The 115343-nt window shown below is 62.5% G+C and carries 94 protein-coding genes and 1 pseudogene (2 of these 95 cut by a window edge); 23 read left to right on the forward strand and 72 right to left on the reverse strand.

Annotated elements, in window-relative coordinates:
• The 4 genes from ACVJGD_RS19975 to ACVJGD_RS19990 all read right to left on the reverse strand — a co-directional run.
• A protein-coding gene (locus ACVJGD_RS19975) for an amino acid adenylation domain-containing protein (protein ID WP_456635950.1) crosses the window boundary here: on the reverse strand, positions 1-3615 show its start. The gene continues 6204 nt to the left of window position 1, outside the view; the window shows 3615 of its 9819 coding nt (coding positions 1-3615); it begins with the start codon at positions 3613-3615; its stop codon lies beyond the left edge, outside the window.
• Between the two features lie 64 nt (positions 3616-3679).
• Positions 3680-4648 carry a TauD/TfdA family dioxygenase gene (locus ACVJGD_RS19980; RefSeq protein ID WP_456635951.1) on the reverse strand — a complete coding sequence of 323 codons (969 nt, stop codon included), beginning with the start codon at positions 4646-4648 and terminating at the stop codon, positions 3680-3682.
• 103 nt (positions 4649-4751) lie between these two features.
• Positions 4752-5504, reverse strand: a complete 753-nt coding sequence (locus ACVJGD_RS19985; RefSeq protein ID WP_456635952.1) for a thioesterase II family protein — start codon at positions 5502-5504, stop codon at positions 4752-4754.
• A gap of 35 nt (positions 5505-5539) precedes the next feature.
• Entirely contained in the window at positions 5540-5770 is a 231-nt protein-coding gene (locus ACVJGD_RS19990; RefSeq protein ID WP_456635953.1) for an MbtH family protein, read from the reverse strand.
• Here ACVJGD_RS19990 and ACVJGD_RS19995 point away from each other — a divergent pair.
• Complete coding sequence (locus tag ACVJGD_RS19995) at positions 5769-5978, forward strand: hypothetical protein (protein WP_456635954.1); 210 nt, start codon at positions 5769-5771, stop codon at positions 5976-5978. The two genes, ACVJGD_RS19990 and ACVJGD_RS19995, sit on opposite strands and share 2 nt — an antisense overlap.
• 79 nt (positions 5979-6057) lie before the next feature.
• On the opposite strand, the gene ACVJGD_RS20000 is transcribed toward ACVJGD_RS19995, so the two are convergent.
• The 12 genes from ACVJGD_RS20000 to ACVJGD_RS20055 form a co-directional block, all read right to left on the reverse strand.
• The gene (locus ACVJGD_RS20000) at positions 6058-8421 is read right to left on the reverse strand and encodes a TonB-dependent receptor (protein ID WP_456635955.1); all 2364 of its coding nucleotides are present in this window, start codon (positions 8419-8421) and stop codon (positions 6058-6060) included.
• A gap of 372 nt (positions 8422-8793) precedes the next feature.
• On the reverse strand, positions 8794-9942 hold the full coding sequence (locus ACVJGD_RS20005; protein ID WP_456635956.1) for an amidohydrolase: 1149 nt from the start codon (positions 9940-9942) through the stop codon (positions 8794-8796).
• 392 nt (positions 9943-10334) lie between these two features.
• Positions 10335-22073 carry a filamentous haemagglutinin family protein gene (locus tag ACVJGD_RS20010; RefSeq protein WP_456635957.1) on the reverse strand — a complete coding sequence of 3913 codons (11739 nt, stop codon included), beginning with the start codon at positions 22071-22073 and terminating at the stop codon, positions 10335-10337.
• 209 nt (positions 22074-22282) lie between these two features.
• Complete coding sequence (locus ACVJGD_RS20015; protein WP_456635958.1) at positions 22283-23275, reverse strand: FecR family protein; 993 nt, start codon at positions 23273-23275, stop codon at positions 22283-22285.
• Positions 23262-23855 (reverse strand): RNA polymerase sigma factor, encoded by a 594-nt coding sequence (locus ACVJGD_RS20020; protein WP_456635959.1) that lies wholly within the window; start codon positions 23853-23855, stop codon positions 23262-23264. The genes ACVJGD_RS20015 and ACVJGD_RS20020 overlap by 14 nt, the downstream gene beginning before the upstream one ends.
• 40 nt (positions 23856-23895) lie before the next feature.
• Entirely contained in the window at positions 23896-24555 is a 660-nt protein-coding gene (locus ACVJGD_RS20025) for an STN domain-containing protein (protein WP_456635960.1), read from the reverse strand.
• A gap of 144 nt (positions 24556-24699) precedes the next feature.
• Positions 24700-24948: a hypothetical protein gene (locus tag ACVJGD_RS20030; protein ID WP_456635961.1), complete on the reverse strand. Its 249-nt coding sequence runs from the start codon at positions 24946-24948 to the stop codon at positions 24700-24702.
• Between the two features lie 558 nt (positions 24949-25506).
• Positions 25507-26274 (reverse strand): ABC transporter permease, encoded by a 768-nt coding sequence (locus ACVJGD_RS20035; protein ID WP_456635962.1) that lies wholly within the window; start codon positions 26272-26274, stop codon positions 25507-25509.
• A 7-nt stretch (positions 26275-26281) separates the two neighbouring features.
• The gene (locus ACVJGD_RS20040; RefSeq protein ID WP_456635963.1) at positions 26282-27043 is read right to left on the reverse strand and encodes an ABC transporter ATP-binding protein; all 762 of its coding nucleotides are present in this window, start codon (positions 27041-27043) and stop codon (positions 26282-26284) included.
• 22 nt (positions 27044-27065) lie between these two features.
• On the reverse strand, positions 27066-28085 hold the full coding sequence (locus ACVJGD_RS20045; protein ID WP_456635964.1) for an ABC transporter substrate-binding protein: 1020 nt from the start codon (positions 28083-28085) through the stop codon (positions 27066-27068).
• Positions 28086-28222: 137 nt separating this feature from the next.
• A complete protein-coding gene (gene maiA / locus ACVJGD_RS20050; RefSeq protein WP_456635965.1) occupies positions 28223-28867 on the reverse strand; it encodes a maleylacetoacetate isomerase in 645 nt (214 codons plus the stop codon).
• Between the two features lie 6 nt (positions 28868-28873).
• Positions 28874-29245: a hypothetical protein gene (locus tag ACVJGD_RS20055; RefSeq protein WP_456635966.1), complete on the reverse strand. Its 372-nt coding sequence runs from the start codon at positions 29243-29245 to the stop codon at positions 28874-28876.
• 167 nt (positions 29246-29412) lie between these two features.
• On the opposite strand from ACVJGD_RS20055, the gene ACVJGD_RS20060 reads away from it, so the two are divergent.
• Complete coding sequence (locus tag ACVJGD_RS20060; RefSeq protein WP_456635967.1) at positions 29413-32280, forward strand: FAD-dependent oxidoreductase; 2868 nt, start codon at positions 29413-29415, stop codon at positions 32278-32280.
• Between the two features lie 3 nt (positions 32281-32283).
• Positions 32284-32817 (forward strand): aromatic-ring-hydroxylating dioxygenase subunit beta, encoded by a 534-nt coding sequence (locus ACVJGD_RS20065; RefSeq protein WP_456635968.1) that lies wholly within the window; start codon positions 32284-32286, stop codon positions 32815-32817.
• A 57-nt stretch (positions 32818-32874) separates the two neighbouring features.
• Here the strand turns inward: ACVJGD_RS20065 and ACVJGD_RS20070 are convergent, their stop codons facing one another.
• Entirely contained in the window at positions 32875-33015 is a 141-nt protein-coding gene (locus ACVJGD_RS20070) for a hypothetical protein (RefSeq protein ID WP_456640595.1), read from the reverse strand.
• 94 nt (positions 33016-33109) lie between these two features.
• Positions 33110-33325: pseudogene (locus ACVJGD_RS20075) on the reverse strand (MarR family transcriptional regulator); the annotation flags it as partial.
• Positions 33326-33925: 600 nt separating this feature from the next.
• Here ACVJGD_RS20075 and ACVJGD_RS20080 point away from each other — a divergent pair.
• The 7 genes from ACVJGD_RS20080 (at position 33926) to ACVJGD_RS20110 (ending at position 42987) form a co-directional block, all read left to right on the forward strand.
• Positions 33926-35023: a TRAP transporter substrate-binding protein gene (locus ACVJGD_RS20080; RefSeq protein ID WP_456635969.1), complete on the forward strand. Its 1098-nt coding sequence runs from the start codon at positions 33926-33928 to the stop codon at positions 35021-35023.
• 96 nt (positions 35024-35119) lie between these two features.
• On the forward strand, positions 35120-35668 hold the full coding sequence (locus ACVJGD_RS20085) for a TRAP transporter small permease subunit (RefSeq protein WP_456635970.1): 549 nt from the start codon (positions 35120-35122) through the stop codon (positions 35666-35668).
• 43 nt (positions 35669-35711) lie between these two features.
• Entirely contained in the window at positions 35712-37127 is a 1416-nt protein-coding gene (locus ACVJGD_RS20090; RefSeq protein ID WP_456635971.1) for a TRAP transporter large permease, read from the forward strand.
• A gap of 95 nt (positions 37128-37222) precedes the next feature.
• A complete protein-coding gene (locus ACVJGD_RS20095; protein ID WP_456635972.1) occupies positions 37223-38602 on the forward strand; it encodes an amidase in 1380 nt (459 codons plus the stop codon).
• Between the two features lie 41 nt (positions 38603-38643).
• On the forward strand, positions 38644-41004 hold the full coding sequence (locus ACVJGD_RS20100) for a xanthine dehydrogenase family protein molybdopterin-binding subunit (RefSeq protein ID WP_456635973.1): 2361 nt from the start codon (positions 38644-38646) through the stop codon (positions 41002-41004).
• A complete protein-coding gene (locus ACVJGD_RS20105) occupies positions 41001-41840 on the forward strand; it encodes an FAD binding domain-containing protein (protein WP_456635974.1) in 840 nt (279 codons plus the stop codon). The genes ACVJGD_RS20100 and ACVJGD_RS20105 overlap by 4 nt, the downstream gene beginning before the upstream one ends.
• Position 41841: 1 nt before the next feature.
• Entirely contained in the window at positions 41842-42987 is a 1146-nt protein-coding gene (locus ACVJGD_RS20110) for a xanthine dehydrogenase family Fe-S subunit (protein WP_456635975.1), read from the forward strand.
• 87 nt (positions 42988-43074) lie between these two features.
• Here the strand turns inward: ACVJGD_RS20110 and ACVJGD_RS20115 are convergent, their stop codons facing one another.
• Positions 43075-43908, reverse strand: a complete 834-nt coding sequence (locus ACVJGD_RS20115) for a phytanoyl-CoA dioxygenase family protein (protein ID WP_456635976.1) — start codon at positions 43906-43908, stop codon at positions 43075-43077.
• A gap of 474 nt (positions 43909-44382) precedes the next feature.
• On the opposite strand from ACVJGD_RS20115, the gene ACVJGD_RS20120 reads away from it, so the two are divergent.
• Genes ACVJGD_RS20120 through ACVJGD_RS20130 form a run of 3 tightly spaced genes read left to right on the forward strand, consistent with a single transcriptional unit; the run spans position 44383 to position 48391 of the window.
• Entirely contained in the window at positions 44383-45579 is a 1197-nt protein-coding gene (locus ACVJGD_RS20120) for a hypothetical protein (RefSeq protein ID WP_456635977.1), read from the forward strand.
• Positions 45580-45594: 15 nt separating this feature from the next.
• The gene (locus ACVJGD_RS20125; RefSeq protein ID WP_456635978.1) at positions 45595-47778 is read left to right on the forward strand and encodes a hydantoinase/oxoprolinase family protein; all 2184 of its coding nucleotides are present in this window, start codon (positions 45595-45597) and stop codon (positions 47776-47778) included.
• Complete coding sequence (locus ACVJGD_RS20130) at positions 47768-48391, forward strand: hypothetical protein (RefSeq protein WP_456635979.1); 624 nt, start codon at positions 47768-47770, stop codon at positions 48389-48391. The genes ACVJGD_RS20125 and ACVJGD_RS20130 overlap by 11 nt, the downstream gene beginning before the upstream one ends.
• 72 nt (positions 48392-48463) lie before the next feature.
• On the opposite strand, the gene ACVJGD_RS20135 is transcribed toward ACVJGD_RS20130, so the two are convergent.
• The 6 genes from ACVJGD_RS20135 to psrA form a co-directional block, all read right to left on the reverse strand.
• A complete protein-coding gene (locus tag ACVJGD_RS20135; protein WP_456635980.1) occupies positions 48464-48646 on the reverse strand; it encodes a helix-turn-helix domain-containing protein in 183 nt (60 codons plus the stop codon).
• A gap of 24 nt (positions 48647-48670) precedes the next feature.
• Entirely contained in the window at positions 48671-49564 is an 894-nt protein-coding gene (locus tag ACVJGD_RS20140) for an alpha/beta fold hydrolase (RefSeq protein WP_456635981.1), read from the reverse strand.
• A gap of 13 nt (positions 49565-49577) precedes the next feature.
• A complete protein-coding gene (locus ACVJGD_RS20145; RefSeq protein ID WP_456635982.1) occupies positions 49578-50894 on the reverse strand; it encodes an MFS transporter in 1317 nt (438 codons plus the stop codon).
• A gap of 95 nt (positions 50895-50989) precedes the next feature.
• Positions 50990-52438, reverse strand: a complete 1449-nt coding sequence (phnY, locus tag ACVJGD_RS20150) for a phosphonoacetaldehyde dehydrogenase (protein ID WP_456635983.1) — start codon at positions 52436-52438, stop codon at positions 50990-50992.
• Between the two features lie 16 nt (positions 52439-52454).
• Positions 52455-53696, reverse strand: a complete 1242-nt coding sequence (phnA, locus tag ACVJGD_RS20155) for a phosphonoacetate hydrolase (protein ID WP_456635984.1) — start codon at positions 53694-53696, stop codon at positions 52455-52457.
• A 35-nt stretch (positions 53697-53731) separates the two neighbouring features.
• Positions 53732-54862 carry an iron-containing alcohol dehydrogenase PsrA gene (psrA, locus tag ACVJGD_RS20160; RefSeq protein WP_456635985.1) on the reverse strand — a complete coding sequence of 377 codons (1131 nt, stop codon included), beginning with the start codon at positions 54860-54862 and terminating at the stop codon, positions 53732-53734.
• Between psrA and ACVJGD_RS20165 the strand changes: the two genes are divergently transcribed.
• Entirely contained in the window at positions 54846-55832 is a 987-nt protein-coding gene (locus tag ACVJGD_RS20165; RefSeq protein WP_456635986.1) for a LysR substrate-binding domain-containing protein, read from the forward strand. The two genes, psrA and ACVJGD_RS20165, sit on opposite strands and share 17 nt — an antisense overlap.
• An 85-nt stretch (positions 55833-55917) precedes the next feature.
• On the opposite strand, the gene ACVJGD_RS20170 is transcribed toward ACVJGD_RS20165, so the two are convergent.
• The 10 genes from ACVJGD_RS20170 to ACVJGD_RS20215 form a co-directional block, all read right to left on the reverse strand.
• Entirely contained in the window at positions 55918-56853 is a 936-nt protein-coding gene (locus ACVJGD_RS20170; RefSeq protein ID WP_456635987.1) for a carbohydrate kinase family protein, read from the reverse strand.
• A gap of 19 nt (positions 56854-56872) precedes the next feature.
• Complete coding sequence (locus ACVJGD_RS20175; RefSeq protein ID WP_456635988.1) at positions 56873-58522, reverse strand: FGGY-family carbohydrate kinase; 1650 nt, start codon at positions 58520-58522, stop codon at positions 56873-56875.
• Between the two features lie 28 nt (positions 58523-58550).
• Positions 58551-59324, reverse strand: a complete 774-nt coding sequence (locus ACVJGD_RS20180) for an SDR family NAD(P)-dependent oxidoreductase (RefSeq protein ID WP_456635989.1) — start codon at positions 59322-59324, stop codon at positions 58551-58553.
• Between the two features lie 14 nt (positions 59325-59338).
• Entirely contained in the window at positions 59339-60343 is a 1005-nt protein-coding gene (locus ACVJGD_RS20185; RefSeq protein ID WP_456635990.1) for an ABC transporter ATP-binding protein, read from the reverse strand.
• A gap of 17 nt (positions 60344-60360) precedes the next feature.
• Positions 60361-61191, reverse strand: a complete 831-nt coding sequence (locus tag ACVJGD_RS20190) for a carbohydrate ABC transporter permease (RefSeq protein ID WP_456635991.1) — start codon at positions 61189-61191, stop codon at positions 60361-60363.
• Positions 61192-61194: 3 nt separating this feature from the next.
• Complete coding sequence (locus ACVJGD_RS20195) at positions 61195-62034, reverse strand: carbohydrate ABC transporter permease (protein ID WP_456635992.1); 840 nt, start codon at positions 62032-62034, stop codon at positions 61195-61197.
• Positions 62035-62166: 132 nt separating this feature from the next.
• Entirely contained in the window at positions 62167-63480 is a 1314-nt protein-coding gene (locus ACVJGD_RS20200) for an ABC transporter substrate-binding protein (protein ID WP_456635993.1), read from the reverse strand.
• A gap of 155 nt (positions 63481-63635) precedes the next feature.
• The gene (locus ACVJGD_RS20205; RefSeq protein WP_456635994.1) at positions 63636-64589 is read right to left on the reverse strand and encodes a sugar-binding transcriptional regulator; all 954 of its coding nucleotides are present in this window, start codon (positions 64587-64589) and stop codon (positions 63636-63638) included.
• A 9-nt stretch (positions 64590-64598) separates the two neighbouring features.
• Positions 64599-65249, reverse strand: coding sequence for an HAD family hydrolase (locus ACVJGD_RS20210; RefSeq protein WP_456635995.1), 651 nt, complete (start codon positions 65247-65249; stop codon positions 64599-64601).
• 284 nt (positions 65250-65533) lie between these two features.
• Positions 65534-66457 carry an NAD-dependent epimerase/dehydratase family protein gene (locus ACVJGD_RS20215; protein WP_456635996.1) on the reverse strand — a complete coding sequence of 308 codons (924 nt, stop codon included), beginning with the start codon at positions 66455-66457 and terminating at the stop codon, positions 65534-65536.
• 388 nt (positions 66458-66845) lie between these two features.
• Between ACVJGD_RS20215 and ACVJGD_RS20220 the strand changes: the two genes are divergently transcribed.
• Genes ACVJGD_RS20220 through ACVJGD_RS20235 form a run of 4 tightly spaced genes read left to right on the forward strand, consistent with a single transcriptional unit; the run spans position 66846 to position 70991 of the window.
• Entirely contained in the window at positions 66846-67925 is a 1080-nt protein-coding gene (locus tag ACVJGD_RS20220; RefSeq protein WP_456635997.1) for an efflux RND transporter periplasmic adaptor subunit, read from the forward strand.
• A 35-nt stretch (positions 67926-67960) separates the two neighbouring features.
• Positions 67961-68641 (forward strand): ABC transporter ATP-binding protein, encoded by a 681-nt coding sequence (locus ACVJGD_RS20225; protein WP_456640309.1) that lies wholly within the window; start codon positions 67961-67963, stop codon positions 68639-68641.
• The gene (locus ACVJGD_RS20230) at positions 68638-69798 is read left to right on the forward strand and encodes an ABC transporter permease (RefSeq protein ID WP_456635998.1); all 1161 of its coding nucleotides are present in this window, start codon (positions 68638-68640) and stop codon (positions 69796-69798) included. The genes ACVJGD_RS20225 and ACVJGD_RS20230 overlap by 4 nt, the downstream gene beginning before the upstream one ends.
• 2 nt (positions 69799-69800) lie before the next feature.
• Positions 69801-70991 carry an ABC transporter permease gene (locus tag ACVJGD_RS20235; protein WP_456635999.1) on the forward strand — a complete coding sequence of 397 codons (1191 nt, stop codon included), beginning with the start codon at positions 69801-69803 and terminating at the stop codon, positions 70989-70991.
• A gap of 181 nt (positions 70992-71172) precedes the next feature.
• On the opposite strand, the gene ACVJGD_RS20240 is transcribed toward ACVJGD_RS20235, so the two are convergent.
• The 30 genes from ACVJGD_RS20240 to ACVJGD_RS20385 form a co-directional block, all read right to left on the reverse strand.
• Positions 71173-72231: a LacI family DNA-binding transcriptional regulator gene (locus ACVJGD_RS20240; RefSeq protein WP_456636000.1), complete on the reverse strand. Its 1059-nt coding sequence runs from the start codon at positions 72229-72231 to the stop codon at positions 71173-71175.
• An 82-nt stretch (positions 72232-72313) separates the two neighbouring features.
• Positions 72314-73201 (reverse strand): MBL fold metallo-hydrolase, encoded by an 888-nt coding sequence (locus ACVJGD_RS20245; RefSeq protein ID WP_456636001.1) that lies wholly within the window; start codon positions 73199-73201, stop codon positions 72314-72316.
• On the reverse strand, positions 73198-74022 hold the full coding sequence (locus tag ACVJGD_RS20250) for an aspartate/glutamate racemase family protein (RefSeq protein WP_456636002.1): 825 nt from the start codon (positions 74020-74022) through the stop codon (positions 73198-73200). Before ACVJGD_RS20250 ends, ACVJGD_RS20245 begins: the two co-directional genes overlap by 4 nt.
• Positions 74019-75392 carry an MmgE/PrpD family protein gene (locus ACVJGD_RS20255; RefSeq protein ID WP_456636003.1) on the reverse strand — a complete coding sequence of 458 codons (1374 nt, stop codon included), beginning with the start codon at positions 75390-75392 and terminating at the stop codon, positions 74019-74021. The genes ACVJGD_RS20250 and ACVJGD_RS20255 overlap by 4 nt, the downstream gene beginning before the upstream one ends.
• 10 nt (positions 75393-75402) lie before the next feature.
• Complete coding sequence (locus tag ACVJGD_RS20260; RefSeq protein WP_456636004.1) at positions 75403-76605, reverse strand: acyl-CoA dehydrogenase family protein; 1203 nt, start codon at positions 76603-76605, stop codon at positions 75403-75405.
• A gap of 11 nt (positions 76606-76616) precedes the next feature.
• The gene (locus ACVJGD_RS20265; protein ID WP_456636005.1) at positions 76617-77552 is read right to left on the reverse strand and encodes a hydroxymethylglutaryl-CoA lyase; all 936 of its coding nucleotides are present in this window, start codon (positions 77550-77552) and stop codon (positions 76617-76619) included.
• A 12-nt stretch (positions 77553-77564) separates the two neighbouring features.
• Complete coding sequence (locus tag ACVJGD_RS20270) at positions 77565-78359, reverse strand: enoyl-CoA hydratase-related protein (protein ID WP_456636006.1); 795 nt, start codon at positions 78357-78359, stop codon at positions 77565-77567.
• Positions 78349-79512: a CaiB/BaiF CoA transferase family protein gene (locus tag ACVJGD_RS20275; RefSeq protein WP_456636007.1), complete on the reverse strand. Its 1164-nt coding sequence runs from the start codon at positions 79510-79512 to the stop codon at positions 78349-78351. The genes ACVJGD_RS20270 and ACVJGD_RS20275 overlap by 11 nt, the downstream gene beginning before the upstream one ends.
• Before the next feature lie 71 nt (positions 79513-79583).
• A complete protein-coding gene (locus ACVJGD_RS20280; protein WP_456636008.1) occupies positions 79584-80393 on the reverse strand; it encodes an SDR family NAD(P)-dependent oxidoreductase in 810 nt (269 codons plus the stop codon).
• Positions 80390-81778 carry an MmgE/PrpD family protein gene (locus tag ACVJGD_RS20285; protein ID WP_456636009.1) on the reverse strand — a complete coding sequence of 463 codons (1389 nt, stop codon included), beginning with the start codon at positions 81776-81778 and terminating at the stop codon, positions 80390-80392. Before ACVJGD_RS20285 ends, ACVJGD_RS20280 begins: the two co-directional genes overlap by 4 nt.
• Entirely contained in the window at positions 81778-82473 is a 696-nt protein-coding gene (locus tag ACVJGD_RS20290) for an ABC transporter ATP-binding protein (protein WP_456636010.1), read from the reverse strand. Before ACVJGD_RS20290 ends, ACVJGD_RS20285 begins: the two co-directional genes overlap by 1 nt.
• A complete protein-coding gene (locus tag ACVJGD_RS20295; RefSeq protein WP_456636011.1) occupies positions 82470-83300 on the reverse strand; it encodes an ABC transporter ATP-binding protein in 831 nt (276 codons plus the stop codon). The genes ACVJGD_RS20290 and ACVJGD_RS20295 overlap by 4 nt, the downstream gene beginning before the upstream one ends.
• A 65-nt stretch (positions 83301-83365) precedes the next feature.
• Positions 83366-84406 (reverse strand): branched-chain amino acid ABC transporter permease, encoded by a 1041-nt coding sequence (locus ACVJGD_RS20300; protein ID WP_456636012.1) that lies wholly within the window; start codon positions 84404-84406, stop codon positions 83366-83368.
• A 3-nt stretch (positions 84407-84409) separates the two neighbouring features.
• On the reverse strand, positions 84410-85276 hold the full coding sequence (locus tag ACVJGD_RS20305; protein WP_456636013.1) for a branched-chain amino acid ABC transporter permease: 867 nt from the start codon (positions 85274-85276) through the stop codon (positions 84410-84412).
• Between the two features lie 10 nt (positions 85277-85286).
• Positions 85287-86474 carry an ABC transporter substrate-binding protein gene (locus ACVJGD_RS20310; protein WP_456636014.1) on the reverse strand — a complete coding sequence of 396 codons (1188 nt, stop codon included), beginning with the start codon at positions 86472-86474 and terminating at the stop codon, positions 85287-85289.
• Between the two features lie 494 nt (positions 86475-86968).
• Positions 86969-87433 (reverse strand): Lrp/AsnC family transcriptional regulator, encoded by a 465-nt coding sequence (locus ACVJGD_RS20315; RefSeq protein ID WP_456636015.1) that lies wholly within the window; start codon positions 87431-87433, stop codon positions 86969-86971.
• 250 nt (positions 87434-87683) lie between these two features.
• Positions 87684-88445 (reverse strand): SDR family oxidoreductase, encoded by a 762-nt coding sequence (locus ACVJGD_RS20320; protein WP_456636016.1) that lies wholly within the window; start codon positions 88443-88445, stop codon positions 87684-87686.
• Positions 88442-89953 (reverse strand): class I adenylate-forming enzyme family protein, encoded by a 1512-nt coding sequence (locus tag ACVJGD_RS20325; protein WP_456636017.1) that lies wholly within the window; start codon positions 89951-89953, stop codon positions 88442-88444. Before ACVJGD_RS20325 ends, ACVJGD_RS20320 begins: the two co-directional genes overlap by 4 nt.
• A 26-nt stretch (positions 89954-89979) precedes the next feature.
• Positions 89980-90969 carry an ABC transporter ATP-binding protein gene (locus ACVJGD_RS20330; protein ID WP_456636018.1) on the reverse strand — a complete coding sequence of 330 codons (990 nt, stop codon included), beginning with the start codon at positions 90967-90969 and terminating at the stop codon, positions 89980-89982.
• Positions 90947-91963 carry an ABC transporter ATP-binding protein gene (locus tag ACVJGD_RS20335; protein ID WP_456636019.1) on the reverse strand — a complete coding sequence of 339 codons (1017 nt, stop codon included), beginning with the start codon at positions 91961-91963 and terminating at the stop codon, positions 90947-90949. The genes ACVJGD_RS20330 and ACVJGD_RS20335 overlap by 23 nt, the downstream gene beginning before the upstream one ends.
• Before the next feature lies 1 nt (position 91964).
• Complete coding sequence (locus ACVJGD_RS20340) at positions 91965-92810, reverse strand: ABC transporter permease (protein WP_456636020.1); 846 nt, start codon at positions 92808-92810, stop codon at positions 91965-91967.
• 4 nt (positions 92811-92814) lie between these two features.
• The gene (locus tag ACVJGD_RS20345; protein ID WP_225117592.1) at positions 92815-93783 is read right to left on the reverse strand and encodes an ABC transporter permease; all 969 of its coding nucleotides are present in this window, start codon (positions 93781-93783) and stop codon (positions 92815-92817) included.
• A 15-nt stretch (positions 93784-93798) separates the two neighbouring features.
• Positions 93799-95403 (reverse strand): ABC transporter substrate-binding protein, encoded by a 1605-nt coding sequence (locus ACVJGD_RS20350; protein WP_456636021.1) that lies wholly within the window; start codon positions 95401-95403, stop codon positions 93799-93801.
• A gap of 70 nt (positions 95404-95473) precedes the next feature.
• Positions 95474-95908, reverse strand: a complete 435-nt coding sequence (locus ACVJGD_RS20355) for a PaaI family thioesterase (protein WP_456636022.1) — start codon at positions 95906-95908, stop codon at positions 95474-95476.
• Positions 95905-96918: a quinone oxidoreductase family protein gene (locus ACVJGD_RS20360; protein WP_456636023.1), complete on the reverse strand. Its 1014-nt coding sequence runs from the start codon at positions 96916-96918 to the stop codon at positions 95905-95907. Before ACVJGD_RS20360 ends, ACVJGD_RS20355 begins: the two co-directional genes overlap by 4 nt.
• A gap of 19 nt (positions 96919-96937) precedes the next feature.
• The gene (locus ACVJGD_RS20365; protein WP_456636024.1) at positions 96938-98050 is read right to left on the reverse strand and encodes a M14 family metallopeptidase; all 1113 of its coding nucleotides are present in this window, start codon (positions 98048-98050) and stop codon (positions 96938-96940) included.
• Positions 98047-98901, reverse strand: a complete 855-nt coding sequence (locus tag ACVJGD_RS20370) for a VOC family protein (protein ID WP_456636025.1) — start codon at positions 98899-98901, stop codon at positions 98047-98049. The genes ACVJGD_RS20365 and ACVJGD_RS20370 overlap by 4 nt, the downstream gene beginning before the upstream one ends.
• Positions 98902-98963: 62 nt before the next feature.
• Positions 98964-99698 (reverse strand): aspartate/glutamate racemase family protein, encoded by a 735-nt coding sequence (locus tag ACVJGD_RS20375; RefSeq protein WP_456640310.1) that lies wholly within the window; start codon positions 99696-99698, stop codon positions 98964-98966.
• A 306-nt stretch (positions 99699-100004) separates the two neighbouring features.
• The gene (locus ACVJGD_RS20380; RefSeq protein WP_456636026.1) at positions 100005-103127 is read right to left on the reverse strand and encodes an efflux RND transporter permease subunit; all 3123 of its coding nucleotides are present in this window, start codon (positions 103125-103127) and stop codon (positions 100005-100007) included.
• Positions 103124-104215: an efflux RND transporter periplasmic adaptor subunit gene (locus ACVJGD_RS20385; RefSeq protein WP_456636027.1), complete on the reverse strand. Its 1092-nt coding sequence runs from the start codon at positions 104213-104215 to the stop codon at positions 103124-103126. Before ACVJGD_RS20385 ends, ACVJGD_RS20380 begins: the two co-directional genes overlap by 4 nt.
• Positions 104216-104469: 254 nt before the next feature.
• On the opposite strand from ACVJGD_RS20385, the gene ACVJGD_RS20390 reads away from it, so the two are divergent.
• Entirely contained in the window at positions 104470-105198 is a 729-nt protein-coding gene (locus tag ACVJGD_RS20390) for a response regulator (RefSeq protein WP_456636028.1), read from the forward strand.
• Positions 105195-106427: a sensor histidine kinase gene (locus tag ACVJGD_RS20395; RefSeq protein ID WP_456636029.1), complete on the forward strand. Its 1233-nt coding sequence runs from the start codon at positions 105195-105197 to the stop codon at positions 106425-106427. The genes ACVJGD_RS20390 and ACVJGD_RS20395 overlap by 4 nt, the downstream gene beginning before the upstream one ends.
• A 409-nt stretch (positions 106428-106836) precedes the next feature.
• On the opposite strand, the gene ACVJGD_RS20400 is transcribed toward ACVJGD_RS20395, so the two are convergent.
• Positions 106837-107664: a DUF3313 domain-containing protein gene (locus ACVJGD_RS20400; RefSeq protein WP_456636030.1), complete on the reverse strand. Its 828-nt coding sequence runs from the start codon at positions 107662-107664 to the stop codon at positions 106837-106839.
• Positions 107665-108215: 551 nt separating this feature from the next.
• On the opposite strand from ACVJGD_RS20400, the gene ACVJGD_RS20405 reads away from it, so the two are divergent.
• From ACVJGD_RS20405 to ACVJGD_RS20415, 3 genes are read left to right on the forward strand one after another with little or no spacing between them, the layout of a single operon-like run.
• Positions 108216-108938 carry a response regulator transcription factor gene (locus ACVJGD_RS20405; RefSeq protein WP_456640311.1) on the forward strand — a complete coding sequence of 241 codons (723 nt, stop codon included), beginning with the start codon at positions 108216-108218 and terminating at the stop codon, positions 108936-108938.
• A gap of 18 nt (positions 108939-108956) precedes the next feature.
• Positions 108957-109073, forward strand: coding sequence for a DUF1127 domain-containing protein (locus tag ACVJGD_RS20410; RefSeq protein WP_456636031.1), 117 nt, complete (start codon positions 108957-108959; stop codon positions 109071-109073).
• A complete protein-coding gene (locus ACVJGD_RS20415; RefSeq protein ID WP_456636032.1) occupies positions 109070-109582 on the forward strand; it encodes a LysE family translocator in 513 nt (170 codons plus the stop codon). The genes ACVJGD_RS20410 and ACVJGD_RS20415 overlap by 4 nt, the downstream gene beginning before the upstream one ends.
• 158 nt (positions 109583-109740) lie before the next feature.
• Here the strand turns inward: ACVJGD_RS20415 and ACVJGD_RS20420 are convergent, their stop codons facing one another.
• From ACVJGD_RS20420 to ACVJGD_RS20445, 6 genes are all read right to left on the reverse strand, one after another.
• On the reverse strand, positions 109741-110487 hold the full coding sequence (locus ACVJGD_RS20420) for an SDR family NAD(P)-dependent oxidoreductase (protein WP_456636033.1): 747 nt from the start codon (positions 110485-110487) through the stop codon (positions 109741-109743).
• Between the two features lie 51 nt (positions 110488-110538).
• Entirely contained in the window at positions 110539-111501 is a 963-nt protein-coding gene (locus ACVJGD_RS20425) for a carbohydrate kinase family protein (RefSeq protein ID WP_456636034.1), read from the reverse strand.
• Positions 111502-111533: 32 nt separating this feature from the next.
• Positions 111534-112226: an L-fuculose-phosphate aldolase gene (locus ACVJGD_RS20430; protein WP_456636035.1), complete on the reverse strand. Its 693-nt coding sequence runs from the start codon at positions 112224-112226 to the stop codon at positions 111534-111536.
• Positions 112227-112248: 22 nt separating this feature from the next.
• Positions 112249-112902 (reverse strand): hypothetical protein, encoded by a 654-nt coding sequence (locus tag ACVJGD_RS20435; protein WP_456636036.1) that lies wholly within the window; start codon positions 112900-112902, stop codon positions 112249-112251.
• 132 nt (positions 112903-113034) lie between these two features.
• On the reverse strand, positions 113035-113604 hold the full coding sequence (locus tag ACVJGD_RS20440) for a peroxidase-related enzyme (RefSeq protein ID WP_456636037.1): 570 nt from the start codon (positions 113602-113604) through the stop codon (positions 113035-113037).
• Positions 113605-113619: 15 nt separating this feature from the next.
• A protein-coding gene (locus ACVJGD_RS20445) for a molybdopterin-dependent oxidoreductase (protein WP_456636038.1) crosses the window boundary here: on the reverse strand, positions 113620-115343 show its 3' portion. 589 nt of this gene lie beyond the right edge of the window; 1724 of the gene's 2313 nt are visible here — the last part of the coding sequence; its start codon lies off the right edge, out of view; its stop codon occupies positions 113620-113622.

Consider the following 115343-nt stretch of genomic DNA (forward strand, 5'->3'; position numbering starts at 1 on the left):
CGGATCGAGCGGCACGTAGGCGCCACCGGCCTTCAGCACGCCAAGGAGGGCTACGACAAAGGCGGGGGAACGCTCGATCCAGAGCCCGACCGGCACTTCGCGCGTCACGCCGCTTGCGGCCAGCACCCGGGCGATGCGGTTCGATTTGCCCTCAAGCTCCCCGAACGTCAGCGCTTCGCTGCCGCATCTGAGTGCGATGGCGGCCGCGCGATCGGCAGAGGCGGCACGATAGAGACTGACCAGATCGGCAAGATCGAACGCCTCTGTCTCGGCTGGCACGCGCTGACGGTTCGTCTCATCGATCGCAAAATCGGACAGCGGACGATCGGCGTTGTCAGCGATCTGCCGGAGCAGCGAGCCGAACTGTGAAGCGATCCGCGAGATCGTTGCGGAATCGAACAGGTCAGTTGCGAAGTTGAACGTCGCCTTCATGTCGTCGCCGCCGTCAACGATGTCGAGCGCGAGATCAAAATGCGAGCCGGCGAGATCGAGGATGCGTGTCTCAGCCGAAAGGCCTTCGACGCCATCGAAACCGCGCGGCGCCGTCATGTAGTTGAACTTCGCCTGGAACAGCGGGTTGTGTCCACCATTGCGCTCGGGCCGCAGGGCGTCAACGAGTAGTTCGAAAGGGAGATCCTGGTGCGAAAGCGCAGCGATGACCGCTTCCTTGACCTGTTCGAGAAGGTCAGGGAATGTTGCCCGCTGCTCTATCTCGGCGCGCACCACCAGGGTGTTGACGAAACACCCAACCAGACGTTCAAGCTGCGCGTGACGACGCCCGGCCACCGGAACACCGACGCGCAAATCGTTCTGCCCGGTATATCGATATAGAAGAGCCTGATAGGCACCAAGCAGCAGCATGAAGACGCTGGCGCGGCGTTGCTTCGCGATCTCGCGGAGCCGCGCGGCGAGGGCTCCATCGATCGTCAGGCCGATCGTGTCGCCGCCATGGCTCTGCGTCGGCGGACGCGGCCGGTCGTGCGGAAGCGCCAGCACGGGGTGGGTTTCGCCGAGCCGCGTGCGCCAGTAGGCGAGTTGCCGAACGGCTTCGCCTGACGCGAGCCAGCCTCGCTGCCAGGCCGCAAAATCCGCATATTGGATCTCGGGCGCCGGTGGCGTACGGGCGTCATCATGGATGAAGCTGCGATAAAGTGCGGCCAGCTCTTCGAGCAGCACGTTGAGCGACCATCCATCCACAACGATGTGGTGGGCAAGCAGAAGCAGTTCGTGCCCGTGGTCGGACAACTGAAAGAGAACCGCGCGCAGCAGCGGCCCTTCGATCAGATCGAACGGCTTTTCGAGTTCGGCGCGGGCGAACTCAGCGGCATGTCCGGTCTGGTCAGGAGCGAAACGACGGAGATCTTCGTGGCGGATCGCGACCTTCATGGTGTCGTGAACCACCTGTCTCCCCTGCCCGTCTTGCGCGATGAAGGTGGTGCGCAGCACCTCGTGGCGCTGAACGATCTCGGCAATCGCACGGGACAACAGGGTATGATCGAGCTTTCCATTCAGGCGGATCGTGCTCGCGACCGTATAGGCCGTTCCGCCGGGGTCCATGTTCCAGAGGAACCAGAGCCGCTCCTGGGCATGGGACAGAACAATACGGTCATCAGCCGATGCCGGCTTGATCGGCGGCAGGACCTGTCCCGCCCCGTCACGCATCAAGGCATCGACTCTTTCAGAGAAAGCCGCGAGCGTCGGCGCATCGAAGAAGCTGCGCAGCTCCAGCTCGACGCCACGGCGTTCGCGGATCGCGGCAGCAACCTGCCCGGCGGTGATCGAGTTTCCACCCAGCACGAAGAAATCATCTTCGCGGCCGACCGACTGCACGCCAAGTGCCTCGCACCAGATCGATGCAACGGCGCGCTCGGTTTCGGTCGAAGGCGCCGCCGACCGGTCCGGCGGGGCAGCACCGTCACGCCGGCGGCCCTTTTCGAAAACCATGAAACTGTCGAGCGTGTTGTTCGCCCAGGCCGCGCTGCAGGCGGACCGCTGCAACTTTCCGCTGGTCGTGAGCGGCATCGCCTGCGGATTCAGCAGAATGACGACCGCCGGATATTCCTGCGCCTGTCGGACTACCGCCTCGCCAATCGCATGGGCCAGAACCTCGGGAGACGTCCGCTTGAGCACAATGCGGCTGAACTCAGCCGCGACGCCAATGCCTTCGTGCCCATCGATGTCGACCGGGAAGGCCGCGACACGGCCGCTGCGGACGGCCGAGACCTCGGCTTCGACCGCCTCCTCGATGTCAGTCGGATAGATATTCTGGCCGCGAACAATCAGCAGGTCCTTGAGCCGGCCGGCCACGACCAGCGCGTCATCCTGCATGAAGCCGAGATCGCCGGTACGCAGCCAGCGCGTGCCATCGCGCTCAACGAAAGCGTTTCGCGTTGCTTCCTCGTTGTTCCAGTATCCGAGTGCAACGCTTGGCCCGGCTACCCAGATCTCGCCGACCTCATCGGCCTTCGCCGCGCCTGATCCGTCCTTGCGCATGATGCGCACGGCATGATCGGCGGGCGGCGGACCGCAGGCCACGAGCGCTGTTCCTTCACCGCCAGTTGCAACGCGGCCGGCGGCAAGCTCGGAGGTATCGAATGTGTGACTGTCCGGCTCCTTCGTACGTTCGCCTGCCGTCACGAGCAGAGTCGCCTCGGCCAGGCCGTAGCAGGCGGTCAGTGCGTGCCGATCAAAGCCCGCCGGCCTGAACCGTTCGGCGAACCGCCGCAACGTGTTGCAACGGATAAATTCCGAGCCTGAAAATGCAAATCTCCAGCGGCTCAGATCGAGCTTTGCGAGCGTCTCATCGGATATGCGGTCGGCGCACAGCGAGAATGCGAAATCGGGGCCGCCGCTGATCGTTCCACCGTGACGATCGATGGCCTCCAGCCAGCGCCGCGGCCGCTCCAGGAAATTGCGCGGCGACATCAGAACGGCGGTGAAACCGGTGAAAAGCGGATTCAGCAATCCGCCGATCAGTCCCATGTCGTGATAGAGGGGCAGCCAGCTTACGAATACGTCATCCGCCGTTCCGTCAATCACGGCCTGCATCGCGCGCTCATTGGCCGCCAGGTTGCCGTGCGAGACACAAACGCCTTTTGGCTGGGACGTTGATCCGGACGTGTATTGCAGGAACGCGATCGCACCTTGGTCGAAACGCGCCTCTCGCCAATCGGCCGCCAGTTCGGCCGGCACCGTATCCACCTCGATAAGATGGACGTCACGATGGTTTGCCAGCAACGCTTCCACAGTGCCGCGCAGGGCCGTTTCGGTCAGGATGAAGCGTGGCGTGGCGTCGCGCAGAATTCCATTGAGGCGTCCGGCATAACGCTGCGCGCCGCCCTCCGGCGGATAGGCGGGAACGGCGATGACGCCCGAATAGAGACAAGCATAGAACGCGACGGCATAGTCGAAGCCGCTCGGGAGCAGGATCAAGGCCCGCTCGCCCGAAGCGCCGAACTGCTGCAGCGTTGCGGCAACGGATCGAATTCGGGCGTCGAAATCAGCAAACGTCAACTCGCCCGCGACGTCGTCTCCCTCGATGAAGCGCAAGGCCACCCGATCCGGCCGTGATGCGGCGTGGCTGCGCAGTCGTTCGACGAGGTTGTCTTCATGCATGTTCGAGAAATCCATTGCCGGCGCGATATCGAAGACTTCGCGATCGTGGGCGACAGAGGCCCGCTCAGCTCTGCCGGTTCGGTTCGGCCATTGCGACGATCACCCTGCGCGGTCCATTGAAGGGCTCCCGAGCATGCGCCGTCAGCATGTTGTCGAGCATCGCAACGTCCCCGGCCTGCCAGGGGAAAACGATCTTGTGCGTATCGAGAACGCCGCGCACGGTCGTCAGCGTTTCGTCGTCGATCGGCGAGCCGTCACCGTAGAAGACGTTGCGCGGCAGATCCATTTCATCATCGACAATGTCGAGCAGGCTCTCGCGGACTTCGGGCTCCAGATTCGAGACGTGGAACAGATGGGCCTGATTGAACCAGACCCACTCCCCGGTCACGGGATGACGCGCGGCGCCCTGGCAGATCTGCCGGGTGCGGAGTTCGCCATCGTCCTTCCATTCGCACTCGATGTCATGCATGGCGCAATAAGCCTCGACCTCGGCCATGGAATCGGTGCCGAACACTTGCTGCCAATCGACATCGAGGCCGCTGCCATAGTTGCGCACATACATCACGCCCTTCTCGGCGAAGCGATCGCGGACCGCCTGCGGCATATCGCGATAGATCGCCCGGCTGTCGGCAATCGGCGTCTCGCCGCCTTCGAGCGCCGGCTGCATGCAATAGAACCAGATCTTCATCGGCCAGTCGCGCGTATAGGCCTGCTCATTGTGCAGCGGAATATGCTGATGCGGCGGATACTCGGTGGAAGTGTAGACCCCGGCGGTGACTTGTGAGCGCGGCGTCGATCCGAACTCATAGCTAAGCAGCGGATGGCCGAAGCTTGCCGCGAAGGCCCGGAAGGCGTCAGGACCATCAACGGAAAAACCGCGAAAGACAATGCCGCCGCAATCGATCAGATGCCGGTCGATGGTGTCGCGCAGCGTGGGAAGCGCGGCGCCGAGCGGCTTGCCGGCTTCATCGGCCTGCAGCAGCATTGGCAGGCTCCTGCCATCAATCAGTGGTCGGATGGAAAATGCGCTCATGATCCTGATTCCGTATGAGTGCCAATCTTGAATCCGGGGACGGCAGTTCGCCGTACGCCACGAATTGCAGAATTGATGCGGGCGATGCGCTATTGCGCGAAGACTAGATGAGCTGGTGCAAGCCTCCTTGCCCGTGATCCCGACGTCCTGCCTGCGATCGATTCGATTGTCGTGACAGCACCGAACAGATGAGGTCCAAGATCCGGGCTTGCTGAGTGTGGATGAAGAAATGGTGACCTGGCAGCATGTCGAGACTGAACTCCGCCAACGTCTCCCGCTTCCAGGCCATCAGGGAATCGTCGCCGCTGGTCTCGTCATCCTCGCCGCCGAAGACATGGATTGCACACGGCAGTGGAGGTCGCGGCCGGTAGGTGTAGGCGCCACACATCAGGAAATCGGCACGGAGCACCGGCAAGGCCGCCCGCATGATCTCCGGATTCGACAGCGCCTCATCCGAAGTTCCCCGCAGATTGCGCAATTCATCCAGCAGCGCATCGTCGCTCAGTGGCAGACGCCATCTGCTGCCATCTCGGACGGCCGGCGCCTCCGTGCCGGAGGCAGACAGGACGACCGGAGCTGGCGCGCCGCGATCGAGCAGACTGTAAGCGAGTTCGAATGCCACCAGCGCCCCGAGACTATGTCCAAACAGGGCATAGGGACCGTCAACCTGTGCACGAAGCTCCGAAGCGAGTTGCTCGGCGAGTGTCCGCGGATCCGTTGCCAATGGTTCGTCCATGCGCGCGCCTCGCCCCGGCCACTCGATCGGTTGGACCTCGATCCATGACGGCAACAGCCTGCGCCATCGCGCATAGACCATGGCGCTGCCGCCGGAATAGGGTAGACAAAAAAGCCGCATCGCAAACGGCCTCCGCGAACTTCAGATCGGCAGCGCTAGCGTGTGGTCGTCGATGGAACGCTTTCGTCCATGAACTTGCGCAGCGTCAGCGGCCGCATGTCGGTCCACACTTGTTCGATGTGATCAAGGCATTCCTTCTTGGAGCCTGTCTTGCCGACGGGCTTCCAGCCGTTTGGAATTTCCTTGAACGTCGGCCAGATGGAATATTGTTCTTCGTGATTGATGACGACGGTGAAGGTAACGTCATCCCTGTCGAAAACCATCATGCTCGACTCCTTCTCGAAAAAGGAAAGCGATGGCGCTTTGACTAAGGCAGAAGCAGATGATGGTCAAAGCAATAACGCCGCCGCAGTTTTTAATGCCTCCAAGGTGACAATCGCACGAAGCTGCAACAACAGCGTGCGCGCAGCGAAGCGTTGGCAAGCCGTGCGCGCCGTCGCAGTTTTTTCATCGCATTCTCATCAACTTGGCTGAACGGAACCGCCGAAAAAAATACCGCCGTGGACGAAAATCCACGGCGGTAGATGACGGAGGTCTGCGACGTCGCGCAGTCTCAGAAATTGAACGTCGTCGACACCAGATACGTGCGCGGAGCGGCGAGCGTGATGACGCCGCTATAGGCCGATGCCCAGTAGGCCTCGTTGAAGACATTCTCGACACTGGCACGAACCACGATCGGCTTGCCGTTCCAGGGATTGGTGAAAGTGTATCGCGCGCCGAGATCCACCCTCGTCCATTCCGGCAGCGAGAGTGTGTTCGTCACGTTGACATATTGCGAGCTGGTGTAGATCACCCTTCCGGTCAGCGTGAGATCGCGCACAAATGGCAAATCCCACTCCGCATTGATGTTGGCGGTGACGGCCGGCACGCCTATGGCTGTTCTGCCATCGGTGAGACCGCCGGGCGTGCTGACCTGTTCACCTCGGATCAAGGCTACGCCGCCCAGCAACCGAATCGCGGGCGTGATCTCGCCGAACACGTTGAGTTCCACACCGCGGTTGCGCTGCTCGCCATTGAGCTGCTGCGAGGGTTGCGGAAACCCGGGCACCGCGATGATACTCGGCTGAGAGATTTCGAACACGCTCATAGTCGTGGTGAGGCGCCCCGTATCGATCTTCACGCCCGCCTCGACCTGTTTGGTCTTGGCGGGTGGAAACACGGTTCCCACGTTGGAAAACGCGCCGGACACGACAACCGGTGTCTGAAGACCTTCGATGTAGTTCGCATAGAGCGAGATGTTTTCAATCGGTCTTACGACGATCGCGTAAGCCGGCGTCCATACCGAAGCGTCGCGCTCCGGCCTGCTTAACGCGGGCGTAAGAAAATTGTTGACCTCGCTCCCCGCGGTCTGACGACGGACGCCGACGGTCACCTGAACCCGCTTGTCCAGGAACGACATCGTATCGGCAACGCCGACGCTCCAGAGGTTGACACCCGTGATCTGATTGGCGCCGAGCGTCGTGAAATTGGGACGAGGAATATTGGTCGGCTCGGTATACAGGTTCCAGAAGATCGTGCCGCCGCCCGGAGGCGTCAAAATCCGCTGCGTATAGGTTCGATCGTTGATCGAGTAACCGACATTGAACTCATGATTGATCGGTCCCGTATCTGCGTTGATGCGGACACCGGCTTCGCCGGCAAAGGTCTCGTACGTCTCTTTTCCGGTGAACGGATTCGACGCCAGGCCTCCCAACTGGAAGCGTCCCGGAGGTGATGATGCGGCGCCTGGCACGGCGTTGGTGATGATCGGCGAGGGATAGGCATAGTTGATGTTGCTGTCGTGATAACCAAACGACGCGTACGCGGTCATCCAGTCGGTGAGGTCGACCTCGCCTCTCGCGGTCGAGAAGAAGTCCGTCGGCTCATAAAATGCCCAAGGTACCTGGAAATTGGTTCCAGCCTTCGGGGGTGGGGGAATGAAAGTCGTGGTTGGAGCGATCGTGAAGAACCGTAACGGCGGATTCAGGACGTCGGCCTGATAACCGATATCGACCGCCATGCGCGCGTTCTCGCCGCGGTAGTCAAGGCCCAGCACCACGTTGCCAAGTTCGTCGTTCTGGCGATTCCAGGGCGTATTGCCGTTCCGATAGGTGCTGTTCAGCCGAACGCCCCACTCCTTGTGTTCGCCATAGCGCCGACTGACGTCGATGGCCTCGCCGAACTGCGACTTCGAAGTGTAAATTCCTGTGAGCTGCGTAATATCAACGTCGGGCGCATGCTTGGTGAGGAGATTGACGCTGCCGCCGACCGCGCCGCCGCTTGCGACACCGGTGCCTCCGACCGTCATGCCGTTGAGCACGGCGCTCGGCCCTTTCAGCACTTCGACCCGCTCGATGAAGTTCGCACCGGTGGAGTAGCACGGTGCGATTCCGTAAAGTCCGTTCAACGCGTAGTCGCAGCTATCATAGTAGAAGCCACGGATGAACAGGCTGTCGGCGCCACCACCTGCCGCCTGGATCACCCTGACCGAAGGATCGTTCGCCAGGACGTCGCGAATAGTACGCGCCTGCTGATTCTGAATCAGCTCCGCCGTGTAGTTGGTCTGGTTGAACGGCGTATCCATCACGCTGCGATTGCCAAGAAACCCGAGGGTTCCGCCTGTCGCAACCTGCCCGCCGGCATAGGGAGCCGGTGGCGCGCCAAGCGTACCCGTCGAAGGCGTCACATATGGAACCGGCTCAGCCCGGCGAGGAGCCGGGGCAGCAACGCGCCTTTGCCCGCGCGTCGTGGACGTCTGCGGCCGCTGGCTCGTCTGCCGCACCCTTGATCTCGTTGGTGCATCTACAGTGACGGGTGGCAAATTTCCTTGTGCGAATGCTTTCTGACTGTCCAAAAAATCCAAGGAAAGCGCGAGATAGCTCGCCGCTCCCAGCGCAACAGCGCGCAGAACATTTCTCGCCCCGACGTCATACGTCATGCCTAAACACCCCCAGGCAACTTGCAGGTCCCGGATTCGTCCTAACACACGCTTCTGCAGGGGTGGAGAAACGCCCAATAGAAATGGTCTAAGCTCGCGATGCTCCTGCGACAAATTGCTCGCAGAGTCTATTTAGCTGCAGCGAAACAACATCATACGTTCTTTGAAATCGTTCTAAAGAATATGCGCCATGCGCGCCTGAGCACGAGTGGTCTATGATGACTGCGTGACCGAAAGTGTCGCACACCGTTCTCGGCAGGAGATTCGGGAATTCTTTGCAGAATGCCCGGGAATTTGTGGCAGTCACATGTCCCGACCGGCTTCCAGCGACTCAGCGACAAAGCTCGTGTGTCTTCAAATACCGTACGGGCTTCAACCCAGCAGATCCCGCAACGTGCGCATGAAAACTCTCGAGCCGATTCCGATCAGTTCGTCCGGAAAATCATAATTTGAATCATGCAGGCCTGCATGGTCCACGCCAGCGCCCAGAAAAAACATCGCGGATCTTGACCGCTGATTGAACAGGCCGAAATCCTCCGATCCCCGCAACGGAAGTCCCTGCCCCGAGTATTCGATCTCTTCCGCGTCCAGCGCGCTCTTCAGGCGGGCGACCGCCTCCGGCGCGTTCATGCAATGACCGAACACGTCACGATAGACGATATCGGCTTCCAAACGCTCGTTCTCCGCGATACGTCTAACTAGTTGTTCAGCGCGCAAACGGAGACTTTCCATCCTTGCGTCCGTCAACGTTCGAAGTGTCAGCCAAACTTCGGCGTAACCTGGCGAGATGCCGAACGCCGGCTCTCCCAGCCGCGCATGGGTCACCGTGACCATCGAGAACTCATGATCGAGCTCTCCTCCCCGTCCCAATCCGGTGATGTCGTTCAACAGCCGGACGACAGCTCCTTGCGGAGAAACGCCCAACTCCGGATTTGATGCATGCGCCGTTCGTCCGAACAGCTTGATCTGCATGCCGCGTGACGCGCAATTGACCAGGCCATCGGCAATAGCGACATGTCCCAGCGGAAGACCCGGCAGGTTGTGCAGGGCGAACACAAAATCCGGCTGCACTTGATCGAACTTCTTATCGGCAAGGACAGCCGCGGCACCTGATCCATCCTCCTCTGCCGGTTGAAACAGCAGTACGGCCTGTCCGCACCGCGGGCGGCTTCGACCCAGGCCACGCGCGACGGCCGCCAGAATCGTCATATGGCCGTCGTGACCACATAAGTGGGCTCTTCCGGGCACCATGGATCGATACGAAATCTCTGATGTCTCCTGGATCGGCAGTCCGTCCAACTCGGCGCGAAGCATGATCGTCGGACCAGGCACATTGCCCCTGTAGATCGCGAGCACACCATGCCCACCGAGTTGCATTACAATATCATCAGCTCCCGTTGCCCGAAGAAACGCCTGCACCGTTTGCGCGGTCTCTTCTTCCTGTCCCGACAATTCCGGCTTGCGATGGAGGTTGCGTCGCCAGACAATCAGTTCTGCCAGATCTTGTTGGCTCAGAAACATGGGCTCTCACCTTTGAGAGTTACGCTGGGTCGTGCGAGGTTCGCTTTTCGCATAGCGTACTCACGAGCTCAAACGTGATAGGCTGGAAAATACCCAGGCAAGGTAGCGCAGGTAGAACCTCTCCATCGATGAGCGCCAACCGTAATATATAGCCCCCCGCTCTCGACCCAGGGCTATCGCATATGGCTGTTTGGTGGCTGTGAACGAGGCGGGCCTCATGGTTCGAGACGCGCCGCAAGCGGCGCTCCTCACCATGAGGGTCTAAGATCCCGCCGCGAAATCAGACCTCATCCTGAGGAGCACGCCCAAGCGTGCGTCTCGAAGGATGGGCCGCGAAGGGACCGCCCACCAAGTTCTATTTCATATGCGATAGCCCTGGCTCTCGACCGATCTCAGCGTCCAACCCGTTTGCGTCTCTCGTCCGCCAGTTCCCGAAATTGCTCTTCCGTCAGACTGCCGGCGCCGACGATCTGATAGCGACTTTGCGGGTCCTGGATCTGGCTGCGGCGTTCTTCGTCCTGCGGGCGCCGTTGTTCCTGATGGTTGCTGCCATCATCGCCGCCGCCGAAACCGAGGAATTCGACGAGGATGAGTGACGGCTGCGCGTCAGCAGTTCCCTGCTGAGGCGTCTTCGCCTGTTGCGACGCGGCGCCGGCGGTGTTGGAGGCGGCCAACGCGCCGCTGACATTCGGCGCCTGCACCGTCGGAATGCCGGTCGCGGAGCCCTGCACCTGGATATTGCCGGCATTGATGATCTGCAGCGCGGCAAGGTTGACGTTGCCGGAGACGCGAATACCCGCCTCGCCGGCATCGATCGTGCCGAGCGGCGCAATCAGATCGATGTCACCGGGCGGTACTTCGGGGATCGGGTTCAGCGTGGCGATGCCTGCGCCTGAGCTCGGCGCCACCGGCGAGAGCACTACACTGCCGTACTTGTCGTAGGCGCGCCGTGCCGGGGTGTACAGGACTGTGGTCTTGGCACCGCGACCGGCGTTGATGTCGCCTTCGGCAGACCAGGCGAGGATGTCGCCGCCGAACGTGGTCATGATGCGCGAGAGGCCGAGCAGGATGCTGCCTTTCGCGTAGATCTGGATGTTGCCAGAGCCCTGGGTTATCACGCCAGCAGTCGCCGGCGGCGCCTGGCCCTCCACGCCGATGATGACCTGCCCGCCCGGCGCGATCAGCTGGATATCGCCACCGAAATTCGTTCGCACACCGGAGCCGCCGAACATGATGATATCGCCCGCCCGCTGGATGGGCTTGCCGCTCTCGTCCTTCTCCGCAAACAAGGTCGCGATCATCTGGCGGCCGCGCAGGTAAGAGCCATAGCGCGAGCTCGATTGATCGTTGTATTCACGTCCGCCTTCACGCAATTCGGCGAAGTAAACCTGGCGCAGGAAGACGTTTTGCTGCTCGGCGGCGAGTGTCGCAAAAAACGCCAGCGCTTCCCCGGTCGTTCCCGCGAAGCCGTAGGACTCAGAGAGCCAGGCGGCCAGCTCGGTGGTGTAAACCTTGGCCACCTTACCGGGCTGGTCGGCGAGCGGCACTCCGCCTTGCGCCAGGTTGGCCGGGTCCAGATAGTGCGCAGCAAGCGCGGCGTAGTCCGGTTCGGCGGCGCCGACGCCGGCCTGCACCACAATCCCGGCGCCGGGCCGCAGATCCCCCGGCACGAGAGGGCCGATGCTGGTCAGCGAACCATAATCGGCCTGATACACGTTGTGTCCGGCAGAGACGAGCAGCGTGCCGGGTCCGGCGATCCGATAGTTGGCGAAAATGACGTCGCGACCAGCCGACACGATCGACACGTCGGTGTCCCGGTTGTTCAGGATCACACCGCCGGTGTTGAAGATGTCGCGCCCGGCGCGCAACCAGGTTTGCTTGCCGGCGACGTGATAGGTGGTCAGACCCGCTTGCGTCTCGCTCTGGCCGGCCTGGAAATTGGCGATGTCGCCCGTGACGGCGTAGAAGCGCATCGGCTCAGGGTCGTCGAGATGCAGATTGCTGAACGGTGTACCGACTCCCATGCCGACATAGCCTGGGACCTGGACGTGTTTGTCACCCTGGCCATTGATGGAATTCCAGGCCAGGAATTCCAATCGCCCGACCGGCGAAGGCAGCAGATCGATCGTGCCGGAGAGCAGGATGCTGCCACCCGCCGTCGTCACGGAGAGCGAGGGAACCACCGACTTCGACGAAAAATTCTGCCCAGCTGGATTGATGTCACCACCCGCCGAGAACAGCGTTGCGCCCGTCGTATCCGTCCACAGATCCCGGACCGCAAAAACATCGGCCACGAGATCGGTACGGCTGTCGGCAGTGACCGAACCATCGCCGAGGTTGAAGGTCATCCTGCCATACATGGCCGACTTGTAAGACGCGAGCGGATCAATGGGACGCGGATCGCCAGACCGCGGCAAGGGGAAGCCAGATTCGGGGACGCCATGGGACGCCGCAACGACAGTGCCGATGGCGGCGGCACGAACATCGATATCACCGCGAAGGTTGGTGAGATCACCGTACAATCTCTCGTCCAGGTTGAGATTCATTCCCGGATTGAGGTGGCCGGCGATATCCACCGTCAATGTGCCGCCGCCGCTGCGGACGATCGTGCCGCTGGCGTCGGCGCGCCCGCTGCTGCCAATCGCTGCCGACAGCCCGGCCGAGCTCGTGACAAACGCGTCGCCGATGCTGCTCTCTCCAGCGTCTCGGCCGGCGCGCAACACCACGTTGCCGCCGCCCAGCGCGCCGATGCCGGCAAAGCCGCGCATCACGAGCGATTCCGAACCGACATCGTAGGTTCCGAAATTGATGCCCCAGCTCCCTTGCTGGCTCCACGACCAGTTTTCGACGTCCGAGGACAGCACAAGATCGTTCCAGCTGAACTGGTTCAAGACAACACGGCCACCGAGGTGTCCCCTCGCCGCCAGCAACACGTCGCCGCCGTTCTCGGTGAAATAGATACCGATCGGGTTTAGCGCCGCCTCATAGGCCGCATAGCCCGGGCCGAGCACGGTGCCGTCGCTGCGGGTTTCGCGCGCAAGGCCGCCGACGGCTGTTCCGGCCGTATAGACACCGAACAGCGACTCCTGGCGGTAGTCGCCGGCGGCCATCAGTTCGAGATAGCCGGTACCGGTGCGCAATACGCTCAATGCCTCCTGAGCGCCGTCAATCCCGGTCCCGTGAGGATCCTTGAGCACGAGGTTGCCGGCGGCGAGCGCCGACTGGACCGCACGCGTGTCGGCAGCGCCGAGATCGGCGCCAGCCACGTAGCGCATCGACCAGGAAAGCGAGCCTGGCGCCAGCATCGGCGCCAGCGCCCACATTTTGCCCTGCCGGGCCGACGTATAGGTGATGTTCGCCTGGCTCGGGTCGCCCGAAACCGACAAGACCGTGCCGGCAGAGATGTAGACCGTACCCCACAGCACGCCATCCCAGATCGGATCACCGGGATTGTATACGTAGAAATCATCACGGATTTGGCCCGAGACCACGACGGGCTGAGCTCCGGGAAAAATAAAGCCGTTCCAGCCCAGGGATTCCTGATAGGGCGTCGTGAAAACGAGGTCCTGGGCGACTGGCTGGCCACCGAGCAGCGTGACCGTCTGGCCGGGGAAGCGGCCGTCGTCGGGCGTCGCAGGCGGCGGCGCGAAACCGTCGGTGATGCTGCCGTTGATATTGAGGTTGCCGCCCGCGCGCATCACGACGACGCCGGGCTCACCCGAGCCGCGCCGCATGGGATCAGCATTCGGACCGTAACGATAGCCGGAGAGGTCGAGATCGCCGACGACAGTGATGTCGCCCGCAGCGGTCAACTCGACGCCGGGCCTCAAATGGAAGGCATCGCCATAGGCGGTGAGCCCGGAGAGCCTGCCCAGCAATGCGTTGTTGGCCAAGGCTGCATTGATAAAGGCCGTGCTATCGCCGTGGATGGTCTCGAGCAGACTCTGGTTGACAACTCCGTCGACCAATTCGTAACGGCGGAAACCATTGACCGCCATGCTGGCGGCGCCCCGGATGTTGAGCGGACCGGCAGCGTCGATCGCGATATCGTTGGCGCCGGCCCCCGTACCACCGGCCCCGCCGCGGCGCTGCGCGTTGATCTCGAGCTGCCCGCGCGCCACGGCATCGGCTGAGCGCAAGTCGATGGTGGCACCTGCAGCAAGGCGCACCGTTCCCTGCGCAGACGTCAGCTCCACATGACCGCGGTTCGATGCTTCGATCGGCGCGCCGCGGCCGTCGACCTGCAGCACGGAGCCGTGCGCGTCGAGAACAGCCGTGGAAGAAAGCACCAGATCGTCGCGCGCGGCCAGACGGATGATGCCGACCTTTCTGCCACTGGCGTCGATCCGACCGTTGACCGTGAGACTGCCGCCATCAACCGAAATATTCACCTCGCCGGCGCGGACCTCGTCGCCGATCACGAGGTTGCCGGTCTTGGTGACGAAACTGCGCGAGCCGAAGAAGCCGCCATCATTCAATTTGACATTCAAGCCCGCGAAATCGGAAAGGCTGCGAGCGCGGCCCTCGAAGCTGCCGGCCTGGAATCCGTCCGCCGCCATTCCCCGCAGAGTTCCGCCGAATGCGAGCGTCCCATTCGTGCCCAAGGCAACCGCCTCAATCGAACCGGCAACATTGTGAGCGGCCGAGACGTCGATCACTGAGGCCACGGCCTGCGTGATCTCGCCGTCGTCGCTCTGCATCACCAAGTCGCCACCCCAACTGTGTTTGGTCACGTCGAAGAACGTGATCGAGCGGCCTGAAAGATCGAGCGTCGCGCGATCGGCAAGCGCAATATCGCCCGTGGCCTTCAGCTCGAGCCGGCCGCTCGGTAGTGCAATCGCGGTGTCGATTGTGATTGCGCTGCCGTCGAAGCGAAGCTCGCCGCCGAGACCGTTGACAGTCGCGGTGTCTGCGACCCCGCCCCCCGGCGCGCGCGCCGTGATGGCGCCGCCGGCGGTGTAAGACATGAAGCCGCCGGCTGCCGCGGTGAGCAGCGGCGTTTTGATATCGAGATCGCCGCCGGCATAGGTCTGCGCATTGGTGCCGGTGTGGTAGACCGAGAGCGTACCACGGTCTTTGGCGGTGATCCGGTTCGAGGCCGCCAGATTGACGGTCGCGAAGCCGAGTGCAAGACGATCGAGTGCGGTATCGTTCTGGTTACGCGCGTAGGGATCGTAGCCGAACACGATGTCGCGCGCGTCGACCGTGAGCGTACCATGGCCTGTTCCCGGCCCGCCGGGCCGCACCGCGCCCGGCGGCAGACTGACGAACGGATTTGCGGACGTGCCCACGCCGGTCGACACGCCGTTCCAGATCAGCGTGTCGACCGCAAGCGTGGCGGCATCGCTCTGCCCACCCCAGCCATAAACGGCGGGCGTATTGAGCACCAGCACGGTGTTGCCGCCGTGCCGGCTGCGGGTATCGAGTGTCACATTGCCGAGGAAATTGAGCGAGGAGCCGACCGTCAAGGTCAGGCGCTCGACCTTGGCGAGCGCCAAGTCGCCGGGCGTAAGCAGCCGATCGAGTGTAGATTGAGTCAACAGCCAGCCAGAACCGAGCGCACCAGCGGCACTGGCGGCAGCAAGGGACGCGTCCGTTCCAACGTTGATCTCCGGCAGGCTGAATGTGAGATATCGTGTATTGAGCGCGACGTCGGCGCCGAGATTGAGTGCGCGGCTCGACGAGACCGCGATGGTGCCGAGCGTGCGAAGCGCTGCGCCATCTTCGATCGTGACCGTACCCGTCGCGCTCGTCACCGGCGGCAGGAAATTCAACCATCCATTGGCGACGGAGAGAATGGCGTTGGCCGCGGCGATGTTTCCATTGATCGAATTGGCGAAAATATAGCCGTCGCTCGAATCGAGAACATTCGTGCTGCCGCGGGTGGTGTCGAGCACGGCTCCATCTTGGACCTGGATGGTGTTCTTCGCCAGAATGAGGATCTGGCCGGCTCGCAGAACCGCGCCGGGGCGGACATAGACATTGTTCGTGGTGGCGGAGAAGAAAGTACGCGCACCCTGGCTGGTCGAATCTCCGGCACCCGAATAGTAGGTATACTGGCCACCGACCAGCAGGGTGCCGCCATTGAAGCGCGACAGGTCCTCCGCGTCGATCGACGCCATGCCGGACGTTGCGGCAGCGCTCGCGGCCTTGAGCTCAATCGAGCCGGTTCCGACGACGGCCACAACGCCGGCACGGCCGTCTTCAGCGGGATCAAAGAGCGCGGTGCCGTCGAAAGACAGGACCTCACCCGACGCGGCCCCGAGGTCGAGCTTGAGGACCTGGCCGTCGATGGGCAGCCGCGGCCGTGCCAAACCGAACGTCGCCGCATTGGCGATGACGAAGTCGCTATAGCTCGTCTCGTTATAGTGCGAATAGGTCCGCACGCTGCTGGCCGGAGTAAGAATGATCTGGCGCGGTAGGGCGGAGCGGAGGCCGGTATTGGCGATGCCGAGCGTAGCGGTGGTCACATACGAACCATTGCCGACGGCGGCCGGCCCAAACGTGCCTGTCGCACTCGCGCCGATTTCGACACGGTATGCACCCGGAAGCAGAGCATAGGTCGACGGCAACAGCGTGTAGGTGCCCGCGGGCAGACCGCCGGTCGGCTGCGTCAGCGTGATCTGCTGGCCGACCAGCGGATCCCCGGCCCCATTGTCGGGCGCTAGCGGCGCATAGTTGCTGGTATAGCTGGGGACAAGGGTGTAAACGCGATTTGATGCCTTGCTATAGGAGTTTGCGGGGTTGGCATTGACGAGTGGCGTCTCGCGCACGTCCACCGAACCGCCTCGCCCGCTGACGAACCCCGCGCCGGTGAGTTCTCCGCCGCCGGACAGGTCGAGCACCGAGCCAGGCTCGGCGACGATGCGATTGCCTTTTAGCGTGACGCCCCGAACCTGCTGTCCTGCCGGGCCGACTGAACCGAGATCGTCGAAAACCACATCGGTCCCGTTATATTTGTAGGACAGACCATCGGTGGTTCCGCCATACGGCACGATGAGTCCGGCCGCGCTGGTTGAGGTGATGCTGCCGCTACGCAGGGTGACAGTAATGGCAGGCTGGGGCGTATAAGGATCGGTACTGAAACATCCTGCGCAGAGTGACGCAACATCGCCCAACACGACGCTTCCCAGCGGCGCGCGCACAATACCGCCCTGGTCGATCGTCGTCGCTACCAGGCCCAACACGCCAAAGACAGATTGGGGAAGCGCGGGATTGGTGCCATTGCCCCGAATGGTCAAAGTGCCTTCCGCACTACGGATGATGCTTTGTAAATGCTTCGTCATGCCGGCGGCGATGGTGGCGACGGCTCCCGTGGTCGGATAGAGCTGCGCCGCCTCGATCGTGATGTCACCGCCGCTGGCAAGAGCTCCGCTGCCAAAACGGACGTCGCCACGGCTGACGAGCTCGAACGAAGCGAATCCGGGAGCATCGATCGTGTGGTCGATGAACGGCGCCGGGTATGTACCCGTCTGGTATTTTCCGAAGAGGCCGGAGAAGACCCGATTGCGAATATCGATCAGATCGGCAGAGACCGTAAGCGTGCCACCATTGGTGTCCGACGGCTGCCAGATGCCCGAGACTCCCGGATAAGCCACGCCGGACTGGATCTCGATGTCTGTCGCGCCATCCAGGAGCACATAAGGCGCCGACAGTGAAACACGCGCTTCAGGAGTCGAGGGCGCCACGGACAACGCGCCGCGATAAAACGCGAGGCTCTGGCGTGTGGACAGGCTGACATTGCCTTCAAAGCGAAAAACATCGCGGCTCCAAAGTGCGAGATTGTCGAAGCCTCCCTCGACCACTTGCGACGTGCTCACATAGGCTTTGCCGTCGACAAGCGCGGCATCCGTGGCACGCGGACGGAGATCGGACGGCAGGGAACTCGCAACGCGGTCCTGGGTGACGGTGAAGACGCGCGGACCGGTCGCGGTCGCGGCATTGAAGTACAACGGTGTTTCAAGGGCGAGAGTAAGATTACCGCCAGCGGCGCTGACGCCGCCGGACGCCGCGCGCATCGTGCCGTCGATATAAAGTCCGGTCTGCGAGGCAATCAGGATGGAGCCGCCGTTGCTTGCCACATCGGCAGATTGCCAGGCCGCCGTCTCGCCGGTGCCGACCAAGAGATCGATCGCCGCGTGCGTGCCGGACGCATCGAGCACGGCGCCCGGCCGTATGATGACATGCGACTGGGTCGCCGGCAGCGTGCCCTTGCTGTCTCGCGCGAGCGACGCGATACCGATATTGATCGAGCCGCCATCGCGGACGATGCCATAGCGGCGTCCCTGCGCATCGACACCGCTGACCGGCCGCGCGGCAACATCCAGCACCGCGTGATCGCCGATCCAGATCGACTCGCCGGCAAAGCCGATCTGTTGATAGTCCGTTGAGCCGAGATCGCTGCCGATGGTGATCGTGCCGCCCGCGGCCGTGATCGCGCCGTCGATTGTCGTTTGCCGCAACGCGTTCAACGTGACCGAATGGCCATCGTCGACCCTGATCGCCGAACCCGCGGCGAGCACCATGCCTTCCGCCGACGTCAAGGACAGGTCGGCGCCACCGCGTTGTGTGACGCTGCCTTTCGCACGGTTATCAAGGTAGAGCGGCGGCGTCCAAACCTCCATCGCAGTCGATGGATCTGCGTTGGTCGGCGCACTGAAGCTGGCCGATGACAATCGATAGACCGGCATCGTGACATCGAGTTGCGCGCCGGGCGCGACGAGCAAGCCAGTATTGCCACGGATGTCATACTTGGAAAACCCGGTCTGCAGCAAATCCGGCTTGAGATACTGAATCGGCGCCACTGCCACCGATCTGCCCATGACCGCGCCAGCACGAATGATCGTCCCGGCAGAAAAGACCACGTCCACTGGCGCGGGAACGCCGGCGCTCACGATCACCGTCGTCGGGACGATGGGCATCCCATTGGGAAAGACGTTGGCCGGAACGACGTAGTCCAGCGGGAAGAACTGCGTGCCATTGATGAAGCTTATCGTCGATCCAGCCCGGATGACAGGCTGGCTTTGCGCACTCACGCCCACATACCCCCTACCCACCACATAAATAGAGTAGCTGACTGTTGGCGATAGCGAGGGCGGAGGAGTCCAATCAGCCGCAAGGGTCAAAGGCGTCGTAATGTAGGGAGCCGCGCCGACCGGTTGCCCGGGAGCCGCCACCGTGAAGGTGCGCATGTAGTCGGCAGGCAGGATCTCGCCGGCGCGGACGCGAAACTCCTCCAGGGCCTTAAGGTCGACCGGCGCCGTCTCGCCGGCACTCAACACGCCGTTGGTCTCCAATACCTTGCCACCAAGCACGACGGTCGCACCCGATCCCAGGGTCAGTGTCCCGCCTCCTTCGACACCGTAGCCGCGAATGTCGCCGTCCAGCGTGAGCCTGCCGACCTTGGGCGCCACGCCGGTGACGACGACGTCGGCCTTGAGCGTGATGTCTCCGCCGCGGCCGCCCTTGAAACCTCCATCGCGCAGGATCGCGCCGCCCGACGACACATCGATCAGGCTGCCCGCGGCGACGAGCACGTCGCCCGAAGACACCAGGTGAACGTCACCGCCATCGATGAAGGCCTGCCTGCTCTCGCTTGCTGGATCATTGCTCGCATTCACCCACAGTCCGCGCGTATCGAGCTTCGCCCCTTGCGCCAGCGTGATGGTCGAGGCGCCGCCGTTTGTCAGCACTTGCGTCAGCGTCCCACCGACAGGCGAGCGCGACGTGAAATGGTTGGTCGCCGTAATCTCGCCGCTGCGGGCGGTGACGTCGGCCTTGATGTCCACAGCCGGCGCAGTCAGCGTGACCGAACCGCCATCCGCAACCGATAGTGGCGCATCAATCGTGATCTTGCCGCCGGTCGCGAAATCGATGGCGCCGAGTCCCTGCCGGTTCAGGTATTGGGCATCGAACCAGGCGGTATTGGTGCGGTCTGCCGGCGGCGAGACGGCCGCCAGATCGGTGATCATCACATTCGTGTTGTAGACGCCTGTGCGGCCAAGCGCCGTGTACTGACCGAGTGCAAGTGTCCCGGCGAGCGGCACGGTGTTCTGCGAGAACTTGTAGCCATCGGTGACGCCGTCGGGACGCGCCTCGATCTGGCGCTGGCCCTGGATCACATCGGCCACGATCGTGCCGGCAAAGACCGCGGTCGGCGTCGAAAGAACAAGGCTGCCGGCATCACGCCCGACCGTGTAGCCGTCCTCCCAGCGGACGCTCACCGCGCCTTTGCCGAGCGGGTTTGCCCAGGTCTCGGTGACGTTCCAACGCTCGTGCTTGCGCGTGAAACTGCCGGCAACGCCGTCGAGCAGCACATCGGCGCGCGCGTCGCCAATGTTATAGATCCCGCCGTCGGCACCACGGAAATTCGTCGTAAGGATATAGCCTGCCTGATACGTGACGGCGCCGCCGGAGATGTTGAAGACGGAGCCCTGCTGCGCCATCACTTCCGTCGCAGAAAGCGTGATAGTGCCGCCAAGCGCAGTCCACTCCCCGACCGTGTGAGCGGTGTTGTTGAGATAGCCCGAGACTTCAAGCAGCCCGCCCGGCGTGTAGTAGCGATCGGAGGCGTAGCCGCCGGTACCCGCCGGCACCAGCACGAGATCGCGTATGTCGATCCACACATTGGCATTCATCAGGTTGCCGCTGTCACGATTGGCGGGCGCGTCACGGAGCTCGTTGCCCTGGACATTCACCTTGATGTTGTTCGCCGACATCGGCAGCAGCACGTTGCGCACGCCGGAGACGTCGATGGTGGCGCCAGTCTCGGCGGAGATGCGCTGGCCCGCCGAGACCGCGACCTGTCCGCCTTGCGCCATCGTGGTCGAGCCGTGCTCGAACAGGACGTTGCCGCCAGTGACGATTTCAATACGCGACTGATCCTGTCGGTCCGCCAGTTTGGCAAGATTATCGAACTGTCCGAAATTCGCCTGCGCGCGGAGGCGGTCCTGCGTTGCCGACGCCGCGATCAGCGCATCCCGCTGGCTGTTGAGCGCGGTCTCGTCACTGTCGAGTTCCGGCAGGATGGTGGTGACACTGGCATTGCCGAAGACGATGCTGCCATTTCTGTCGGCCGCCGAATTCAGAAGATGAATGGTGCCCCGCGTATTGACCGAAGTGGTCGAGACCAGGGTCCCGTCCTGTGCGATGATGCGCCCGGCCAGCGTGATGTCGCCCTGCTGGCTGAAGATCAGACCCGTGTTGATGACACTGCCGCTCGTGCCGCCAGTGGAAATCACCGGAGCTATCTCGCTGCCCCTCGTTGTGGAGAACTGATTGGCATCGGTGCCATAGCCAGGCCGCAGGATGAAGTCGTTGCCGGCCGCGAGCAGCGCCTGGCCCTTCGGCGTGGAAATCGACCCTGCGTTTTCAACATTGTTGCCGAGCAGCATGATGAAGCCGCCGCCCTCTTGCACCGATTTTGGCGCGCGCGTGGTCAGCTCGGCGCCGGCCTCGACTGTCACCGATCCGGCCGCGCCGGTGAAGCTCGGCAAATAGGTGCCCGAGGCCTGCTGCGAATAGATGCCGCGATTCAGGAACTGGTCATCGGTGATGTCAGCGGTCGCAGCGATCAGCGCGCCCGCATTCACCTGCGAGGCGCCGCCGAAGATGATGCCGTTGCGATTGATGATGTAGACTTGTCCGTCAGCCCTGATCTGGCCGGCAATCTGCGACGGACGTGCGCTCGGGTCGACCACGCGGTTGAGCGCGACCCAGGAACCATTGCCCTGCTGATCGAAATTGACCGTGGTCTCCTTCCCGACGTTGAACGTGGTCCAGTTGAGGATCGCCTTCTGCTGGGTCTGCCTGATGTCGACCTGGGTGCGGCCATTCACCTGCGCCTGCGTCGGCAATTGCGCGCCAGTCCACACGCCGGGTGACGTCCCCGCGCCCGGCGCGACGACCAGGCCACCAGGAGCAAGCCCGTTCGGGATCGCACTTTGCGTCTGCGATGCGAGATTGCGCGCGGCGCTCTGAGCCGCCTGGATGGCCTGGATCGACTGGGTGGCGCGCTTCAGCGCATCGCTCGCCTGCTGAGCCGCCTTTGCCGCGTCCTGCGACGCGGCTTGCGCAGCCGCCGCCGCTGATGGCGACGAGCCGCCGAGCGGACGAGCATCGGCTCCGGCCATGGCTCCGAGGAGAGCAGCGGCGCTGACGCCAGCAAGCAATGCTGAATGAGCGCTGGTTCGGCGATGACGAAGTCGAAGGGCCGTGGTCTCGACAGACATGGATACGCTCTCTCAGGCAATCGTTCTCGGCGGGGCAGCACGCGAATGCCTCCCCTCTCGATTCCTGGATCCCCGCACGGGCTCAAAACTGCAAAAAAAGTTTACAGGGTTCATCCAAGGAGCAGGATGCCCCCCGGCAGCGCGGTCGCGTGGGCGCCGAACACCTCCTCGATCAGCGAAACGACGCGGCCGATATTCTCGATCCGGAGCCTCGCGTTGAACAGGCGGCGTCCCAAGTCCTTGTTCGTCAGGATGATTCGCCCCGGTCGATATCGATTGACCTCCGCAATCACCTCACCGATCGGTGTCGACTGGAAGATAACGATCCCGTCTCGCCAAGCCGAAACCGTGGCAGGATCGACCGTGACGATTTGGCCGATCCGCTCGCTGGAATAAGCGATCTGCTGTCCGGGCGAGAGCGACAGCGCGGACATACCCCGCTCGACCCGCACATTGCCTGTCACACAGGTGACACAAGCGACGTGATCGTCGACCCGCACATTGAAACGCGCCGCAGCGGCGGCGATGCGGCCATCGGCTGCGACGATCGTGAAAGGATCGGTGGTGTCGGGTTTGGTGGAGATCATCACCTCGCCCGCGATGATCTCAGCCTCCGTACCATCAGCGCGCAGCGAAAGGCTGGTCCGCGTGTTCAGATCGATGGTGGCGCGATCCGCCAGCGTGATCTCGCGCTGCTCGCCGATTGCAGTCCGGTAGTCGGCAGCAAACTCTGACCACGACGGCCACAATCCGAGCGGAGGCCGGACAGCGAGAATGGCGGCGCCAACCGCAGAGGCCGCGAGCGCGCCACCCAGAAAGGCACGGCGCCCGACGCCGGCTCTGGCGCTTGCGGCTGTGCGTAAGGTCCCGCCAGCAACTGCGTCGACCGCCAAATCCTTGCCGACCGGCCCCAGGGATTTCCATGTGCGGCTGATCCGGCGGAAGGCCTCACCATGGGCGGGACTGCGAGCAACCCACAGCTTGAGCGCCGCAAGATCCGCCCGGTCCGCCCGCCCTTCTGCGAACCGCATCACCCATTCATAGGCCTCCTCGTCGATCGACGGGACGCCGGACTGCGCAGAGCGAGAGCTATCCATGGCCATCCGTCGGTTCATCTGTTCGTTGGGCTCCCTCCTTATGAGATCCCTCGAACGGCTGTGAGCTGAATCGCGAAACGATAGTCCGCTTGAGGCGCTCGGCACAATGCATCACGGCCTGCTTGAGCTCCAGGGCAACAAGACGCTCGGAGATACCGTGCTGTATTGCCACTTCGCGTATCGACAAACCTTCAAGCCGCACCGCAAGCAAGATGTCCCGCCGGCGCGGCGTGAGCTCCCTGGCCGCCTGCGCCAGCAAGGCCCATTCGGCGCGGCCTTCCGTCACCTCTACAGGCCCAGGCGCTTCGTCAGCAAGATCGAGCTCCTCGATCGCCTCGTCGAGCGTGACAATATTGCGCTCGCGGTGCAGGCGCTTGAGAGCGATATTGTACGCGATCCGAAAGATATAGGATTGCGGGCGAAGCACCGGCCCAATGGGCGCGGCGCGTTCGAGGCTGAGCCAGGCCTCCTGCAGGGAATCGCCCGCGAGTTCGATCGATCCGAGGCGCTTCGTCAGCCGCAATTTCAGATCGTCGTAGCCCAAGAGAAATGCGCGGCGCAAAAGGGCGCGGCTCAGCTCAGTCATGCCCGCAAGCCCTTCGCATTGCGCCGCTCACGCCTCGACACTAATTGGTGGCCTGCTGCCGCCGATTGGTCGGACGGCATCCAGCCTGCTCTCGGCTTGACGGAGGAAAGATCACCATCGCGAGCGGCTGAGGCAGCCCGGCCGGCACCGCATGCCCGACGTCCAGTCCCTGCAGCCCTGCCAGCAGAATGCGCTGGCGATCGGCTGAGATCTCGGAGTGCCAAAGCTGCGCGCGCAAGACGCGCCCCGACGGATCGAGCCAGAAGCTGATCATGATCTCTCCATCATCGGGCTTCGCCTCATCGGTCTTGCACAGAGCTTCCGTGACGCGGGCTTGAACGATGGCGAGATAGGGCTCGAAGCGGCCGAGCGCTGCAGCCTGTGAGACGGCAAGGTCGCGCGGCGTCTTGATGACACTGATTGCGTCGAGATATTGCGATGTCTTGGGAACGTAGCCGGTGCCACGTAATAACACTTCCAGGGCGGCAACCGGGGTGAATACCCCTTTGATCGCAGTCGAGCGCTGACCGAGGGCGAGCGAGCCGTCGTAAAATACCTCAAGACCGGTTGCGGCGCCGTAGGCCACCAGGGCTTCAGCAAGCGGCTGGGCAGGAATATCGAATTGGACGTTCGCATGCGGAGACAACGGCTCGGCGTAAAGGGCCGAGCCAGCCATCCCCAGGGCCAGCGCCGCAAGCAACAGATATTGAGCACCCCGCCCACGCAAGATATCGACAACTGGTCTCACGGAACAATCCAAGCCATAGTCTGCCCGAGCTACGGTCGTAATGCCGGCTCGCCAGACAGTAAGCCTCTCGATATCAAGCCATGTTTTACGAAGGTACTATGACAGCGCGCCGTACCGGCCGCTAAGCGAGCGTTGGCCGTCGAGCTGCGGCACCATGCGCAGCATCAAAAGGTGGCGCTTGCGGGCAACGCCGGGGACCACCAGACCGGAGCGTCCGGCGGCGAGGTTGCCGGCGAAGCGGGCCTCGTGTGTTGAGGCGAGGTGCGACAAACAGCCCGACGGGCAAATCACCAAAAGTCTGTCCAGACCATCGGCGAAAAATATTCCGCTTCCGTCGTCGGGCAAATCAGTGATTTAACTCCGCGCGTCTCACCCGAATGAGGGGCGGCTCGCGATCGTCACGAACGTTGCGGTGGGATGCGGTGGACGCGATGCGTGCGACTGACGAGCGCAGGTAACGCGGACGGCGAAGTCGTGTGGTTCTGGCGCCCCGACGCTGGCGCTAAGCTTGCGGGAAGTATCCCGCAGGCGACGGTGGCAAGAAAGCCCGGTCACCGGGAAGAGCACGAAGTAAGCTGTAAAACCATCGCGCAGGGAAAGCCGGTGTGAATCGGTTGACCTGTGGTCCTACCCCCGTGCTTTTTGTTGCACGGGGCCCACGGGTGCAACCGGCACCCGGCTTTCCCTGCGCCCTCTACTCGATGAGGGTGAAACGGTACGCAAACCTCGGACGCATCGCGCCGCGAGAACGCGAACGCACATCCCCTCCGCTGTTTGACATTTGAATCGGAAACCTGTCCCCCGTCGTCCCGGCCTTGCGCGCCGCGGCCGAAGCCTCTTGGCGTAGCCGGGAGCAGGGACGACAGCGGAGAGAACCACGCTACGGCTTCGCCGGCGGCCCGACTACCTCACGCCCCGTGAATTTGTGTGATGCCACGGCAAGGCGAGACGCTCGATCGCTCCAATCACAGCGATCAAAGCGACGCCGAGCATAGCTAGAATGACAATCGCGGCGAAAACACGCGGCGTATCGAATGTGCCCTGCGCCGTCAGGATGACATAGCCGAGGCCGCGCTGGGAGGAGACGAATTCGCCGACGATGGCGCCGACCAGCGCCAATGACATCGCCACCTTTAGCCCGGCGAACAGATGCGGCAGCGCGCAATACAGCTTTATGCGCAGCAGTACCTTCAAGCGCGACCCGCGCAACGTCCTCGCCAGGTCCATCGTGTCCGGCGACACCGATTGCAGGCCAAGCGCGGTGTCGATCACGACGGCGAACACGGCAATCAGAAAGGCAATCGCGATCTTTGGCTCGGCGCCTGTCCCGAACCAGATCAGAAAGAGCGGGGCCAGCGCCACTTTCGGCACACTGTTGAGCGCGACGAAGAGCGGGAACAACAGGCGATCCAGGATCTTCCATTCCACGATCGCAACCGCGAACAGAACGCCGAACACGACAGCGACGGCAAAGCCGGCGAGCGTGATGCCCAGGGTGTAGGCCGTCTGCACGGCGAACCAGCCCGGAGAGGCTGCGAGCTCCTCGGCGATCAGCGACGGCGGCGGAAGCAGAACGGAGCGCACACCAAGCGCGCGCACGCCAACCTCCCAGATCAGGACGAAGATCGCAGCGCCAAGAAGCGGCACGGCGCCGTGTCGGACCGCTTTCATCAACCCGCTAGTCATGGATCAGGCCCATTTGCTCGAACAGACCGCGGATGCGGCTGGTATAAGCGCCGAATTCCGGCGTTTCGCGCATTGCCAATTTCCGCTCGGTCGGCAGATCGATGGCGATGTCCGCAACCACGCGTCCCGGCCGCGGCGTAAAGACGACCACACGGGTGGACAGGAACACCGCCTCGGTGATGCTGTGCGTCACGAAGACGACGGTCATGCGATGCTTGGTCCAGAGCCGGCGCAAGTCGACATTGATCTGGTCGCGCGTCAGCGCATCGAGGGCGCCGAACGGCTCGTCCATCAGCAGCAAGCGCGGGTCGAGCAGCAGCGAGCGGCAGATCGCGACGCGCTGCCGCATGCCGCCAGACAACGCGCGCGGATAGGCGCCCGCGAAACCGTCGAGCCCGACCATCTGCAGCAATTGCCGTGCGCGCGCCTCGTATTTCTTTTTGCCATAACCGCCGAAATCCGCCGGCAACAACACATTCTCCAGAACGTCGAACCAGTCCAGCAAGGCGTCCCGCTGGAACGCCATGCCGAGACGCTCCGGGGGGCCATCGATGGGCGCGCCATCCAGGTGCAGGCGTCCGCTGGTTGCAACCTCGAGCCCGGCGAGACAGCGCAGAAACGTGCTCTTGCCGCAGCCGCTCGGTCCCACCAGGCTAATGAATTCGCCTTCCGCGATATCGAGCGAAATGCCCTGCAGCGCGGTGACACCGTCGGCGTCACCGTATCTTTTTACGACGTCAGACGCTGCGATCATGGGAGCAACGGGATTCGCGGGGTCAGTTCCTGCCGCTGGCGACGTCCGCAACGATGCGCGCATCGATCAACTCATTGGTGAAAACCGCATCTGAATCGAGGCCCTTTTCAACGAGTCCGCCGTCGGCCAACACCGCGACCGCCTGCTTCCAGTCCGCCGCGGCCATGGTGCCGAACGGCAGGTCTCGGGTTGCGTCCGTATATGCATAGTCCTTCAGCGTATCGATCTGCTGGCGCAGGACGGCCGGATTGAGCTTGGCCTGGGGTCGTGCCGCGATGATCGCCTTCACGGCTTCGTCCTGATTGCCGGCGAAGATGTAGGCCCAACATCCCGCGACCACACTCGCAAAGCGCTTCAGCGCCTCGCGCTTCGAGGCGATCGACTTTTCGGTCGCCAGCAAGCCGAAGCTCGGAAATTCCAATCCCTGATCGGCGAAGCGGATGGCGTTCGAGGGACGCTGGCTGGCGACCACGGCCAGAAAGAACGGTCCCGACGAGAACGCTGCGTCGGACCGGCCGGCCATGTAGAGGCCCGCCTTGCCCGCCGCGTCGACGCTGACAAGGTCGACGTCATTGCGGGTCAGCTTTCCCGCCGCAAGAAACCGGTCGATGAACGGCGCTTCGAGCGAACCGGCGGTGAAGGCGATCTTCTTGCCTCTCAAATCGGCAGGGCTGACGATGCCGCTGTCCTTCGGAACCAACAGGCCGATATCGTTCTGCTTGATGAAGCCGGCAATCGCCTTTACCGGCAGACCCTTGGAGCGCGCGATCACCATCGGAGCCAGCGACGCATAGCCGACATCGTATTCACCGTTGCCGACGATCTGCACGGTGGCAACGGAGCCGGTTCCGTCATCCAGCACGACATCGAGATTGTATTTGGCGAACAGTCCCTTTTGCGCGGCGAGATGAAATGGGGCCTGTGACCCCCAGGGCGTCCAGTCGAGCCGCACCGCCAGCCGGTCGGCCGCCAACGCGCCAAAATTAATCAGTACACATGCGATAAGCGCCGTGATCGCAGTCAACCCTCGAAAGCTCGCCATGCGCATACCCCTTACCCCTCCTCCGGCGCGAAAGACTAACACGGCGCCTTGCCTGCGCAAGATATGATTATGTACTGAGTAATTTCGAATTGCCCAACAATGAGGCGCTTCGGCGATGCAGCGCAGACGACGACTGCTCAGAAAGCGTCAGCCTGCGTGCTCGGTTCGGCCGTGCGGAAGGCGTCAAGGGCCATGCAGCGATCGGTGATCGCCAGCAGGGTCGGATAAGCGTCGAGGGGGCAATTGAATCGGCGCGCATTGAAGATCTGCGGAACGAGGCAGATGTCGGCCATCGTTACGGAATCGCCGTAGCAGAACCGGCCGAACAGACGCTCGCGCTGCAAATAGGCTTCGAGTCCGGACAACCCTTCCGCGATCCAGTGCTGATACCAGGCATTGGTGGCAGCCTCGTCCGCGCCGAACTGCGCCTTGAGATGCTTCAGCACCCGCACATTGTTGAGCGGATGAATTTCGCAGCCGATGATCTGCGACACCGCCCTGACGTAAATCCGCCCGAGCGGATCCTTCGGCATCAATGGCGGGTCGGGGTAAACCTCGTCGAGATACTCGATGATCGCCATCGACTGGATGAGGGACCGACCGCCTTCGACCAGAAGCGGCACCAGCCCTTGCGGATTGATGTCGCGATAGGACGGCACCCGATGTTCCATCTTCGGCAGACTGACATAGCGCGGCTCGTAGTCGAGCCGCTTGTGCGCTAGCGCGATCCGCAGACGGAACGAGGTCGAAGACCGAAAGAATGTGTAGAGCTGCCGCGACACGTCAGGTCACTCTGCGGCGGCCTTCTGCAGGATATCGTCCGGCGTGGAGGATACGACCTCGACATATTTCGGGATGAACTTGCCGCCTTCGATATACTTGATGAAGGCCGGTTTGATCTCGTTGGCAAGGATCTTGCGGATCCTGGCATGCTCCTCGATATCGCTCCACTCGGCGATCAGGAAGAACCGCTGCGGGTCCTCGGTATCGCGGCACAGCACGCCATCCTTCACCTGCGCCGATGATTTGTGCATCGGATTGCCGTCCGAATAGTCAAATTCCTCGAACAGCTTGATGAACTCGTCCTCATGCCCGGGCATGACGCGGAAGTCGTAGATGTGCAGATAGTTGCCTTTGGTGGCGAGCGGCTCTTGCGCCATGAAGGTCTCCCGTTCCTGAATATATATGATGGTACACAGACTATTCTGATTTCGCAATAGTTGCAGGATTGCGCTGTTTTTGTGCGCAGCGGCGCTCTTCACGGAGTTGCGAGCCATAAAAATGTTGTTATACTGATTATAAATTTCGAGCGTGAGAGACGCCGCAGATGGCATGGACGAGAGCCGCTTCGCTGAACGAGGTGCCCGAGGGTAAGGCTCTCGGTATCGAACTCGACGGCATTCGCATCGCTCTCTACAATCTCGGCGGCGAGATCTACGCGACGCATGGCATCTGCACGCACGCGCTCGCGCTGCTGGCCGAAGGCTGGATCGAAGATGGCAAGGTGGAATGTCCGCTGCACCAGGGGCAGTTCGACATCCGCAGCGGAAAGGCACTCTGCGCGCCGGTGACCGAGGATTTGCGGACTTATGCCGTTCGCGTCGAAGGCAATGACATCCTCGTCGATCCCGAGCAGCCGGCCGCTACATCGATCTTCAAGAGCGAACCTATTGCGACCGATCCGGAGAAGGATACGAACCGTGTGGTGATCGTCGGCGCGGGTCAGGCAGCCGCGGCCGCAATCCGGGCGATGCGCGCCGGCGGCTTCGACGGCAGCATCGATCTGGTTGGCGCAGAACCCCATCCTCCCTATGAGCGGCCGCCGCTATCGAAGGAATTTCTGCTCGGTACGGCCGAATTCTCTTCCAGCGTCCGTTTGAGCGAGACAGACGCGACCCAGTTTGGCGTGCGTCTGCATCTTGGCATGGCCGCAACCGCGATAGATCCCGCGCAGCGCCGTATTACTCTCGCAGACGGTCAGGTTCTCGCTTATGATTCGCTGCTTCTTGCTACCGGCGGAACGCCGCGGCGACTGGGCGTTCCCGGCGCGGATTTGCCAGGCGTGCATTATCTCCGCACAATCGACGATTCCGTCGCCATCGGCACAGCCCTCGACCGCGCCCAGCATGTCGCCGTGATCGGCGGTGGATTCATCGGCCTTGAGCTTGCATCGACGGCGATTTCGCGCGGCGTGGCGGTCACTCTGCTCGAACGCGAACGCGAGATCATGGCGCGGATCATGCCGGCGGCCGTGGGCCGAGCCTTCCGCATCATGGCGGAGAGGCATGGCGTCGATGTTCGCCGCAATGCTGGCGTTGTCGAAATCACCAGGCGCGGCGGACGGCTGGGCGTCGTGACCGGCGAAGACACCGTCGAAGTCGATGCCGTTCTGGTTGGCATTGGCATGCTGCCGACACTTGATCTTGCGCTGCAGGCCGGCTGCGTCACCACGTCCGCCGGCATCGATGTGGACATGCAAGGACGCACTTCCGTTCCAGGGATCTGGGCGGCCGGAGATTGCGCGCTATACCATGAGTCGATCGCAGGGCGGCGCCTCTCGCTCGAAAGCTGGCAGAACGCCGAGGAGCAGGGCGCCGCGGCCGGCCGTTCGATCATTGGCCGCAATGCGGCGGTGGCGCAAAAGCGTCCCTGGTTCTGGACCGACCAGTTTGGCTGTAATGTGCAGATGCTCGGAATTGTCGGCGCTGAGGACCATGTCGCGCTCTCGGCCGCCGACGAAGCCGCACCTCGCGCCGTCTATCGCATGTTCGAGAAGGCGACCGGACGGCTCACCGGCGTCGTCGCCTTCTCGGACCCGCAGGCGATCCGCGCCGCGCGCGCTGAACTCGATTCCGCAACGCCTTTCGATCCCGATATTCATGGCGCCATCATCTCATCCGATGGAGAGGACGGCGCCGATGCCATGGAGGCCAGCCTCATGAACGCCAACCCGGGACTGTCGCTCACCAAACGCTATATCTGGCCGGCCGATGGCCTCACCCGCATTCCGGATTGGGTTTACACTGATCAGGCGATCTACGAGCGCGAGGTCGAGAAAATCTTCCACGGCCGCACCTGGAACTATGTCGCGCTCGAATCCGAAGTCCCCAATTCCGGCGACTTCATCCGCTCGAATGTCGGACCGACACCGGTCGTCGTCTCGCGCGCGGAAGACGGGTCGATCCATGTGTTCGAGAACCGCTGCGCGCATCGCGCCGCCGAGTTCTGCCGCGAGCTTTCCGGCAACGCAAAAGAGTTCGTCTGCCCCTATCATCAATGGTCATACGACCTGAAGGGAAATCTGGCCGGCGTTCCCTTTCGCCGCGGCGTCGGCGGCAAGGGCGGCATGCCGGCGGATTTCAGGAATGCCGATCATGGCCTCCGCCGCCTGAAAGTGACGACGCATCGCGGCGTCGTGTTCGCCTCCTATTGCGATGACATGGAGCCGCTGGCCGAATATTTCACGCCCGAGATCATGCGTGAGTTCGAGGCGACGTTCGATGGCCGCAAGCTCAAGGTGCTCGGCTATTACCGCCATTCGCTGCCGGGCAACTGGAAGCTCTATCATGAGAACCTGAAAGACCCCTATCACGCCACCCTGCTGCACACCTTCCTGGTTACGTTCGGTCTCCTGGTGGCAGGCAACAAGTCGCTGATGCTCGCGGATCCGAGTGGGCGTCATGGTGTGATGGCCTCCGCAAAGTCCGACGGGAAAGCGGTGTCCAGCGACGCGAAGAAGGAAATGCGCGCCTACAAGGAAGGCATGACGCTGGCCGAGCCGCGCTTCATGGATTTCGTGGACGAATTCGACAGCCCCTGGTCGGTGACAATGGCTACGATCTGGCCGAACCTGATCGTGCAGCGCGAGATGAACACGCTCGGCGTGCGCCAGATCGTGCCGACCGGGCCGCACGAATTCATCATGAAGTGGACCATGTTCGGCTTCGAGGGCGACAGCGAGGAAATGACGCGCCATCGCCTGCGGCAAGGCAATCTGATGGGGCCGGCCGGCTTCCTCGGGCTCGAAGACAACGAGGCGATCAAGTTCGTGCAGGACGGCATGCAGCGCGTGCCGAATGGTGAGCATCTGGTGAAACTCGATCCGGCGGTCGAAGCCGGTACCGCCGATAACCTGATCTCCGAAGCAGCGATCCGCGCCATGTACAAGCACTGGCGCGCCGAGATGGGACTGTGAGTCATGGATATGGCCCTTAAGCGCAACCCTGCATCCGACTCGCTCATGGATCCGCGCCTCGAGGCAGTCCTGCTGCGGCACGAGATCGAGACCTTCAACGTGCGCTATGCGAACGCGCTCGACGAGCAGCGTCTCGCCGACTGGACCGAGATGTTCACGGAGGACGCGACCTACGTCATCCTGTCGCGCGAGAACCATGACCGCGACATGCCGGTTGGACTGATCTATTGCGAGGGCAAGGGCATGATCCGCGACCGCGCCTTCGCCCTGAGCGAGACCGCGATGTTTGCGCCCCGCTATCTGCGGCACATCATCGGTAATCTCGACGTGCAGAGCGAAGAGCGCCACGGCACCATCAAGGCGCGCGCGAATTACGTCGTGCTGCAGGTGCTGTTCGACCGACCGGACGCCACGCTGCATCAGGTCGGCGTGTATTACGACGTATTCCGCCGCGAGAACGGCGTGCTCAAATTGGCCGACCGGCGCTGCGTCTATGACAATCTGCTGGTGCCGAATGCGCTTTGTCTGCCGGTGTGACCACATATGACCTGCCGCGACGAACCGGCAGACAAGGCGCGCAGCCGGCGAACGATCTCAGCTCGGCTGAAAGACCGTGCGGCCGAGATGGTTGTTCGCGTCGACCAGCCGCAGCAGCGCCGCCATCAGGGCCGCGCGCTCCTTGGGCGGCAAAGGCTCGAGCAGGCGCGCCTGCGCGCGCTGCATCGCCTTGAACATCTCCCGGGTGACCTTCTCCCCGGCCGGCGTCAGGGCGCGCGAGCACGGCGCGCCGATCCTGCTCGCCCTTGCGGCGCGTCAGCAATCCACGCTGCTCAAGGCGACGCAGCACATCGGCGACGTTGGTGCGGTCGATGCCGACCTCCCGCCCGAGCGTATGCTGGTCGGTGTCGGGATTGAGGCTGAGCGTGGTCAGCAGCGCATATTGCACCGGCGTGATGTCGAAGCCGGCGCATTCCTCGAAGAACAAGGCATAGTTGATCTGGTGCAGCCGCCGGATCAGAAAGCCAGGGCGGGCCCACAACGGCATGCTGGCGTAAAGCGAGGTGTGCTCCGCCTTCTCTCCGGCGGGCTGGCTTTTCGCCTTCCGCACTGGCTTGGGTTTCCCGCTTTTTTTGGATTTTGCCAATTTCAACAATCTCCCTGCGACGGCTTCCGGCCGTTCTCTACCACCGCCAGCATCCACTCGCACCTCCTTCGTCCCGGTTATTCCTGACCTGCCGTCCCTGCCGCGGCCAGAGCCTTAGGCATCTACCGCAAGAAAAATAGGCAGTACGCTGTGTAATATAGTGACGCCGGCGCGATCCGCAATGAAACCGAGGCGGTCGCTATTCGGCGCGGTTCTTGGATACGGCGCTCCGGTCAACATCGTTGCAACTGCAAAACCTATTCAGTGATAAGGCATTAAGCGAATGCCACGTCAGACGAAAGATCCAGGACCGCTGCCCTTACCAAGAGACCATCTTCCGACTGGTGCAGCTTTTGCATCTTCTAAAATAGGATATATACTGATTAATATGCTTCACCGAATACCGCGACCGACATGGCTCTTGGCGAACAGGCGCGATATGTGCGGCCGCCCCGCGCGCGCAAGCGACGACATTTCTCAAGCGAAGAAAGGATGGGGACTATGAATCGCCGCAAACTGCTTCTGGGCCTGGCGGGCGGTACCGCCGGCGTCGCGCTCGCCGCACCGGCCATCGCGCAAACTCAACCGACCGTCCGCTGGCGCATGGCCACCGGCTGGCCGAAGAGCCTCGATACGATTCACGGCTCGGCCGAAGACCTCTGCCGCCGCGTCGGTCAGCTCACCGAAGGCCGCTTCGAGATCCGCTGCTTCGCCGGCGGCGAAGTCGTTCCGGCGCTGCAGGTGCTCGACGCGGTGCAAAACGGCACCATCGAATGCGGACACATTCTGTCCGCCAACTATATCGGTAAGAGCCCGACCTATGCGTTCGATGCCGGACTTCCGTTCGGCCTGAATGCGCGGCAGCAGGCCGCCTGGCTGTATGAAGGCGGCGGCCTGCCGCTGGTTCGCGCCTTCTACAAGAAGTCGAACGTCATCCCCTTCCCCGTCGGCAACGTCGGTACGCAGATGGGCGGCTTCTATCGGAAAGAAATCAACACCGTGCAGGATTTGCAGGGCCTGAAGATCCGCATCGGCGGACTTGGCGGCACCATCCTGCGCAAGCTCGGCGCCGTGCCGCAGCAACTGCCGCCGTCCGATATCTATTCGGCGCTGGAGCGCGGCACCATCGACGCGTCGGAATGGATCGGCCCATATGACGACGCCAAGCTCGGCCTGAACAAGGTCGCCAAGTTCTATTACGCCCCGGGATGGTGGGAAGGCAGCGCCGGCATCACCGCGCCAGTCAGCTTGCCCGCCTGGGAAGCGCTGCCCGAGCCGTTCAGGGTCGCGTTCGAGACCGCGTGCAATGAGCAGATGATGTTCATGATCGCAAAGTATGACGCGCGCAATCCGGATGCGTTGCGGCGGATGATCGGGGAAGGCACGCAACTGCGGCTGTTCCCGCGCGCGGTTCTGGACGCGTGCTACAAGGCGAGCTTCGAGACATTCGAGGAGATTGCCGCCAAGGACGCCGACTTCAAGACCATCTACGACCCCTGGAAGCGTTTCCTCGAAAGCTCCAATCCGTGGTTCCGGGTCGCAGAGCAGAGCCTCGACGCCTACCGCCTCACGCACGATATCCCGGCGGCATCACAATGATGCTGCGCGCCCGATCGCGCACTGACGCTGCCGGGCGATCAGCCTTTGACGGTCGCGGGAAATCGGCGCGCTCACCGCGCCGGTGTGGAGAGATCGATGCACGCCTTGCTCGCCTTTAGCCGGAAGATCGACGCCGCCAACGCAGCATTCGGACGGATCGCGGACTGGATGGTCGGTCTGTCGTGCGCCATCAGCGCTGCGAACGCCGTTGTTCGCTACGGCTTCAGCTACAGCTCCAATGCGTGGCTGGAAGCGCAATGGTACATGCTTGCAGGGATCGTCATGCTCGGGGCGAGCCACACGCTGTTCCGCAACGAGCATGTCCGCGTCGACCTGCTCTACGGCAATTACCGTCCGCGAACCCGGCTCTACGTGGATGTTTTCGGCATCATCTTCTTCCTGCTGCCGGCGACGATCCTGCTGACATGGATGACATGGCCGTTTTTCGTCACGAGTTGGCTGACGGATGAAGGTTCGTCCAACGCCGGCGGATTGCTGCGCTGGCCGGTGAAGCTGATCCTTCCGGTCGGCTTCCTGCTGCTGACCCTTCAGGGCATGTCCGAGCTCGTCAAACGCATCGCGCTGTTGCGTGGCGTGGCGCCCGAGGCCGAGGTCATGACCGAATATCACCGTATGGAACAATGACCCTATCCGCCGCGTACATCCGATCCTCGACAGAACTGTCCCGATGCTGACAGTGGCCCATATGCCGCCGCTGATGTTCGGCGGCCTCGTCCTGTTCCTGCTGATCGGCTTTCCGGTCGCGTTCTCGCTTGCGGCCGTTGGTTTGTTTTTCGGCTTCCTGTCGGTCGGCATGGGCTTTTTTCCCGAGGCCTATCTCGGAAACCTGCCGCTGCGCATCTTCGGCATCCTGTCCAACGATCTGCTGCTGGCAATTCCCTTCTTCACCCTGATGGGCGCGATCCTCGAACGCAGCGGCCTTGCCGAAGATCTTCTGGAAGGCACCGGCCAGTTGTTCGGCGGCGTGCCCGGCGGGCTCGCCTATGCGGTCATCATCGTCGGCGCCATTCTCGGTGCGATCACCGGTACCGTCGCCGCCTCAGTCATCGCCATGGGCATGATTTCGCTGCCGATCATGATCCGCTACGGCTACGACATGCGCATCGCCACCGGAGTGATCGCGGCCTCCGGAACGATCACGCAAGTGATACCGCCATCGCTCGTGCTCATCGTGCTCGCCGACCAGCTTGGTCGCTCCGTCGGCGACATGTATGCGGGCGCGATCGGCCCTTCGATCCTTCAGGTGCTGCTGTTCCTGGCCTTCATCGCCGCCGTTTCGATCATTTCGCCGCAGCGCGTCCCGCCCCTGCCCAAAGAGGCGCGCGCGCAGCGTGGATGGGTACTGGTGCGCCGCGTCCTCTGGGGCATGGTGCCGTCGATCATCCTGATTTTCGTGGTGCTCGGCACCATCTTCATGGGCCTCGCGACACCGACGGAGGCCGGCGCCATGGGCGCGGTCGGCGCGGTCATCCTCGCCGCCTTGAACCGTCGATTGAGCTGGCCGCTGGTCAATCAGGCGATGCAGAACACCATGCGCATCACCTCGATGGTCATCTTCATTCTGATTGGATCGACCGTGTTCAGCCTCGTCTTTCAGGGCGTCGACGGCTCGCGCTGGATTGAACACCTCCTGAGCCATGTGCCAGGCGGACAAGTCGGCTTCCTGATCTTCGTCAACATCTTCGTGTTCTTCCTCGCCTTCTTCCTCGATTTTTTCGAGATAGCTTTCATCATTATTCCGCTGCTGGCGCCGGTCGCCGACAAACTCGGCATCGATCTCGTCTGGTTCGGGGTCCTGCTTTGCGTCAACATGCAGACGAGCTTCATGCACCCGCCCTTCGGGTTTGCACTGTTCTACCTCCGCGGCATCGCCTCGAAAGAGGTGTTATCTCGCGACATCTACCTCGGGGCACTACCGTGGGTCGGACTACAGCTCGTACTGGTGGCAGTCGTGATCTTCTGGCCGGCAAGCGTCACCTATTGGATCGACAAGCAATCAAACGTCGATCCGGCCACCATCCGCATCGATCTGCCAAAGAGCGACAGCGGGGACAGCGACGCAACGACAATAAACTTCAAGTGAGCGCGGCTGCGACTCTCCCTCGCATGACGGCGGCTTGACAGCGTCGGCTATATCGTCAGTATACCTCTTATCTCGGCATTGATGACTTGACGCACATGCAGATCAATATCCGCGCGGGAACGGGCAGCGTCGAAGACGCCATCTCCGACACGATCGAGCGCTGCGAGCAAAGCCAGCCGACGCTTAACGCCTTTGTCCGGATCGACCGCGACGGCGCGCTTGCCGCTGCGCGCACCATCGATGCGAGCGGCGCCTGCGCTGCACCGCTCGCCGGCGTTCCGGTCAGCGTCAAGGACATCCTGAATGTCCGCGGCTTGCCGACGAACTGGGGTTCGCGGCTGATGCAGGACGCTGCGCCTGCCGAGGCCGACACGATCGCGGTCGCTCGGCTACGCGCGGCTGGAGCAGTTATTATCGGCAAGAGCACGACCACCGAATTCGCCCACACCATGATGGGCTCCTCGCCCTTGACCGGCCTGACCATCAATCCCTGGAATCCGGACGCCACCTGCGGCGGATCGAGCTGCGGTGGCGCGGTATCCGTCGCCGCAGGCCTCGTGCGCCTTGCGCTTACCACCGACGCCGGCGCATCGACGCGACTGCCAGCCGCCTGCACTGGCGTGCTTGGGCTGAAGCCCACGCTCGGTCGCGTCCCGCATGATCTCGTGCCGGAAGGGTTTTCCAACTTCATCCATCTCGGCCTGATCACGCGCAATGTCGAGGATATGGCGCTTGCACTCGAAACGATGGCCGGTCCGGCGCCAAGCGATCCGCATTCGCTCGGCTTGCCGCGCTTTGACGCATCACAGGCCGGCGTCGATGCGGGAAACTTTGCCGGCAAGCGCATCGGCCTGATCATGCGGGTCGGTAATGCGCGCATCAGCCGTGCGATGACCGAGACGATCCGGAATGTCGCGAAGACGCTGGATGGGTACGGCGCCTCCGTTACGGAAATCGAATGGACGATGGACAATCCAGAGCCGACCTGGCGCATCCTTCAGCAGTCGAACTGGGCGGCGCGGCTCGGCAAGGTCATCGACGACGTCGAGGACAAGATCGAACCGAGTTTGACCGCGGGTGTGCGCGCCGGTCTCTCCTATTCCGGACAGGATCTTCAGGGCGCGCTCAACAAGCGCACCGCGCTGTTCCGTCACGTACAGAAGCTGTTTGACGGCTTCGACTTCCTGGTGACGCCGGTGATGAGCTGCGAGCCTTTGGGTGCGCTGCACAAGCCGCTCGATCCGATCAGCATCGACGGAGAGATGGTCGGCGACATGCGACGCGAATGGACGCCGTACCTCAATCTGTTCGATCTGACCGGGCATCCCGCGATCAGCGTACCCGCCGGCCTCTCGGACAACGGTGTTCCGCTGGCGTTCCAGCTCGTCGCCCCCTGGTACGAGGAAGCAAAGCTGCTCGGGGCCGTCGCACTCTATGAGCGGCACCACCCCTGGCGACTTCTCGACGCGCGGTGATGAGGTAAGCTGTCGGTTCGAGCGCAGGGAGAATAACGCAAATGGCACACAGCAACGACGGTGAAGGCATCGGCGCCCGGGCGCCCCGGAAGGAAGACGCCCGGCATCTGCATGGCCGTGGCCAATTCACCGCCGACATTCGTATCCCGGGGATGCGCGAAGTCGCATTCCTGCGCAGCCCGGTGGCGCATGCGCTCATCACCCGACAGGGCAAGCCGCAAGGCTTTGAGGGTTGCGTCTTCTTTCACAGCGATCTCGCCGGTGTCGCGCCGATCACCACCAGGTCCTCTATCCCCGGCTACAAGGTCTCCGACTATCCCGCGTTGGCAAACGGACGCGTACGCTTCGTCGGCGAAATCGTGGCGATGTGCGTTGCCGATAACCGGGCGGCGGCGGAGGATCTCTGCGAGCTCGTCGATGTGGATTACGACGCGATCCCGGTGATCGCATCGAGCACTGGCGGCCGCCAGCGCGAGGCAACGCTGCTGCATCGCGAATGGGGCGATAATCTCTTCCTCGAAACCAGCTTCGATCGCGGCATGGACGGGATCGCGCAGACGGCGTCGGTCTGCGTCGAGCTGGACTTGTCGACCGCCCGGCAGGTCATGCATCCGATGGAAGGCAAGGGCCTGGTTGCATGGTGGGACCACCGCGCCGGGCAGCTTGTCGTGCATACCTCCACGCAGGTTCCGCATCTGATCCGCATCGGCCTCGCAGAATGTCTCGGCATTCCGCAGGCGATCGTGCGCGTAGCGCCGCCCGATGTCGGCGGCGGCTTCGGCTACAAATGCATGCTGATGCCGGAGGAGATCGCCGTGGCCTGGCTGGCGCTGACACAGAAGCAGCCGTTCCGCTGGATCGAAGACCGCCGCGAACATCTGACCGCCGGCGCCAATGCGCGCCAGCACGAATACAAATTGAAAGCCTATGCCGACGCGCGCGGACGCCTGCTCGGTCTCGACGCTGAAGTGTCGGTCGATTGCGGCGCCTATTCGGTCTGGCCGTTCTCGGCCTGTCTCGAAGCCGCGCAAGCCGGCGGCAATCTGCCCGGCCCCTACGACCTCAAATCCTATCGCTGCAAGACCTATTCGGTCGCAACCAACAAGCCGCCCTTCGCGCCATACCGAGGCGTGGCGCGACCGGGCGTCTGTTTCGCGATCGAACTGACCATCGATGCGATCGCCAAGGCGGTCGGGCGCGAGGCGTGGGAGGTGCGCATGGAAAATCTCGTCGCTGCCGCGGCGATGCCCTACACCAACATCACCAACAAGCATTACGACAGCGGCGACTATCCGGCTTCGCTTCTGGAAGTGAAGCGCATGATCGATTTCGACGCGCGGCGCAAGCTGCCTGCGCGCGACGAGAAGGGCCGCTATCTCGGGATCGGCTTCGCGACCTATACCGAGCAGTCCGCGCACGGCACCAAGGTGTTCGCCGCCTGGGGGCTTCCGCTGGTGCCGGGCTTCGATCAGGCCCATGTCAAGCTCACGCCCGACGGCGCGCTCGAAGTCAAAGCTGGCATCCACACGATCGGGCAAGGGCTCGAAACCACGCTGGCGCAGATCGCGCATGAAATGACGCGCGTTCCGCTGAATGATATCCGGGTGACGCTGGGCGACACTGCGACCACGCCCTTCTCCACGGGCGCCTATGCCTCGCGCGGCATCGTGATGACCGGCGGCGCGGTGTCGCGCGCGGCGGACATCGTTGCCGGCCGCATCAAGGCCATCGCGGCGCATCTGCTGCAGGTCAAACCGGAGGACGTCACTTTCCGTGAGGGGCGGATCTTCGCGGGCGCGGCGAATGTTTCCTATGCGGATGTTGGCCGCGCCTGGTACATCCGCCCCGACGAATTGCCTGACAATGTCGATCGCGCCGGGCTGGAAGCGACGGCGGCCTACAAGCCCGAGGTCGACAGCGGCGTCTTCTCCTATGCGAGCCACGCCGCCTATGTCGCCGTGGACGCCAGGACCGGTCTCGTGGAGATCCTCGATTACGCCATCGTCGAGGATTGCGGGCGCATGGTGAACCCGATGATCGTGGAGGGACAAACCTTCGGCGGCGCGGCGCAAGGCGTGGGAACGGCGCTCTTTGAAGAGAGCCCTTATGACGACAATGGCCAGCCGCTGGCCTCCACTTTGATCGATTACTTATTGCCAGGGCCGACCGAGCTGCCGCGTTTCCGCATTCATCATATGGAAACGCTGTCGCCCTATTCCGCGCACGGCATCAAGGGCGTCGGCGAAGGTGGCGCGATTGCGCCCTCGGCGGCGATCGTCAACGCCATCAACGATGCGCTCTCGCCACTGAATGCCGTGCTGCGCGATATCCCGGCGACGCCGGAGCGCATTCTTGCCGCTATCGCGAAAGGCGGACGCGCCAACACCAAGGATGCGGCATGAAACCGGCGGTTCTGGATTACGCGCGGGCGCGCACGCTCGACGACGCGCTCGACTGGCTCGCGGCCAGCGATGGACAAGCCAAGGTGTTTGCCGGTGGCCAGTCGCTTGGGCCCATGCTCAATCTGCGGCTTGCCCGCCCCGGCAAACTCATCGACATCCGCCACATCCCGCAATTGCGCGCGATCGAGGCCGACAGCCGCATATTCTCGCTTGGCGCGACCTGGACCCATGCCGAGATCGAAGACGGCATGATCGAAGACCCGACGCGCGGGCTTCTGCCTTTCGTCGCCCGCGGCATCGCCTATCGCGCGGTGCGCAACCGCGGCACGGTCGGCGGCAGCCTGTCGCACGCCGATCCAGCGGCAGACTGGGTGTCCACGATGGCCGCGATCGGAGCCACTCTCGAGATCCGCAACGCCAAAGCCTCAGCGCGATCCGTCGCGACGCAGGACTTCCTGCGCGGCGCATTCACACCGCAACTTGCGCCGGAGGACATCGTGTGCGCCGTGCACATCCCGAGATTCTCGCCCGATATGCGTTGGGGCTATTACAAGGTCTGTCGCAAGACCGGCGAGTTTGCCAAGGCGATCGGCGCATGCGTCGTCGACCCGAGGCTGGATATCTGCCGCGTCGTCGCCGGTGCCCTGAATGGCCGCCCGCTGCTGCTGCCGCGCGCGACCGCATCGCTGCAGCAGGACGGCCATCACAAGGCAGCCGCCCTTGTCCGTGACGAGATCGACGACATGCTCGCCACGCTCGACGTCGCACATCGGCAGCAACTCGCCGTGGCAGTAGAGCGCAGCCTGGCGCAGCTCAATGAGCCGCGGAGGTCTTGACATGCCGGCGATCGATATCTCGCTTTCGGTGAATGGCCGGTCGGTGCGCGCCAGCGCGGAGCCGCGTACGCAATTGCTGGAATTGCTGCGCGAAGATCTCAACCTGACCGGCGCGCATGCCGGTTGCGAACAGGGCGTCTGCGGCGCCTGCACAGTGATTGTCGACGGCAAGCCGCAGCGCTCCTGCATCAGCTATGCCGGAGACGCCGACGGCGCGTCGGTGACGACGATCGAGGGATTCGACAACGATCCTCTCATGGGCGAGTTGCGCGCCGCGTTCACCAGGCATCACGGCCTGCAATGCGGCTTCTGCACGCCCGGCATGCTGATCACCGCACGAGACATCGTGGTTCGCCTTGGGGAAGTTACGCCGGCGCGGATCCGCGAAGAGCTGTCGGGCAATCTGTGCCGCTGTACCGGCTATGTCGGCATCGTCGAGGCGATCCATGAGGTCAGCGCAGGCAAAAAGCCGGCGGCGAATGTCGCCACCGTCGTGGCGAGCGCGGTCCGAGCGGAGTCACCAGTACCGCCTAGGGAAACTGTTTCACCGGCCAAACCATCTGCGCCGCCAAGCGCCGCGGCCACTTCGTCGCGGCAAGGCTGGACCTCGATCGAACAGCGGCTTCAGATCGCCTCGGCACCTGCCGACGTATGGACGAAGCTCGCCGATCTGAAGCAGGTCGCGACCTGCCTGCCCGGTGCGGAGATCACGACCATCGACGGCGAGCGCATCGAAGGCCGCATGCACATGGCGCTGGGGCCGATGAAGGTTGCGTTCAAGGGTGACGGCACCGTTACTCTGGATGCGACAGCACGTCAGGGCCGCATGACCGGTCGCGGACGGGACACGGGATCTGGTTCGAGCGCCGAGGGCGAAGTCGAATGGCGTGTGCTGCCCGGCGATGGCGATCCGCCTGCTACGAGCACGCTTGCCGTCACCTTGTCATGGCGTCTGAGTGGCCGGCTGGCGCAGTTCAATCGCGCTGGTCTGGTGCAGGACGTTGTGCAGCGCCTCACATCGGACTTTACAGCCAATCTCGAGCGCTCACTCAAGGGCGAAGCAGCGTCGGCGAATCAGATCAAGCCGATCAGTTTCTGGTCCCTGGCCTGGGCCATCCTGAAGGACCGGCTCGCCGGACGGCGCTGATCATCGCAAATCGACAGATCGACCACGCGATCGCGCCTCTTTGACGGGCACGGTCAATCAGCTCTGTAAGAGGTCGTCGAGCCGCAGTCAGGCACGATAAGCGGTCTTATCAGTACCGCGATAGAGCACGCGGACCTGTTCTTCGGTCACTGCCTTATGGAACGCCAGTGCCTCTGGCTCGAGATCGCGCTTCGGCACGTATTCCGGCTCGAAGTGACGGTAGATATCCTTGCCCCGCACCAGCGTCGCCCAATCCCTTAGTCCTACCGCCTGCTTCAACCGTGTCGGGATGTAGCGGACCGCCAGACCAATCCGCCGGTCATCGGAGCGATTGGGTTCCGATCCATGGAACAACAATACATGGTGCAGCGAAGCCTGTCCGGGTTTCAACTCGACGAAGACGGCCTCGGATTCATCGACCTTCACAGCGATTTCCTGACCGCGGGTCAGAAGGTTGTTCTGGTCGAAAGTGTCCTCGTGCTGGACCTGCTGCTTATGGGTCCCAGCCACGAACTTCATGCAGCCGGATAATCTGTTGGCTGGCGATATCGCGATCCAGGCGGTGGCCACATCGGACGAACTCAATCCCCAATAAGTCGCATCCTGGTGCCAGGACACGAACCCGGGATCGTGCGGCTCCTTGATGAAGAAGCTTGTATTCCAGCAGAGGATATCCGGACCCAGCAAATCCTCGATCGCATCGAGGATCTTGGGATGGCGGATCATGTCGTTGATCCATGGAAAGAGTACATGGCTGCGATGGCGCATCTCGCCTTTGATCGGGCCGCCGCTCCTTGCCTCATAGTCCTCGAGCTTGCCGCGAAATTCTGCGACCTCGCTTTCGCTCAGGGCATCAACCGGGAAATGGTAGCCACGCTCGCGATAGTTATTGATCTCGCTCTCGCTCAGCAATTTCGGCATTCGTATCCTCCAGTCTTCTTTTTCATTGCGACCAGCAACAGATTTTTGGCGAAGGTGAGCTTGCTGTCTGGCCCTGTCAAGAAGCGTAGAATGCGCAGCAGCTATCCAGGTCCGTGCACCGCACAAGTCATTTGTTGATTTGTCATACGGACATCAGCAACGTTCGGCGCGGAACGCCGTAACGACCGCATTAGCGACACGCTCGGGCACGCTCGCAATTGGTGCGGCGCAAATGCCCGCAACATGCGAGCGTCTCACTCATTGCACGTGTGCGCATCTTGGTCTCGCCAGCTCCTGCCAGTTATGCCAGACTTATTGCTCGCAAAAAGGCCGATATCAAAATGGCCAGCGAAACGGGGAAGGGAAGCGACCATGGACGTTGGAACTGGCATTGCGTTGCTCGTTGCATTTCTGGCCGTCGTTGTCTTGATCATCCGGGGGCAGAGCCCGATCATCATGCTGCTGATACTGGCAGTGCTGTGGTCGGCGATCGCCGGCATCGGTATCGATGAAATTCAGAAGAAGATTCTTCAGGGCGGCGGCGTCGCCTACGCCAGCGCAGTCATCATCATCGTGTTCGGCGCCTGGTTTGCGCAGGTGCTGATCCAGACAGGTATTGCCGAAAGTGTAATCCGCTCAGCGGTGGAATTGGCGGGCGATCGGCCACTCGTCACTGCGATGACCATTACCCTCGTTACCGCGCTGCTGTTTACGTCGATGTACGGCGTTGGCGCCGCAATCGCCATCGGCATCATCGCACTGCCGATCATGCTCGGCCAGGGCATCCCGCCTTACGTTGCTGCGCCCGCGTTCACGATGGGAATCGGTGCCGGCACCTTTATCAACCTCGTTCAGTTCGGAACATTTCAAAAACTGTTTCCTGGTCTCAAGTATGAAGCGCCCTATTTGACGTACTGGATCGTCGGAATGGGCGTTTACATCCTGGCGGCGTGGTTCCTCGAATTTATCTACCTGCGGAACGGTGGTGCGCGCCGGTTGTCGTCCATCGACATAGCCGAGGCCGATGAAGCTGCAGTTCGCAGGCGGACGCCATATTACACATACATCGTGCCGGTCTTTCCCGTACTGATGATCATGATCCTGAAATGGGAAATAATCCCGACCTTCCTGGTCTCGATCGTGCTTGCCCTCGTATTGACGGGACGGGACCGAACGTTTCAGGGCAGCATCAATCTCTTCAACAAGACGTTCTCCGATGCGTTTCCCGACATCGCGACCATGGCCGCGTTATGGACGATCTGCGGCATGATCATCGTTGCCGGCCAGACTCCCGAGGTCGCCAATGCCCTGAAACCGCTCTTCGCCCCTGTACTGCCGCACACGCCGCTGCAGGCCGCTATCTTCTTCGGTTTGCTTGGAGGCATCGGGAGCATCTACCGTGGGCCGCTTGTCGTCATCGGCACCGGTGCTGCGCTGCTGGCTATCGTGCTCGCGAACAAGGACATCCCAATTCCCTATCTCTATTCGATCTGGCTTGCGCCGACGATCCTGCAGGGGAGCATGGACCCGACCAACTCGTGGACCCTCTGGACAATTGGACAGACCAAGGTCAGCCACGGGGAATTCCTAAAGACAGCCCTGCCCTTCGGCTGCCTGATGGTCGCCGTCAATTCATTGATCTGCTACCTGATGCTTGGCTCTATCAACTAGAAGGACAACAACAAGTTGACGGAACCGACCACACCTGCTCGCGCCTATCGCATCGGCATCGATGTCGGCGGGACTTTCACCAAAGCTGTGTTGATAGACAATGCGACCCATGAAGTGGTCGGCCGGTTCTCGGTGCTGACTACTCATTCCGATCCGCGCGGCGTCGCGAAAGGGGTCGTTGAGGTGTTCCGCAACGTGCTGGAGCAATCATCTGTCGACCCCCGCGAGGTCATCTTTCTGGCCCATTCGACCACCCAGGCGACCAATGCGTTGCTCGAGGGTGACGTCGCAAATGTGGGCGTGATCGGGATGTCGACCCGCGTGGAGTCGCTGCTGGCCAAGGGTCAGAGCGCCATGAAACCGATTGAACTCGCGCCGGGTCGCTATCTCACGCCTGCCAATCGCTTCCTCATGAAGGAAGCGCTGAGCGAGGACACAATCAACAAGGCGATCGACGAACTCAAGGCCGACGGCGTGAAGGTGGTCGTGGCCAGTTCGGCCTTCGGCGTCGATGACAACGAGGCCGAGGAGACCGTTCGCGGCCTGGCGGTCAAGGCCGGTTTGGCCGCAACCTGCGGCAACGAGATCACCAAGCTCTATGGCTTGACTACACGAACCCGCACCGCCGTCATAAACGCCAGCATCCTGCCAAAGATGATCGACACCGCTTCGATGACCGAAGCCAGCGTTCGCGAGGCCGGCATCGTGGCGCCCCTGATGATCATGCGCGGCGACGGTGGCGTCATGGATATCAAGGAGATGCGACGCCGTCCGGTCATGACGATGCTGTCTGGTCCCGCAGCAAGCGTCGCGGGAGCCTTGATGTATTTACGCATATCCGACGGCATATACTTTGAGGTTGGCGGCACCAGCACCAATATCGGCGTAATCCGGAATGGACGTCCGACCGTCAAATATGCGCGCGTCGGCGGCCACGAAACCTATGTCAGCTCGCTCGACGTTCGCGTGATCGGTATCGCAGGCGGCAGCATGGTCCGCGCCCGTGACGGCAAACTGGTCGATGTCGGCCCCCGGAGTGCCCATATTGCCGGCCTCCCCTACGCCGCTTTTGCCGACCCTGAAGATATCATCGACCCCAAGATCGAGTTCTTCCAGCCGAAGGCTGACGATCCTGCCGACTATGTCGCGCTACGTTCGGCTACCGGCACCCGTTATGCCGTCACCAACACCTGCGCGGCCAACATTCTTGGCTACGCCAGGCCCGGTCTACACGCCAGCGGCAACACGGAATCGGCAAAGCGCGCCATGGCAGCACTCGCCGCCTTCATCGGCAAACCGATTGAGGACACGGCGCGCGCTATACTCGATATCGCCACCGACAAGGTCATCCCCGTCGTCGACGATCTGATCGCCGAATACAAGCTGGATCGCGATCAGGCATTGCTCGTTGGCGAGGGTGGCGGTGCGGCCGCCTTGATCCCTCACACATCCATCCGGACCGGCCTTCACCACGAAATTTCCAGAGATGCCGAAGTGATTTCCTCTATTGGCGTCGCGCTGGCGTTGGTCCGCGACGTGGTCGAACGTATCATACCCAATGCAAAGCCCGAGGACATCAAACGAATCCGCCGCGAGGCTGTTGAAGCCGTGGTCAAGCTCGGCGCTGCACCTGACGGCGTCGAGGTGACGATCGAGGTCGATCCGAACACCCATCGTGTCCGGGCGACCGCGATGGGCGCTTCGGAAATGCGCGCGCGTCAACGACGGGAAGAGGTTGGAGAGATCGAGGCGCGCGAAATAGCGGCGAAGGCGATGGGCGTCAGCCCGGAACGTGTTGCGCTTGCGGCCGCCACGCCGCGCATCCGCGTTTTCCAGGGCGCGGTGGAAGAACGGATTTGGGGCATCTTCAAGAAGCGCCGCAGTCCGGTTCGCGCGATTGATCTCGACGGCGTCATTCGTGTGCAACGCAGCCACAGCGTGGTGCGTCGGGTCACTGCGCAGACGGCGATCGATGGCCTGCGGCGGCTGTGGGAAGACACTACGATCTACAACGGCGACAGCACGATCACGCCTGATATTTTCGTAATCGTCGGGGGACAGCTAATCGATTTGTCCGGCGTGAATTCGATCGATCAGGCCATGGCAGTCACCCGCGGCGAACTCGATGGACTGACAGCGGATGCTTCGATAGCACTGATCGGCATACCACCGTCCCGAGGTTTGCGAGATGGCGCATGACGGCGCAAGCTTAGGCTTCGAGGAGGTCGCAACCGCGTTACCGGAGACGCTCGGACTGTTGATGCTGAAGACCGACCGCTATGCAGTGCGTCTGGACGACCGTACCCAACTCGCCGCCGTTTCCGACGCCCTTCTCGACGGTGCATCGACGGCGAGGAGTCTGCAAGAGCGTTTTCCCGGATTAGGTCCACGTGAAATTGCGCGCGAGCTTCAAGTGCATGTCGTTGTCGCCGACGATGATCCCTTGGTCAGCTCTATATGGCGTTTTGCCGAGTATCGATCCCGGCCACCGCTTATTGTGCTCTACGCACGTGGGATCGCCCCGCTTGAGCAAGTGCTCGTCGATGATCTGGCTAGGCGATGTCTTGGCCGGGCAACGACCCAAGACGTATTCATCGCTCACGAACTTTACCATCATGCCGAAGCTATTCGATCTGGAGTACCCATCGCTCGTCGCTATCACGCCACATTGCTGCAGCTAGGCAAGTGGCAGTGGCGTACCGGCATCGCAACGCTCGCCGAGATCGCGGCCGGATCATTTTCGCAAACCCTGCTCGACCTGCCCTGCTATCCCAAGGTGCTGGACTATGTGATGCGTTTGCCACCTCGCTGACTGTGAAAACAAGGCTCGCGGCCAGCAAGGCCAGCAACGTGGTCAACTTCATCGAGGATGCACCGGGCGTGATCATAGAGTTGCTGGCCGCGCTCGGTGGCTGTGCCCCCCCGCATGCCGCACCAGCAATTCGACGCCGAATTCCTCTTCCAGTTGCTCGATCAGTCGACTGAGGGAAGGCTGCGCGACGTGCAGAAACGAACCTGGGATCCGCTGACTAAAGCTCGACGGCTTACAACCGCAAAAAGCTCCCACAATCTCGATAAGTCGGAACGGCGCCTAACCTGCTGCAGCCTTCCGCACGTCGTTCACAGCCTGTGCCCATTCCGCCGGCCGCTCCTGTGGCAGATTATGGCCGGCATCGCGGAACACGCGCCGCTCGAAAAAGCCGTCGAACTTGCGCGCGTGATGGGCGGTGCCGCGGTTGACGCCATCGGAATCGCCGTCAATCGCAATTGTTGGCACAGAGATCGGCGGCTGTGCGGCAAGCCGTTGCTCGATCGAAGCATAGGCTGGATCGCCTGTAGCCAGCGTATAACGATGCCGATAAGAGTGGATCACGACGTCGACGAAATCCGGATTGTCGAAGGCAACCGCGCTCCGCGCAAACGTTGCATCGTCAAAGGCCCATTTGGGCGACCACATCGACCAGAGCTGTCGGGCGAAGCCTGCCCGGTTGCGATCGAGCGCGCGGCGGCCGCGCTCGTTGTGAAAGAAATACTGATACCAGAGCGCGGCCTCTTCCGGCGGCGAGGCTGGCTCCATGCTGCGGGCGATGTCTTGAATGTTGTAGGAATTGCCGGAGACGAGCCCGACCACGCGCTCCGGATGAAGCGCTGAGACGACACAGGCCGCGCGCCCGCCCCAATCATAGCCGCCGACCACCGCGCGCTCGATTTTCAGCGCGTCCATGAAGGCAAGGAGATCGGCCCCGAGCGCCGCCTGCTCGCCGGAGCGCAGCGTCTTGTCCGAGAGGAATCGCGTCGGCCCATAGCCGCGCAGCCAGGGCACGAGCACCCGCGCACCGGACTGCGCAATGAGCGGCGCGGTCTCCGCATAGGCGTGCACGTCATAGGGAAAGCCGTGGCCCATGATGCAGGGCGAGCCGTCGGCCGGACCATATTCGCGATAGGCGATCTCAAGGACATCCGTCGTCACTGACTTCTGCTGCATGGCTCGACCTCTCTTACCGGCGGATAAAGGAGGCAACCATCGCGCTGGCGGCTGCGCAAGCGGCAACGACCAAAAAGACAAGCGATGTCTGATTATGCGTATCCATGAAGCGCCCTATCACCGGTTCGCCAAGCCCTGCGAATAGATATGCGAAGAAATTCATGACGCCAGTCGCCGTGCCCGCGCGCTTGTGGCCGACCAAATCCGGGCATAAGGCCCAGAACGAGGATTGCGGGCCGTAAGTGAAGACGCCGCACAGGAACAGCACTGCGATTCCGAGATAGACCTCCGAGGTCGGAATGGCGTACATGCCGAGCGACGTGATCGCAGCCAGCACCATGTACAACACGATAGCGAGGTCGCGGCGTGAACCGAAGACCTTGTCCGAGATCCATCCATTGCTGAATGCACCGACCGCCATGCCGACCGGCAGCGCGATGCTGATCCAGCGCGGATCGATGGCGGAGGTGGCGCCGGCCTTGGCCCAGTTGCTGCCGAGGAAGTGGACAGGTACCCACACCAACAGGCCGTAGCGGGCCGCATTCTGGAAGCCGATCGCAACCCCCGCGATGAGCAAGCGCCAAGTCGAGAGGACGGCCTTGTAACGGGTAAAGGAGCTCTCGTTGTCAATGATCGTTCTTTCGCTCTCCTTGACGTCGTCCGCCTCGTCGTGCGGCGAGATAAAGCCCATATCCTCGGGCTTTTCGCGAGCGATCAGATAGAAGGCTATGCCCCCTAACAGAAGCAGCACGACAGGAATGCGGAAGATCCAGCGCCAGTCGAGCTGAAAATAGCCAACCACGATCAGCGAGGTGACGAAAGACAGCACCGACGCGAGACCGGCTGCGAAGGTGTAGAGGCCATAAACCGTTCCGCGCTCATGGCGTCCCCACCAGTTCGACAACAGCCGGCTGCCCGGCGCCCACCCCATCGACTGGAAGTAACCGTTAATGCCCCAGAAGACGGAGAGGCTGACGATCCCGGTCGAAAGGCTGGTGATCCAGTTCATGATGAACGAGAGGATCGCGCCGGCGCTCATTACCCGGCGGCCACCAAACTTGTCGCCGAGATTGCCGTTGATCGCCTGCCCGATCGCGTAGCACCATAGCAGCGCCGCGCTGGCCCAGCCCAGTGCCTCCTTGCTGACACCGAACTCGGCCTGGATGCCCGGAATGGCGAAGCCGAAGGTCTGGCGCCCGGTGTAGAAAAACAGATAGCAGAACATCGCGGCGAGCAGCATCCGCCATTGCGCGCGCCGGAATGACGTCGCAAGTTCCGGGTTCTGTATCCCGGCTGGGCTGACGCTCGCAGGACTGAACGTAATCGACATCAGGACACCTCCCTTTTGCGCTGATTGCCTTTGTGCACTACCGGCGCCGCTGTTCTTGTTGTTCGGCGCCGCCTCCGCTTCGGATGGATGCGCTTCTACGCGGGCCAGGGAAGCGAATACGTCTTGACGTTGGTGAAGCTCTTCATCGCTTCCTGCACGCCTTCCTTGTAACCGAGGCCCGAATCCTTGATGCCGCCGAACGGAGACATCTCGATGCGATAGCCGGGCACTTCCCAGACATTCACGGTGCCGACGTCGAGCTCGTTGACAAAGCGCGTGATGTAATCGAGCCGGTTCGTGCAGACGCCGGACGACAGGCCGAACGCGGTCGAATTGGAGATCCTGATCACGCTGTCGATGTCGTCTGGCACGCGGATGATTGGAATCACCGGACCAAACGTCTCCTGCATCACCAGTTCGCTGGTGTAGGGAATGTGATCGACGACCGTCGGCGGATAAAGTGCGCCATTGCGGTCGTTGCCATGGAGCAGTTCGGCGCCGTCCTGCACCGCAGCATTGACGCGACGCTCGAACTCCTTGGCCGCGCCTTCATGGATCACGGTGCCGACGTCGACCGCCGGATCCATCGGATCGCCGCACTTCAAGGCGCGAGCCTTCTTGAGGACCAGCGCAGCAAAGTCGTCGGCCACCGCCTCGACGCACAGGATACGCTTCACAGCCGTGCAGCGCTGGCCGGAATTCCTGGTGGCGCCCGTGACTGCCAGCTCAGCGGCTTTTTCGAGATCGGCGTCCTCCATGACGATCAGAGGATCGTTGCCACCGAGTTCGAGCACGAGGCGCTTGTAGCCGGCTTTTTCGGCGATGTGCTTGCCGACCCGCACCGAGCCCGTGAAAGTCACGAGGTCGGCATCCGGGTCGGTGATCATCGCGTCCCCCATCGAATGAGGGTTGCCCGTCACCACCGACAGCATTTCGGGCGGCAGCCCGGCTTCATAGAGCACGTCGGCGAGCGCGAGCGCCGTCAGCGGCGTCAGTTCGGTCGGCTTCAGCACGACACGGTTGTTGGTGGCGATCGCCGGCGCGATTTTGTGGCTCACCATGTTGAGCGGATGGTTGAACGGCGTAATCGCCGATATCGCGCCGAGCAGCGGCGTGCGTGTCGTGAAGATCTTGCGCGCCTTGCCCTGCGGGCTGATGTCACAGGAAAACGTCTCGCCGTCGTCGTTAATCGCTAGTTGGCCGGCGAACGAATAGACGTCGTAGGCACGACCTGCCTCATAAAGCGAATCCTTCCAGCACAAGCCGGATTCGGCGGTGATCAGGCGTGCGAATTCCTCTTTCCGGCGCGACAGGATGTCGGCGGTCTTGAACAGGATCTGCTGACGCTCGTAGCGCGACAGCTTGGGCTTGAACGCTACGGCCTTTGCAAAGGCCTGGCGGACATGCTCGGGTCGTGCCGCGGGCACCGATCCGATTGCCTTGCCCGTGTAGGGATTGACGACCTCAACCCGCTCATTGACGTCGATACGCGCTCCCGCGATGCGCATCTGCTCATGGCGGACGGGTGGCGTCTGGATGTTCATGATGGAGTCCTCCACCTTACTGGATGCGGTTGAGCGCGACGTCGAATGCGTCGAAGTTGCGCAAGAGATGATCCGGCGGGAGCGTGATCTTCCGGTTCGCGATGAGCGGAACACGTTCCTCGGTCAGACCGCCGTGCGACCTCAGCGGCTCGGTCAGCCCTGAAAGATCGTGGCGGTCGCGGCTGGTGCCCAGCACCTTGTGCCTCGACGAGATGACGACGATGTCGCCGACCCGGTCCGCTGGAAGCTCGAATCGTGCGCAGGCCTCCTTGCGCGTCAGAGCGAGCTCGACACCGTCGACGTCGCGCAGCCTTGGCAGCAATTTCTCAGCCGAAGTCCCGTCGGTGTACACTGTGGCGAACGAGCCGAGCGAGCCGTGATGGGCAACGTAGGGATCGGTGATCGGGAGAATGACGCGAGTCGTGCTCTTGCCGGCCCACCGATCCATCAGATCCTGGAGGTAGATGACATCGGGCTCGCCGCTGGCGAGATGCTTGTCGTTCATCCCGTGGTCGGCTGTTGCGACAATGTTGCAGCCGAGCGCATCGAGCTTCGCCAGATAACCATCGATCATCGCGTAGAAATCGTTCGCGAGCTTCGTGCCGGGCGACGTCTTGTGCTGGATGTAGTCCGTCGTCGACAGATACATCAGGTCAGGCCGGTGCACCTCGACGAGCCTGACGCCGGCAGCGAAGACGAATTTCGACAAGTCCGCCGAGTAGACCTCCGGCAATGGCAGGCCGACGAAATCGAGGACGTTGTCGATCCCGTTATCCTTCACTGTCGCCTGGTCCGCCTTTTCCGAAGAAAAGGCGATAGCGCGGCCGGTGGAGTAGTCCAGCCCGTGGGACAACAGCGCGCGCAGCTTGTCCTTGGCCGTGACCGCCGCGACCTTGTAGCCGGCGCCATGAACACCGGCGAGGATCGTCGGAGCGCGGAGGAAGCGCGGGTCGTTCATCATCACTTCGGTGCCGCTGTCGATATCGTAGAAGTAATTCCCCGCAATGCCGTGGACTGCGGGGGGTCTTCCGGTGATGATCGAGAGGTTGTTTGGATTGGTGAAGCTTGGAATGACGCTGCTCGCGTGAACATGCGCGCCATCCTTGATGAATCGCGCGAAGGTCGGCGCCAATCCGGCTTCGATCGCCTTCTCGACGTAGCCGGGCTCCGACCCATCGAGACAGATCACGACCGTGGGCCGCTCGGGCGCCTTGTAGGCGCGACCGTTTACCGAGACAGTCTTTCCATTGGATGTCATTTTCGCCTCCTTCGCGATTCGGCGCGACGCGCTGTTCAGGCAGTTCTCGCTTTCGGCAACCGCACTACCTGAGATGCCTCGATCAATCGCTCCCGGGATCCGAAGAAATTTCTGCCGCGCTCGCCCTCGAGTGAGTCCGCGATCAGGGCACGCCACTCCTGCGGGTCGATTCCGTAGGCCGCCGGATTGCAGGAGATCCCGAGCATGCCGAGGAAATCCTCGAGATCGTCGGCGCCCTTCGCGAGATCGTCGCCGAAGATCTGCTTCAAGCTGTTCTCGCAGAGCCCACCGACGCCCCACACGCTGCGCAACACCATCGGCAGGGAGAACGAGCAGGCGATGCCGTGCTGCACACCATGGTGCAGCGTGATGGGATAGGACAGCGAGTGGGCAATCGCGGTCTTGGTGTTGGAGAACGCCAGGCCGGCGAACAACGCCGCCATCGCCATGCGACTGCGCAGCTCTAAGTTACCGAGATCGCGGACGAGCCTCGGCAACACGTCGAGGACGTCGCGCGCGGCCGCAACTGCGTGGTTGGCGGATACGGGATTGCTGTTGACGTTCCAGAGGCTCTCCAGGGCATGTGAGAGCGCGTCGAGACCGGTGCTGACCGTGAGAAGTTGTGGCTTGCCCAGCATCAGGCGCGGGTCGATCACCGCGTGGGTGGGATAGAGCGAAGGGCGCGCCAGCGAATATTTCTTGCCGTTGGCCTCGTCCCAGACGGTGCCCCAGCAGGTGACTTCACTGCCGGTGCCCGCGGTGGTGGGCACCGCGATGATCGGGATCGCCGAAAGACGCTCGGCGCCCGCTTGCGTCTCGAGATAATTCCTGACGAGCGCAAAGTCGCCGCCGGCGGCAGCGAACACCTTGGCGGAGTCGATGACGGATCCGCCGCCGAGCGCCACGATCACGTCAGGCAGCTTGCGGAGGCCACCGAAGCGGGCGGTCTGTTCGGCGAGCAAGCGGTAGTCGGGATTGGGTGCGACGTCGCGGACGACAAGAACCGGCGCGCCGGCGTTATCCGCCAATCTGCGCTCCAGTTGCTGAAAGGCGGGCTCGCCGTAAGTGACCAGCGCATAGGCTCTCGTCCCAATCAGCGAGGCGAGCTTTGCGAAACTGTCGACGCCGAATTCGATCTGGACTGGGTTCGTGTATTTCCAAGCCATCGCGCTTCTCCGTTTTGCGCAAGGCTTAAGGATCATCGAACTATTGACAAATTCATTCTTCGGATACGTGATATTGACTATGTCAATAGTTTTCAGCCAGCTCCGCGCCTTCCACGCCGTTGCCGAACATGGCGGCTTTACAGCAGCGTCGCGCGTTCTCAACGTCGGCCAGCCGACCCTCACGATTCAAGTCAAGGAGCTCGAGCAAACATATGGTGTCGAACTGCTGATCCGAAGATCACGGCGAACGGAATTGACTGAGGCCGGCAAATCGCTGTTCGAGATCACGCGGGGCATCATGAAATTCTGCGACGAAGCGCACGACTTGCTGGCGGCTCACGGAAAGGCAACCAAAGGTCATTTGCGAGTCGCAACCGTCGGCCCTTTCCATGCAACCGAGATCATCGCCGCCTTCAAGCGCGACTATCCCGACGTCCAGATCTCGACTCTGCTTGCCAATTCCGAACGAACCTTTCGACACATAATTGATTTCGAAGCGGATGTTGGAATTCTCGCGGAGGTGCCGCACGAAGATCCGCGGGTAAAAATGATCCCATACCGGACCCATCGGGTTGTTGTGTTCGTCAACCGGGATCACCCCTGGTTCACTCGAAAATCGGTGAAGCTTCGTGAACTGGTTGATCAGCCATTCGTATTGCGCGAACGTGGATCAACAACGCGCCGCGCGTTCGAGGCAACTCTGCGCGCCAAGGGACTTGAGATCAAACCGGTCTTCGAAATTGAAAGCCGCGAAGGGGTGTGGAAGGCGGTCGAGCGCGGTCTGGGCATCAGTGTCGTAGCCGATTTCGAGTTTGTGCCGCACCCACATTTGCGCGCCCTTGAGATCAGCGATCACGCCATCAAGACGCGCTACAGCATTGCCTATCACATGGATCGCGGTCATTCGCCGATCATCAAGGCGTTTGTTGATACGGTTCGACGAATGAAGAATGCGGACGGCAGGAAATAACTTTCCTTGCTGTCAAGGTCTGCCTTGTCTCAAAACTGTTGCCAGGGATCGGAGCGTCTGCGCAGCGGTGCTCCTCGAGCGGGTGCTAACCCACCCAAGCTATTTCGTCGGCACGGGGCGGATCTGCACCGACCCGCGTACAGGTCAGCGCGGCGCACTTGCACGCAAACGATAGCGCGCGACGAAGCTCGTTCGCGCTGGTATCCTTCAACCCGCTCCTGCCGAGCCTGCGCTGCTTGTGCAGAGCAAACAGCAGCGCGGCCTGAAAGCTGTCGCCGGCCCCGATCGTGTCCACGACCTTGATCGCGGGTGCCCCGACTTCTACCGCGCCAGCTACTGGATGCCAGGCCAGGGCCCCCTTTGTTCCGCGCGTGATCACAAAAAGGCTGCAGCCCCGGGCCAGGAGCTGTTCGGCCTTGGCCGCATAGGCCTCATCGCCATAGAGATAGTTGAAATCAACGTCCGACATGCGAACGACGTCCGCGCTGTCGACAAACGTGTCCATGCGGGCGAGATAAGCCGCCTTGTCGGTGACCAGATTGGGCCTGCAGTTCGGGTCGAGCGAGATCGTTGCGGACGACCTAGCGTCGGCGACCATCGCAGCGGTTTCCGCGGCTCCCCTCGTATTGGCCAGGGTCGTCGAGCCGATGTGGATCGCCTCGATGGTCTCGAACGGAATTTTGCCACGCGGATAGCTCCATTCCCGCGAGGCCGTCTCCGCATCATAAAAAGCATAGTGCGACTCGCCTGCCACCATTCGAACGAAGGCGAGCGTGGTCTGGCGGTCGCTGCGCGTGGCATAACGAAGGTCGACGCCGGACGACGCGGAGTGGTCGGCGATCATACGGCCGAACAGATCGGTTGAGACGCCGCCGACAAAGCCTGTCGGCACGCCAAGCCGCGCAAGGCCGACGGCGACATTGAGACAGGAGCCTCCGACTGCCGGCCGCACCGCCTCCCGGCCGTCTGCGGCCGTAACGGGCACGAAATCGATCAACGCATCGCCACAGCTTAGCAGCATCGTTCAGCCCTTTTCGAAACTAGCCGCCGTTGATCTCGAAGCCGAGCATCACCTCACGGCTTCCGCGATCAAGCCCTCGTAGCAACTCGTATACCTGCCGCTTCCGGCGATGGAATTCCTGCATGTCCGGCGCGGCCGGCTCGGTCAGGGGACCGAGTGCCGACATCGCGGCCATGGCCTCGCCAAGCGAGGCATAGGTGCCCGCGGCGACCGCCCCAAGCATGGCCGCGCCGAGCAGCACTGGCTCCGCCGTTTGCGGCAGCGCCACCGTGAGGCCGGTCGTATCTGCCATCATCTGCCGCACCAGCGGGCTCCGCCCGGCGCCACCGCCCATCACGATCACCTTGCTGTCGACCCCGTGCGCCCTGAATGCATCGATGACGTCGGCAAGGCCATAGGCGAGCCCGCACAATCCCGCCACGAACAGACGCTTCATCGCCCGGATGTCCGTATCGAGATCGAGGCCAGCGATAACGGCGCGCGTATCGGGATCGGCATAGGGCGAACGATTGCCGAGGAATTCCGGCAGGACGTGAACATCGCGCGCCAGCAGCGCCGCCCTGCTCGCATCTCCGGCTTGCTCGATGATGCGCTTTTCGAGGAATTTGATGATCTCTGTACCTTCGTGCCGTGCTTCGGTGCTCGCTTGCGCATGTGCCGGGTGCGACCGGATCAGGTGATCGATCGCCGCTCCCGCGGCCGATTGCCCGCCTTCGTTCAGCCAGAACCCGGGCACCATGCCGGAGTAGTAGGGTCCCCAAACGCCGGGCACAAAACATGGGTCGACGGTGGTGGCCATGATGCAGGCGGAAGTACCCATGATGTAGGCCAATCGTTCGCAGAGGTCGGCAGTCGCGCCAGACGCGTCCCGGCCGCCGATCGCGCCAACCCCGCCGGCATGTGCATCGATCAACGAGGCGCCGACCGGCGTTCCCGGGTTCAGCCCGAAATCCCGCGCCGCCTGTTTCGTCAGGCCCAACCCAAGCCGCGTGCCGGGCGCGACGATCTCGGTTCCGATTCGGCGATAGTCTTCGGCGACGAAGTCCTCGAGCCCAACGCGCTGAAAATACGGCGCGCTCCAGCGCGCCTCATGCGCGAGATAGTTCCACTTGCAGGTGACCGTACAGGTCGAGCGCGCCTGCGAGCCGGTCGCGCGCCAGGAAAGGAAGTCTGCCAGATCGAAGAAATGCCCGGCGCGGTCGAAACTGTCGCGCAAATGCCGCTTGAGCCAGAGCAGCTTTGGCATTTCCATCTCCGGCGAAATCGAGCCGCCGACATAGCGCAGCACGTCATCCTGCGCCTCATTGATCAGTCGCGCTTCCTCGATCGCGCGGTGATCCATCCACACGATGACATTGCGCCTAACGTCGCCGGATCCACTCACGGTCAGCGGCTCGCCGTCCCGGCCCAACACGACCAGCGAGCAGGTTGCATCGAACCCGATGCCTTTCACGAGGTCGGGCGATATCGCAGCGTCTGCCATGGCGCTGCGGACCGCCGAGACGCAGGCGTTCCAGATATCGGACGAGGATTGCTCGACGACGTCGCCTGCTTCGTGCCAGACTGCAATCGGATGTTTCGCAGTTGCGAGCAGTGCTCCCGTCTCGTCGAAGATTCCCGCCCGGGTGCTCAATGTTCCGACGTCGATGCCGATGAAGGCCTGCCGCATTTCCGCTCCCGTCAGTTTCGACGCAAGCTTACCAGCAAGTGTAGCCACCATCGACAAGAACGATGCTTCCCGTCATCAGGCTGGCCGCATCGGATGCCAGGAACAGGACCACCGAGGCGATCTCCTCGACCTGCCCCATCCGCGCCATCGGCGTGCCGCCGATCCAGGCGTCGTACATGCGTGGGTTGCCTTTCACGAAAGCGTTCAGAGGCGTCTCGATGTAGGTTGGCGCCACCGCATTGACCCGCACGCCGCGCGCGCCCCACTCGGCGGCCAGCGATTTGGTCAGATGATGCACCGCGGCCTTGGAGGCGTTGTAGTAGCACTGCTCCTGTGGCTTGTTGACGATGAAGCCCGACATCGAGCCGATATTGACGATGGTTCCTGCGCCCGCCGCCAGCATATGCTTGCCGAAGGCGCGGCAGCACCAGAAGGTGCCGTTGAGATTGACGTCGATGACGTTCAACCAATGCTCGTCGGTCACGATTTCAGCCGGGGTTTCGCTCCGCGCGATTCCAGCATTGTTGACGAGGATATCCACCCGTCCATGGCGCGAAACAAGCTCATCGGCGACCTTGGAGACGACGCGCGAATCGGTCACGTCCATCAGCGCGACCTCCGCGCTATAGCCTTTTTTGCCCAGGCTGGCGCACGCCTCGTCAGCCACCGCCGCATCGCGATCGGCAATCACGACCCTGGCACCCGCTTCGGCCAGGGCTTCGGCGCAGGCATATCCTATGCCCTGGCCGCCGCCGGTCACGATCGCGGTCTTGCCGGGCAGTTTGAATTTTTCCAGATACATCTTTTGTCTTCCCGTTAGGACCGCAACGATTTGCCACCTTCATCGAAGCGATGGAGGCGCGCGAGGTCCGGCGACAGCAGGACGCGGTCGCCGGCGCTCAAGTCGAGCTCTCCGACATGTCGGGCGGTGAGTGTTCCGATCGGGCCGGCGTCGACGTAGAGGAATGTGTCGCTGCCGAGATGCTCGGCGACCATGATCGTCCCAGGCCAGCCTTCGCCGTCGCGCGCGATCTTGAGGTGCTCGGGACGCACGCCAATCGTGGCCGCGCCGAGACGAGCCGCAGCTTCGCGAGAGATGAAATTCATCTTCGGCGAGCCGATGAAGCCCGCGACGAACAGGTTGGCGGGGCGCTCGTAGAGCTCGAGCGGCGTGCCATATTGTTCGATCTTGCCGCCGTTCAGCACAACGATCCTGTCAGCCATGGTCATGGCCTCAACCTGATCGTGCGTGACATAGATCGCCGTAGTGCCGAGCTGCTTTTGCAGCCGCGTGACCTCCAGGCGCATCTGCACGCGCAGCGCGGCGTCGAGATTTGACAGGGGCTCGTCGAACAGAAACGCCTTCGGCTCGCGGACGATGGCGCGCCCGATGGCGACGCGCTGGCGCTGGCCGCCCGACAATTCGCGTGGCTTTCGATCCAGATACGGCGTCAGATTGAGCGTTGCGGCCGCGGCCTCGACCTTGCGGTTGATCTCACCCTTCGGCAGCCCGGCCATCTTCAGGCCGAACGAGATGTTGCCCCGCACGCTCATATGCGGATAGAGCGCGTAGGATTGAAACACCATCGACAATCCGCGCTTGGCCGGCGGAACGTCGACGACGTTCCTGCCGTCGATCAGGATATTGCCGCCGCTGACATCCTCAAGTCCGGCGATCAGGCGGAGAAGAGTGGTCTTGCCGCAGCCGGATGGCCCGACGAAAACGACGAAGGAGCCGTCGGCGATGTCGAGGTCCGCGCCCTTGATGATATCGACGGGCCCGAACGATTTCTGGACATTCTCGAGCGTGATCTGACCCATGGTTCGCCGCCTTTCTATTACTTGACCGCGCCGAAGGTCAGGCCGCGCACGAGTTGCCGCTGGCTGAACCAACCGAGCACGAGAATGGGCGCGATCGCCAGCGTCGAGGCGGCCGACAGCTTGGCCCAGAACAACCCCTCCGGACTCGAATAGGACGCGATGAAGACGGTCAGCGGCGCAGCGTTCAGGGTGGAAAGGTTCAGTGTCCAGAAGGCCTCGTTCCAGGCGAGGATCAGGTTGAGCAGAAGTGTCGAAGCGAGGCCCGGCACGGCCATCGGCGTCAGAACATAGATGAGCTCGCGGCTGATCGTTGCGCCGTCCATCCGCGCCGCTTCCAGAATGTCCTTCGGGATTTCCTTGAAGTAAGTGAACAGCATCCAGATCACGATCGGCAGATTGCCGAGGCAAAGGATGAGGACGAGACCAGTCAAGGTATCGAGCAATCCGAAATCCCGGTAGATCAGGTAGATAGGCACCAGCACGCCGACCGGCGGCATCATCTTGGTCGACAGCATCCAGAGCAGCACATCCTTGGTGCGTTTGGTCGGCGAGAACGCCATCGACCACGCGGCGGGAATCGCAATCAGCAGCGCGATCAGGGTCGAGCCGCCGGCCACGATGATGGAATTGAGCGCGTGGTGAACATAGTCGCTGCGCTGCTGCACGGTCGCATAGTTTTCCGTGGTCCAGTGAAAGAACAGGAATTTGGGCGGTATGGCGAAGGCATCGAGCTCGGTCTTGAAGCTCGCGAGCACCATCCAGAGGATCGGAAAGAAGATCAGGAAGCCGACCAGCCACGCCCCAATGGTCGAGACCGCCACACGCCTGCTCGTTGCCATTCGCGCCATGCGTCAGGCCTCCAGGTTCCGGCCAACGATCCTGACCAGGAAGAAGGCCACGATGTTGGCGATCACCACGGCCACCAACCCGCCCGCGGAGGCGCCGCCGACGTCGTACTGGATCAGCGCCTGCGAATAGATCAGGAAGGCGATGTTGGTGGTCTGCAATCCCGGCCCGCCACCGGTGGTCACGAAGATCTCGGCGAACACCGTCAGGAGAAATATCGTCTCGATCAGGATCACGACGGTGATCGGCCGCGCCAGATGCGGCAGCGTGATGTAGATGAAGGTCGAGAGTGCGCCGGCGCCGTCCATCTCGGCCGCTTCCTTCTGCTCCTCATCGAGCGATTGCAGCGCCGTCAGAAGAATCAGCGTCGCAAATGGCAGCCATTGCCAGGAGACGATCAGGATGATCGCCAGCATCGGGACATCGTTGAACCAGTCGATCGGTGGCGCGCCGAGCAGCTTCGCGATCCAGGCGAACAGACCTGACACCGGATGCATCAAAAGGTTCTTCCAGATCAGCGCGCTGACCGTCGGCATCACGAAGAATGGCGCGATCACCATCAGCCGCACGATGTTGCGGCCGATGACGGGCTGGTCGAGCAGGAGTGCGAGCGGAATTCCGATCAGAATCGTTAGCCCGAGTACGGAGCCGACCAGCACCAGCGTGTTCTGGAGCGACGCGAGAAAAGCGGGATCGGTCAGGAAATAGTGAAAATTGTCCAAGCCCACGAACTGCACGGACTCGGAGTCAAGCAGATTGTAACGCAGCAGCGAGAAATAGATCGTCAGTGCGAGCGGGACGATCATCCAGATGAACAACAGCGCAACCGCGGGGGTCAGCAGCATCCGCGCGAGTAGCTGCGTCTGTCGGGTCCCTGTCTTTGCTTCCGTTCGCTTCGAAACAGGCGCAGCCAGCCGGTGCAAGGCACCGGATGGCTGCGAGGGGCTTAGCTCGGGAGAGTGAGCCAAGGGAGCCGCCTATTTGATGTAACCGGCGCGCTTCATTTCCCGCTCCGTGGACGACTGTGCTGTAGATAGCGCCGTATCTACGGTGGTCGAACCTGATAGCGCCGCCGAGAACTGCTGGCCGACCGAAGTGCCGATCCCCTGGAATTCCGGGATGGCCGCATACTGCACGCCGACGTAAGGAACCGGTTGTACCGTCGGCTTGTTCGGATCGGCGGCGTCGATTGACGCCAGCGTCAGCTTGGCGAAAGGGGCGACTTTCAGATAGTCGGGGTTCTGGTAGAGCGACGTCCGCGTGCCCGGCGGCACATTGGCCCAGCCTTCTTTGGACGCAACCAGTTTGGTGTAATCCTTGCTGGTTGCCCAGGCGATGAACTTCTCGGCGGCTTCGACCTTCTTGGAGCCTGCGGGAATCGCGAGATTCCACGCCCACAGCCAGTTCGCGTTCTTGCCAAGCCCCGTATTCGGCGCGAGCGCAAAGCCGACCTTGTCGGCGACCTTGGACTCCTTCGGATTGGTGACAAACGATGCTGCGACGGTCGCGTCGATCCACATTGCGCATTTGCCGGCATTGAACAGCGCCAGGTTCTCGTTGAAGCCGTTCGAGCTCGCGCCCGGAGGTCCCGCCTCCTTCATCAGATCGACATAGGTCGCGAGCGTCTTCTTCCATTCGGGCTTGTCGAACTGCGGCTGCCACTTTTCGTCGAACCATCGCGCGCCGTAGGAATTGGCCATGGCAGTCAGGAATGCCATGTTCTCGCCCCAGCCGGCCTTGCCGCGCAGGCAGATGCCGTAGATGCCGGCCTCCTTGTCGGTCAACTTCTTGGCCGCAGTGATCACGAAGTCCCAGGTGGGATTTTCCGGCATCGTAAGTCCGGCCTTCTGGAACAGATCGGCGCGATACATGGTCATCGAGCTTTCGCCGTAGAACGGCGCCGCATAGAGCTTGCCAGAGACGGACACGGCGTCCTTGATCCGCGGCAAGAGATCGGCGGCGTCGTAGTCGGCGCCAAGCTTGTCGAGCGGCACCAGCCAGTTCTTCTTGGCCCAGATCGGCACCTCATAGGTACCGATGGTCAGGACGTCGAATTGGCCGCCCTTGGTCGCAATGTCCGTGGTGACACGCTGGCGGAGCACATTCTCCTCAAGCGTCACCCATTTGACGGTGATGTCGGGATTTTTGCTGGTGAAGTCGCTCGTCAATCCCTGCATGCGGATCATGTCGCCGTTATTGACGGTGGCGATCGTCAGGGTGGTCTGGGCGAGCGAGGGAGTTGAAAGCAAAAGCGCAGCCGCGCCCAGAAGGGCGCCATGGACGTTTTTCACGGTAACCTCCCTTGGTCGCGCTTTGAGCATATGCCCACGCGTTGAGCGTATGTTCACACCAACCAGTGAGCTTGTCAAGCGGACACCTCGGCGTCTCGGCCGGCGGCGCCGAAGAGAATCTGCGCTTCATTCAGGAGGACGCGACGATCTCCGAGCTATCGAGCGAGGATAGCCCGGGCGGTTTCTTCATCGGTGATGAGGCCGTTAATGAGGCGTCCGATCAATGCGGCACCGATCGCCGGAACCTTGGCCTGCCCGATCGCCGCGGCAATCGTCGCGGTGTGCGCCGGAACTTGGGGAGGAATGCTGGTCAAGCGCTTGTTCGTTCCGCCCTTGATGAGACGGCCTTTGGCGTCGTAAGCCCAGCCGGTTACCTCGCCAACGGCGCCAAGCCGCATCATCTCGAACAGTTCCTCGCGGGTGACGAAGCCGTCGACATGCACCTGCGCCTTCTGGTCCATTTGACCGATCCCGATGAGACGCAGATCCGCCTTCGCGGCGATCGCCTTCACCTTGGCGATGGGCTCGATACGAACCATGCGGTTGCGCTCGTCTTCTGAGGACATCAGGAACGGCAGCGGCATGGGATAATGACGGGCGCCGGTGCGGTCGGCGAGCCGCCCGACGGTATCGAAAAAGCTGGCCGAGCCGTCCGCCGAGATGTTGCCGACCAGCGAGACGATCTGATGATTCGGCCGCTCGATCAGCGTGACCCGTTCTACCGCAGCCCGTACCGCGCGCCCGGTGCCCAACGCGACAATAACCGGCGTTTCCGGTCGTAGAGTTGAGTCCAGCAGGTTGGCGCAACGTTCCGCGATGCCGGCGGTGGAATGAGGCGATGCCGGATCCGACGGCACGACCTCGCAGTGAACGAGATCGAAACGATCCTTGAGCTTCGACGCCAGTTCCATGCATGCGGCAATAGGGTGTTCGAGGCGGAAGGTGATCAGCCGTTCCGCAAGACACAACGACACCAGCCGCTGCGCAGAGGCGCGCGAGACCTGCAGCATCTTTGCGATCTCATCCTGGGTGTGACCGGCGATGAAATAGAGCCAGCCGGCGCGCGCGGCGTCGTCGAGACGGGATTTTTCGCTCTCGGGTGCCGCCATGGAAATCAGCTATCCCTGGCTCCAGAAGTCTGTCATCCGGCAAAACACGCGATCGGCACCGGCATCGTATAGTATGCCGTGCCCGTCGCGCGAGTGGTAGTGGCTGCCGCCGACAAATCCCCACACTGTCATGCCGGCGGCCTTCGCTGCGGCCACACCGCTGACGCTGTCTTCGATGACCAGGGTGCGCGCCGGCGCGGCCTGCATTTGCGCGGCCGCGTAGAGAAAGAGATCGGGCGCGGGTTTGCCGCGTGCCACCATCTGCGCCGTGTACAGCCGATCGCCGAAATGCGCCGCCAGCCCGGTCAGTGCAAGCGACAACGAGACCCGGTCCAGATCGCTGGATGAAGCGACACAAAAGGGCGTCTGCAGGCGCGACACCAGCGAACTGATGCCGGCGATGGGCTGCAGCGAGTGTTCAAATCGCTCACGTACCCGAACCTTCAGTTTGGCCAGAAACGTCTCGGGAACGAGGCGCCGATCCTCGCGATAGTAATGCAAGACGGCCGCGGTGCTCCGGCCAAGGAACAAGTTGAGCGCGTCGTCCTTGCTGAGTTCAATGCCGCAATCCCTCAGGACTTCAGACAGGCACTGGCAGCTCAGCACCTCGCTGTCCACCAAGACGCCGTCGCAGTCGAAGATGACCAGATCGGGTTTCATCAAGCCATTTGAACATATGCTCTTCGCTTGGGCAATAGCTCAATGACTCTGCCCCCGTACAATGACTCTGCCCCCGTACGAAGTGCAATGTCGCGAACGTTCTGAGCCTGTGCGTCCACCCGGCACTGCCCGTGCATCGATAGGGCGCGGAATGAATTTCACCCAAGGGTGCATTTGAAAACCCGCGCCAGCTTTGTCATGGGTCCTGCATTCCGCGGATCGGCGCCGACGAGCCAGAATCGCAGTGAACGCGGTCAGGCTCGCGAAACACGCGCACGGCATTCTCAGGCCTCATCGGATTCGCTTCCGGCCGCAATTGCTGGCAACTCCCCCATGATCCAGTCCACGACCGAGGCGTGGCGCGGCGTCCAGCCCAAGGCACGGGCGCGGCGCGCCCGCACCCGGCTGTTCGAGCCCAGGGCATAGGTCGCGCGCTCATATCCCCATTCCGAGATCGCGTCCCGCAGCGGCCACGGCTTGGCCTCGCCGAGCCCGAGCGCGGCGCCGATCGCAGCGACCATGTCGCGGAACGATGCCTCGCCGTTCTCAACGAACATGAAGCTGCCGGCCGGCGCTTTCTTAAGCGCAAGCAGATAGAGATCGGCCACGTCGGCAATGTGAACGGTGGACCAGACATTCAGGCCGCGCCCGATGTGCCGGGGAATGCCGCTACGGCGAGCCTGGCGAACCAGCGACGGGATCTGGATGCTTTCCTGATGCGACCCGAGGCCGCGGCCATAGATCAACGTGTTGCAGAGCACGGTCGAGCGCACGCCGCGCGCGGCTGAGCCAGCCACGAAACGGTCGATGGCGACCCGGGCCGCCTTGTCCGGCGTCGGTTGGATGGGCGCGTCATCATCGAAGATCGCATCCGAGGGCTCGCCGGCGGCGTTGTCGCCGACGATGCTCGAACCGGAAGTGTGCAGCAGCGGCCGGTTCGAACCCGCAAGCGCCTCGACCAACGTTTCGACCGCGCCGCGGTGGTCACTGCTTGCGGCGTTCACGACGGCGTCGGCGCGGCGGGCTTCATCGGCCAGGAGGTCGCGATCGTCCAGGCTGCCGAGCACCGGTTCAATCCCGAACCGCCTGACCGCGTCACCTTTCCCGGGGCCGCGCACCAGGCCCCTTACCTCATGGCCGGCCTCGATCAGACGCACGGCGACCGAGCCGCCGATGTATCCACTCGCCCCTGTCACAAATACCTTCATTTCCCGGCGTGCTCCCTTCTGATTTCAGAGATTTAGGGTCGGTGCATTTGTGTCAACAGAGCCGAACGGGCACATTATCTGTGACGTGACGGCACAAATGATGGATGGCAGCGCGACAGACGGTCGCGGTTTGGGTGGAACCGCGCACGATGATCCGATCAAGAACGATGAACTGCCACGAAAGGGCTCGCCCGCGCCCCTATGGGCTTGGTCATGAAGAGGGTATAAGGCGCCGAAACGCACAACCGGATATTGTAGTTCGGGTGGGTGCATGGCACCACCGAACAAGGGTGCGGCCAACATCTCGTGTCGGGATATGCAGGCCGGTTGGGGTGGGAATCCTGGCGTGAGAACGATGCCGCGGCGCGCGCCCGGATGGAATTGAACGATGACCAAAGAAAAGAGCGAATTGCTGAGATCGCTCACCATTGATCGCAGCGGAACCAAGGTGGAGCAATCAGGCCGCCGCTGGTTGCCGATCTCCGCGACCGTTGCCGCCTGTGCGATCGCCCTTGCGGCCTTGGGCGTATACGAATTTCGCGGGCAAGACTCCTCCAACCAAGCGGCACCGCAGCCAACCGCGCCGACGCGGCAGCAAACGCCGCCCCCTCAACAACAGGCTGCACCAAGCGGCCGGGACGCCGGCAGCCTGGCTGCATCCGGCTATGTGGTTGCGCGTCGCAAGGCAACCGTTGCGGCCGAGATCACCGGCAAGGTGGTCGAGGTCTTTATCGATGAAGGCATGACGGTGACCGACGGGCAAATCGTCGCGCGGCTCGACAGCGTGCTTGCCGAAAAGGACTATGAGCTGGCGCGCTCGCGCGTTGAGACCGCCGATGCTGCGATCGCCGCGATCACCGCCGACCTGCAGGATGCCAGCCGAATCATGTCGCGGGTGCAGACCTTGTCGCAGAAGAATTTTGCGACCGAGGCCGATCTGACCAAGGCACAGGCCCGGGTCGGCGTGCTGACCGCACAACTGCGCCAGGCGCAATCACAGTTCGAGACAGCCAAGATTGACGCCAAGCGCAGTGCCTCGGTGCTCGACAAGCATCAGATCCGGGCGCCGTTCGGAGGGGTCGTGATCGACCGTAGCGCGCAGCCCGGCGAAATGATCTCACCGATGTCGGTCGGTGGCTTCACCCGGACCGGCATCTGCACCATCGTCGACATGGATTCGATCGAGATCGAAGTTGACGTGAACGAGGCCTTTATCGGCAGGGTAACCCCCGGCGGGGCCGTGAACGCCGTGCTTGACGCCTATCCGGACTGGACAATCCCCGCTTCGGTCATTGCAATCGTACCGACGGCAAACCGCGAGAAAGCCACCGTCAAGGTGCGCATCCGCTTCGAGCAAAAGGATGCGCGCATTCTGCCCGACATGGCGGTTAAAGTGAATTTTTTGCCTGACGGACGGGCAAGTGGTGCGCCCGCGACGGACACCACCGCGGCGAACTCGTCGCAGTAGCATTCAGGGAGAGAAAAGTGACCGCCGAATCTCCGATGGTACGTCTCACCGGCGTAAGCAAGCGCTTCACCAAGGGAAAGGAAACGATCTCAATTTTCGATCATCTCGATCTGGCGATTCCCCGCGGCGATTTCATCGCGGTGATGGGGCCGTCGGGTTCGGGCAAGACGACGCTGCTCAATTTGCTCGGCGGCATTGATCACGCCGACGCGGGCGAGATTGCGGTGGCCGACCGGCGCATCGACGGCCTCTCCGAGGGTGAGCTGGCGGCCTGGCGCGCCGCCAATATCGGCTTCATCTTTCAGTTCTATAATTTGATGCCGATGCTGACCGCCGCGCAGAACGTGGAGCTGCCGCTGCTGCTCACCAGACTGCGCAGCAAGGAGCGCGCGGTACGTGTTCAGACGGCGCTGGCGGTGGTTGGGCTGGCCGATCGCATCAAGCACCGTCCGCGCGAGATGTCCGGCGGCCAGCAGCAGCGTGTTGCGATTGCGCGCGCCATCGTCTCGGATCCCAACCTGCTGCTGTGCGACGAACCGACCGGCGATCTCGACCGTCACTCCGCCGACGAGATTCTTTCGATCCTGCAACTGCTCAATGGCGAGTTGGGAAAGACCATCGTGATGGTCACCCACGACCCCGCCGCGGCAAACTATGCCAAGCGCATCCTGCACCTCGACAAGGGCCGTTTCGTCGAACGGGAGCTTGCCGCGTGAACGACTTCGACCTGGTGCGGAAGAACCTGTTCCGCCGCAAATTGCGCGCCATACTGATGATCGTCTCGATTCTGATCGCCTTCATGATCTTCGGCGTGCTCGCCGGATTTTACCGCGCCTTCACGGCCGGCGAGGATCGCGCCGCCGCGGATCGAATGATCACGGTCAACAAGATCAACTTCACCCAGCCGCTCCCGATCGCCTATTACAATCGCGTGCGCGCGGTGGAAGGGGTGCGGCAGGTGACCTTCGCCAACTGGTTCGGCGGCTATTATCAGGATCCGAAGAATATCTTGATAACGCTTGCAGTCGAGCCGACGACTTATTTCGACGTCTATCGCAGCGAGTTCGACGTTCCGCCCGACCAGCTTCAGGCCTTCATCCGCGATCGCGGCAGTGCGCTGATCGGCGACTCGCTGGCGCGGAAGTGGGGCTGGAAGGTCGGCGATCGCATACCGGTCGCGAGCAACATCTTCAGCCAGAAGAGTGGCGGACACACCTGGGACTTCACCATCGCCGGCATCGTCAAGGGCAAGGCCGCGCACATCGATACCAACTTCCTGCTGTTTCAGTATGCCTATTTCGACGAGACCCGCTCATTTGGCAAGGACACGATCGGCTGGATGATCCTGCAGACCACATCGCCGGAGAACAATGACCGCGTGGCGAAAACGATCGACGCGATGTTCGCCAATTCCACCGCCGAGACCTCGACCGACACCGAAAAGGCGTTCGGGAAAGCGTTCGCGGCGCAGTTCGGCAACATCGCACTGATTGTGTTCCTGGTGGTTGGCGCAGCCTTCGTCACCATCCTGATGATCGTCGGCAATACCATGGCGTTGTCGATCCGGGAGCGCACCCGAGAGATCGGAGTGCTCAAGACACTCGGCTTTTCCGGCCCTCGGATCCTGGGATTAGTGCTCGGCGAATCCATATTGCTGGCTCTGCTGGGCGGATTGCCGGGCCTGGCGATTGCGGCGTTGATTGCGATGGCGCTGCGCGCGAGCCTTGCCAACGTCGCGCCGGCTTTTGCCGTATCGCCCGTTATCGCACTCGAAGGAGTCGCGCTGATGATCGCGCTGGGGCTGATCACCGGGATCATTCCGGCGGTCAACGCCATGCGGCTCAAGATCGCAGCCGCACTTGGACGGGGATAAAGATGCGTTCGCTCCTGCTTCAGGTGGCGGCGGTCACCTCCATCAATCTCAAGAGCATTGCGCAGCGGCGCTGGCTATCGCTCTCGACGGTGATTGCGATTGCCCTGGTGGTGATCGTGCTGCTCGCATTCCTGGCGATGGCCAATGGGTTCCAGCGCACCATCGCGGGATCAGGCGCCGACGATATCGCGATGGTGCTGCGGGCCGGCTCGCAGGCCGAGATCAACAGCACCGTGAGCCGCGATCAGGTGCGGCTGATCGAGGATGGACCCGGCATTGCACGAGGTGCCGACGGCAAGCCTCTGATCTCGCCGGAACTCTATCTTGTGGTCGACGGCCTCAAGCGGTCCACCAGGACCAAGGCCAACCTGCCGCTGCGCGGGATCGGCGAACAGGGCGCGGCGTTACGCAAGAACATTACCCTCATCGCGGGCCGCATGTTCAATCGCGGCAGCAACGAGGTGGTTGTCGGCAAGGCGCTGCTGCGGGAGTTTGAAGGATTTGATCTCGGCAGTACCGTCTCGTTCGGCGCCACGCGCTGGAGCGTCGTCGGCGTATTCGAAGCCGGCGGCAGCGTTTTCGAATCCGAGATCTGGGCCGACCTTTCGGTGGTGCAGAGCCTATTCAACCGCAACAACATCGTCCAGACGGTGCGCGCCCGTCTCACCGGACCGGATGCAATGAACGAGCTTAAAAGCTATAGCGAGAACGATCCGCGGTTGAAACTTGACGTCAAATCCGAAGCAACCTACTTCGCGGAGCAGGCGTCGCAGACCTCGGATCTGATCCAGAAACTCGGCTGGCCCTTGGCGATTGCGATGGCGTTAGGCGCGCTCGCGGGCGCGCTCAACACCATGTATTCGTCGGTCGCAGCCCGCGCGACCGAGATCGCGACCCTGCGGGCCATCGGCTTTGGCGGCTTCCCCGCTTTCGTCGGCACGCTGGCCGAATCGCTGCTGCTTGCCGCCGTCGGTGGCGTGCTCGGTGCAGCCGCGACATATCTGATTTTCGATGGCGTCACGGCCTCCACTCTGGGCGGCAACTTCACGCAGGTGGTGTTTGACTTCAAGCTCAGCCCGCGGCTGATTGGTGAGGGCGTCGCGCTCGCGCTGATCGTCGGGTTGATCGGTGGATTATTTCCCGCATTCCGCGCCGCGCGATTGCCGATCGTGGAAGGACTCTACGCACACTGAGCGTCGCGTGCCGCGAGCAAGCGACGTCTCGTCAAATCGTGCATCGATGCGCCTGCGGTCATGTCCGTCTGATCCGCGCCCACGCGGCTCGGTTGACGTCGTTCATCAGCAGTTGGACATCATAACCCGGGACTACGGGAAGTCGGGTTCGCGGCGCGCTGGAAACTGTCCCGGCAGGGATTCATTCCCCTGGGCTAGGCGCCCGCCTCGGAGGTCCCACCGACGCGCGGGGGATGAATTCGCTGGGCACCAGCACGTGACGGGCCTCCTGCACGTCGTGGTTTCGGATTCGATCGAGAAGCATGCCGGCGGCGATCCGGCCGATTTCGCCTTGATCCCAGCCGATGACGGCAATCGGCGGCGTGACAAGTTCCGCGAGTTCGGAATGGCCGGACGCGATAACCGAGACATCATCGGGAATCCGCAAGCCCCTTCCCCGCACCGCGCGCAGCACGCCCGACAGCATGTCGATGCCGCCGGAAATCACCGCTGTCGGTGGATCACGCTGGCCGAGCATCGCCGAGGTGATACGGAATCCTGCGCCCGGCAAGAAACTGCCGGTCTGGATCAAGGATGGGTCGGGCTGCAGCCCCCGCGCCGCGTAGGCCTCCCGATACCCGCGGATGCGTTCACTTGCCGGATAAAGCCCGCGCTCACCCGTGATCAGCGCCACGCGGCGATGACCCAGATCGAGCAAATGGCCGACGGCGGCACGCATGCCACCCGCGTGATCCGCCATGACCGCATCGGCCCACGGCGTTTGAGCGCGATCGATCAACACGATCGGAATGTCGAGCCCGCGCAGGAATGCCTCGAACTCGCCCTCGATCGGCGTGTAAGGCCCCATCATGACGCCGTCGGCCTGCCGGCTCGACAGGCGGCTCAGCAGTTCGCGCTCGCGCTCCTCCCGGCCCTCCGAGTTGGAGATGACCAAGGAAAAACCCTCATCGTCGAGCACGTCGTGCGCCGCCTTCACGAAGCCGGCGAGTTGGGGGATGTTGATCTCGCGCAGGATGCAGCCGATCGTATGCGTCGAGCGGATCCGCATGCTCCGCGCCACGGCGTTCGGCGCATAGCCGAGCTCGTCGATCGCGCGCTGGACCTTTCGGCGGACGTCGGGACGAACCGTGGCATTAGCGTTCAGGACACGCGAAACGGTGCCGGTCGAAACGCCAGCCGCGGTCGCCACGTCGCGAATCGTCAGCTTGCTTCCACGGCCCGCTATCTGCCGATTTGTCATCGTCTCCACCTGAGGTCCGAACTCACTTTAGCGCATGCGGCGCTGAAGTGAATTCCGCGACCTCAACCTTCGAACGCACCGATCAGATCTCGAAGGCCCACTGCTCTGCTGCCAAGGTATATTGTCCACCTTCGCGTCGCATATGGCCAAAGCCGGGAAAATGCAAATGCATTCCGCCGATCAGCATGTCGTCGGTCACCACCATGTCGAAAATCATCTGCCGCGCCTTGGCCGCGGCTTCGGGGTCGGTGTCGAACTCCATAGTGACGTTCGGGAGCGCCACCTGGATCTCGGGCACATGCACCGTGTCGCCCCACACGACCATGGACCGGCCGCCGGAGGAGACGACGTAAGCGGTATGGCCAGGCGTGTGACCGGGGATAGGAATCGCGGTGACGCCCGGCAGCACCTCGCCGCTGCGGAAGGTGCGGACGCGGTCGGCAGCCATATAGGGTTTGAGCTGGGTCCGGCCGGCCTCAAAATAGCGGCGGCGGGGCCGCTCGGCCGCCTTCGCCATTAGCTCGTCGTTGAACCAGTGATTGACCTCGTTTTCATGCACGATGACCTCGGCATTGGGAAACAGTCTCGTGCCGGTCGCCGCGTCGGTCAGCCCGTTGGAGTGGTCGGGATGGACATGAGTGAGCAGCACGCCATCGACGGAGGCCGGCTCGATGCCTGCTGCCGCAAGATTGTCCGGCAGGCGACCGCAGGTCGGCCCCATCAGATCGGCGGAGCCGCAATCGATCAGATAGGTCCGGCCGTCCACACGCAACGCGAAAGCATTCACCGAAATGCGCGGCGGCGAGATCCGGTGATCGCGGGCGAGAATGGCCTTGGTTTCCTGCTCCGGAATGTTGCGGAAGATCGAGTACCCCATGTCGACGTAGCCGTCACTTAGCCCCGTGACCAGCACGTCTCCCAGTCTGCGGTGGTAGACGCCGGCGACTTGCGCCTCGGGAAACCTGCTCATCGGACACTCTCCTCCCAAAGTCGGGCGACGACAGCGGGATCGTCGCGTCTGTGATGCCAGCTTCGGCCGACGCGAAGTCCGGTTCTCGACCAAAGTCGAATCTCCATCAGCGCGTAAGCCCAGGCCACCGCGAACACGTCAATCACCGGTGCGCCGGCGATCTCGCGCACGCCATGACGGACGAGAAGCTCGGCAAGCACGCCTTCGGCCGGAATGATCACATCGGCGCCGCGCGCCACCAGGCGTTCGGCCGCGGCAGCAAAATTGGCGATCACCGCTGCCGGGTCGGCATAGGCGGCGGCCAGCGCCGGCTCGTCGAGCGGCGGATCGAGGGCGACGACATCGAGCACGCGTGCGCCAAGCCCATGCTTGTCGACCGCAACCTTCGTCATCCATTGCACCGCCGGCGCGTTCGACACCAGCGCCACGTAGCGTCCGAGCGAGCAACCGACCAGAAGGCCACTTTCCGTCAGCGAGGCGATGGGAATGTCGACAGCGGAACGGATCTCGCGCAGGAACGGCTCGCTGAAGGAGCCGATCACGAAGGCCTCGTAGCCCTCCTGTTCCGCCCTGATCGCATTGTCGATTACGCGGCCGAGAATGCGGTGATAGGCATAGGCATTGCCGAGCACAGCCGTGGCCGACGCTCCGCCGTAGCTACCGAAAGGAAGACCATGCACGACAAGCTCGGCGTCGTTGCCGAGGATTTCCGCCGCATGCGCCTCCAGCGCGCGCTTGTAGACCGCCAGGTGGTCGAGTTCGTTGACCGACTGGTGCCAGATGCGGGGCTTCGAGCCTCCACCGGATCCTGTTCCTGTCATGCGTCGGTCCGATCGCTCGTCAGGCGCAGCGAGCGCAACGAGCCGATCTCTTCCAGGCGCCAGAGCTGCTCGAACAAGTCACCTGCATGGGCACGGCCGAACGCACGCGTCGCGCAGTCCAGGAACTTGTCCCTCAGTTCATCGCGCGTGAGCGGCGCCTGCCAGCTCCCCTTGGCATGCACCACAGGTGCGTATTCCAGCACCTCGCCTGAATCGAGCACAACGCTCACCCGGTCCGATGGCGCAAAAGGCTGGTCGCCGGACATGATCTCGTCGGTCGTCGTGCAGCGCACCTTGGCGAAGGTGGCGCCGACATCGGGCCGCGTGACGAATTGATCGGTCAATTCGGCAAGGCCGACCCGGCGCGCGATGAGCGCGGCGGCCATCGCGAATTCCATGCTGAATTTTGCCTCCAGCCCCGTCTGCGGATTGCTGTTGCGCAACATCAGCTTTTGCGTGACGCCGGTATGAACCCGAATCTCCCTGACGTCATTGGGGTTCAGCTTGTGCTGATCGACGAGGCCCAGCATCGCGTCGATCGAGCGATGCGTGGCATAGCAGGTCGGATAACGCTTCACATTGATTCCAAGCTCAGCCAGTCGCCAATGCTTGCCGATGTCGAGCGTGCCACCCTCGATCCTTGGTGCGCCGGATGGTGAATGGGCGCGCAGGAACCCGGTTCGGTGTTCCAGCACGTCCAGCGAAGCCGTGAATCCCTGGTCCGCCAGCCGTGCGGCGAGCACCCCCGATTGCGCGGTGCGGCCGGCGTGAAGCGATTTCGTCATCGTGCCGAAATTGGCGACGAGACCCGAGGCGAGTGAGGCAGCGATCGCGATCGCGTGCGCTGTTTTCTCGGAATCGAGGCCGCGCAGGCGGGCGCATGCCGCTGCGGTTGCGAGCGCCCCCATTACCGCAGTCGGATGGAAGCCGCGCTCGTGCAGGTGCCCTGGTTCGAGATCTGCGAGCTGGGCCCACAGCTCATAGCCCGCGACATAAGCGGCAACCGCATCGGCACCATCAGAATCAAGCGACCAGCCTTCGGCCAGGATGGTTGGAACGAGTACTGCGCTCGGATGGCCGGCAAGCGCTACATCGTCGTAGTCGAGCACATGCGCGGCGACGCCGTTGACGAGTGCGGCATCCGGCGCCGCGAGGTTGCGGCCCGAGGGAATTTCAGGCGCCCCGTCGTTCTGGGTGGACGGTGCGAGCATGGCCGCGACGATGCGCACCGGTTGCTCGGCCGCGCCTGCGATCATGACGCCGACGCAATCGATGATGCCGATGCGCGCGGCCTCCTTGCACCGGTCGGGCAAGTCCGCCGGCCTCAGACCCGCGACGAACTTTGCAGTCTCACGTGTGATATCAAGCATGATCGCCTCCTCAATAGGATCGGGGAAGACCGAGCACGTGCTGCGCCACATAGGCGAGCACCATGTTGGTCGAGATCGGGGCCGTCTGGTAAAGTCTGACCTCGCGCCACTTGCGCTCGACGTCATATTCCTGCGCAAAGGCGAAGCCGCCATGGGTCTGGAACGCCGTATCGGCCGCCTTCCACGTCGCTTCGGAGGCAAGCAGCTTGGCGATGTTGGCATCAGCACCGCACGGGCGCCCGGCCTGGAATAGGGCCGCGGCGCGCCGCGCCATCATGTCGGCCGCCTCGAGCTCGGCGTAGGCGCGCGCCAGCGGAAACTGGACGCCCTGGTTCTGTCCGATCGGACGGCCGAACACGCTGCGCTGGTTGGCGTAGGCGACACCCTTGTTGAGCAACCAGCGTCCATCGCCGACGCATTCGGAGGCGACCAGGATGCGCTCGGCGTTCATGCCGTCGAGGATGTAGCGAAATCCCTGCCCTTCCTCGCCGATCAAATTCTCCGCCGGCACCCGCAAGTTCTCGATAAAGACTTCGGTGGTGTTGTGGTTGATCATCGCCTTGATCGGGCGGATCTCCAGGCCATTGCCCTTGGCCTCGCGCAGATCAACGAGGAACACCGAAAGTCCCTCAGGGCGACGCTTCACCTGATCGAGCGGCGTGGTCCGTGCCAGCAGCAGCATGAGATCGGAATAGAGCGCGCGCGAGGTCCAGATCTTCTGGCCATTGATCACGTAGACGTCGCCCTGACGCTCCGCCCGTGTTCTGAGCTGGGTGGTGTCGGAGCCGGTGTTGGGTTCGGTCACGCCAAAGGCCTGCAGCCGCAGCTTTCCGGCGGCGATATCCGGAAGATAGGTGCGCTTTTGCTTCTCGCTGCCGTGACGCAGCAGCGTGCCCATGATGTACATCTGCGCATGCGCCGGGCTCGCCGTGCAGCCATTGGCATTGATCTCTTCCAGGATCACCGCCGCCGCGCGCAGCGGCAGGCCGGAGCCGCCATATTCCTCCGGAATGAGGGCGCCGAGAAAGCCGGCCTCGGTCAGGGCGGCGACGAATTCGGCCGGATAGCCGCTGCGCTCATCGAGCGCCCGCCAATATTCGCCGGGGAATCTTTCGCAGATTTTTCGGACCGTGCTGCGCAGCTCCGGAAAATCCTCGCCCAGCACAACCGTGACGTCCGCCTCGGCCTGGTGGGAAGCATCGTGATAGTTCATACAGTATCCTTTCAGACGGCAACCCGGGCAGGCGGGCGGTAGGTCTTCGGCAATCCGGCGCGAGCGATGGCGCCGGAGAACCGCTCGCCCGGCAGCCAGCTTTCGACTTGCCCGCGCAATGCAATCAGCGCTTCGATATCGGCGCCGGTATCGAAGCCGAGTTGCTCCAGCAGGAACACGGTGTCTTCAGTGTCGATGTTGCCCGTCGCGCCCGGCGCGAAGGGACAGCCACCAAGTCCCGCGAGCGACGCATCGAAGGCGCGAACGCCCGCTTCAAGCGCGGCCGTGACGTTGGCGAGACCGAGGCCGCGCGTATCATGAAAGTGGCACGCGACGGGCACGCGCGCGACGGCGGCGATCACCGCCTTCATTAACCGGCGGACCTGACCCGGATCACCGTAGCCGACGGTGTCGGCGACGATGATCTCATCGGCTCCCATTTCGGCAAGCCGCACCGCGATCTCGACGACCCGCGCTTCCGATACCGATCCGGAAATGGTGCAACCGAAGGCCGTGGCAATGCCAGCGCCGAGCGCAATCCGCGCGCCGGCGCGTTGATCACGCGCTGCGACGATGCGCGCGAAATCCTGCAACGATTCCTCGGTGCTGCGACGGACATTGGCGAGGTTGTGCTCCTCGCTCGCCGACAGCACGTAATTGACCTGCGCCAGATCCAGCGCGAACGCGCGCTCCGCGCCGCGCAGATTTGGCACCAACACCGAGGGCCGGCAGCCGCTGATCGCGATTGCACCGCGGGCCACCTCCTCCGCATCGGCAAACTGGGGAATCACTTTTGGCGGCACAAAGGACGTCACCTCGATCTCGTTGATGCCCGCCTCGACCATGGCGCGACACCACGCGAGCTTGCGCGCGCTTGGCAGGATCGCCTTCACCAGTTGCAAGCCATCCCTCGGCCCGACCTCGCGAACATGAGCTTTCTCACGCATCTCGCGTCTCCATTACTTGCCCTGGAAGTTTGGCTTGCGACGCTCGTTGAAGGCGAGCACCCCTTCGCGGCGGTCCGCGGTCGGGACCAGGCGGTTGTAAGCCTCGATCTCGAACGCGAGACCGTCCGCAAGCGACATCTGCAGGCCGCGATGAATCGCCTGCTTGGCCTGACGAACCGAGATCGGGCCATTGCCGGCGATCCGTTCGGCGATGGAGAGCGTTGCCGTCAGCAGTTCCTCGGGCGGCAGTACGCGATTGACCAGCCCCCAGCGTTCCGCCTCCTCGGCTGTGAACGGCAGGCCGGAAAGGATCACTTCCTTGGCGCGGCGTTCGCCGATGGCCCGCGGCAGGTTCTGTGTGCCGCCAGCCCCGGGCATGATGCCGAGCGTCACCTCAGTCAGTGCAAAGCGCGCGTTGGTCGCGGCGTAGACGAAATCGGCCGCGGCCGCGATCTCGCAGCCACCGCCATATGCGGCGCCGTTCACCGCCGCAATAACGGGAACCGGGCAAGCCAGGATCGCGCGCAGCATGCGCTCGAACACAAGATGCTGAGCCTGCCACGCATCGTCCGTCATCCCGTTGCGCTGCTTGAGGTCGCCGCCGGCGCAGAACGCCTTTGCGCCGCTCCCGGTCAGAATCGCAACACGCAGTCCTTCGAGATCGACGGTGAGCCCCTCGAACAGCTCCATCAGGTCGAGACCCATCTGGGTGTTCATGGCATTGGCGGCGTCCGGCCGGTTCAAGGTGACCAGCAGGACGTGATTGTCGCGCCGTTCTGCCGTGATGGTTTCGAAATCACTTCGCATTGGCTGTCTCCGTGCTGGCGGATGTCCGAAGGATGGCGTTGTGCTGACCTAGCGTCGGAGCCGGCGTGCGCGCTCGGGGGCGCGCCCCGTTGAAGGCAAGGGGAATGCCGACCAGCTCGATGTCGTCGTCACAACGCACCGTCATGTCGAGCGCGCGGGTCTGCGGATGCTTGGCGACTTCATCAATGCCGAGCAGCGGCGCATTGGGCACCCCGGCCTCGTCAAGCAGCTTGCCTAGCGCCTCGCCCGCATATTGCCGCACCGCGGCTTCGATCTGCGGCAACAGCCGTTCGCGGTTGACGACGCGCGCCGCGTTGGTGGCGAAAGCGGGATCGGACGCAAGCGCATCGAGTCTCAATGCGCCGCAAAGTTTGCGGAATAGATTGTCATTGCCAGCGGCAATCATCAGCCAGCCATCGGATGCCTCGAACGCCTGATAGGGCACGATCTCCGCCGTGCCCGAGCCGTAGGGCCTGCGCACTTCGCCGGATGCCGCGTAGCCGGCAAGCGGCACGGTCATCCAGGCAAGGCCGGTCTCGTAGAGCGACGTCGAGACGATCCGTCCCTTGGCGCCGCCCTTGCGCGCAACCAGCGCGGCGAGCAGGCCGATCACGGCCCACATGCCCGACCCCATATCGATCAGGGAAACGCCGACCCGCACCGGCGGCCGTCCGCCCTCGCCCGTGACGCTCATGATCCCCGTTGAGGCCTGCGCGAGTGGATCATAGCCCGGCTTGCTCGCGAGCGGCCCCTTGGTGCCGAACGCCCCGATGTCACACCAGATCAACGCAGGCTTCTCGGCACGCAGGGCGTCGGCCGTAAGCCCGAACCTGTTGAGAATGCCTGGCCGCAGATTCTGGATCACGGCGTCAGCCTGCGAAAGAATGAGCGCCTTCAGCTCGCGGCATTCACGGACATCGCTGAAGTCGACCGTCACGTCCTCCTTGCCGCGGTTGAGGCAGTGAAAGGCGCTGGCAGTCTCGTTCCAGAATGGAGGCCCCCAGCCCCGCGCATAGTCGCCGCTGTTCGGATTCTCGACTTTGATCACGCGTGCGCCGAGATCAGCCAGGATCAGCCCGGCATAGGGCGCGGCCACGCTGTGACCGAGCTCCACGACGGTGATGCCTTTCAGCGGCTTGTCGATCTCATCCATTACATTCTCCTCGATGGAGCGAAGCGCCATTCGCCATCTTCATCATTCACCCGAGATTCCCGACCCAGGCCTCAGGACTTATCCATCGCGTTGTCGGCCACGAGCACCGCGCCATTGACAAAGCTCGCCCGGTCCGACAGCGCGAATACGATCAGATTGGCAAGCTCCTGCGGCGAGCCCCAGCGCGTGTTGCGCATCGCATTGTTCTCGGACCAGCGCCGCCGTTCAGCCTCGGCTTCGTCGGCGCTCAGATTGCGCTTGGCGAGCTCACGCTCCCATTTCGCGAAGCGCTCCGGCGTGTTGACGAAGCCGGGAACCACACAGTTGATGCGGATGTTGTGCGGCCCGAACTCGTTGGCCAGGATCTTGGAGAAGCGGATCTCGGCCGACTTGGCCGGCCCGGTGCAGGACGAAAGGAAAGGCGGCATCGTCACCATGATGCCAGTCTCGCCCGAGACGTTGACGATACTGCCGCCTTTCTGCTGGATCATGACAGGAATGATGCGCTGGCAAATGCGAAACTGGGCGAAGAAATTGATCGCCATGCCGTACTGCAATTCCTCGTCGGTGACCTCGAGGAACGGCTTGTAGGTGCCGGTGCCGGCATTGTTGACGAGGATATCGATGCGGCCGAGACGGTCGCGGGCGACCATCGGCAGTCGCTCGATCTGCTTCAAATCGGTTACGTCGAGCGACAAAGTCTCGACCTTCTTGCCGGTGGTCTTCTCGATGTCGGCGCGCGCCTCATTGAGCGCATCCTCGCGCCGTGCGCAGATGAGTACCTTGACGCCTTCTTCGGCCAGTAGCCGGCATGTCTCGAGGCCGATGCCTTTGCTGCCGCCGGTGACGATGGCCGTCTTGCCTTCCAATCCGAGTTTCATCTGTTTTCTCCCTGAAGCGAGGTAATGCGATCGAGCAGCACGCGGATCGGCATCGTTCCGCCATTGCGCGCGGAGGCAAAGACGTCAGCAGCCAGCCGGCTTGCGGCGCCGGGTGGGAATCCCGATCGTGCCATCCGCGCTTCGAGCACTTCGGTTGCGCGCGCCTCGTCCTGGAAGACCAGCGTCCTCGGCGCTTCGCGCGCGGTGCGGTGGTGGCGGCCGCCATCGTCCATCTCGATCTCGATGGTTGCATCAAGATGCGTCCCGACATCGTCAGGCAGCACCGTTGTCTTCTCGACCAGTGCCAAGATCTCTCGATCCCGCTGGTGCTCGGCGCCCATCTCGTAATCAAGCCGGCCGTAGCGAAGCATGGCGGCAACCGCGAAGGCGGAGCTCGCCTGTGTCTGGACGATGCTCGTAAATGGTCCCTTGAAGGATGTCCCGGGATATTCGGTGTAGGGACGCCAGATCGTCACCGTGATCCGCCTGGCGCGCCCAAGATCGATGCCGTCACCGTGGAGCAGCCTGGCTGCAATCACCGCTGACATGTTGTCGCCGAGGGTGGCGAACGGCTTGGCCATGACGCCGAGCATCGTCGCTGGATCGGGATCCTTCAGCCAAGCCTCGGGCGTGTGGTCGAGGCCGGCAAGCGAACGTAGAAAACCCTTCGGCCCTTCCAACGCATCGGGCGCACCTTGCACGCCGCGCGCGGCGAGCTCAGCGGCAATGAACCCGCCGTGAGCGGCGCGTCCGTTCTGCACGCGCCATTCGTCCGACCCGCAGCGCACCGGCTCCAGCGTTCCGCCTGTCGTGGAGGCCGCAATGGCGACCGCGTTGGTGGCCCACGACGAATCGAGACCGAGCGCTGCGGCGCCCGCCGCGGCCGCGGCGATGGTGCCGAATGTCGGACTGGTGCGCACGCCGCGCCCGATCAGGCCGCGGGCAACGCTCTCGCCGGCGCCGAGCCATTTCAGCGTGGCGTATCCGGCCGTGAGCGCATTGAGAACGACGCGCAACGACGCATCGCGCGCGTCACCCAGGCACACTGCCACCGGTGAGATCAACGATCCCGGATGGGTCCACGAATCGTGGTCGGTATCGTCCTGGAAGTGCGCATGCACGGCAATGCCATTGGCAAGCACCGCTTCGGACAATGGCACATGTTTGCCGTTGGCCCAGATCCGCGCACTTCGCGGGCCCGGCATTACATCCGTCGTCATCGCCCGCGCGGCCTTGGCCGTCGGCTCGTTACGCGACGCCAACGCAAGCCCAAGCGAGTCGAGGAGGCAGATCGCCGCCTTCACGGAGATCTCAGCCGCGAGCTCAGCCTCAGCCGCTGACGCGACAAAGGTGCCAAGACGCGCTGTTGCGTTGACTTCAGCCATCACAGATACTCCTCTGCCAGGGCAACATCGCGTATTTCGGCCACCGAACCGCTTCGCCTGATCTCGCCGCCGCGCATCACATAGCCGCGCGTCGCAAGCTTGAGCGCCGGCCGGGCCATTTGCTCAGTCATGAGGATCGTGGTGCCGCGCGCCTGCATATGACGAATCGCCTCACTGATCCGCGCGATCCACACCGGCGCAAGCCCGAGGAAAGGCTCATCCAGCAGCAGCAGCTTGGGAAACGAACTCATGGCGCGGGCCAGAGCCACGATCTGCTGCTGACCGCCGGACAACTGTCCCGCCGGCTGGCTCGCGCGTTCCCGCAGCATCGGAAAGAGGCTGCAGAGCCAATCCCAGGCTTCGCGTTGTGCGGCACTGCCTCGCCCGCAGGCGCCGCTCAGAACATTGTCGGCGACCGACATGGTCGGAAATACGCGGCGGCCTTCCGGCGAATAGCCCATGCCGGCCCGCGCCCTGCCGTCGCATGCGAGCGCGCTGATGTCCCTGCCGGCAAAACGCACCGTGCCCCGCGAAGCGTCAGCAAGGCCGATGACGGCATTGATCAGGCTGGATTTTCCCGCTCCGTTGGCACCGACCAGCAGGACCGTCTCGCCCTCCGCAACATCAATCGAGATACCGCGCAGGGCGGTGATGCCGCCGTAGCGGACTTCCAGGTTTTGCACCGCGAGCATCATGCCTCTGCCCCCTCCATCGTTCCGAGGTAGGCGTCGATGACGTCCTTGCGCGACAGCACTTCTGTGGGCGCGCCTTCGGCGAGCACGCGACCGGAATCGAGTACCAGGATCTTCGGGCAAAGCCGACGCACGAGCTCCATGTCGTGCTCGACGATCAGAACGCCGCACCCCAATTCCGTCACGGCATGGCGGACGAACGCATCGACGCGGAGGCGCTCCCGCCGTTCGAGGCCTGCCGCCGGTTCATCGAGCAGTAGCACTCTCGGGCGCACCGCACAGGCAAGCACGAGGCCGAGCATCTTCTGCAATCCGTAAGGCAGCTTGTCACTTTGCTCGTCGAGGTGCGCGGCAAGCTCGAATTCATCGATCAGCGGCGCGATGGTCTGCCACACGCCCTCACCGCCATTGCTGAAGCGCACCGCTCGCGAAACATTCTCGCGCACCGTCGCGGTACGGAACGTGTTGGTCTGCTGAAAGCTGCGGACGATGCCGGCGCGGCTTACGGCATGCAGCGGCTTTGCCGTCATGTCCTGGCCGTTGAGCAAGACGCGGCCGGCGCTCGGCGGTAGCATGCCGCAGATCACGTTAATCAACGTGGTCTTGCCGGCACCGTTCGGGCCGATCACGCCAAGCACTTCTCCAGGCGAGATCGAGAAGCTCACATCATTGAAGACATGCAGCCCGCCGAAACGCTTGCAGATGCTGGCGACCTCGAGACGCATCCCTGAGTTCGCGGTGCCGACGACAGATTCGCGGCGGTCGAACCGCGGTCCGATGACGCCGAGCACGTCGCCTGGCGGCATCGCAAACCCCTCATCGTTGGACACACGCAGCCCGCCTAAACCCGTTTCGGTCTGCGCCGCGTCCCTGGTTAGCGGTTCTCTCCTCCTCGTCATGGCTGCGACTCCGTGGCGGCCGAAGCACCCAAGGCGCCAGACCCAGGGTTGATCGTGGGCCGGCGGGGAACGCGCGAACCTAGGAGGACGAGACACCGAGACACGGTGCCAACAATGCCTTCGCGCGCCGCGAGCACCACGACCACGATCAGGAACCCGAACAGGAGCTGGGAAAATTCACCGCGCAGCGAGAAGATGTCTCCTGCCCAGATCAGCAAGGCCCCGCCAACGACCGGCCCGAGCATGGTGCTCTTGCCGCCGATGATCGTGTAGGCGATGTAGTTCACCGACGAGAGCGGACTGAATGAGGTCGGATGCGCGGTGAGCAGCATGTTGACCAACGCAAAGCCGGCGAGCCCGGAGACGCCGGCAGCGATCGCGAAGCCGAATGCCTTGTAGTGCCAGACGACGAGCCCGAGAGATTGCGCAAGCAACTCGTTCTCTTCGATCGCAGCAAAATGCTGGCGCAAACCGCGAGTGACTGCGGCGCTGATCAGCGCACCGGCGAGAGCCAGGCCGGTCGTGACCAACAGCACCGCGCGATTATCGCCGAGTTCGATCCCGAACAAGGTCACGGCGGGCATGCCGACCAGACCGTTGGCCCCTCCAGTCCAACCTGGCATCTCGAACAGCAAGAGCTGTGTGATCTCGGTAAGGACGAAGGTGACGAGCACGAAGTAGACGCCGGTGAGGCGGAGCACCAACGCGCCTAGCGGCAGCGCAAACAGCGCCGGCACCATGAAGCTCGCAATGCCGAGCAGCAGAACGTCCGTGACACCATGGCGGAGGCCGAGGATCGCCGCGGTATAGCCTCCGATCGCCATGAACGTGGGCACCGCAAACGTCATCAGATTCATGCGCAACATGATGTAGACGCTGAAGGCGGCAGTGACCCCGATCAGGATCTGATTGGCCAGCGAGTAGATCGCCGGGTTCTGGCTGATCCAGGGGATGGCGAAGGCGGCGGCGATGATGACAACGCTTGCCGTCTCGGCGATGGAGCCGCTGCGCGCGGTGCCAAGATCAATGCTTGCCATGGCTCACGCTCCGCGTACCCGATGACCGAACAGACCTGACGGTCTGATCACCAGCATGATCAGGACGAGCACGAACAGTGCGAGGGCGCCTTTCGAACCTCCGAGATAGACCGCCGAGAACGCTTCCACCATGCCGACGATAAAGGCCGCAACGGTTGCACCGCCAATGCTTCCCAGACCACCAAGGATGACAATGAGGAACGATGTCGCCAGCACGGGATCGCCGACATGCGGCGCGAGCGAGAGGATCGGCGTGACCAGCGCGCCGGTGAGACCCGCAAGCCCGGTGGCCAGCGCAAACGCGGTTGGAAACAAAAGTCTAGGACGCAATCCCTGTGCCGTGGCGACCGCACGGTCGTCAGCGAGCGCGCGCAGGGCACGGCCGAAATCGGTGTGGTAGATCAGGGCGTAGATCAAGAGAATCCCCACAAGACAGACAACGAGCACCACGAGATTCTCGATCGGAACGTAGAAGCCGTGCGCGCGAATGACGCCGGTCAAAGGAAAACTGAACGCGGGCGACTGCGGTCCAAAGGTCACCAGGAAGCCGCTCGACATCATCAAATAGAGCCCGAGCGTCAGCATCAGTGTAGCCAGGTGATCGTCGATCACGCGATCGAGGACGAAACGCTCGAAGAGATAGCCGAGCGCCGTCGTACCAAGCGCGGCTGCGATCACCGCCAGCGCATAGGGCACACCAAGATAGGTCACCGCCGAATAAGCGAGATAGCCTCCGAGCACGTAGAATCCGCCATGGGCGAAATTGACCACGCCGAGGATGCCGAAGATCAGGGTGAAGCCGAGTGCGAGCAGTGCATACTGCGCGCCCAGGCTGATGCCGATGAGGCCGGTCGCAACGATGCCTTCCACAGGAGCTCCGTTATTTGCCTGTGGCCGCTTCGACCGCAACGATCGGCTGCAATTGGCCGTTGGTGACCAGCCCCACGCCGAAGGGAAACGACAGTTCCTGGTTGATGCCGAAGAATGACTGGCCGATCCAATGGCCTGAACCAATATTTGGATCGTCCACGGGCAATGCGCGCAGAGCCTGGGCCACCTTTTCGGTATCGGTGATCGTGCCCGCCTTGGCGATCGCCTTTACGACCATGCGGGCGCCGGACACCCACTGGAAGAATAGATTGTTCTCAGGCCGCTCGGTGCCGAACAGCTTCTTGTATTCGTCGGCGATCAATTGGACCTTCTCGTCGACCAGAACCGGCTCGTACCAATAGAAGTCCTTGAGCACGGCGTCGCCGCCGGCGACACGGGAGATCTCGCCGTAGCCCGGACCACCGAGGCGCCCGATGGGTCCTTCGAAGCCGGCCTGTCGCAATTGCTTGACCATGATGCCGGCGTCGCCGGGCGGCGAGGACGCCAGATCCACAGCCTCCGGCTTTGCGTTCATGATGCGCGTCACGATCGGCGCGAAGTTGGTAGTGCCGCGCTGGTAGTATTCCTCGGTCGCGGCGATACCGTTCTTCTTGTAGGCCTCCGCATCGACGCTTGCGATATCCGTGCCGCCCTGATCGTTCGGCGCGACGAGGACGACGCTCTTGATGCCGAATTTCTGCTTGGCGATCTTGATGATCGGATCGGCCCATCCTGACGGGCCAGGGCCAACATGGAATACCAGGGGCCATTGCGGACCCAGCGCGTCCTTGGCGTAGCCATTGCCCATCACCAGCATCGAATTGCGCTTGGCGATCGGCTTTAGCCCGGTGAGTTCGGGTGAACCGATGGGACCGATGATGAACTTCACGCCCTGCCCCGCGAGCGTATTTGCTGCCGCCGCGGCGCCCTCTGCGGTGTATTTGCTATCGATGGCGACAACACTGACCTGACAGGGTGCGCCGTCGATCTTGACCAATCCGCTGCGATTGGCCTCCGCCGCGGCGAACTCCACCGCGCCCTTGAGGGCGAGCCCCCACTGCGCAGCCGGCCCGGAAAGCACACCGACAACGCCGAGTTTGAGTTCCGGTCCAGCGGCCAGTGCGGACTGCCGCGACACGGCATGCGAAGCGCCGATCGCGGCGCCAGCCAACAGCAAGTTACGACGCGTTATCTTCATTCCATCCTCCCCGTTTATGGATCGTTTCATTTATTATGCCGCCAGTGCTCGTTGCGAGGCACACATCGCCTCGCTTCGGGAAGTCGCGTCAGCAGGCTATAGCACGGACGCGCCTTTCCAATAAGTCATTGAATTTTTGATGTAATCTATTTTGCGGCATATGACTCGGGCGAAGCATGCGCTCAGCCCGAGCGTTGACGTCCCTTCCCTACGATTGTTCTTCCAGCACCTGTCTTGAAACTATGTGCCGTTATCCTCCCTCTGTCAATGAAACGATTTAACGAAATCGCGAAGATGCCGTCTAGCTTGCGTCAACCGGTCAACCATCGAGGAAGGGAGCAGGTAGCCGCGCGGTCAGTCCGGCGGCGGCCGGGCCCGTTTCGTAACGGATATCGAAACCGGGAGGAGGCTGTGCGGGCAAGCAGACGGTTGCTGCTACGAAGCTCGATAGGTGCGGCGCGTTGTATTCTTCGCGCGGCCCGCGCTTCAGTGACTCACGCGAGACTCGTGAGCGGCAGTTCGGTGGTCGATTTGATCTGCTCCATCGTGAACATCGAGGAGACGTCGTGCAGGTCGATCTTTGCGATCAATCGCTGGTAAAGATCGTCATAGGCGCGGATGTCGGATACCACGGCACGGATCAGATAATCGACGTCGCCGCTCAAGCGGTAGAAGTCCACGACCTCCGGAAACCCGGTGACGATCTTCCGGAATTTCTGCACCCATTCCGCATTGTGCTGATTGGTCTTGACCGCGATGAAAACGCTGACGCCGAGGTTCAGCTTTTCCGCATCCAATAGAGCCACCCGGCGTTTGATATAGCCGGAGCTCTCAAGTTTCTGAATCCGGCGCCAGCAGGGCGTCGAACTCAATCCGACCCGATCGGCGATCTCCTGCATCGACAGGCTGCTATCGACCTGCAGCGTCGCCAAAATCTTGCGGTCGAATTCGTCGAGCATGCCAACCTCCAGATCCAGCAAGACGAAGAATATTTTTGGTGTTTTCGACCTCGATTGAAGAAAGATATTGCCATGTCTGCGCCAAGACTAGCATGAATTTTCATCAACGCCTGTGCAATCGCGTGGCAACGTGCAGCGGCCGCCGCGCGCTGAAGCCAACAATGTGAAATCTGTCGAGGAAAAGCACTCAGGCGGGCAAGCCATCCAGCCGTGACGAACCGATCTTTGCCTGCGCGGGCGGCAGTGCGGCTTACAGCCGCTGGCCGCCGCTGGCGTCGATCTGCTGGCCCGTGACCCAGCCGCCGTCGTCGGACGCCAGGAACGCGACGACCTTGGCGATATCGTCCGGCTGGCCGACCCGTCCTAGCGCGATCGACTTGGCAACCTCGCGGCTGGCGATGGGGTCGCGCGCGTTGGCGTTCATGTCGGTCGCCGTGGCGCCCGGCATCACGGAGTTCACCGTGATCTGCCGCCCGCCAAGATGAACAGCGAGCAGCCGGCTCAACGCCTCCAGGCCCGCTTTTGCCGGCGCATAGGCTGCCATGGCGGGGTAAGCGGCGCGCGTTCCCATCGACGAGATGTTGATGATGCGGCCGCCGTCGCGCAGATGGGGCAAGAGAGCCTTGATCAGGAAGAACGGCGATTTGAGATTGGTCTGCAACAGAAGTTCAAAATCTTCTTCCGTGATCTCCTCGATCGTCGCACGCTTGCTGACGCCTGCGTTGTTGACGAGGATATCGAACTCTGTCTTCCCGTATCTCCGGGTTAGCTCCGCACTGAACTTCGCGGCGAGTGCAGCAGCACCGCCCCGCGCGGCCAGATCGGCCTGCAGGGCAAAAGCCATTCCGCCCGCAGCGACGATCTCATCGACGACAGCGCGGGCGGGACCCTCAGCAGCATGATAATGAACCCCAACGATCGCGCCATCGACAGCAAGCCTGAGTGCAATCGCCTGCCCGATGCCGCGGCTGGCACCGGTGACCAATGCAATCTTGCCTGCCAGCGTGCTCACACCGACCAGCCTTTCGCCGCCTCGAGCTGGCGTGCGCGATCAATTAGCGATTTGCGGTCGATCTTGTTGGTGCCGGCCCAAGGCAGTTCATTGACGAACTCGATGCGGCGCGGATGCTGATAGGCCGGCCCATTGGCGATCGTGAATTTGCGGATGTCGTCCGCAGTTGGCTTGGCGTCGGCGCGGGTGACGATGAAGGCGACCGGGACCTGGCTGCGTTCCTCGTCCGGGAGCGGCACCACCACCGCCTGCTGCACCTGCGGATGGCGTTCGAGCAGCTTCTCGACTTCACCCGGATAGACGTTCTCGCCGGAGCAGACGAACATGTCGTCGGCGCGGCCCACGAAATAATAGAAGCCGTTCTCGTCGCGACGCATCACGTCGCCGCTGTAATACCAGCCGTCGGCGATCGCCTTCGCGGTCTGCTGCGGCAGGTTATGATAATGATCCATCAGCGCGGGATTGCGCATCAGCAGCACGCCCTCGTTCTCGGTGCCATTGACGAGCTTGACGGTCTCGAAATCAATCGGGTAGCCGAGCGCGAGCGGCGGCGTTGGAATGCCCTTTGGATGCGGCCCGAACACCGCCGGTCCGGCTTCGGTGGTGCCATAGCCGATGGAAAGTGTGACGTCTGGCAGCGCCTGCTTGATCTTGTCCCACAGGCCCATCGTCATCGGCGCCGAGCCCAGCATCAAGCGCCTGATAGAAGTGATGTCGTTCTGCGCCAGCAGCTCGCGCTCCTTGATCACCCGCGCCCACATGGTGGGAACCGCCGTCGCCGCCGTTGCCCTGTATTTGGCGATCGCCTCGATATAGCTCTTGGTTTCGAACGACGGCAGCAGCACCATGGATGCGTTGGTCGCAAAGATTGTCTTGGTCGCGAACAACCCGTTCATGTGAAACAGCGGCTGCGCGATGATGTAACGCTCGTTTTCGTTGAGCGCGCCGCTGGTTCGGGTGGAGAGCGCCCAGAGCTGCCCGAGATGCGACAGCGGCACGCCTTTCGGCCGGCCGGTCGAGCCGGAAGTGTAGAGCATCTGGCCCACTTCGTCCGGTCCGGCTACGACACTGTCGAAGAAGTCGAAGGGCCTGATGCTCGCGGCAAAGCCTTTCGGCCCAGCGTCGTCGAAGTCGATCACCGGGATGCCCTCACGCACATGAGGGCGGTTCGCAGCGTCGACAAAGGCGAGCGCGATCCTGGCGTCGTCCATCACATAGTCGATGGTGTCGCGCGCGACCTTGATGTTGACGGGCACCGCGATACAGCCCGCGCGCATGATGCCGAAATAGGCCGCGACATATTCGGCGCGATTGAATGACAGGACGGCGATATGAGTACCGCGGGAAAATCCGCGGTCCGTCAAATATTTTGCGACACCGTTGGCGAGCTGGTCGATCTGCCGGTGGGTATAGATCCTCGGACCACCCGGCAAAGCGAGATCGATGATCGCTTCTTTGTCCAGACTGCCCCTGCGATCGATGAGATCGCCCAGATTGTGCCAACGCATCGGCAGAACTCCGTCTTTCGTATCAGCTAACTGACCGCACTCACCGCCCGCGGCAATTCGGCGGGCTGCTCAAGCAAGTCGTAGTGGCAGGCGACCATTCGGCCGCCGGACACCTTTCGCAGCACCGGCCGCTCCTTGCCGCAGCGCTCGCGTGCCATAGGGCAGCGCTCATGGAAGCTGCAGCCTTGGGGTGGATTGAGCGGGCTTGGCAATTCGCCCTGCAAGACCTGCTTGGCCCGGCTGCGCGCCAATCGTGGATCGGCGACCGGCGCCGCCGCCAGCAGGGCAAGAGTGTACGGATGCGCCGGCTGCCGCCAGATCTCCTCACCGCTGCCGCTTTCGACGATGCGGCCGAGATACATCACGATCAGACGGTCGGAGATATGCTCGACCACCGAGAGGTCGTGGGAAATGAAGAGAAAGGATACGCCGGTCTGCTGCTGCAGGTCCTGCAGCAGATTGATCACCTGCGCGCGGACGGAAACGTCCAGCGCCGATACCGGCTCGTCGCAGATGATGACTTTCGGCCGCAGCGCGAGCGCACGCGCAATGCCGACGCGCTGACGCTGGCCGCCGGAGAACTCGTGCGGATAACGGCGTTCGGCATCCGCCGGCAGGCCGACCTGCTTGATCAGCTCGGCAACACGATCGCGAATGTCGCGGCGCGACCAGCCGGCGACGCTGAGCGGCTGGCCGATGATGGTGCCGACGTCGTGGCGCGGATTGAGCGAGCCATAGGGATCCTGAAAGATCATCTGCATGTTCTTGCGTACGGACTTGAGCTGCCCGCTCGACATGCTCGTGATGTCCCGCCCGTCAAGCACGACGCGGCCGTCGGAGCTGGGCACCAGCCGCATGATCGCCTTGCCGAGGGTCGACTTGCCGCAGCCGGATTCGCCGACCAGGCCGACGGTTTCTCCGGCCTCGAGATCAAAGCTGACGTCGTCGACCGCGCGCACGGTGCCCTGCGCGGTCTGGTACTGAACGCAAAGGCTAAGTACGGACAACAGCGGCATGTCGCGACAGCTCCTCTTCGGCGGCGAAACACGCCGCAGTGCGTCCCGGCAATAACGGCATCAGGTCCGGTCTCTGCGCGCGGCAACGATCGAATGCGTCGGGGCAGCGGTTCTGGAAGGCGCAGCCGGCCGGCAGGTCCGACAGCGGTGGCACGCTGCCGCCGATCTCTGCCAGCCTGGTCCCGCGCCGCCGCGTCGCCGAAGGCGTGGCACCGAGCAGGCCGCGGGTGTAGCGATGCAGCGGCCGCTCGAACAGCGCCTCCACCGGCGCCTCCTCGACCTTGCGGCCGGCATACATCACCACGACGCGGTCGGCGGTCTCGGCCACGACGCCGAGGTCGTGCGTGATGATGATCAGCCCCATGCCCGAGCTCGCCTGCAATTCCTTCAACAAAGCGAGGATTTGCGCCTGGATCGTCACGTCGAGCGCCGTGGTCGGCTCATCCGCGATCAATAGCTTCGGCCCGCAGGCGATCGCCATCGCGATCATGACGCGCTGACTCATGCCGCCGGACATCTGGTGTGGAAAATCGTTCAGCCGCCGCTCGGCATCGGGGATGCGCACCTGCCGCAGCAGGTCGACGGCGCGCTCATGCGCCTCGGCCCGCGAGACGTCGTTGTGCCACTGGATCGCCTCGATCAACTGGTCGCCGACGGTGGTGACCGGATTGAGCGAGGTCATCGGATCCTGAAAGATCATCGAGATGTCCTTGCCGCGGACCCGCCGCATCTCGCGATCAGACAAGGACGTCAGCTCACGGCCCATGAAACGCACGCTGCCGCCGACGATCTTAGCCGGCGGATATGGCAAGAGCTGCATGACCGCGAGCGCCGTCAGCGATTTGCCGCAGCCGGACTCACCGACAATCGCTACCGTCTCGCCCGCCGCCACCGTCAACGACAGCCCGTCCACCGCCGGCAGCACGCCGCGTCGCGTGAACAGCGATACCTTCAGCCGATCGATCTCGAGAATCGGACCATCGCCAGCCGCCATGTCAGCGATCCCGGAGTTTCGGATTAAGCGCATCGTTGAGACCATCGCCGACCAGGTTGAGCGCCAGCACCGTGAGCATGATCGCCAATCCCGGCACCGCGCAGATGTACCAGGAGGTGCGGATCAGGGTCCGGCCATCGCCGATTAGCCGCCCCCAACTCGAGACGTTGGGATCGCCGAGCCCCAGGAAAGACACCGCGGACTCGAACAGCACCGCGCCGGCGATCACCAACGAGGACAGCACGATCACCGGCGGCAGCGCATTCGGCAGGATCTCGCCAAGCATGATGCGCAAGTTTCCCATGCCCATGGCACGGCAGGCCTGGACGAACTCGCGATCGCGCAACGCCATGAATTCCGCCCGCGTCATTCGCGCGATCGGCGTCCATGTGACAATACCGACCGCGATCGTGACATATTCGATCTTCTGGCCGAGGATCGAGACGATGGTCAGCACGAAAATCAGATTCGGAATGGTCTGGAACAGCTCGGTGAACCGCATCAGCATTTCATCGATCCAGCCGCCGAAATAGGCGGCGGTGGCACCGATCGTGATGCCGATCAGCGTCGCGGTGAGGCTGGCGCACAGCCCGATCAACAGCGTGGTGCGCGCGCCGTAGGCGATCATCGCCGCGATGTCCCGGCCAAGCGAGTCGGTGCCCAGCGGGTAGCGCGAATTGACAAAGGGCCAGATCTCGGGACGGCCGACGATGCGCAAGGGATTGCGCGGGAACAGCCAGGGCGCCGCCAGCGCGACGCCGATCACGACAATGACGAGCAGAAGGCCGACCAGCGCAGCGCGGTTGCGCGCGAACCGGCGGGCAAAATCGATCCCAAGCTTGAGCATCCGCCTACCTCGCCCGGATGCGCGGGTCGAGCCGCAGGTAAAGCAAATCAACGGTTGCGTTGGCGACCGCCACCAGCAGCGAGCCGAGCACGAGCACGCCAAGCACCATCGGAAAATTCCGGCTCATCACGCTGTCGAACAGCAGGCTGCCAATGCCGGGCCAACTGAACACAGCCTCGATGACGACGGAGCCGCCAAGGATGGTGCCAAGCTGCAGGCCGAGCAGCGTCACGATCGGGAGCAGCGCGTTGCGCATGACATGCGCGAGCACAACGCGCGCCGGTGAGAGCCCCTTGGCGCGCGCGGTGCGGACGAAATCGAGCCGGAACACTTCCAGCATCGAAGCGCGCATGACCCGCGCATAGGTCGCGGCATAAAACAGCCCGAGCGCGGTCGCCGGCAGCACCAGATGGTGCATGACATCGAGCGCATCGGCGAACGCGCCGTTGCCGGCTCCGATCGTCCGCATGCCGCCGACCGGAAACCAGCCGAGTTTGACGGCGAACAACACCGTCATCATGATGCCGAGCCAGAAGCTTGGCGCCGCGAAGAAGAACACGGCGGCAAGCGAGATCAGATTGTCCCAGATCGTATTCACTCTGACGGACGCCAGCACGCCTGCCGTGACTCCTACGAGCAGTGCCACCGAAGTCGCCGCCAGCATCAGGATCACGGTCGCCGGCAACTGGTCCATGATCACGTTGAGCACCGGCGCGTTCTGCCGGTAGGAGAAGCCGAGGTCGAGCCGCATCACCGACCAGATATACTTCGCGAGTTGCACCCAGGTCGGCTGGTCGACGCCGTAGGTGTGACGTAGCTGATCCAGCATCGCCGGGTCGGAGATCTGCTGCTCGGCAGTCATGACGTCGAACAGGCTGCCCGGCGCGAGATGGATCAGCACGAAGTTGAGCACGATCACCGCCAGAACCAGCGGGATCACCTGAGCCAATCGGCGAAGCACGATGCGGTTCAAGTCGGCGCTCCCTGTCTAGCGATCGAGCCAGAGTTCGGCCCAGCTTTCCCCCATGAAGTCGGCGGTAGCGGAATGATTGCGGACGTCGGATCGGACAATCGTCACCGGCTCCAGATCGACCATCGGAAGCAGTGGAGCCTCTATCGTAGCCAGACGATCGAAGTCCTTGGCCAGCGCGATGCGCTTCGGCTCATCGGTCTCGACCGTCATCTTGGCGACGATCTCGTCGAGCTTCGGATTGGAATAGCCGGTCGCGTTGCGGAACGCGGCGCCCTTCACGATGCCGTCGGTCGTGTAATATTGCGTCGTGCTCGGGATCAGCTCGATGCTCCCGGAATTATTGGAGATCGCGACGTCATAGTCGTAGTCGCTGTAGATCCGCTTGAGCGAGGTGGCGCGATCCGGCACCGCGAGATCCACGGTGATATCGAGGTCCTCGAACGCCTGCTTCACATATTGGCCGATCTTGACGTTCTCCTCGAACCAGCCGGCCGAAACCAGGTTGAGCTTGAAGCGCGAGCCGCCCTTCACCGGGAAGCCTGCGGCATCCAGCAGCTTTCCTGCTTTCTTGACGTCGAACGGATAGTCCTGGACGTCCTTGGTGAAGAAGATCGTATTGGAACTGTGAACCGCGCCGAGCGAGGGACGCGCACGGCCGAAGAACACGGTGTCCGCAATGAACTGCCGATCGATCGCCTGCATCAGGGCCTGCCGCACCTCGCGCTTCCTGAAGATGTCGCGGCGCTGGTTGAATTCGATGGTGGTGACCCAGGCCGAGTTCGCATAGCCCTTGGTCTCGGCGATGATCTTGCCACCGGAGGTCAGCCGCGCGATATCCGGCATCGGAATCGGATTGAACGTGCCGATGTCGAGCTGCCCCGCTTCGAAGGCAGCCGCCCGTGACGCCGGATCGCGCCACCAGCGGATGACCAGGCGGTCGAGATACGGCAATCCCGGATTCCAGTATTTCTCGTTGCGCAGATACTCGACATGGCTGCCGCGCACCCATTCCTTGACCTTGAACGGGCCGGTGCCGATCGGCGCGTTGTTGATCGGATTGGTGATGATGTTGCTGCCGGCATAGATGTGCTTCGGAATGACCAGGCCGGATTTGCCGGCCAGCACGGATTTGAGGAAGAACTCAGGGACCGGCGCCTTGAACTTCAGCACCACGGTGAGCGGGTCGGCAGCCTCCGCGCTTTCGAGCGCATCGAGCGAGACACCGGCCGAGATCGGTTTCCAGTACTGCATCGCGTTGAAAACGACGTCCTCGGCGGTGAACGGACTGCCATCGTGCCAGGTGACGCCTTCGCGCAGCCTGATCGTGTAGCTCTTGAAGTCGGCCGATGGCTTGATGTCGACGGCCAGCACCGGCTCGAACTTCAGATCGACCGTCAGGCGGATCAGACGCTCCAATACCTTGGTCGAGGTGAAGTACGGGCTCGAGCCGCCGCCCGGCGGCACGAACAGGGATTGCGGCTCAAAGCCGCCCCAGGTGCCGATCAGCGTACCGCCGCGCTTTGGCGTTTCCAGCCCAGCCAGCGCAGGTCCGGCCATGCTTGATGCGAGCGCGGCGCCCGCCGTGGTGATCAGAAAGTCACGTCTCGAAAGACTGCTCATCGTGTGGCCCCTCTGCCATTGCGTCAAATCGGCTCTCGTTGCGGCGAGTCGTCCATCCCGTTCTTGCTTGTTATTTCGTATCCAGCGTCGAATAGGTGCCCCTTCCGATCGCGAGCAACGAACCCTTCTCGTCGAACACATCGACATCCGCGACGCCGACGCTCTTGCCGGCGCGTCGCACGCGTGACACGGCGACCAGCGCCGTATCGACCGCAGGCTTGAGGTAGTCGACGCGGAAATTGACGGTCGGCAGTCCCCGTCCGACCATCATGCCAACGGCAAAATCGCCGACAGTGTCGATGACCGACGCAATGACGCCGCCGTGCCATTGCTTCGAGCCGGGACGGCGCTCGAATTCCGGACGCATCGCCGAGCGCATTGTGACCTCCTGCTTGACCGGATCGGCGTTAACGACGGTCAGGCCGAGGAACAGGTTGAACGGCGAGACATCCAGCATCTTCTGGATATCGGCCGCGGTCAGCGTGGTGACTTCTGTCTTGCTCACGGCGTCACCACGACTTTGCCGAACACCGCGCGATCCTCGATCACGCGTACCGCTTCCTTGGCCTCTTCGAGCGGATAGGACTTGTCGATCAGGACCTGCAGCTGGCCGGCCTGCACCAGATCGAACAGCTTTTCGATGTCCTCGCGCTCCCAGCCGTTGGAGCCGAGGACCTGAAGTTCGAAGGTCCAGATGAAGCGGATGTCCTCGGTCGGGGAAAATCCGGCGGTGGCGCCACAGGTCAGAAGACGGCCGCCCAGCTTCAGGCAGCGAAGCGATTTGACCCAAGTGTCGCCGCCGGTAAAGTTGACCACCACATCGACGCCGCCGCCTTCAACGAACCGGCGGCGATGCGGCTTGCCGTGACGCTCGAAGACCGCCTTCATGAAATCAGTCTGCGTGTAGAGGATGATTTCGTCGGCGCCGAGCTCCTTGAGCCGCCGCCCCTTCTCCTCGCTGCCGGCGCAGGCGATCACATAGGCGCCCGCCAGTTTGGCAAGCTGCACGCAGCAGACGCCGACGCCGCCGCTGGCGCCAAGGATCAGCACCTTTTCGCCCGGCTTGATCTTGCCGATCGTGTTCATCATGCGGATCGCAGTGCCATAAGCCACCGGCAGCGCCGCCGCCTGCTCGAAGCCGACATTGTCGGGAATCTTGACCAACTGGTGCGCCTTGGCCCGGCAATATTCCGCGAGGCCCCCGTCCTGGGTCTCGCCCATCAAGCCGCCCTCGACGCGGTTGACCGGATCGATCAGTACGCGATCGCCGACCTTCCAGCCGGTGACGCCAGCGCCGATTTCCGCGATCTCGCCAACCACGTCGAGACCGATAATGACCGGCAGCGGCACCTTGATGCCGGGCATGCCGCGGCGGGTGAACACATCGTGATAGTTGATCGAGGAGGCCTTGACGCGCACAACGACGTCACCCTCCGCCGCCTTCGGCGTTGGATAATCCGGCACGAATTGAAGCTTGTCGTTGTCGCCATGTTCGCGAAGGACGAGGGCACGCATTTTGTCATTCAGCTCCGTGTTAGGCCGCCGCGGCAAGCGACCACGTCGCCAGTCCGTCGATCGCCTGTTGGGTTATCGAGATCGCCTGTTCGGTGGTTTGCTCGCGCCAATTGGCTGATACCGGCACGAAGCAGTCGTGAAGATCGGCTCTCAAAAGCCGAACCCGCTCGCTGTCGCGCTCAGCCTTGAACTTGAGCCATAGGTCGAGTTGCAGCGCGCGCCGGACATGAACGCCCCGGGTGCCGAACTCGACGACAGCGCCGACCATCGGCCGGCGACCGAGGAATTTCGTCAGGCCGTGGAACACCAGCCCTTGGTAGTTCGGCCGCGCCATGTTGTGTGGCCGCTGGCCGACGATCCGTTCCTTGCCCCACCAGCGCACGGCCTCGGCATGCAGCGGCCCATTCTCCTCGTTGAAGCAGAGGAAGAAGGATTCGGCCCAGCCTCCGATACCGGTATGCCAGTCGATGAAGCCGACGCGCTCGGCCTTGCCGAGATGATCGATGACGATCCGCTCCAGCGTAACGTTCGACCATTCGCGCGCGGTGCCGCCAAAATTGTTGCCTTTGGGGAAGTCGTACTGCCCGCTCGCCAGCACATTGAACAATGCATCATCGCCATGCGCGGCACGAAAACGATCGAGCGCTGCGGCGTAGGCGTCAAGAGCTGCCGGCGTCCAATCGTCCGGCACCAGGTGCGGGTACAGCGTGGCATAGCCGGGATTAGTCGGATGCGGCGCCTCGTGATCGACGAAATTGCGGTTGAGATCGACGTTGTTCTCGGTCGTGCGGGTGCCCCACGCAAAACCATATGGATTGATCGCGTGCACGAGCAACACGGACACGTGCGGCGGCAGCCCCCGCGCCGAGGTGCTCTGCATCCACGCGACCTGCGCCGCCGAGCCGCTGAGACCTTCCAGACCGTGTGTGCCGCTGATCACGACCAACTGCGAGGGCGCTGCGGCATCACCCAGTCGCGCCACGTCAATCACCAGATCCTGGCCATCAGGCGCCTTTTCGGTCGGATGACGATATTCGGAAAGCGCGCCGCCCAGCGAGGCCACAGTGGCGCGGAACTTGGCGCGGGCGCCCGCATAATCCAAGGCAAAGCTCCGGGTGAAATCGATCGTCATGGCGCGGTGAACCCGAGCGCCACATTGGCGGCGTCCGCATGGCTGACGACGATGCCATCGGCATAAGGGCGGTAGCCGATCCGCGCTTTCTCAAACACCGCGCGCGGGACATCGAGCGACGGCACCCTGAACACGAGCGCGACCATGCGATCCGAGCCGTCTTCGCTGACGAGAGCTGAGCCCGCATAGCGCTCCGCAATTGCCGACGGCTTAAGCACGCGCACGGTGGCGAGGCCGGCGCGAAACGACACCCCTCCAGGGATTTCCGTGAGCAAAGGTAATCCGAACATTCGCTCGTATAGTGCAGCGGTACGCGACGGCGCTTTCGACGCGATGACGAATTCGACGATGCCGATGGCGCCGTTGGGATGCCCGCGCCATTCCGGCCGGTAGACCAGTTCCGGGGTATCGTGGTGACAGAAGAAGGTGCGGCCGTTCTGCACCTCCTCGCCGCTGATGCGAACCACCTTGAATCGCGCATCCTGCGTGCCGCCCGGAAGCGGCACGGGGCGCGAAAAGCTCATCGGCGCCTCTGCCGGAACACCGCGCTGTTTCAAGGCGGCAAAGACGAGATCGGGGTCGACCGACTTGAACACCAATCCGGTCAGCCCGGGTGGATGCGCCCACAAATCGGCGCGCTTGGTTTCGTTCCCCGGCAGATATCCAAGCAATTCCAGGTAATTTTCGCCAAAGATCGCGAGATTGTTGCTCGAGCCAAGCGAGTGGTGACCACGCTCCGTCAACTTGAAGCCGAGCCGGCCAAATTGCGCGGCGGCCTCGTCGAGCTTCCCCATCACATTGATGACGACGTGATCGAGAACGGGCTTCACTGCATCGATGGTCAAAGCCATGTCACTCACTTCTTACAAACCGATCCACGGCGCGCAGATTTCGAGGCAAGATCGGTGCCACTTCAGGAATGGACGCTCTGCGCCGCACGCGGATGCGGCGCTTGTTTCGTCATGGAGAAATCCACGGCAGCGTCGGCGTGCAACATCGTGGAGTCGAACACCGGCAGATCAACATGTTGCGGCCCGACCAACAGGCAGATTTCGGTACAACCGAGGATCACGCTATCGGCGCCATCCAACTTGCCGCGCGCGATCACGTCGAGGTAAAGCTGGCGCGAATGGTCGCTGACGACGCCTTGGCACAGTTCATCGAAGATGATGTCATGGACAGCGATGCGGTCGGCTTTATTGGGGACGATCGGATCAAGCGCAAACTGATCGCGCAGGCGCTGCACGTAAAAATCCTGTTCCATGGTGTAGCGGGTCGCCAGCAGCAGCGGACGCTTGCAGCCGCCTGCCCTGATCGCGTGCGCGGTGACATCGGCGATATGCAACAGCGGGATCGACACCGCCTGCTGCACCTCCTCGGCCAGCTTGTGCATGGTATTGGTGCAGATCAGGAGACAGCCGGCGCCGCCCTCTTCCAGCTCGCGGGCGATGTTTGCAAGAATTTTGCAGGCTTCGTCCCAGCGCCCCTGCTTCTGCAGGTTGACGATGGCATCGAAATCGACAGACCGCATCAGGATTTCGGCAGAGTGCAGTCCGCCCAACCGGGTTCGGACCTGTTCATTGAGCCGTCGGTAATAGACGGCGGTACTTTCCCAACTCATTCCGCCGATCAAGCCAATCGTTCGCATTTCCCGCTGCTCGCTCCACACGACATGTCTGCCTTGCGGAAAGACTAGCAACGCCAATACGCAATCCGGTTGCGTATTGCGCACTTATAGAACGCTCCATCTGAAAATAGACTTCATAGTTGCCGCGGATTCTGGAATAGGATTTCACAACTGCCGAAGTCGCCGGTTGGATATGCTGCGCGACTCATCGTTCGCTTGCCGGCCACATTGGCGCGGAGAGCATGGCGCTTTTTATTGCCGGCGGCCGATCGAAGCTCGCATCTCATCGAGGTCCGTCGATGAAAAGGGCGATTCGACTGGCAGTTGTCATGACGTCAAGCGCTTGAAATGAGGCTGACGCCTTGGCGCAGCGCTTTGAGTTTTTCTCCCTGGTAGGCGTTTCCTGATCCAGCGTTCCAGATCGTCCATGACTGTGAAAAAAGCGGGGACGTAAACCAGGCTGAGAAGTGTTGAGCTGACCAGCCCTCCGATTACGGCAATTGCCATGGGTGCACGCCTCTCAGCATCGGCTCCAACGCCTAGCGCAATCGGCAGCATCCCGGCACACATGGCGACCGTGGTCATCACGATCGGTCGAGCTCGCTTGCGAGCGGCATCCAAAAGTGCGTGCGCGCGGTGCAACCCGCTGTCCCGCCGGGCGACAATCGCATACTCGACCAGCAGGATTGAATTCTTCGCTGCGATGCCCATCAGCATCAGGATGCCGATCAGCACCGGCAGCGAGATCGACGTTCGTGTGATGAGCAGCAGCCCAAGTGCTCCACCCACGGACAGAGGCAGTGCGGTCAGGATGGTGACCGGTTGAACGAAGCCGTTGAACAGGACAGCAAGAACGACAAAAAGCAGAACGATTCCTGAACTCACCGCAAGCTTGAAGCCACCGAACAACTCCTGCATGCGTTCGGAGTCGCCTGCCGGCTTGTAGGTCACCGCCGCCGGCAGTTGCCTGATCGACGGCAGGGTTGATACCAGACGCTCGGCTTCGCCAACGGTGATCCCGCTCAACTCCGCTTCGACTGTCTCGCTTCGGGTGCGATCCGTCCGCTCGATCTGGATCGGGCCCGAACCGAAGACGATGTCGGCAACCGACGATAACGGCACCGGCTTCTCGAAGGCCGGAACCTGAAGGATCGACAGGCGGGAAAGATCAGTACGCGCATCCTCGTTTAACAACACACGGATGGGTATCTGTCTGGCGCCGAGACTGAACTTGGAAAGATTCTGTTCGATGTCACCTACGGTGGCGATGCTGACGGTTTTCGCGATCGCCGTCGTGGAAACCCCAAGGGCCGCCGCCCTATCCCTTTTGGGGACAATCTGCAGCTCGGGCCCTGCAAAGCCGCTGGTCACTCTCGCGCGATGAAATCCCGGGGTCGCACGCATGTCCTGAGCCAGTCGTCTTGTCGCTCCTGCGAGCGCTGCCGGATCGTCACTCAACAACGATACCTGGATCTTCGCACCGGAAGATCCATCCTCTCCAAGACGGATCCGAACGCCAGGAACCTTCGATAGCTCTGGCCCAATCGAGGCCTCGAACGCCTGCTGCGAAAGCGTTCTTTCATACCTCGGAATCAGGTTGACCGTAATCGTCGCCCTTCTCACCTCGCCGGCCGACGTCGACAAGTCGCCGGGGCCGGACAACGTCGACGTCTCCGTTCCGAGCGCTGAATACACCGACGCGACTTCTGGCTGCGCCCTTAGAATGGACACCACCTTTTGCGTCGCGAGGTCAGTTTCCCGCAATGTTGCGCCCGGCGCCAATTCAACGGTAAGAATCGAGCGGCCTCGGTCCGCCGCCGGCATGAAATCCGTGGGAAGAGAACGAACGAGCGAAAGCGAGACCACAAAGAACACCACGCCCGCTGAGATCGTGATCCACCGATAATGCAGGGTCCAATCCAATACCCGAGTGTATTGCCGCAGCCATGCGGGCTCGCGGTGCTCCTTGCCGGTTCTCCTCAGAAGAAACGCCGCCATCAAGGGCGTCAGGAGACGCGCGACGACCAAGGAGAAGAACACCGAGCTGCAGACGGCAATCGAGAATGCCTTGAAGAACTGGCCCGGTATGCCCGGCATCAATCCGACGGGCACAAAAACCACGATGATCGCAAGCGTCGTCGCAACGACAGCCAGGCCGATCTCGTCGGCCGCGTCGATTGCGGCCTCATAGACACTTTTCCCGGACTGCCGGATGTGTCGAACGATGTTCTCTATTTCTACAATCGCGTCGTCGACGAGGATCCCGACGACCAGGGCAATCGCCAGCAACGTGATGTTGTTCAGGGATTGATTCAGCGCATACATCACCGCAAATGTCGGGATCAGCGACAACGGGAGCGCAGCGCTGGAGATCAATGTCGCACGGATATCGCGCAGAAATACCCAGACGACCAGAACGGCCAGCAGCGCACCCAGTGAAAGCGCCTCGATAGCCGCATCATATCCTTCGGCGACCGCGTCGGTCGACGACGTTACTTCGAGAATGCGCACCCCAGAATGGGCGGCCGCAAATTCCGCCATTCGCTTCCGAACATCCCGGGTCACGGCAAACTCGCCAGTGCCGACTGCCCGGTAAACACTGAAGCCGACGACCTCTCGATCGTCGAGCCGAGCTCTCTGGCGTGGCTCGGCCCAGGCCCGCTCGACGACAGCCAGGTCGGACAGCTTGACGCTCCGTCCGTCGCCAAAGGCGATGCGCATGTCCTTCAGGCGGTCAACATCCGAGACACTCCCGACAGTACGGATCGTTTGCTCCGCTCCACCCAACGTCACGCGGCCGCCCGGTTGAGTGATGTTCTGGCCCTTGATCAGGTCGGAAACCTCGACGGCTGTCAGGCCGAGCGCCATCATCCGGTCAGGATCGAGTTTGATCGAAATCTCGGCCTCAACGCCACCGGATCTCGAGATCCTGGATACTCCCGGCACCGCAAGCACCGCCTTGGCGATGTCGTTGTCGATGAACCAGCTCAGATCGTCCGGGGCCATCGTCGGCGCGTCGACGACGAACGTGAGGATGGCCAGTCCGGTCGCCTCGACGCGCCGGATCATGGGATCGACAGCCCCCTGAGGCAGTTTTGAACGAATCGATACGATCGCATCGCGCACGTCGTTCGTTGCCCGGTCGATGTCTGTTCCGATTGCGAATTCGACCATGGTCAAAGAGAGCCCCTCGTTCACGATCGAACGCGTGCGATTGACGGCACCCAATCCGGCGACGCTGTCTTCAACGAAACGCGTAATCTGCGTTTCGATCTCCGTCGGCGCGGCTCCAGCCCAGGAGACACTGACGGTCACCGTAGGGATGTCCATGTCAGGCATGCTGTTGAGCCGAAGCTTCGAAAATCCGACCAAGCCCGACAGCGTCAGCAACAGGAACAGGATCGTGGTTGCCATCGGATTGCGGATCGCCCAACTGGAGATCTTGTTCATCGCACAGCACCGCCCTTCACGAACGCGGTTCTGACATTCACGACATCGCCGTCGTTCAGAAGGCCGGCACCCTGGGTCACAATGCGATCTCCCGCATCCAACCCCCGCAGCACTTCTACGTTGTCGGTTGCCCCTCCGCCGATCCTGACTTCGGTCAGCGACACCAGATTGCCGCGACCGACCTTGAAGACGTGCGCCTTGGCGTCGCGCCAGACCAGCGCCTTGAGCGGAACGGTCAGCGCAAGTTTGCTTTCGACCGCAATCTCCACACGCGCAAACATGCCAGGCATCAACTGCGTGTCGCTGGAGAGCGCAATGCGGACCGTACCCAAGCGGGTCTTGGGATCGACGATCGGCGATACGATTCGAACGATGCCCTGCTCGGACTTGCCGCCAGGACCCAAAATCGTTGCAGATTGCCCGGCGACGACCGCAAGCAGATCCGACTCGAGCACGCGAGCGTCGACCTCGATGCGGTTATCCTGAATGAGCCGGAACATTTCGGCTCCGGTCTGGATCACCTGACCTATCGCAACAGATCGAGATGCGATCGTGCCTGCGGCTGGAGCCACAATGACCGTTTGTTGGTGCCGCGCTTCGACTTCGTCCAGTTGCGCCTGCGCGGCCTCCAACCTGGCTTCCGTCGTCTTGACGAGCGTCTCGCGCTGCTCGATCGTCTGGGCGCTGATCACTCCAGACGAGACGGAATGCGCCCGTGCGGCGTCCGACCTGGCGATTGCAAGACTCGCCTGAAGTTCGTCAACCGCTGCCCTCTGCTTCGATATTCCCGCAATTGTAAGATCCTGGTTGAGGCGCGCCAGGATCTGACCTTTTTCAACCACGTCGCCCTCGTCGACCACGATCGCGGTCACGGCGAGACCGCCGGCTTCTGAGCTGACCGGTATTTCGCGCCAGGCGACAACGCTTCCCGTTGCGGTGATACCCCTCGTGACCGGCGACTTCTCTACCGACGCGGCGATGACTGTCATTGCCACCGAGGGACCTTCCGCGAGGGCGGCGGAATGGAGGAGCAGAAGAACCGCGATGGAAGCGGCCCACGCGCGCCTGCGTTCGGCAATAGCAATCATCCTACGTCTTCCTCTGTGCTCGTTTGACGAACGAATGCCTCGTTGTCGGCTTCACTGAACGGTTGCGGATACCCGATTAGAGCGGGAGCTTTGCTCGCGTAGAACAATTTGTGTCTGATTGTCTTGCCCGTCGCCCATTTGTGTCGAAATGTTGCTAGAATGGTCCGGCGCCGCAATTTGTCACGAATCATGGCTTCTTTCGCCTGCACTTCGCTGTAGAAGGTAACTTCCAAGCCATCGACGAACGAAGGTTCATGAGTGCACACACGCCGCAGATCCTGGTGGTCGACGACGACCCGGAGATCCGAAAACTGCTCGCTCGTTATGTCGAAGGACAGGCATTTCGCGTCCTGCTGGCCTCAAGCTGCGGCGAACTCCGCGAGCGCATCGCGAGCGATCAGATCGATCTGGTCGTCCTGGACGTCATGCTGCCGGATGGGTCTGGCCTCGACGCATGCCGAGATTTGAGAGCGAGACGGAACACGGTCCCGGTCATTCTTCTGACCGCTCTCAAGGAGGACGTTGATCGCATCGTCGGACTTGAGATGGGAGCCGATGACTATCTCAGCAAACCATTCAACCCACGCGAATTGGTGGCGCGGATTCGCGCTGTGTTGCGACGCCGCTCCGAGCCGAGATCTCAGGCTCAGGATTCAAGGATGTATCAGTTCGAGGGATTTACTGCAGATCCACAGATGCGAAGCGTGGCGGACGCCCAAGGCAACACCATCGAATTGACGGGCGCCGAATTCGATCTTCTGCAGGTATTCCTCGACCGGCCCGGACGCGTGCTTTCGCGAGACCAGCTTCTGGATCTCACGCGCGGTCGTGAGGGGGATGTATTCGATCGCTCGATCGACGTCCTTGTCAGCCGCTTGAGGCGCAAGCTGGATGCTTCAGGGGCTTCACGTCTATTCAAGACGGTTCGCAACGGCGGATATCAGTTCGTCGTGAAAGTCGAGCTCCAGGAACTTCGGTCGTGAATACGTTGCGGGCCAAACTCGCCATGCTCATCGCCGTGGTGATCGTTTCGGTGGTCAGTGTCTCGACCGGAGTGCTTGTCTACCTGTTCAAGCCGCCGGAGGAGCGGCAAGCGGTCGGTCCCATGGCCGAGCAAGTCCAGTTGCTGCAGCAGATAGCGCGCGTCGCGCCCGCCTTGGTTTCGATTCAGCAGCAGCCAGCCGGAGGCGAGGTCGAGGCTGACCTAACCTCTTGGCTGCGCGATACGCTGGCGGCTCGAGGAGCACCGCGCAACGTCGTGGTGTCTCGGAAGAACGACCTGCCTCTACTGTCTGTTCCCCTGGACCAGGGCTGGATTATCACGCAGATCCCCGACCTGCCCCCGGAAGGCGGAGTCTTCAACCTACTTCTGATGTGGCTCTCGTTCATTGCATTTGGCGCGATGGCGGTCGCCCTTTTTTTCGCCAACAGGATGGTCAAGCCTCTCGTCCTGCTCGAAAGAGCGATCGAGTCCGTGGGGCCCGACGCCCTGCTGCCCGAGCTTGCGATCACAGGGCCGGCCGAGGTGCGCGTCGCCGCCAAGGCGCTCAACTCCCTGTCCTCACGTCTCAAGGTGGCAATGGAGGGCCGGATGCGCCTCGTGGCTGCCGCCGGGCATGACCTGCGGACGCCAATCACGCGCATGCGTCTGAGGGCGGAGTTCGTTGAAAACGATGATGACCGTGCGATGTGGCTGAAAGACATCGACGAGCTCGATCGAATTGCAGATAGTGCGATCCTCCTCGTGCGGGAGGAATCCGGAAAGTCGGCGCCCGAGTCTCTGAGACTAGACATGCTCATTTCGGAACTTGTGGGCGAGTTGCGGACACTTTCATACGACGTCACGCTCACTCGCTCTACGGCCGCGGTCGTGCGGGCCAACCGAACCGGTCTCAATCGCGCGTTTCGAAATCTGCTCATCAACGCCGCTACCCACGGGAAGCAGGCACGCGTCGCCGTCGAGAGCGCCTCTTCAGAGGCGCTCGTCGTCATAGACGATGAAGGTCCGGGAATCCCAGCGGACATGATTGGACAGGTCTTCGAGCCGTTCTTCCGCGCCAACCGAGCGCGCACGAAGCATTTCGATGGTGCTGGACTGGGTCTAACGATCGCGAATGAAATTGTGCAACGAGCCGGAGGCACCATCACGATAGAAAATGGTCCCTTGCGAGGATTACTTCAGACTGTGAAGCTGCCGACTGAGCGAAAATAGCTATCGGGTCCCGCTGGAATTTCCGCCGGGGAACATCGTCGGCTGGTCCACGCCGGTAAGTTCGGCCTCGTCTGCAAGCCGCTCCGGCGCAACATCGCGGGGAATCATGGTTGCGCATCCTGCGCCGGACACCCCAAATATGAGCAGCGCGACAGTACGAAGCACCCTTGTCGGTGTGCATGTGGCTGTCATGCTCGTCGGCCGTATGTCCGACCTTTGCAGCCTGGCATTGCCCGTCAGTTCGAGGCTTCCCGTTCCCGGTCGGCGCAATCTGCCGGGCTGACCAGCGATGTACATCTAAAGTCTTCCGCCCGGATCCGGCTGCAAATTCTGCTTCTGCGCGCGTTTGGAACGTGCGCTGAGCCGAAGGAGCAGCGCGGCAGTCGTCTGACACCCGCACTGCCAATTCTTACTGCTTTCGAGTCTCCTTCGGCCCGTCATCGGTCCATTCGGGCGGCAGCCCGAGCTTACCGCCAACCAGACCAGCGATGCCCGGAGCGCGGCCATAGGTCTCACACGCTGCATACTTCGGAGCGAGACCCATGTTCGAACTGACTTTTTGCCAAGAAGGAATATCGATGCCGACACCTTCGAAAGGGCTCTCGCCCTTGTTCAGCAGCTTTGCGAAGTCTTCGCCGAAGGCCCCCGCCAGTTCGTAAGCGTCACTCGCTTTCGATGCCCTAGGCGTACTGAAAAACACGGTCGCGCCTCTACCCCAGATCATGGCCGCCTGCTGTCGACCCGAGCGATCGACCGCTTCGGCTTCAATAGAGAGATCCCCCAAGCCAATCGGAATGCGCGGTACCGGGATCGGAACACTCGTATCCACAAAACTTGTACCGAGCGACGTGGCTGCCGAAATGCCCGCGGCAACTTCGTCGGTCGCTGTCGCGCGGGTAACGCCGGCGCGCACGGTCAAGTCGGCTGGAGTGTCCGGCGTGACGACATTGAAGCGATCGCTGAGGCTAATACACAGGGCTCGATTCACCGCGTTCGCAACAAGCGCCCGCTGCTCGTTTGACAGCGTTGGCGCCACGCCCGGTGGGAAGGCTGTCGGTGCAATGTTGATAGTCTTCGCCGCCGCCACCTGCTCCTTTCTTACGTGAAGGCGCGACTTCGTGATCTTGCCGTCGGACGGTTTCAGTCCGTCGTAGGACGATAGACCGGCGCCTTGTACAAGTGGGGCAGTCGCGCAGCCCGGCAATAAGGCAAGAATAGCTAGCATGGCGAGAGACATCGAGTGATGCTGCCCAACCGTCGGTTGCCTCCAACCTGCCGCTATTCCTATCCATGATCGGTAGCTTGATAGGGGAACGAGTCCGATCTCGGATACCAGCCCCCGTTTGAAAGGCGACCTTGAAGGTGTCGGGACAAAAAGGACTTGAACAAGCGCTATTGCTAGGCCTCCGCCCGCAAAAGGTGCCAATCGTATTGCAGCAACAAACATCAAGGCAGTCATCGCACTCGACAACTGCTGATAGGTGCTGGAAGAACACGATCTCCCCAGAAGGCGGATCAAGCGCGACGCGCGATATTTGACCCGCCATGGTCGGTAGAAAGGAAACGCCTTGTAGGACTTGAGAGTGGCCGCGGAGCGCATTCAGACCCCCTGATAGTTAAACCCTGCGGCCTTGATAGACGGGTCACATGGCTCGGAATCTGGCCGGGCATGACCGAATGTTGCTGCTCGATCGCCATTTATGTCGAAAGATGTCCAGGCGAGTTGGGGACAGCCTTCGTTACAAATATTTCCCTTCAACCTGCTCGAACGTGACTAAACCGGCTCCTATGCACATACCGCAAATTCTCGTTGTCGATGACGATCTTGAGATCCGAAAGCTTCTGGCTCGCTACATCAAGGAGCAGGGATTTCGTGTGCAGCTTGCCTCCAGGTGTGCGGAAGTACGCGAACGGATCGCCACCAACCAGATCGATCTCATTGTCCTCGATGTCATGTTGCCCGATGGTTCCGGGCTCGATCTTTGCCGCGATCTACGGTCGAAGCGATCGAATGTCCCGATCATTCTGCTCACTGCGCTGAAGGAAGACGTGGACCGGATCATCGGTCTCGAGATCGGGGCCGACGACTACCTGGGAAAGCCATTCAATCCGCGCGAGCTCGTCGCTCGCATCCGCGCAGTGCTCCGTCGCGGTCAAGATGACCGTTCCGCACAGAGCGGGAAAGGACGCTATCTTTTCGAAGGATTCGCAGCAGATCCGTTTGCCCGTTCGGTGGTCGATCCGCAGGGCGGCAATATCGAATTAACAGGCGCCGAGTTTGATCTGCTCTTGACCTTTCTCGATCGTCCGGGCCGCGTGCTCTCACGAGATCAACTGCTCGATCTGACACGCGGGCGCGATGGAGACGTGCTGGACCGCTCGATCGATGTGCTTGTCAGCCGCCTGCGACGCAAACTTTCGGACAGCGGCGCAGCTCACATATTCAAGACTGTCCGCAATGGCGGCTACCAGTTCGCAACGAAGGTCACTCATTTGGATGAACAGAGATAAACACTCTTCGCGCTGATAATGCCCCGGTCGCGGCAGCGGCAAGCCCTGGCGGAGCTCGATGACCACCATCTCAAGGACATCGGCAAGACGCGGCAAGAGGCCAACGCCGAAGCAGCCAAGCCGTTCTGGAAATGACGCCGTTCATCGCGCACTTGCTGCCGGCGGCGGCGCTGGGCTTGTGCGTCGCTATCCCGTTCGGCCCGGTTGGCTTGATGTGCGTGCAGCGGACGCTGGCATTCGGAGTCTGGTTTGGAATCGCGAGCGGCATGGGTGCGGTGACAGCGCACGGCATGTTCAGTTGCCTGGCCGCCGTGAGCGCGACCGTGCTGACGCAGATGACGCTCGCCCTGCACACGCCGCTACGCATCACTGGAGGGATCGTCCTGGTCTTGATGGGCCTCAGAACCATTCTCGTGTCCACGCGTGCGGCGCACGGCGCGGCATGCGGAGATTTGCTTTCGGCCTATACATCGACCCTGTTGATCGCCGCCGCCAACCCGATGACGATACTGCCATACCTGGGCGTCACGTCCGCGCTGGAAACCAACAAACCGCTGATCATGGATCGCACGCTGGCGACCCCCATCGGGGTGATGCTCGGCAGTGCATCCTGGTATCTCTTCCTGGCCCCTATTTCGGACTGAGGAGGCGGCGCCTTGATCGTCCGCCAAAGGCCGCCATTCGTCCGTGAATTCCTTGCCACTATTCCGCCGCACAACCCATCGCAGGCGCTGCCGCGCTGAATTCCGACTACAGCGCGGCTTCTAATTTGAAGCCAAGTCGCTCATGGGCTACTGCCATTCTAACTGTAGAATATGCCGCCATCCACATTGAGGGCCTGGCCGGTCACGAACGCGGAATCGTCCGACGCAAAGAATGCCACGGGACCGACGACATCCTCGGGCTGCCCCAGCCGGTGCAGGTCCGTGACCTTCTCGAAATAGGCGACCCGCTCCGGATCACGGAGATTGTTGAGGCCCATATCCGTTACGATGATGCCCGGACAGACGGCATTGACCGTGATGCCGTGACCTCCGAACTCCATGGACGAAACGCGCGTGAAGCCGACCACCGCCGACTTCGATGCCGCGTAGTGGGACTGTCCCGGACCGCCGGTTCGGGCCGCGAGCGAAGCGATGTTCACGATCCGTCCGTACTTGCGCTCCTTCATATGCGCCACGACGGCCTGGGTCATCTGGAAGACGCCGCGCGTGTTGACGGCAAAGGTCTGATCCCACGTGTCGGGCGTCAGTTCGTCGATCGTCGCCAGCCTCAGTATCCCCGCATTGTTGACGAGAACGTCGACATGCCCGAGGCCACTCACCGCTTCGGCCACGGCCCGCCTGCAGTCTTCGATGTCGCTGACGTCGCCCAGCACCGGGATGCAGCGGCCGCCAAGCTCCCTGATCTCTGCGACGGTCTGAAGGAGGACCTTCTCCTGGGCTGCGATGTCGGTCAGCGCGAGATCGTAGCCGCGCATGGCGAGACCAATGGCAATTGCGCGGCCAATTCCGCGGCTTGCTCCCGTCACGATCGCATGTCGGGCCATGCTGTTTTCTCCCCTGTTGTCCGGATGAATTCTTGCGATGATGTGAAAAGATTAGGAGCGACTAAGCTTGCGGACCGGGAGCGTATTCATGGCCCTGACCGTATCCTCGAACGATACGAGATTGGCGCCCGAACCCAGCCCCGTCGCGACGATCGCGGCGGTCGCGGTCGCAAGCTTCGCACAGTCGAGCAGATCCCAGTCGCGGACGAGACCCGCGATGAAGCCGCCCGTGTAGGAATCGCCGCATCCCGACGTATCGCGGACCGTGATCTCGAAAGCAGGCACCGTGAACTGGCGTCCATCGCGGGTCATCACGAACGATCCGTCGGCGCCAAGAGAGATAGCGCAGGCCCCCGCTCCCTTGTCGATGAAGAACCGCGCACAAGAAGCGGGATCGTCGGTTCCGACCATGGCATTGGTCTCGTCAATGCTCGGCATGAAGAAATCGACATAGGGCAGCAGCGGCTCGACCAGCGCGAGCGTTTCACGCCGCGCCTGAATGAGATCCAGCGTCGTCGTGCAACCGGCCGCCCTCGCGTCTTGCAGCAGGGCAACGGAAGGCGCTCCGTCCATTGCGAGCAGGGAGCCAACCCCGCCGAGATGCAGAATTTTGCTGCGGCAGGCGGCCACTTGCGCTTCGGGTGCGATACGCCAGCGGGCGGAAGCGCCCCTTGCGTGCATGACCGGACGCGAGCCGTCGGGCCGGATCGGCAGGATCGTGGCCGAGGTCGGACTGTCGGCCATCCGCTCCATGAGAGAGATGTCGATGCCTTCGCGCTCCAGCGCGTTCAGCATCCAGTCGGCCTTCTCGTCGGAGCCGACGGCGCCCACCGCAAGCGCCTTCAAACCGAGACGGGCGCAGGGGACGACAGTCCCGCCCGCGGTGCCTGCGACCGCGAGCCGAATTTCCTCGATCAACAACCGGCCGCCACCGGGCGGAATTTCGGTAACCGGGACTCCCAGAATATCCAGAATATAAGTACCGCAGACGCTGACGTCGTGAGTGTAACCCATGAGTTCTCGCAAGACAGTGGTTTGACCGTGATCTAGCTGGACCGCTGGGGACCCTTGGACGCGCCGTCGCTATCGCGCAGGCCGTACTGCCCCCATCGCTTCAGGATGCTGTCGATCTCCTCGTCCGGCAGGAGCGGAGGAGAGCCAAGTTGAAGACAACCGTGATACTGCTTGGCTAGCACCTCGACCTCCACCGCGAGCCACATGGCCTTGCGCAGGTTCGGACCTATGGCGATCAGCCCGTGATGCGCGAGCAGGCAGGCGCGGCGATAGCGAAGCGCGTTCAAGGCCGCCTGCGAGAGCTCCGCCGTGCCGTATTGAGCGTAGGGCGCGCAGGGGATGTCGTTGCCGCCGGCAGCGGCGATCATGTAGTGGATCGCGGGGATCGAGCGATTCATGATCGCGATGATCGTGCAGAAGATCGGATGCGCATGAACGACGGCGCCAACCTCCTGCTTCGATTTCAGGATGTCGAGGTGAAAACGCCATTCCGTCGACGGAACGTTGCCGGCCGACGCGATCCATGAACCGTCCCACTTCATGGCCACGATGTCCTCGGGCTTCATGCGGTCGTATGGAAGACCGGACGGCGTGAGCAGGATGCCGTCATCGGTTCGAACACTGATGTTTCCAGAGGTTCCCTGGTTGATACCTTGCGCCGCCATCTCACGACACGCGTCGATGATGGATTGACGAAGTTCGAGCTCTGCATCGCGGCTGGTCATGTGCTGCTCCGAGACCTCAAGTTCATGGCATTGCTCCGAGCTGAACCTGCCGGTCGACCAGCAGCCACGTGGTTCGTGCGATGGCCAGCACGTCCTGTTCCGAACTCAGCAAGGCGCTCTCGGCGAAGAGCTTGCGGCCTTCCCGGCCGGTCGGCCAAGCCACCACCACACAACGATCCCCTGGGCGCGGCCGGCGATCGATCCGCGCGGCCATGCGTCCGAGCAGGGCCGTTTCGTCACCGTTCAATCCCAGGTGACGGGCGCCCACACTGCAATAACCCGTCGGGCAGTCGAGAGCGGCCCAGACGAATTCGGGCGCGACGTAACCGTCCTCGCCGCAAAGACTGCCATGAGGCACCCAGGACGCCGCGAACACGACGGGCTTCCCCGGGATCGGCGCCGTCTGCAGCGGACCTGCGAAGATCCTGAGACCGTCGCCATGGGCACGCGCAGGGCCGCAGACAAAGCATGTCGGGAGGTTGTGGGTCTGCTCATCGTAGGGCGTTCTGCCGATCGCCTCCTCGGCCGCCTCGTAGCTCACCTTGGGAACGTCGGGAGCATCGATGCTCGCAACCCGCGCCGTCGCAAGCAGCCTGTCGTTCTCGCGCAGCTCGATCTCGCCGTCAGCTCCCGCAAGGATGTCGAGCGGTCGCTCCAGCGGCGGCGGGGCGCGCAACGTTACTTCTGCGTCTCCGGCGACATGCCTTGCGAGGCATCCGCAAACATAGCCTCCGTTGCCGGAGTTGGGCGGACCCCGGAAGCGTCTATCGATGACAAGCGAAACCATTGGATTCCTGGTCCGAAGCGTTCAGCGTCCCATCGCAAAGAATTCGTCGTTCGGACGCATGCTGGTGACGTTGGCGAGGCGGTTCGACATGCCGAAGAATGCAGCGATCGCCGCAATATCCCAAACGTCCTCCTCCGTGAATCCATGAGCCTTGAGGTCCTGGATGTCGGAGTCGTCCACTTCATAGGCGCGCGCCGAGACCTTCATCGCGAAATCGAGCATCGCCCTTTGCCGGGCGGTGATATCGGCCTTGCGATAATTGACGGCGACCTGATCCGCGATCAGCGGATTCTTCGCCCGCACGCGCAGGATGGCGCCGTGCGCGACGACGCAATACTGGCATTGATTGGCACTGCTGGTCGCCACCACGATCATCTCGCGCTCGGCCTTGGTTATGGGACCGGGCTTGTCCATGAGGGCGTCGTGATAGGCGAAGAACGCCCGAAACTCGTCCGGACGATGCGCGAGAGTCAGGAAGACGTTGGGCACGAAGCCGGACTTCTCCTGAACCGCCTCTATCCGCGCGCGGATATCCGCGGGGAGCGTTGCGATGTCGGGGACGGGAAAGCGGCTGATAGCGGGCGAAGACATGTTCTGAGGCTCCTGTTAGATCGCCGCGAGCGCGACGAGCGTTTCGTGATACGCCTCGAACGCATCGCGCCGATCGGTGGCATACGGCTCGACCCTCACGAGGCAGGTGTGGGCCGAACAACCCTGGCCGAACTGAGACGTGCCGATATCGAGCGTGAGCACGTTCGGATTGCCGGCGACCTCCAGCCCGCTATTGCCGGTCGGCGTGAACCAGGCACCGGTCGGGAGCACCAGCACGCCTTGACGGATCTTGTCGGTGATCTCTGCGGTCGCAAGGCATTCCCCGCGGCCGTTCCAGATGCGTATCGTCTGGCCATCCTCAATGCCGAGAGCGGCCGCGTCGTCCGGATGAAGGCGGGCCTGTTCACGGCCATTGCGCTTCATGGCCCGGCTCGATGCGCCGGTTTCGAGCTGGCTGTGAAGACGGCCAGCCGGTTGGTGCGAGATGAGGTGCATCTGGCCGCCGTCGGCGACGTTGCCGAGCCATTCGGCCGGCTCGATCCAGGCGGGATGCGAGCGGCAGTCGGCGTAGTCCAGCCTGGCCAGCGTATCGCTGCCGAGCACGATCTTTCCGCTTTCGGTCTTGACCGCGTGCTCCTCCGGCTTGTTGCGGAAGTCGGCCAGGAACGTGTGCTCGGCCTTGACCGGGCAGCGGGCATAGCCGGCTTCCCAGAACGCATCGAAATCCGGCATGGCGAAGCCGAAACGCTCCGATGCGTCGCTGCGGCAGACCTCGTAGAGATGCCGGAGCCAGCCCATCTCGTCACGGCCTTCGTTGAAGCTACCGGCCACCCCGAGCTTGCCGGCAATCTCATTGCAGATCTCGAAGTCGGAACGGGCCTCGCCCAGCGGCTCGATTGCCTTTTTCATCGCCAGGATGAAGTCGGAGCGCCTGTTGCCGGCAAGATCGTTCCGCTCGATCGACGTGGTTGCCGGCAGCACGATGTCGGCCCGCTGGGCCGTCGCCGTGAACATCGGGTCCTGGACGACAATCGTTTCGGGCCTCGTCCAGGCTTCCGACAGGCGATTGAGGTCCTGATGATGATGGTAGGGATTGCCGCCTGCCCAATAGACCAGCCTCGTATCCGGATAGGAGCGGATCTGTCCTTCGTAGCTGAACGGCGTGCCGGGATTGAGCAGCATATCGCTGATCCGTGCCACCGGAATGAAGCTGTCGATCGGCCTCGGAAGCTGCGAAATAGCCGGAGACCTGCCCAAGTTGAACGGTGACCCGACGCCGCCCAGTGACGCGTAGCCGTAGCCCACGCCGCCGCCCGGCAGTCCAATCTGGCCGACGATCGATGCGAGTCCGAGCGCTGCCCAGAACGGCTGTTCGCCGTGATGGGCCCGCTGCAGACTCCAGCTCACGGTCAGCATGCTCCGCGTGTCGACCAGGCGCCTTGCGAGCCCAGCGATTTTGCCAGCATCGAGTCCGCAGATGCTCGCGGCCCACGCCGCGTCCTTGCGTGTGCCATCCGCCTCGCCTTCGAGATAGCGAAGCAGACGATCAGCACCGCTGGTGCAGCGCGCGAGGAAGTCCCTGTCGTGCCGGCCCGCGTTCACGATCTCGCCCGCGAGGCCGAGCATCAGCGCAGCGTCCGTGTTCGGGCGGATCGGCCACCATTCGCCGTTGACCCAGTCCGGCAGATCGTCCTTCAGCGGCGAGACGTGAATGATCCTGACGCCTCGCTCGACGATTTTCTGAAGATAAGTTTCAAGCCGGTGGCTGCCAATTCCTC

The organism is Bradyrhizobium sp. USDA 10063 (assembly GCF_054063735.1).

Coding starts and splice junctions, on each gene's coding strand:
- ACVJGD_RS19980 (WP_456635951.1), bottom strand. CDS start 4,648: ATGAGCGCATTTTCCATCCGACCACTGATTGATGGCAGGAGCCTGCCA.
- ACVJGD_RS19985 (WP_456635952.1), bottom strand. CDS start 5,504: ATGCGGCTTTTTTGTCTACCCTATTCCGGCGGCAGCGCCATGGTCTAT.
- ACVJGD_RS19995 (WP_456635954.1), top strand. CDS start 5,769: ATGCTCGACTCCTTCTCGAAAAAGGAAAGCGATGGCGCTTTGACTAAG.
- ACVJGD_RS19990 (WP_456635953.1), bottom strand. CDS start 5,770: ATGATGGTTTTCGACAGGGATGACGTTACCTTCACCGTCGTCATCAAT.
- ACVJGD_RS20000 (WP_456635955.1), bottom strand. CDS start 8,421: ATGACGTATGACGTCGGGGCGAGAAATGTTCTGCGCGCTGTTGCGCTG.
- ACVJGD_RS20005 (WP_456635956.1), bottom strand. CDS start 9,942: ATGTTTCTGAGCCAACAAGATCTGGCAGAACTGATTGTCTGGCGACGC.
- ACVJGD_RS20010 (WP_456635957.1), bottom strand. CDS start 22,073: ATGGCCGGAGCCGATGCTCGTCCGCTCGGCGGCTCGTCGCCATCAGCG.
- ACVJGD_RS20015 (WP_456635958.1), bottom strand. CDS start 23,275: ATGGCCATGGATAGCTCTCGCTCTGCGCAGTCCGGCGTCCCGTCGATC.
- ACVJGD_RS20020 (WP_456635959.1), bottom strand. CDS start 23,855: ATGACTGAGCTGAGCCGCGCCCTTTTGCGCCGCGCATTTCTCTTGGGC.
- ACVJGD_RS20035 (WP_456635962.1), bottom strand. CDS start 26,274: ATGAAAGCGGTCCGACACGGCGCCGTGCCGCTTCTTGGCGCTGCGATC.
- ACVJGD_RS20040 (WP_456635963.1), bottom strand. CDS start 27,043: ATGATCGCAGCGTCTGACGTCGTAAAAAGATACGGTGACGCCGACGGT.
- ACVJGD_RS20045 (WP_456635964.1), bottom strand. CDS start 28,085: ATGGCGAGCTTTCGAGGGTTGACTGCGATCACGGCGCTTATCGCATGT.
- ACVJGD_RS20055 (WP_456635966.1), bottom strand. CDS start 29,245: ATGGCGCAAGAGCCGCTCGCCACCAAAGGCAACTATCTGCACATCTAC.
- ACVJGD_RS20060 (WP_456635967.1), top strand. CDS start 29,413: ATGGCATGGACGAGAGCCGCTTCGCTGAACGAGGTGCCCGAGGGTAAG.
- ACVJGD_RS20065 (WP_456635968.1), top strand. CDS start 32,284: ATGGATATGGCCCTTAAGCGCAACCCTGCATCCGACTCGCTCATGGAT.
- ACVJGD_RS20070 (WP_456640595.1), bottom strand. CDS start 33,015: ATGTTCAAGGCGATGCAGCGCGCGCAGGCGCGCCTGCTCGAGCCTTTG.
- ACVJGD_RS20080 (WP_456635969.1), top strand. CDS start 33,926: ATGAATCGCCGCAAACTGCTTCTGGGCCTGGCGGGCGGTACCGCCGGC.
- ACVJGD_RS20085 (WP_456635970.1), top strand. CDS start 35,120: ATGCACGCCTTGCTCGCCTTTAGCCGGAAGATCGACGCCGCCAACGCA.
- ACVJGD_RS20090 (WP_456635971.1), top strand. CDS start 35,712: ATGCTGACAGTGGCCCATATGCCGCCGCTGATGTTCGGCGGCCTCGTC.
- ACVJGD_RS20095 (WP_456635972.1), top strand. CDS start 37,223: ATGCAGATCAATATCCGCGCGGGAACGGGCAGCGTCGAAGACGCCATC.
- ACVJGD_RS20100 (WP_456635973.1), top strand. CDS start 38,644: ATGGCACACAGCAACGACGGTGAAGGCATCGGCGCCCGGGCGCCCCGG.
- ACVJGD_RS20105 (WP_456635974.1), top strand. CDS start 41,001: ATGAAACCGGCGGTTCTGGATTACGCGCGGGCGCGCACGCTCGACGAC.
- ACVJGD_RS20110 (WP_456635975.1), top strand. CDS start 41,842: ATGCCGGCGATCGATATCTCGCTTTCGGTGAATGGCCGGTCGGTGCGC.
- ACVJGD_RS20115 (WP_456635976.1), bottom strand. CDS start 43,908: ATGCCGAAATTGCTGAGCGAGAGCGAGATCAATAACTATCGCGAGCGT.
- ACVJGD_RS20130 (WP_456635979.1), top strand. CDS start 47,768: ATGGCGCATGACGGCGCAAGCTTAGGCTTCGAGGAGGTCGCAACCGCG.
- ACVJGD_RS20140 (WP_456635981.1), bottom strand. CDS start 49,564: ATGCAGCAGAAGTCAGTGACGACGGATGTCCTTGAGATCGCCTATCGC.
- ACVJGD_RS20145 (WP_456635982.1), bottom strand. CDS start 50,894: ATGTCGATTACGTTCAGTCCTGCGAGCGTCAGCCCAGCCGGGATACAG.
- phnY (WP_456635983.1), bottom strand. CDS start 52,438: ATGAACATCCAGACGCCACCCGTCCGCCATGAGCAGATGCGCATCGCG.
- phnA (WP_456635984.1), bottom strand. CDS start 53,696: ATGACATCCAATGGAAAGACTGTCTCGGTAAACGGTCGCGCCTACAAG.
- psrA (WP_456635985.1), bottom strand. CDS start 54,862: ATGGCTTGGAAATACACGAACCCAGTCCAGATCGAATTCGGCGTCGAC.
- ACVJGD_RS20170 (WP_456635987.1), bottom strand. CDS start 56,853: ATGCTGCTAAGCTGTGGCGATGCGTTGATCGATTTCGTGCCCGTTACG.
- ACVJGD_RS20175 (WP_456635988.1), bottom strand. CDS start 58,522: ATGCGGCAGGCCTTCATCGGCATCGACGTCGGAACATTGAGCACCCGG.
- ACVJGD_RS20180 (WP_456635989.1), bottom strand. CDS start 59,324: ATGTATCTGGAAAAATTCAAACTGCCCGGCAAGACCGCGATCGTGACC.
- ACVJGD_RS20185 (WP_456635990.1), bottom strand. CDS start 60,343: ATGGGTCAGATCACGCTCGAGAATGTCCAGAAATCGTTCGGGCCCGTC.
- ACVJGD_RS20190 (WP_456635991.1), bottom strand. CDS start 61,191: ATGGCGCGAATGGCAACGAGCAGGCGTGTGGCGGTCTCGACCATTGGG.
- ACVJGD_RS20195 (WP_456635992.1), bottom strand. CDS start 62,034: ATGCTGCTGACCCCCGCGGTTGCGCTGTTGTTCATCTGGATGATCGTC.
- ACVJGD_RS20205 (WP_456635994.1), bottom strand. CDS start 64,589: ATGGCGGCACCCGAGAGCGAAAAATCCCGTCTCGACGACGCCGCGCGC.
- ACVJGD_RS20210 (WP_456635995.1), bottom strand. CDS start 65,249: ATGAAACCCGATCTGGTCATCTTCGACTGCGACGGCGTCTTGGTGGAC.
- ACVJGD_RS20215 (WP_456635996.1), bottom strand. CDS start 66,457: ATGAAGGTATTTGTGACAGGGGCGAGTGGATACATCGGCGGCTCGGTC.
- ACVJGD_RS20220 (WP_456635997.1), top strand. CDS start 66,846: ATGACCAAAGAAAAGAGCGAATTGCTGAGATCGCTCACCATTGATCGC.
- ACVJGD_RS20225 (WP_456640309.1), top strand. CDS start 67,961: ATGGTACGTCTCACCGGCGTAAGCAAGCGCTTCACCAAGGGAAAGGAA.
- ACVJGD_RS20235 (WP_456635999.1), top strand. CDS start 69,801: ATGCGTTCGCTCCTGCTTCAGGTGGCGGCGGTCACCTCCATCAATCTC.
- ACVJGD_RS20240 (WP_456636000.1), bottom strand. CDS start 72,231: ATGACAAATCGGCAGATAGCGGGCCGTGGAAGCAAGCTGACGATTCGC.
- ACVJGD_RS20245 (WP_456636001.1), bottom strand. CDS start 73,201: ATGAGCAGGTTTCCCGAGGCGCAAGTCGCCGGCGTCTACCACCGCAGA.
- ACVJGD_RS20250 (WP_456636002.1), bottom strand. CDS start 74,022: ATGACAGGAACAGGATCCGGTGGAGGCTCGAAGCCCCGCATCTGGCAC.
- ACVJGD_RS20255 (WP_456636003.1), bottom strand. CDS start 75,392: ATGCTTGATATCACACGTGAGACTGCAAAGTTCGTCGCGGGTCTGAGG.
- ACVJGD_RS20260 (WP_456636004.1), bottom strand. CDS start 76,605: ATGAACTATCACGATGCTTCCCACCAGGCCGAGGCGGACGTCACGGTT.
- ACVJGD_RS20265 (WP_456636005.1), bottom strand. CDS start 77,552: ATGCGTGAGAAAGCTCATGTTCGCGAGGTCGGGCCGAGGGATGGCTTG.
- ACVJGD_RS20270 (WP_456636006.1), bottom strand. CDS start 78,359: ATGCGAAGTGATTTCGAAACCATCACGGCAGAACGGCGCGACAATCAC.
- ACVJGD_RS20275 (WP_456636007.1), bottom strand. CDS start 79,512: ATGGATGAGATCGACAAGCCGCTGAAAGGCATCACCGTCGTGGAGCTC.
- ACVJGD_RS20280 (WP_456636008.1), bottom strand. CDS start 80,393: ATGAAACTCGGATTGGAAGGCAAGACGGCCATCGTCACCGGCGGCAGC.
- ACVJGD_RS20285 (WP_456636009.1), bottom strand. CDS start 81,778: ATGGCTGAAGTCAACGCAACAGCGCGTCTTGGCACCTTTGTCGCGTCA.
- ACVJGD_RS20290 (WP_456636010.1), bottom strand. CDS start 82,473: ATGATGCTCGCGGTGCAAAACCTGGAAGTCCGCTACGGCGGCATCACC.
- ACVJGD_RS20300 (WP_456636012.1), bottom strand. CDS start 84,406: ATGGCAAGCATTGATCTTGGCACCGCGCGCAGCGGCTCCATCGCCGAG.
- ACVJGD_RS20310 (WP_456636014.1), bottom strand. CDS start 86,474: ATGAAGATAACGCGTCGTAACTTGCTGTTGGCTGGCGCCGCGATCGGC.
- ACVJGD_RS20315 (WP_456636015.1), bottom strand. CDS start 87,433: ATGCTCGACGAATTCGACCGCAAGATTTTGGCGACGCTGCAGGTCGAT.
- ACVJGD_RS20325 (WP_456636017.1), bottom strand. CDS start 89,953: ATGCGTTGGCACAATCTGGGCGATCTCATCGATCGCAGGGGCAGTCTG.
- ACVJGD_RS20330 (WP_456636018.1), bottom strand. CDS start 90,969: ATGCCGCTGTTGTCCGTACTTAGCCTTTGCGTTCAGTACCAGACCGCG.
- ACVJGD_RS20335 (WP_456636019.1), bottom strand. CDS start 91,963: ATGGCGGCTGGCGATGGTCCGATTCTCGAGATCGATCGGCTGAAGGTA.
- ACVJGD_RS20340 (WP_456636020.1), bottom strand. CDS start 92,810: ATGCTCAAGCTTGGGATCGATTTTGCCCGCCGGTTCGCGCGCAACCGC.
- ACVJGD_RS20350 (WP_456636021.1), bottom strand. CDS start 95,403: ATGAGCAGTCTTTCGAGACGTGACTTTCTGATCACCACGGCGGGCGCC.
- ACVJGD_RS20360 (WP_456636023.1), bottom strand. CDS start 96,918: ATGCGTGCCCTCGTCCTTCGCGAACATGGCGACAACGACAAGCTTCAA.
- ACVJGD_RS20365 (WP_456636024.1), bottom strand. CDS start 98,050: ATGACGATCGATTTCACCCGGAGCTTTGCCTTGGATTATGCGGGCGCC.
- ACVJGD_RS20370 (WP_456636025.1), bottom strand. CDS start 98,901: ATGGCTTTGACCATCGATGCAGTGAAGCCCGTTCTCGATCACGTCGTC.
- ACVJGD_RS20375 (WP_456640310.1), bottom strand. CDS start 99,698: ATGCGAACGATTGGCTTGATCGGCGGAATGAGTTGGGAAAGTACCGCC.
- ACVJGD_RS20380 (WP_456636026.1), bottom strand. CDS start 103,127: ATGAACAAGATCTCCAGTTGGGCGATCCGCAATCCGATGGCAACCACG.
- ACVJGD_RS20385 (WP_456636027.1), bottom strand. CDS start 104,215: ATGATTGCTATTGCCGAACGCAGGCGCGCGTGGGCCGCTTCCATCGCG.
- ACVJGD_RS20390 (WP_456636028.1), top strand. CDS start 104,470: ATGAGTGCACACACGCCGCAGATCCTGGTGGTCGACGACGACCCGGAG.
- ACVJGD_RS20400 (WP_456636030.1), bottom strand. CDS start 107,664: ATGTCTCTCGCCATGCTAGCTATTCTTGCCTTATTGCCGGGCTGCGCG.
- ACVJGD_RS20405 (WP_456640311.1), top strand. CDS start 108,216: ATGCACATACCGCAAATTCTCGTTGTCGATGACGATCTTGAGATCCGA.
- ACVJGD_RS20410 (WP_456636031.1), top strand. CDS start 108,957: ATGCCCCGGTCGCGGCAGCGGCAAGCCCTGGCGGAGCTCGATGACCAC.
- ACVJGD_RS20415 (WP_456636032.1), top strand. CDS start 109,070: ATGACGCCGTTCATCGCGCACTTGCTGCCGGCGGCGGCGCTGGGCTTG.
- ACVJGD_RS20420 (WP_456636033.1), bottom strand. CDS start 110,487: ATGGCCCGACATGCGATCGTGACGGGAGCAAGCCGCGGAATTGGCCGC.
- ACVJGD_RS20425 (WP_456636034.1), bottom strand. CDS start 111,501: ATGGGTTACACTCACGACGTCAGCGTCTGCGGTACTTATATTCTGGAT.
- ACVJGD_RS20430 (WP_456636035.1), bottom strand. CDS start 112,226: ATGACCAGCCGCGATGCAGAGCTCGAACTTCGTCAATCCATCATCGAC.
- ACVJGD_RS20440 (WP_456636037.1), bottom strand. CDS start 113,604: ATGTCTTCGCCCGCTATCAGCCGCTTTCCCGTCCCCGACATCGCAACG.